Origin of the sequence: Nocardia spumae (assembly GCF_020733635.1) — a bacterium.
Lineage (GTDB): Bacteria > Actinomycetota > Actinomycetes > Mycobacteriales > Mycobacteriaceae > Nocardia > Nocardia spumae.
This window is the reverse complement of the sequence record NZ_JAJFZL010000001.1, coordinates 6662626-6776250: the sequence shown is the minus strand read 5'-3', so window position 1 is coordinate 6776250 and position 113625 is coordinate 6662626. Positions and strand designations below refer to the sequence as shown.

The following is a 113625-nucleotide window of genomic DNA, read 5'->3' as shown; positions in this document are numbered from 1 at the left end:
GTCAATCAGGTCGCCCCGAACTGGTTGCGCCGGGTGCCCAACGAGTTCTCCAAACTGCTCAACACCTCGGGCCTGCCGGAGGTCATCGGGCCGTTCGGCCGCGCGCCGATCGCCGCGGTCGAGCCGCCGGATCCCAGCGTGCTCGATACGCCGGTCGCACTGAACCTGCAGCACAGCGTATTGCGGATCAACGGTGTCGCGCCCAGTTGCCAGCGGGCGCTGGAGGGCTCGGGCTTCGTGGTCGCGCCGGAGCGCATCATGACCAACGCCCACGTGGTCGCCGGTACCTCCACCGTGCAGGTGGACACCGCGCGGGGCCGGCTCGATGCCACGGTCGTGCTGTTCGATCCCTCCAAGGATGTCGCGATCCTGGCGGTGCCCGGACTCAACGCCCCGGTGATTCCGCTGGCACAGGGCGCGGGTAAATCCGGTGAGAGTGCCATCGTGCTCGGCTATCCGGGTGGCGGCCCCTACACCGCCAGCGCCGCCCGGCTACGCGAGACACTCGAACTGACCGGTCCCGACATCTACAAGAGCAGCACCGTCGAACGTCAGGTCTACACCGTTCGCGGCCGGGTCCGCGCCGGCAACTCCGGTGGCCCGCTGGTCGACACCGACGGGCAGGTACTCGGTGTGGTCTTCGGCGCGGCGGTCACCGATGACGACACCGGCTATGTCCTCACCCTGAAAGAGGTCGAGTCCGATCTGGAGGCCGCGGAGAATTCGACCGCACCGGTCGGCACGGGCGATTGCGTATTGAGCTGAGCCGTGGCTCAGACGCGCTGGGCGGTCGCCGGATCGCCCAGCAGCTTCGCCAGTTCGGCGGTGACCGCCTCCGGATTCTCCTGATGCGCGAAATGCCCCGCATCCGGAATCCGCACCAAGCGCCGATCCGGTGACAACCGCCGCGCACCGCGCACGGTCGACTCGAGCATGTAGCGGTCGAATTCGCCGTGCAGGATCAGGGTCGGAACGCGAACCGGCTCCCGCATCGAGGACAGAAAACGGCGGCCGTCGGGACGCCACTGGCTGCGGAAGGCCCAGCGCTGATATTCCAGCGCACAGTGGGCCGCACCGGAGATCCGGATCGCCGAGCGCATGCGCTGCACAGTGTCGACGAACTCCGCGGTGCCCGCCCAGCGCGGATCGACCCGATCGCGAACCAGCCGTTCGATTTCGAATCCTCCCTGTCGCGTGAGCAACTGCTCGCCGTAGCGCGGCAGCTGGTAGCGCAGGAAATTCGGCAGATAGGCCGCGCGCTGGTGCCGATCGCGCAGGATCGCCCGCTTCAATGCCACCGGATGCGGGGAGGCGATCAGCGCGATCGAGCGCACCACCCGTGGATGCAGCACCGCGGTGGCCCAGCACACCAGACCGCCTTCGGCATGGCCGACGAGCGTGGCATCGCTGTGCCCGAGCGCGCGTACGAGTCCGGCGATATCTCCGGCCAGCGTCCAGCCGTCGTACCCGCGCGGTGGTTTGTCGGAATCACCGTAACCGCGCAGATCGACGGCGACCGCGCGGTAACCGGCCTCGGTCAGTCCGGTCAGCTGATGCCGCCACGACCACCAGAAATCGCCGAAGCCGTGCAGCAGGACCACCAGGGGCCGCGCGGGATCACCCGCATCGTCCCCCGCGCCCTCGGCGATATGGAAGCGGATGCCGTTGGCGTGCACATCGCGATGCGTCCACGGTCCGTCGAAACGGACGCTGGACGGATCGGGAAGCGAATTCGACGACACGCCGAAAGCGTAATAGCCGCGTCAGGCAGTCGGCTTGTCGGCCGCGCCGTCGGTGTGCGATCCGAAGCCGTGCGGCAGCACCGACCGGGTCTCCTTCAGTGATTCGATGGTCTTCGCCGGCGCCCGCAGCTTGCGTACCTTCAGATAACCCAGCAGGCCCAGCAGGACGACCACGACGATCATCAGCGCGAAGACGATCAGGAACGCCGCCCACCGGTACAGCCACACATCCAGCAGTTCGGCGAGGAAGAAGAAAAAGAAGAACGACGAGAACAGCAGCACCGTCAGCGCGCCGATGAAGAAGACGCTGCCCTGCAGCCCCTTCTTGATCTCGCCGGTCACCTCGGCTTTCGCCAGTTCCACCTCGGCGCGGACCAGTGTCGACATCTGCTCGGTGGCGTCGCGCACCAGATCACCCACGCTGGCGTTCGCGGTGGTATCGACCTCGGACAGCGGAATCGAGGTGATGGTCCGATTACGGCCCGAATCGTGCCCGTTACCGCCGTTTGTGACGCTCAATTGCTCGACCCTTCTCCATGTCCCGGTGCTGTCCGGCCTTCACTCGTCTGCGGTGGCCGCCCTCGCGTCTCGCCACGCCTGATGCGCCCGGCCACGCCGCAACAGTAGCGCCGAACCGAGTAGCGACGCTGTCAAGGACGTCATCAACACGGTGGCCTTCGCCAGTTCGGCATCGGTCCGGTCGGCCAACGCAAGTTCTGCCACCAAGAGGCTAACGGTGAATCCGATTCCGCCCAGTACCGACAGGGCCGAGATGTCCCGATTGCCGAGACCGGCGGGCCGCGAGGCGATTCCGAACCGCATCGCCAGCCGGCTGGTTCCGAAGATGCCGACCGTCTTCCCGACCAGCAGTCCGGCCATGATCGCCAACGACAGCCGGGAGGTGAACATCTCACCGAATACCTTGACCGACAACGGCACTCCCGAGGCGAACAGGGCGAACAGCGGTACACACAACCCCGCGGAGATCGGCTGGAAGATATGTTCGAGCCGGGCCGCGGGCGCCTCGTACTCCTGCGGATCGGGGCGCACGCGGGTCAGCAGACCGCAGATCACACCCGCCAATGTCGGATGAATCCCGGCCTCGTGCAGCGCGTACCACGACACCAGGGCCAGCGGGACGTAGACCAGCGGGGTGTGGATGCGCCGGTGTTGTGCGAATGCCCAGGCCCCGAAGCAGGCGACAGCGGCGGCCAGCCAGCCGAGGGCGAGCGAAGTGGTGAACAGGACGGCGATCAGCACGATCGCGATCAGATCGTCGACGACCGCCAGGCTGAGCAGAAATACCCGGGCGCCCGCGGGTATTCGCGATCCGGTGAGGGCCAGCACGGCCAGTGCGAAGGCGATATCGGTCGCTACGGGAATGGCCCAGCCGCGGTCCATTCCCGGCACACCCCAGCCGATGGCCACTGCGATCAGTGCCGGTGTGATCACACCGCCGGCCGCCGCCACCACCGGGAGCACCGCGCGCCGGCGATCGGCCAGCTCACCGACGACCATTTCGCGTTTGAGTTCCAGGCCCGCGACGAAGAAGAACACGGCGAGCAAGCCGTCCTTGATCCAATCGGCGAGGGTGAGATCCAGATGCAGCGCCGGGATCGCGAGCGTGGTGTCGAGCATCGCGAAATATCCGTCGCGCCACGGCGAATTGGCCCACAGCAGCGCCACCGCCGCCGCGATCAGCATCAGCGCGCCGCCGACGGTCTCGGTGCGCAGATAGCGAGCCAGTTCGGAACGGAGCGCGACGATCACGGAATACCTTTCGGGGAGCGGATGGCCACTGTGGTGGGCGCGCCCGATGGGCTCGACTACCACACGCCGACCAGACTTCCCGGCACTCCTGTACGGAATCTTAGCGGTCCACTCCTGGCCGATTACCGCTGGCTCGGGTGTGTCGAAGCGGTGGGAAAGGAGCGAGCGCACGTCCGGCGGGTCCCGGGACGTGCGCTCGACAGGGGTGCGGATCAGGCGTTGGACGCCCGGATGGCCTCGAAGACGTTGGGGTCCACCAGGGTCGAGGTGTCGCCGAGTTCGCGGCCTTCGGCGACGTCGCGCAGCAGTCGTCGCATGATCTTGCCGGAACGGGTTTTCGGCAGTTCGGGCACGATGTGGATCTCGCGTGGCCGGGCGATCGGGCTGATCTCGCGTGAGACCTCCGCTTTGAGCGCGTCGACGAGTTGCTGTCCGGATTCGGTGCTGCCGCCGGTGAGGATGACGAATGCCACGATGCCCTGCCCGGTGGTGTCGTCGCTGGCGCCCACGACCGCCGCCTCGGCCACGCTGTGGTGCCCGACCAGCGCGGATTCCACTTCGGCGGTGGAGATGCGGTGACCGGAGACGTTCATGACGTCGTCCACGCGGCCCAGGACCCAGAGCGCGCCGTCGGCGTCGATCTTGGCGCCGTCGCCGGCGAAGTACCAGCCCTGTTCGGCGAAGCGCTCCCAGTAGGTGGCCTTGTAGCGCTCGTTGTCGCCCCAGATCCCGCGCAGCATGGACGGCCACGGCTGGTCGAGGACCAGGTAGCCGACGACCGCGGAGCGGTCCGAAGATGCCGCTTCGGCTCCGTTGATTTCGACGGAGTTGCCTTCCTCGTCGACGACTTTCGCCGAGATGCCGGGCAGCGGCGCCATGGCCGCACCCGGTTTCGCGGCGGTGACGCCGGGCAGCGGGGAGATCATGATCGCGCCGGTTTCGGTCTGCCACCAGGTGTCCACGATCGGTGCGGTGCCCGCGCCGATGACCTCGCGGTACCACCGCCACGCTTCGGGGTTGATCGGTTCGCCGACCGAACCCAGCACCCGCAGCGACGACAGATCGTGCGAATCCGGAATCTCGCGGCCCCACTTCATGAAGGTGCGGATCAGGGTGGGGGCGGTGTAATAGATGGTGACACCGTACTTTTCGATGATCTGCCAGTGCCGGTGCTCATCGGGGAAGTTCGGGGTGCCCTCGTAGACGACCTGGGTCGCGCGGTTGGCGAGCGGACCGTAGACGATGTAGCTGTGCCCGGTCACCCAGCCGATATCGGCGGTGCACCAGTAGACGTCGGCGCCGGGTTTGTGGTCGAACACGTTGTGGTGGGTGTAGGCGACCTGGGTCAGATAGCCACCCGAGGTGTGCAGGATGCCCTTGGGCTTTCCAGTGGTACCGGAGGTGTAGAGGATGTAGAGCGGATGTTCGGCATCGAAGGCGCTGCAGGCGTGGTCCTTCGACGCCCGCGCGACGGTCTCGTGCCACCACAGATCGCGGCCCTCGGTCCACGCGACCTCGATGTTCGTGCGGCGCACCACCAGGACGTGCTCCACACTGTGCGGGACATCGCCGTGCGCGTAGAGCGCCTCGTCGACGGCTTCCTTCAACGGTGCCGCCTTGCCGCGCCGCCACTGTCCGTCGGTGGTGACGACCAGGCGCGCCTCGGCGTCGTCGACGCGCTGACGCAACGCGCTGGGGGAGAAGCCGGCGAACACCACCGAATGGGTCAGGCCCAGCCGGGCACAGGCCAGCATCGACACGATGGCCTCGGGCACCATCGGCATGTAGATCGCGACCCGATCCCCGGCCACCAGACCGAGTTCGGTGAAGTAGTTGGCGGCCTGGCTGACCTCGGCCTGCAGTTGGGCGTAGGTGATGGCGCGGGAATCGCCCGGTTCGCCCTCCCAGTGGATGGCGACCTGATCGCCGTAACCGTCGGCGACGTGGCGATCCACACAGTTGTAGGCGACGTTGAGCTTGCCGTCGACGAACCAGCGGGCGAAAGGCGCGTTGTCCCAATCCGATACCCGCGTCCACGGCTGATGCCAGTGCAGCCGTTGCGCCTGCTCGGCCCAGAAACCGTCACGATCGGCGGCGGCGCGATCGTAGATGGACGCGTCGGCGTTGGCCGCCGAGGCGAACTCTGCGGTCGGCGGATACACGTCTCGGTGCTCAGCGGTGGTGTCGGTCATCTCGCCTCCTGAAACTTGCGGGACGCCCGCACCCGGTCTGCCCGGCAAGGGGGCTTCGCGGGATGACTCGTCTGATCGGACTCATCGGGCCTCTTCCATCGGATACGCGTGGGCCGGGGGTGACCGCGGCCACGGTGTGACCCTAACGGACTGTGACCTGCGCCGCGTACGGGTCTCGAAGGCCGGACATCGGGCCGAGACGCTGCCGGGCACCGCCGGCGTCTCGACTAGCGTGTGGGTTGTGAGCGACGTGCTGCAGCCCCTGGTCGACCTGCCCGGTGTCCGTGATGCGGCCGACCGCGCCCGCGATGCGCTCGCCGAGGTTCATATGCACAAGGCCAACCGGCGCGGCTGGCCGACCACCGCCGCGGAGGCGGCGGTACGCGCGGCTCGTTCGTCCGCGGCCCTCGACGGCGGCGCCACCGAACTGCCCGCCGACGGTCGCGTCGCCGATCCGATCCTGGCGGGTGCCCTGCGCGTCGGGCAGGCTCTGGACGGCGACGGCCTGCGCAACCTGGTCGGGGTGTGGCAGCGGGCGCCGCTGCAGGCCCTGGCCCGATTGCATCTGCTGGCCGCCGCCGATCTGGTGACCGACGAGATCGAACTGGGCCGGCCGCGCGCGGACGCCGGTGTCGCCGACCGGCTCGATCTGCTGGCGCAGACGGTACTGACCTCGCATGCTCCGGCGCCGGTACTGGCCGCGGTGGTGCACGGTGAGTTGATGTCGTTGCGCCCCTTCGGATCCGCCGACGGTGTGGTGGCCCGGGCGGCCGCCCGTCTGGTCACGGTAGCGTCGGGCCTGGATCCGCACAGTCTGGGCGTACCCGAGGTGTTCTGGTTGCGCCGCCGTCAGGCCTACTCGGATGCTGTCGCCGGATTCGCCGCGGGTACGGCCGAAGGTGTGGGGGGCTGGGTGGTCTTCTGCTGCGGCGCCCTCGAGGACGGCGCGCGCGAAGCCCGGTCGATCGCCGACGCCGCCGCTTAGCGGACCTGCGCGAAAGGGTGTGCACATCGAAGCGGGCGGCGTAGTCGTCGCCGACCTCACCGCCCGCTAGCACGGACCACCCGGTTACCAAGCGTGCTGGTCGGGTTGTGTTCTGCGGCCTCGGCGATCATCCGCACCCCGCCGGTTCATCCCCGCAACCTGTGCGAGGCCATTGCCGAGGTGAATGCGGATTTCGCAGGCCCACAACGCTTCTGCCCTTGTCGCGGCGCGCTCCGCGTGGGTGCCTGGCGTCCGTGCTAGGAAGTGCGGATGGGAGATCGAACCTTCTCTTCCGTTTCGATCTTGGCCTTCCGCCCCTCCGTGCGTCCATTGTTACTCTGTGAGCCCCCTCACAGCAAGGGTCGTTCGGACATTCTCATAATCGGCGTGTGGCTCATCGATTCGTGGTTATATCGATGGGTTGCGCGTCGTTGACCAGCCGCGATGTGCTCGCCCCGCCGTCTTCAGCGGCGGCGGCGCAGCAGCCGGTAGCTGACCGCGCCGGCCAATACTGCGCTCAGTCCGACCACCACGGAGGCGGCCACCGTGGTGCTCGACGGTGCCGGAATTCGCGACCACAGCGACACCGGATTGGAGAATGTCAGGATCGGCCAGTCCCGGGCCACGGCCTCGCGCCGCAGATTCCGATCGGGATTCACCGCGGTGGGATGGCCGACCGCCGCCAGCATCGGCAGATCGGTCACGGAATCGGAATAGGCGTAGCACCGCGACAGGTCGTAGTGTTCGGCGGCTGCGAGTTTCTCGATCGCCTCGACCTTGCCCTGGCCGTAGCAGTAGAACTCGACTTCGCCTGTGTACTTGCCGTTTTCGACCACCATGCGGGTGGCCGCGGTGTGTGTGGCGCCCAGTGCCGCCGCGATGGGAGCGACGATCTCCTCACCGGAGGCCGAGACGATGACGACGTCGTGGCCGCGGATCTTGTGATCGGCGATCAGGTCCGAAGCCTCGGCGTAGATCAGGGGATCCACTAGTTCGTGCAGGGTTTCGGCCACGATCGCCCGTATCTGCGACACATCCCAGCCGGCGCACATCTTGGTCAGATGTTCACGCATTCGTTCCATCTGGTCGTGGTCGGCGCCGGACAACATGAACAGGAAGTGGGCATAGCTGGATTCCAGGACGGTCCGGCGATCGATCAGGCCCTGATCGAAGAACGGCCTGCTGAAAACGAACGCGCTGGATTTCGCGATCACCGTTTTGTCCAGATCGAAGAATGCGGCGATCCGGGGTGTGGACCCCGTCTCAGCAGTTCCGCGCGCGCGCCGCGCTGCTACATCGTTGCGGTGCCCCGGGTGTCCGCTGTCCCCGGCGGCCTGATTGTCCGTTGCTGATCGGTCGCCCTCGGCCATCACGAATCCAGAATAGGGAGCTTTGCCGCCGATGTGGTGTTCAGCCCGGCCGAGGGCACTTTTCACGGCCCGGCCGTCCGCCCGGAAGCGGCCGAAACTTCCTGTCGCGATGGACTTGCATTGCCGCCGGTTTCTGGGTGTAGTATTGCTGGCACCTGGACATGGTCCAGGCGTGTTCAGCCCGACCCCCCGGGGCTGAACCCCGACGGCCCCAGCCTCCTCCCCCCCCGGCTGGGGCCGTCCTCTATTTCGGACCGGTCCTGTCTCTTATCCGTCGATATTCGGTTGCCGGTTCTGCTTTGATCGGGCGTCCAGGATTTGTACACAGCCCGCGAGTTGTCCACATTCGGCATTCGGGCCCTGGTTCGAGCGGTCGATCCGGGTGACGCTGGCGGTCATGAATTCCGTTGCAGCAGTTCCATCTCCGGCGCTGGTGCTGGTCGCCGATCGCCGGTTGCGTGACGAAGTGCGTCGCATCGCCGCCGCGGCCGACCGTGGCCTGGACGAACGTTCGATGCCCGTCGGCCGGCATGTCTGGGCAGCGGCGGCACTGGTCATCGTCGACGCCGCCGCGGCCCGTACCTGCGTCGCATCCGGATACCCGCGGCGGTCCGGCGTCGTACTCGTCGGCGGCGGCGAATCGGAGCTGGAGCATTGGCAGGCCGCGGCGGCCGTCGGCGCCGAACAGGTCATCGCGCTGCCGGGGGCGACCGAGACGCTGATCGAGGCGTTCGCCGCCTATGCCGCGCGTGATCCGGGTGATGGCGTGGTGCTGGCCGTGGTCGGTGCCGGCGGCGGGGCGGGCGCCTCGGTGTTCGCCGGCGCGCTGGCACTGGCTGCTGCCGCACAGCGGTTCCGCCCACAAGTCCTGCTCATCGATGCCGACCCGCTCGGCGGAGGTATCGACCTGCTCCTCGGTATCGAATCGGTGCCCGGCCTGCGCTGGCCGGACCTCTCGGTCGAGGACGGTCGGGTTGGCGCGCAGGCGCTGCACGACGCGTTACCAGCGGCTGCGCCGGGGCTGGGGGTGCTCGCGTGCAGCAGACCGGACGGGTCGTACCCCGACGAGATCGGAACGGGTGCGGCGCGGGCGGTCGTCGAAGCCGGACGTGGCGCCGGTGATCTCGTGGTGTGCGATATCTCGGGCAGCCGCGGGCCGCATACCGATCACCTGCTCGATGTCGCCGACCTTGTCGTTTTCGTGGTCCCCGCCCGGCTGCGCGCGGTCGCGGCCGCCGGCGCCGCGGCGGCCGATATCGCGCGGCGAAATCCCAACCAGGCGTTGGTGGTTCGCGGTCCTGCGCCCGGTGGGCTGCGCGGGCGGGATATCGCCGAGGCGCTGGGTCTGCCGCTGCTTTCCGCTATGCGCGCACAGCCGGGCCTGGCCGGTGCCCTCGAGCGGGGTGGCCTGGCACTGACGCGGGGGCCGCTGCGATCGGGCGCCGACGCGGTGCTGGCGGTACTTCCGGATGGTGCCCGATGAGCGCGGTGGTGAGCGACGACCTGCTCGACCGGGTTCGCGAACGGCTCGCCGCCCAGCCCGGTGAACACGATCCGGCCCGCCTGGCGGCCGCCATCCGCGCCGAAGCCGGCCGAGTCCTCGGCGACACCGATCTGCTACGGGCGCTGCGGCTCCTGCAAACCGAGATGACCGGCGCCGGAGTGCTCGAGCCACTGCTGCACGATGCCCGGGTTTCGGATGTGCTGGTCACGGCACCGGATGCCGTGTGGGTGGATCGCGGCAACGGGCTGGAACGGACATCGATTCGCTTCTCCGACGAGGCCGCGGTGCGGCGGCTGGCGCAGCGGCTGGCCCTGGCCGCCGGCCGCCGGCTCGACGATGCGCAACCGTGGGTGGACGGGCGGCTCCCGGAATACGAGCGGGCTCCAGGAGAGAGCTTCGGGGTCAGGCTGCACGCGGTGCTCGCACCGATCGCGCAGGGAGGCACGTGTATCTCGCTGCGGGTGCTACGGCCGATCGGACACAGCCTGCGCGATCTGACCGCCTCGGGCACGCTCTCGGCCGAGGCGGAATACCTGCTGGAGAAGATCGTCGGGTCCCGGCTGGCCTTTCTCGTCGTCGGCGGGACGGGTACGGGCAAGACCACCCTGTTGTCGGCGCTGCTGGCCCGGGTCGATCCGGCCGAACGCATCGTGTGCGTGGAAGACGCGGCCGAGTTGGCGCCGCCGCACCCTCATGTGGTCCGGCTGGTCGCACGTACCGCCAACGTCGAGGGAGCGGGCGCCGTCACCGTACGGGACCTCGTTCGGCAGGCGCTGCGCATGCGTCCGGACCGGATCGTCATCGGGGAGGTACGCGGAGGTGAGGTGGTGGACCTGCTCACCGCGTTGAACACCGGACACGACGGGGGCGCCGGAACAGTCCACGCCAATTCGCCCCGGGAAGTTCCGGCCCGGCTGGAAGCCCTTGCGGCACTGGGGGGAATGAGCCGGGAGGGTCTGCACAGCCAACTCGCCGCGGCGGTCCAGATCGTGCTGGCCATGCGTCGCCGCGGTGATGGCCGGCGAATTCTGCAGGAGATCGGATTGGTCACCCGGGACGGAGATACCGCCGTGCGGATCGAGACGGCATGGTCCGCGGATTCGAGACCCGCCACGCCCGCCCGAGCCGCTCTGCTGCACCTGCTCGGTGAGGGGAGGCGGCGGTGACAGCGGCCCTGTTGTGTGGTTCGGCCGCGCTGCTCGTCCTGCCGACCTCCATCCCCCGGCACCGCTTGCGGGCGCTGTCGGGGCGGCCGGAGCGACGGCGAAAAGTACTGGGCCCGTGGACTATTCGCATGGCGGCGGTTGCCGCCGTGATCACGACGGTCGTCTTCGGGCCGGGCCCCGCGGGTGCGGCCGCACTGCTCGCCGTCACCGGTGTGGTGCGGTCGAGAAACCGTCGGCGCGAACGTCGTCACGATGCCGAATGCCGAAAACTGTTGGAGGGGTTGGACGTTGTGATCGGCGAACTGCGCACGGGCGCACATCCCAGTGCCGCGGCGTCGGTCGCGGCCGCGGAGGTCGGGGGTGCGGTTGGAGCGGCCTTCGCGGTCGGCGCCGCGCGGGCTCGGCTCGGCGGCTCGGCGGCCGATGGTCTGCGCGATCGACAATGCGCCGTCACCACCGAATTGGGTCGAGTCGCGGATGTGTGGGAGGTGGCCGAATTACATGGCCTCGCGTTGGCCGACCTGCTGGGCGCGGCGCGGGAGGATCTCGCCGGGCGCCGGCGGTTCGGTGAACGTACGACCGCGGCTCTGGCAGGTGCGCGGGCCAGTGCCGCGGTTCTGGCGGGGCTTCCGATGCTGGGGATCGCGCTGGGGCAACTGATGGGCGCGCATCCGGTCCAGGTGCTGGTGAGCAGGGGAATCGGCGCGATCGTACTGCCGCTGGGCGCCGGATTGATCGGCGCGGGCCTGCTGTGGGCCGATGCCATCACCCGGCGGGTGGCGGTATGAGCGCGATCTCCCTCGCACTGCTGTGGGCGGCCGCCGCCCTGATGCTCCTTCCCGGGCGGATCACACCGTCCGCCCGGCTCCGCGCGGCGCGCGGCATCACCTCGCCGGTGCCTCGGCCCGGGCTGCGCACATCGACCGGTGACCCACTCGCGATCGCCTCGGCGCTGGACCTGCTCGTGTCATGTCTGCGGGCGGGGCTGCCGGCGGCCGGCGCCGCTCGAGCGGTCGCTCCGACCGCACCCGAACCCCTGTGCTCGGGTCTGCGCCGCGCCGCGGATCTGCTGGCACTGGGCGCGGACCCGGTGACGGCATGGGAGCGTGCGGCGCAGGAGGCGCCCATCGCCGAGATGCAATCCCTGGCCCGGCTGGTCAGGCGATCGGCTCGCTCGGGTGCATCCCTGACGGGTGCGGTGGCCGAGCTGGCGCGGCAGTGCCGAGCCACGGTCGAGGACGCGACGGCGGCGCGCGCCGAACGCGCGGGCGTACTCATCAGCGGTCCGCTCGGATTGTGCTTCCTACCGGCCTTCGTTTGCCTGGGCATTGTGCCGGTCGTCGCCGGTCTGGCCGGTCGAGTGCTGGGTGGCGGGCCGTGGTGACCACCCGACGAGTTCGGTGCGGACCGGCCGCGCCGATCGGAAAGAAAGGGGAGACCGATGTTCGCGGCAACGCAATCGGTTGTGCGAGAACTACGTTCGAGGCTCATGCAGGCGGCGGTAGCCGACGACGGCATGAGTACCGCCGAATACGCCATCGGCACCATTGCCGCGGCGGCGTTCGGGGCGGTGCTCTATACGGTGGTCACGGGGGATTCGATCGTGAACGCGCTGACCAAGATCATCGACAAGGCCCTGAACACCACGGTGTGAGATCCGGTCGCCGGGCGGGCCGAATCCGTTCATCGAAAGACCGCCGGGGTGAGCGCGGTGCGGTGACGGTCGAGGCCGCGATCGCACTGGCGGGCTTGGTGGTGGTCGTGGTGCTCTGCCTGGGTGCCCTGCTGGCGGCGTCGATGCAGATCCGCTGTGTCGACGCCGCCCGCGAAGCGGCCCGCCTCGCTGCCCGCGGCGTCGAGTCCGATGCCCTGCAGACGGCGCGACGCGTGGCGCCGCCCGGCGCCGAGGTCGAACTGCGTGGCGAAGGCGAACAGATCGTGGCCACGGTGCGGGCCCGGGCACCGTTGCTGCCCATGCTGCGGCTACGTGCCGAGGCGGTCGCGGCCCGCGAGCCGGGGGAGCCGTGATGAGGGCGTCCGCGCACCGGTGGCGAGCCTGTGAGGGCAGTGCCACGGTGACCGCGTGCCTGGCGCTGACGGCATTGCTGTTGGTGACGATTCTGATCGCGCAGTTCGCCGGTGTGGTCTGCGCTCGCCATCAGGCGCAGAGCGCGGCCGATCTGGCGGCTTTGGCCGCGGCCCGTGCGCTGGATTCCGGATCGGAAGCCGCATGCGGTCGGGCGGATTCGATGGTGCGGCGAATGCGGATGCGCGTCCGGACATGTTCGATCCAGGATTGGGATGTGACGCTCACTGTCGAGACCGCGGTATCGCCGACGCTTTTGGGCAGACGATCAGTTGTGGCGATCGCGCGAGCCGGTCCGGGGAGCGCGGTTGAACGATCGTGAATACCGGACGGTTGGTGTGAGAAAAGAATGGGTGACGGTAGCCACAGTCGGTCTTCCGGAGTGCGGCGGATTTCCATTCATGGTGCGTCGAATTGCCGCGTGCGCAATTGTCCGAACAATCGTCGCCCGTGGGTTCCGATAAATGCATACATGTGAATGCCCACATGGCCATTATTCGCTAGGGCAATGGCGTGGTTAACATGAGCGAATTCCTCTTTATTCCGGTCCGGCGGTCGGCTCGGCGTCCGGCGGGGTGCCCAGGGGTCTCGGCGGCGTCTCCTGAGGGTGTCCACCGCGTCACGGATCGGATGCGGCCAGGTCGTGCGGTCGTTTACGGGTCAACGCTGCCCATCCGGTGGAAGTTCCGCGAGGACGGCGTTCAGCAGTGCCGCAGCGCCGTCCTTGTCCAAGGGGGAATTCCCGTTTCCGCATTTCGGGGACTGCACACAGGAAGGGCACCCGTGGGGGCACGCACACGAGGTGATGGCCGCGTGGGTGGCGGCCAGCCAGGTCCGCAACCTGGTGAATCCGCGCTCGGCGAAACCCGCGCCGCCGTGGTGACCGTCGTAGACGAAAACGGTGGGCAGTCCGGTATCCGGGTGTTCGGCGATGGAAACGCCACCGATATCCCAGCGGTCGCACGTCGCGACCAGCGGCAGCATGCCGATGGCGGCGTGTTCGGCCGCATGCAGGGCGCCGGGTACCCGCCGGGACTCGATACCCGCGTCGCTCAGCAGCCGCGGGGTGACGGTGTACAGCACTGCCTGGGTCGGCAGGGTCTGTTCCGGCATATCGAGTTCGATGAGATCGAGAACCTCCCCGCTGGGCAGGGTTCGCAGATAGCCCACCACCTGGCGGGTCACCCGCACTTCGGCCAGTGTCGCGGTGACCTCGCCGTATTCGTCTTCGCGGATCCGGTTGTCGATCGTGACGGAGGTGACCATCCGGGCGCTGGTGGTCCATCCCGGCTGATCGGGATGGACGAAGGCCACCCCGCCCTCGAGATCCAGTTCGTCCACCACGTAGGTCTCACCCTGATGGAGATGAACGGCGCCGGCGTGCAGCGTCGAGGGAGCCCGCCCGGTATCCGCGGTGCCGAGGAATCTGCCGCTGGTCGCGTCGACGATCGCGAGCTGGGATCCGATTCCGGCCCGCACATCCACGTCGTCGTGGGGATAGGCGCTCGAGGTCGGATACCAGCGAGCCGGGCCGCGCCCGTTCTCGCGGCGCTTGATCAGGCCGTCCGCGGCGAGTTCCGCTGCCACCTCCCACACTCCGAGGGTCTGGATCTCGGCATCGGTCATGGGGTGTTCGCAGACCGCGCACAACAGATGCGGTCCGGCCACATAGGGATTGTGCGGATCGGTGATGGTCGCCTCGACCGGCTGGTCCAGCAGCGCGTGCGGGTGGTGGACCAGATAGGTGTCGAGCGGGTCGTCGCGTGCGATCAGCAGCACCAACGACCCCTGGGTGCGGCGTCCGGCCCGGCCCGCCTGCTGCCAGAACGAGGCGACGGTTCCCGGGAAACCGGCGATCACCACGGCATCCAGGCCCGCGATGTCGACGCCCAGCTCGAGTGCGGTGGTGGTGGCCGCGCCCAGCAGCGAACCGTCCGACAGTCCGTTCTCCAACTCCCGCCGGTCCTCGGCGAGATATCCGGCGCGGTAGGCGGCGACGCGCCCGCCCAGGCCCGGATCGACCTCGGCCACCATGCGCTGCACGTCGATGGCGACCACTTCCGCCGCCCGGCGCGACCGGACGAAAGTCAGGGTGCGCGCGCCCTCGACGACCAGATCGGTCATGATCCGGGCCGCCTCCGTCGTCGCCGCCCGCCGTACCGGGGCGCCGTTCTCGCCGCTGACGTCGTTCAGTAGCGGCGGCTCCCAGAGCGCGACCGTCCGCGCGCCCTGCGGGGAACCGTCCTCGATCACGGCCGTCACCGGCGCGCCGATCAGGCGTTCGGCGGCGGCGGCCGGGTCGGCACTGGTGGCCGAGCACAGTACGAAGGTCGGATCGGCGCCGTAATGTGCGGCCAATCGCCGCAGCCGGCGCAGCACCATCGCCACCTGGGAGCCGAAAACGCCCCGATAGGCATGGCATTCGTCGACCACCACGTAGCGCAGTCGCCGGAATACCCGTGCCCAGCGCGGATGGGCCCGGAGCATGCCCACGTGCAGCATGTCGGGATTGGTGAAGATCCAGCGCGCATTCGCCCGCACCCACTGCCTGATCTCGGAAGGGGTGTCGCCGTCGTAGGTGGCCGGATGGATATCGCGCAGCCCGCCGCGCTGCGTCAACTGCGCGGCAGCCCGGAATTGATCGGCGCCCAGTGCTTTGGTGGGCGATATATACAGCGCGGTTGCCCGTGGATCTCGCTGGAGTTCGGTCAGTACCGGCAGTTGATAACCCAGCGACTTTCCCGAGGCGGTACCCGTGCACACCACGACATGGGAACCGCCGGCCGCCAACTCCGCGGTTCGAATCTGATGTGACCACGGCGCTTCCACACCGGATTCACGCAGTGCCTCGACCACCTCCGGTGCCGCCCAGGAAGGCCAGATTGTGGTTTGCGCCGCACGTGCCGGGAGTTCGGTCACATGGGTGATACGACTTTCCGCATCCGACACTCCGAAAAGGACACGATTCAGCAACGATCTCCCATAGCTGATCGTTTCCTCGGGTGCCTGGTCTGTTGCCGCGCCTTTGGCATTCATCGGACCGAGACCCGGAGGCTCGAAGAAACTGTGAACCCTGTGTGCCGTCCGGGTCCTAGCTGCCATTTCACTGCCGAGTAGCGATCTGCGTCACAGCCACTTTGCCTGACGCTCACTCGGTTATCGCCAAGCAAACCTACTCCAAGTTTGGATTTGGGCATTGTGCCCCTCACCTGCACATTCGCAAGATCATCTTTTTTGCAAATTGTCGGTAACTCAGCTGTCGAATTGCGCGCAGACATGGTTCACTAGTTCCTGGTCGCAAGCTTCTGTGTTCGAGGGAACGGATCAAAGGTCCAAACCATCAGCAGGATCGATGTTGCGAACGGTGTGCTTGATGCTTCCTGCAGGGGGAACAGAGTACAGCGGTCGGAACGGACCCGGTGGATCAACCTAACTAGTCCGCCGTTCCGGTATGGAAAGAGAAGGAACAGAATGGCACAGGGAACTGTGAAGTGGTTCAACGCGGAGAAGGGGTTCGGCTTCATCGCGCCCGAGGACGGCTCCGCTGACGTCTTCGTCCACTACTCCGAGATTCAGGGGTCGGGCTTCCGCACCCTCGAGGAGAACCAGAAGGTCGAATTCGAGGTCGGCCAGGGCACCAAGGGCCCGCAGGCCACCGGAGTTCGTGCGCTCAGCTGAGCGAGTAACCCAACAGGTCTGAACTCTCGTCCCTCACCGCGTTCGCGCGGTGAGGGACGAGTCATATTCGGGGGAAGTAGACTCGATCGAAAACCGGGGCGTTTCGCACTGGCCGTATAGTCAGAAGAAGGTGTTTTTCTGCAGTTCGCAGCCCATATCGACGCGGACGGTACGCACGGGGGAGTGCCAGGCAGAACAGCTGGGACATCTGGGTCGCAAGCCCGCGGTACGGGCTCCGCGACAGCGAAACACGGTATAAACGTCTCTGGCGGGAGACATTTGTCTCTCCCTCTCTGCCCCAGCCGCGCGTCGCGCGCCTGCGCCGCGTGGGTCGACAGGAAAGGTGTGTTCGCCGGTGGCAACACGAGACCGCGGTGCATCACCGACTCCCGATGCGGACTCCGACGGGCCCGATACGTCGGCCGCAGCCGGGCGGGGGCGTCTCGTGCGCCGTCTCGTCATCGTCGAGTCGCCGACCAAGGCGCGCAAGATCGCGCCTTACCTGGGCCGGGGCTATACGGTCGAGGCGTCCGTCGGGCATATTCGTGACCTACCGCGTGGCGCGGCCGATGTGCCGGCCAAATACAAAGGACAGTCCTGGGCCCGGCTCGGCGTCGATGTCGATCACGATTTCGAGCCGATCTATGTCGTGAGCCCGGATAAGAAGGCCAAGGTCTCCGAGCTGAAGACCTTGCTGCGCGACGCCGACGAGCTGTATCTGGCCACCGACCCCGACCGCGAGGGCGAGGCCATCGCGTGGCATCTGCTGGAAACGCTCAAGCCGAAGATTCCGGTGCGGCGAATGGTGTTCCACGAGATCACCGAACCGGCCATCCGCGCCGCGGCCGCCGACACCCGCGAACTGGACAACGACCTCGTCGACGCCCAGGAAACCCGGCGCATCCTCGACCGCCTCTACGGCTACGAGGTCAGTCCGGTGCTGTGGAAGAAGGTCATGCCGCGCCTGTCCGCGGGGCGTGTCCAGTCGGTGGCCACCCGCATCGTCGTACAGCGCGAACGGGAGCGGATCGCGTTCCGGTCCGCGGAGTACTGGGATATCGCGGCGAAATTCGATGCCGGCGGCGGTGACACGGATCAGGCCAATCCCCGGGTCTTCGGTGCCCGGTTGGTCACGGTCGACGGCGCGCGCGTCGCGGGCGGCCGGGATTTCGGATCCGACGGGCAGCTCAAGACCCGCTCCGGGGTCACCGTTCTCGACGAGGCCGCCGCGCGCCGACTGGCCGCGGCCCTCGAGAACGCGGACTTCCAGGTCTCCTCGGTCGAGTCCAAGCCCTATACCCGCCGGCCGTACGCGCCGTTCATGACCTCGACCTTGCAGCAGGAGGCGGCGCGCAAGCTCCGGTTCGGCTCCGAGCGCACGATGCGGGTCGCGCAGCGGTTGTACGAGAACGGCTACATCACCTACATGCGTACCGACTCCACGACCTTGTCGGAGTCGGCGATCACCGCCGCGCGGGCCCAGGCCACCCAGCTGTACGGCCCGGAGTTCGTGCACCCGACCCCGCGCCAGTACAACCGCAAGGTCAAGAACGCCCAGGAAGCACATGAGGCGATCCGTCCCGCGGGCGATACCTTCGCCACTCCGGGCCAGCTGCACGCCCGGTTGGATCAGGACGAATTCCGGCTCTACGAGCTGATCTGGCAGCGTACGGTCGCCTCGCAGATGGCCGATGCGCGCGGCACCACGCTCACGGTGCGGATCACCGGCCGGGCCGGTACCGGCGAGGAGTGCGTGTTCTCGGCCTCCGGCCGCACGATCACTTTCGCGGGCTTCCTCAAGGCCTATGTGGAAAGTGTCGACGAGGATTCCGGCGGTCAATCCGATGACGCCGAGTCCCGGCTTCCGGCGCTGAGCGAGGGCCAGGACGTCAATGCCACCGAACTGACGCCCGACGGGCACACCACCAATCCGCCGCCGCGCTACAACGAGGCCTCGCTGATCAAGGCGCTCGAAGAACTCGGTATCGGTCGCCCGTCGACCTACGCCTCCATCATCAAGACGATTCTCGACCGCGGTTACGTCTACAAGCGCGGTAACGCGCTGGTGCCGTCGTGGGTCGCGTTCGCGGTGGTCGGTCTGCTGGAGGAGTACTTCGGCCGGCTCGTCGACTTCGACTTCACCGCGGCCATGGAGGACGATCTCGACGCGATCGCCGGTGGCCGCGAACAGCGCGGGAACTGGTTGTCGAGCTTCTACTTCGGCGGGGACCACGGCGCCGAGGGGTCGGTGGCGCGATCGGGTGGGCTCAAGGCGATGGTCGGCGAGCGTCTCGACGATATCGACGCCCGCGAGGTCAACTCGATCAAGATGTTCACCGATGATCAGGACCGCGACATCGTGGTTCGGGTCGGGCGCTTCGGACCGTATCTCGAGCGAATGGTCCAGAACCCGGATGATCCGGACGGCGACCCGGTCTCCCAGCGGGCCAACCTGCCCGATGATCTGCCGCCGGACGAGCTGACGCCCGAGATAGCGGAGAAGCTGTTCGCGACCCCGCAGGAGGGACGTCCACTCGGCGTGGATCCCGAGACCGGACATCGGATCGTGGCGAAGGAGGGCCGTTTCGGCCCGTACGTCACAGAGATCCTGCCCGAGCCGGAGGCCGATCTCGACGCGAAGAAGGGCGCAAAGAAGGCGGCCGGACCCAAGCCGCGGACCGGATCGCTGCTCAAGTCGATGGATCTGTCGACCATCACGCTCGAGGACGCGCTGAAACTGCTGTCGTTGCCGCGGGTCGTCGGTAAGGATCCCGAATCCGGTGACGAGATCACCGCGCAGAACGGACGTTACGGCCCGTATCTGAAGAAGGGCACCGATTCGCGCTCGCTGGCCACCGAGGACCAGATCTTCACCGTGACGCTGGACGAGGCGTTGAAGATCTACGCCGAACCCAAGCGCCGGGGCCGGCAGGCCGCCAGCGCGGCGCCGTTGCGGGAGTTGGGTAAGGACTCGGCGACGGATAAGCCGATGGTGATCAAGGACGGGCGTTTCGGTCCCTACGTCACCGACGGCGAAACCAATGCCAGCCTGCGCAAGGGCGATGAGGTGGAGTCGATCACCGACGAGCGGGCCTCGGAACTGCTCGCCGATCGCCGCGCGCGTGGACCGGTGAAGAAGGCCGCGAAGAAGGCGCCCGCGAAGAAGGCTGCCGCGAAGTCGACGGCCAAGAAGACGGCGGCCAAGAAGACGGCGGCCAAGAAGACGGCGGCCAAATCCACGGCGAAGAAGACAGCCGCGAAGAAGACCGCGGCCAAGAAGGCGCCGGCCGCGAAGGCCGCGGAGAAGGCGCAGGCCGACTCGTAGCGGGGCGGTACTCGGAGGGGTCTGTCGGTGCGGCCGATTAGGGTGTAGCACGTGGCAGGTGTCTTCGATCGGCTCGTAGGCCAGGACTCTGTCGAGTCCGAGTTGACCGCCGCCGCCGTGGCGGCACGCGCCGGGGCGACCTCCTCGGCGATGACGCATTCGTGGCTGTTCACAGGTCCGCCCGGATCCGGCAGATCCGTTGCGGCCCTGTGCTTCGCGGCCGCGCTGCAGTGTATGGACCCGGGATCGCCGGGCTGCGGGCACTGCCACGCCTGCACCACCACCATGGCCGGAACCCACGGTGATGTCCGGCGGGTGGTTCCCGAGGGGCTCAGCATCGGCACCAAGGAGATGCGCGAGATCGTGCAGGTGGCGGCCCGCCGCCCGAGTACCGGGCGCTGGCAGGTGGTGCTGATCGAGGATGCCGACCGGTTGACCGAGGCCGCGGGCAACGTATTGCTCAAGGTCGTCGAGGAGCCGCCCGAGCGGACGGTCTTTCTACTGTGCGCGCCGTCGGTGGATCCGGAGGACATCTCGGTCACGCTGCGTTCCCGGTGTCGGCACGTACATCTGGTGACGCCGTCGGTGGAGGCCATCGCCCAGGTGCTGCGTGAACGCGACGGGCTGCCTCCGCAGCAGGCGGAGTGGGCGGCGTCGGTGAGCGGCGGACATGTCGGGCGTGCGCGACGGCTGGCCACCGACGAACACGCACGCACCCGCCGCACTCGGGCACTGTCGCTGGTGTCCGCCGTGGCCCGCCCGGCCGCTGCCTATGCCGCGGGGGACGAACTGGTCAAGTCGGCCGAGGAAGAGGCCAAGCAGGTCAGCACCGAACGTGATGAGCGTGAGCGCGACGAACTCGCGACGGCACTGGGCGCGGGCGGCACCGGCAAGGGCGCCGCCTCGGCCACCCGTGGTTCCGCCGGCGTGCTGAAGGAGCTCGAACGCCGCCAGAAGTCACGCGCCACCCGCACCAGTCGCGATGCGTTGGATCGGGCACTGATCGATGTGGCTGGTCTGTATCGCGACGCGCTGGCCCTGCGCTTCGGCAACTCCGCGCATCCCGCCGCCACGGTCACCTTCACCCATCCCGATCTGTCCGGTGAGATCCGCGACCTGGCCGACGAGATGCGCCCCGAGGGTCTGCTGCGTTCCATCGAGGCTGTGCTGTCCTGTCGTGAAGCCCTGGACCTCAACGTGAAACCCCGCTTCGCGATAGCCGCCATGGTCGCGGGTCTCATCGCGGCTCGATCCGCCTGACGGGACGTCGCCCCCGCGTCACCTCGAGTCCGGTTTCGTCGATATCGTTGCCGCCCTTGTGTTTTCGTGCGCATTTCCGTGTCTCGATGTCGGCGCGCCGGCCGCCCGAGACGTCCGCTGACAGCGGTGTGGCCCACGGCCAACGATGTCCCGCAAAAGTGCTCAGAAGTTGATCACTTCAACGAGCAGCATGGTGGTCGACGAAAGGAACGGACCGTGTCACGAGGACTCACTGCCATCCACTGTTTTCCCGATGCCACCGCCTGGGCCGATTGGCTGGACGATCACCACCTGGACGAGGGTGCGGCCTGGCTGATGATTGCCCGCAAGGGATCGGCCGCGCCCCTGATCACCATCGACCGGGCGGCCGAAGTGGCCCTGTCCTACGGCTGGATCGACGGTCACCGACGTGCCCACGATGAGCGCTCGTTTCTGCAGCGCTACTCCCGGCGGCGGCCCGGCAGCACATGGTCCCAGGTCAATGTCGCGCGCGCCGAGGCCCTGATCGCCGCCGGCCGGATGCGTCCGCCCGGCGTCGCCGAAGTAGAGGCCGCCCGCGCGGACGGCCGCTGGGACGCCGCCTACGCCCCGCAGCGCACGGCGCCCGTTCCCGCCCAGCTGACCGAGGCTCTGGCTGCCGTCCCGGCCGCGGCGGATCGATTCGACGCCCTGGATCGGACCGCTCGCTACCTGCTGGTCCTGCCCCTGCTCAAGGCTCGGACACCCACCACCAGAGCCCGCAGACTGGCCGAGATCATGGCCGCGTTGACCTGACACCGCCCTGCGATGACCTGCCGTTTTCGTGTTCGGCCGCCCGAGACGATAGACTCGCACCGCCGAAAGGCATGCCGCCTTAGCTCAGTCGGTAGAGCGCTTCACTCGTAATGAAAAGGTCGGGGGTTCGATTCCCCCAGGCGGCTCCAGGTCGGAGGGTTGTTTCGGCCCTCTGGCATTCGCCGGAACCCGCCCGGTGTGCCGAGAATGTGCCAAGGGGCGGGAGATTCCCCCGCCGGTCACCGAAACAGAGCAGCGCCGGCCGCCCGCGAATGGTCCGCGTCATCGCCGCCCGGAGGCCGAATGCGGCTGGTCGGCAAGTGATTTCGACTTCGGCACTGCCTACCTCGAAGGCGTCGGCTTCCACCGCGCGACCTTCACCGGCACCTGCGCATTTCGGGATGCGAACGTCGGCGTGCAGCCCGTCTCGTTCGTCGACTCCACACGATGGGGCCACCGGAAGCAGTCTTCGACCGGCTTGCTGATATCGCTCTGAAACCGTCGATGCCGAACCTCGGGATTGGCTGCCGGTCGTGGCGATGTCGTCGCCCAAGCTGTCGCTCGTGGCGGGAAGTGGGGGTGTTCTCGCGGTGTCGGGTGGCGCGGGTCCAGCTTCGCGCCGGACTGCCGGTTCACCGGTTTTTCCCGGCAGTTCGGCCACACATTCACCCTCGAGGACTACAAGCCATTCCTGCTCGAATACTTCGAGGCGCTCCCCGATGTCGTTTTCACGATCGAGGACATGATCGCCGGGGACGACAAGGTCTGGTTCCGGCTCAACATCACAGGCACACACCGCGGTACGCCGCGCGGCGTGCCGGCTACGGGAAACCGAGTCGACTACACCCAAATCGGAATGTCCCGAGTTCGAAACGGCAAGATCGTGGAGACCGACGCCTACTTCGACAATCTGACCTTGCTCGAGCAGCTCGGCGTCACCGCCATCTGACAGCCCAGCGGCATACCGGAATCGGCCACGGACCACCAACCTGCGTTTCGCCTCGCCGGCGCCAGTTGACGGCGCGAAGACATCGCCACTTTCCGCCGCGAGTCACACCCAATCCGCCGTGCAGCGCTGTCGGAAATCGGTCGGTTGTCGAACGGCCCGAAGGGGTAGCAGCACGTGACGAGTTCCGGTGGCCGGGGCGCGGGTTCGTGGGCCGGACATGCCGGGGTGAGCGGACCTTTCGGCCGGTGCAGGCGGTGCGCCTACTGTGGTCGCGTCGGGGTTGTCTGCCCGGCGCCGCCGCGTGAGCGCGACTGGCCTGTCGATCAGCTTGTCCAGCGAGTTTCTTGCGCTGTCGCGGGGAGAAACAGGCCTCGTGGCGGCACGACCGGATCGGTACGACAACCCAGGAGGTCGAAAATGCGTGTTTCTCGTTCTGCCCGGGCCCTTGTGCCCCTAGCCCTCCTCGCGGCCGCGGTGACAGTGTGGGCACCGACAGCCTCAGCCGACCAGCCCGGTCCGCTGCCGGTCTACACCTGCGACATCGGGGAGCAAGGGTTCGGTGTGACGGGACACGACGGAACCAAGGCCATCACCGGGCAGAACTGCCAGGCCGGTCCGGGCGCGCCCACCAGCGGGAAGATCGAGGAAGCAGTTCTCATCCAGCCCACGGATGACGACCTTGCCTACATCTGCAACGGCACGGTGTTCATCCACACGAACATCATCACCGGCCAGTTGGAAGTGACGACCGATCGTTGCCGCATCCCCGGGCAGTGACGAATGCGGGTATGCGAAGGCTCTTGTGCTCGATCGGTATCGGCTGTTCGGTGGCGCCCAGCACGGCTGGACAACAGTTGGTTGTCAGACGCCGTTCCCGGTCGCATGCAGCCACCACGCCGGCACTCGGACCGGTTCCAGGTCGGGCAGGAACACCGCGCGCCCGGCGGAATCGCACAGCGACCCCACCAATCGGTATCGCCGGTCCGGCACCAGCCCGGCTGCGGTGACCTGGTCGCCGGTCAGATCGATCGCGACGTACCCGGGTTGGATCATCATCCGCAGGCCGTCGACTGCCGCGGGTCCGGCGGCGTCGTCGATACCGGTGACCGTGAGGCGGTACCGGACGCAGGCGAGGAAATCGATCATCCACGTCGATGTGCCCAGCCGGTCGCGGTCGGGATAACGTCCGGCCGGTAGTCGAGCTGGGACGAGCACCGCATAGGTGTGCCCGATCTGCACATCTCGGGGATGCATCCGGGTCAGCCCCGCGCCGAGGGGGCCCCTGCGGCTGGATTCATCGTGTCTCGGTGCGGTGTGACGGCTCGCGCGTGCGGCGCGCCTCGGGTTCGGCCACGGCAAGGAATACCGGTCGCAGATCGGTGCGTGCCGCGGTGGCCGGGGCGCTGTCCGTGATCACATCCTGGTGACTGAACAGTTGAGGTCGGCCGAGTTGTTCGTCGTTCATGGCTGTTTCTTTCGATAGTGGGTGGGATGTCAGCGATTCTCGGTATCGGTGGCCCGTAGCCCGAGGGTGTCGTCGCATCGCTCGAGAAGGTCTTCGATCCGGGAGGTGTCGCCGGGTGTCGCCGCCGTTTCGAGGGCGGCGCGGGCAAGGTTGTCAGGGGTTCGCGCAGGCACAACCAGCAGGCCGATTCTGGCGCCGGCAACCCCGAGGACGTCGACGGTGTGTGCCGGTTTGCGGGGGAGTCCGTCGAGCCGCACCCAGGTGGTGTCGGTATCGAAACCGCTTGTCGCGCTGTCCCAGTCACCGGGGTGATAGATCACCCGGTGCACGGTGCCGACCAGGGCCGTCAGCGCCGCGAGCAGCGGTGGTAGCTCAGCGGTGAGATCGTCACCGTAGGGCCACCATCCGCCGTCGAACCAGCCGGTGTGCGGTGGTGCCGCGTTTATCCGGGCGCGAAGCGGCGGGAAACCGGGTACCGCAGTGGTGGAGTCGAACTGCTGGAATGTCACACACACCACGTCCTCTCGGTCGTCTCCGACTCCGTCTAGGGGGTGTTCGGGGTGAGCGCGGAGGCGGGTATCGAGTGCGTGCCGCGCGGCTTGTCGAATTCACGAGTGGTTCCGCTGTTGCGCCACCGTCGCAGGGCGGCGGCTCGGCCGGTGCGCCTGGTCAGCGGGGCCAGCAGCTCGTCGACTGTCGATTCGTCGTTCGAGCGGCAGGCCGCCGCCAGCACGGAGTGCGCGCGGTGGACATCGGTGGCCGGCGGGATGATCAACAGGATCTGGCGCCAGTCCCGGGTGCCGATCACCTCGATGGTGTGCGCGGTGCCGTGCCGGTTCGCGTCGAGACGGACCGTACGCCCGGCCCAGCTGAGTTGTAGTGCGGCCGGGGTCCAATCGTCGGCGTCGTAGACGACGCGGTGGATCGAGCCGAGTTGGGCGGACACGACGGCGAGCAGCCCCGGCAGCTCGATGCTCAGATCGGTACTGCGCGGCCACCACGCGCCGTCGACATACCCCGTTTTCACGGCGTAGCTCTTCAGCTGCACACGCGCGCTGTTGTCGCGTTCCACGCGATGGAAGCTGGGCAGGTGATTGTTCGGTCGGATCATGCCGACGCTCCTGACTCGGCCGCGAATCGGCCGCATTATGGGAACCTCGGCAGCGCCGCGACCTCGGCAATAGCCATTCGTTCCTGTTCGGGACCTGCGTGCGCAGGTGGTGTGGACCGGCGCCGGCCGATGGGCGACGATAATCGGATCAGCGTTCGAATCCACTGGTGAGCGTTCGTTCTATGCGGTCGGGCGCATCAGCGAAGCGTTCGGGTGACACGTCCCTACGTGTCGCGAAATGTGTCGCAGCGGATTTCGCTGCGTGTACTCGGTCTACGATCCCGTGCACCACGGCCATGACCATGGTCCGTCTCCGGATGAGAAGCGTCGACTGGGCCCCGACGGCCTGCCGTCCGCTGCACGAGGCCGGGTATCTGCCTCGACGCTACGGGAAAAGGCCGGCCGTGTCCATCCGGTTCCGGGAGATCACGGCCGGTGAGGCCCCTCGAGCCGCAGCCCGCCGCGCCCGGATCGGCGCTGTCTATCGCCAGGCTCGCCGGCTCAGCAGCCGCAGGCCGTTGAGGCCCACGATGACGGTGGAACCCTCGTGTCCGGCGACGCCCAGCGGCAGCGGGAGGTCGCCCGCGAGATCCCAGACGACCAGGGCGGCGATGAATGTCGCGGCGATCGCCAGGTTGGCGACCACGACGCGGCGAGCACGGCGGGACAGGGCGATCACGGACGGGATCGTGGTCAGATCGTCGCGGACGACGACCGCGTCCGCCGTCTGCAGGGTGAGATCGGATCCCGCGCCGCCCATGGCTATTCCGACATGTGCGGCGGCCAGTGCGGGAGCGTCGTTGATGCCGTCGCCGACGACGGCGACCGCGGCGCCCGCGGTTGCGAGTTCCCGGACGACATCGACCTTGTCGTCGGGCAGGAGTTCGGCCCGGATCTCGGAGATGCCGAGTCCGGCGGCGAGTTGCCGGGCTGTGGCGAGGTTGTCGCCGGTGAGAAGTACGGGGGATGGGTCGATCGTTGCGGTGATGGCGTCGATCGTGGCGGCTGCCTCGGGCCGGGGCTCATCGGTGAGACCGAGCACGGCAACGGGTGTCCGCTCACAACGCACCACCACCGCGGTACGGCCCGCGAGGCGTAGCTCCTCGACCGCGGCGTTCGCGGCGGACGTGATCGAATCCGGCAGTGCGGCCGGGGATCCGACCTCGACCAGCTCCCCGTCGACCAGTGCGGAGACGCCACGTCCCGGTTGTGCGCCGAAATTCTCGGCGATCGGCAGCACCGTCCCGCGGCGCCGGGCAGCTCGTACGAGGGCGGCTGCCAGGGGATGTTCGCTGGGATATTCCGCGGCGGCGGCGCGGCGCAGGATCTGATCCTCGGTGAGCGAGCAGTCCGGAAGGACTCGGATCTCCGCGAGTTCGGGCACCCCGCGGGTGAGCGTGCCCGTCTTGTCGAAGGCCACGCGGGTGGTGGTTCCCAGGCGTTCCATCACCACCGCGGACTTCACGAGGACGCCGTGCCGGCCCGCGTTGGCGATCGCGGCGAGCAGTGGTGGCATGGTGGCCAGCACCACCGCACACGGTGAGGCCACGATCATGAAGGTCATGGCGCGCAGTAACGAATCACGCAGCGCCGCACCGAAAATGAGCGGTATGACGAATACGGCGAGAGTGGCGGCGACCATCCCCGCCGAATAGCGCTGCTCGACCTGCTCGATGAACAGTTGTGTGCGCGCCTTGGTCCGCCCGGCCCGTTCCACCAGTCCGGCGATGCGGGCCACGACGGAGTCCTCGGACCGGCGGCGCACTCGCACTCGTAATACGCCGGTGCCGTTGAGGGTTCCGGCGAACACCACGTCGCCGGCCGACTTGTCGACCGGCATGGATTCACCGGTGACGGTGGCCTGGTCGACCTCGCTCGCACCGGCGACCACCGAACCGTCGGCGGCGATGCGATCACCCGGGCGCACCAGAATCAGGTCGCCGACCGTGAGATCGGCGGCCCGGACCGATCTTTCGTCACCATCCGGGCCGATCAGGGCCGCCGTCTCCGGGGCCAGATCCAGGAGTCCGCGCACGGAATCCTCGGTTCGCGCTGTCGCCAGGGCTTCGAGTGCGCCGGACGTGGCGAAGATGACGATCAGCAGTGCGCCGTCGAGGATCTGCCCGATCGCCGCGGCGCCGATCGCGGCCACCACCATCAACAGATCGACATCGAGCGTCCTGGCGCGCAGTGCGCGCAGCCCGGCCAGTGCCGGTTCCCAGCCGCCGGACACAGCGCAGCCCAGATACAACGCCCACCACAGTTCGGTCGGCAGGTGCAGGAGCCGGGCCGCCGATCCCGCCGCGAAGAGCAGCAGAGCGACCGCGGCCCAGCGTATTTCGGGAAGTTCGAAGGCGCGGGTCCGGCGAGCCGGTGTGGCGGTGGGCGCGGCGGGACGCGTCGTGGTTGCGGACGGGGCGGCCACGTGAACCTCCGGATGGGTGGGCGGGGAACGACCCGAGAATAACAGAACATGTGAAGAGGTCTTCATGAATGCTGGTGGGCTAAACTGCACCACTATGGGACATGGGGTCGAGGGCCGAGATCGACCGGCCGCCCGGCTGGACGCCGACTCTGCCGCGCATGTGGCGACCACCCTGCAGGCCCTGGCCACTCCGAGCCGGCTGCTGATTCTCACCGAACTGCGGCAGGGGCCGCGACCGGTTTCCGAACTGGCCGAAGCGGTGGGGATGGAGCAGTCCGCGGTGTCGCATCAGCTGCGACTGCTGCGCAATCTCGGTCTCGTCGCCGGTACCCGAGCCGGTCGCAGCATCGTCTACAGCCTCTACGACAACCATGTCGCCCAATTGCTCGATGAGGCCGTGTATCACAGCGAGCATCTGCGGCTCGGCCTCGCCGACCGCCCGATGACCGCGGGCTGACTGCTCGCCCCGAGCTTGCCGCGAAATTCCTTGTCGCTCGGAAAGATTCGGCTGTCGCCGGTAGGTGATGCCGGAAAGTCCGTCTCGATCGACCGTCCGGGGCGAACCGTGATGTCTGCGCTGTCCGCGCATACCTGTTGACAACAGGCCCATCTTCCGTGGACACTTCTCTCATTAGAGAGCGATGCTCTCGTTAGATATGGGAGCGGACATGCAGGAACTGTGGAAATGGGCGAACCTCACCCTGGCATTCGCGGTGGAGTTGGCGGCGCTCGCGGCACTGGCGCTGTGGGGTTGGAAGATCGCCGATTCGACGGCGGTCAAGGTCGTCCTGGCGGTCGGTACACCACTGGCCGCGGCGGTGGTCTGGGGTTTGTTCGCCGCGCCGAAGGCGGCATTCGACATTCCGGTGCTGGCGGTCGCCACCAAGGTGGTGGTGTTCGGTGGGGCCACCGCCGCGTTGTGGAGTATCGGCTACGGGACGACCGCGGCCGTCTTCGCGATTGTGGTCATCGCGAATCTGGTGGCGATCAAGGCCGGCCATCTGTCCGCGTGAGCGGTGAATCGCCCGAGACTCTCATTCCCGAATATCGTCGGGCGGCACGACCCAGCCGGGGATGTCCTCGGATGCGGTCGATTCGACCGTGGCGCGTTTCGGAAAGCCCGGCAGGACAGCAGGTCCGGGTTTGGTCCCGGTGCCGTCGACCAGGGTGTCCCAGCGGAAGTTCAGGTCGTGGACCGCGACGGCGAGCAGGTTGCGGGTGAACGCGCCCAAGTCGGTGGCGTCACGACGAGAGGTCGCGACCACGCGGGGATCCGCTCCCGGCGCACGCTCGTCGCGCGCCATGGACAGGTTCTCCTGGATCGCCAGCGACAGCATCGGATTGTCGGACAACTCGATGAAGATGTCGGCGCTGTCGGCCGCGGCGATGGTCGCCCGATCGAAGCGCACCCGGTTGCGCAGGTTCAGGAACCAGAATTCGGCCTGCGGCAGGCCGTTCGGGATGCGGTCGCCGATGGTCGCGGCGAACAGCGGGATATCGGAGTCGGCGAACTGGCGTTCGAACAGCCGCTCTCGCACACCGTGGACGGCGATATCGCGGTACGGGGCCACGATCTCGGTGTGCGCGGGGTATTCGACCCGGATCTCCTTCGCGAATCGGCCGCTTTCACGGACGGTGTCGATGATTCGCAGGACCTCGGGACGCAGGCCGGAGATCGCGACGATATGCGGTGAGTTCACGACCGAGAGCTTCAGCCATCCGATGTCGTGTGCGATGAGGGATTCGCATTCGTCGATATCGACGCCCAGGACTGCCATGGTGTAGCCGCCGGGTGCGTGTTCGGAGATGAGGTCGGCCCGCACCTTCGTAGCTACCAGCGCATCGCGCAGGGTGGCGTACCCGCAGATCGCGGCCGCGGCCAGCTCGCCCTGGCTGTGGCCGACGGCGGCCGACGGGGTGACCCCCGCCGCCAGCCACATCGCGGCCAGGCCGACGGTGTGTACGAACAGCGCCGGTTGGACCACACCGATTCGATCGCTGTGGGTCTCGTCGCCCAGCAGGTACCGCAGCGGTTCGGGGGCGGCGAGCTCCTCCTCGAGGAGGGCGGCGCAGTCGTCGACCATGGTGCGGTAGGCCGTCGAACGTTCGTAGAAGAGTGTCCCCATACCGGGGTGCTGACTGCCCTGACCGGGAAATACGAAGCCGAACCGCCGGCCGGTGGCGGATCCGTCGCCGCGCACGAGGTTCGGGTCGGATTCGCCGGCCAGCAGGATGTCGAGCAGCCGCAGCAGATCGTCGCGGCCGGAGACCGCGGCTACCGCGCGGTGGGGGCGCACCGTGCGGTAGCGCAACATCGTGCCCGCGATCTGATCGATGCCGGCGTCGGAGTGGTCGGTGACATAGGCGCGCAGGGCCGCGGCTTCGCTGCGGAGCAGCTCCGGAGTCTCCGCTGACAGTACGACGGGGACCTGTCCATCCGGCAACCTGTAGCTGGAAATGATCCGCCTCCTTGCATCCGGCACCAACTGTTCGCCCTCGAATCTATTCGTCGTCCACCGGTGGGGATGCGGCGGACCGGACCGGGGGGCTCAGGCGCGGACGCGACCCACGGCTCGCGGACAATCCGCGGGCCGCGGGTCGGAAGACGGAATCAGGGCACGACTTCGAAGACGTCACCCGGGTTCACGTAGTCGTAGAAGGCCTTGGCGCCCTCCGGCGTCATACGGATGCAGCCGTGCGACTTCTCCTCGATCGGCCCGATGTGGGTGGCGATATCGCCGTTGAAGAAGACCGCCCAGCGCATCTCCGCGTTGTGCATGGTGCTCCAGTGATACGGCTCCTTGAACGCCACGTGGAATACGCCGGGCGGAGTCTCGTAGCCGGGGCGGCCGTGCGAGATGGGAGTCGGGCCGTAGACCACCCGCCCGTTGTCCATCAGCCAGCCCTCGTTGGTGGACAGTCGCAGGCAGGCGCGGGCGGCGGTCGAGCACGGGGCGGAGATCTGGCCGGGCGGTGCGGGTACGAGTTGCGGGATGCCGGGAAGATCGGGCCCACCGGGCCACACCGGGTCGGCGCCCGCGGGCACGGTGACGGCGAATCCCGCGGCCGCGATCGCGGCCGCGGCCGCCGTCCGGGTCGTCCATCGAATGATGCTCGTCCAGTTCATATCGTCCGACCTCTCTGACCGGCCCGAGTCCGGCCGGGCCGGACCTGCGGGCGTTCCTCGTCGACAAGCTGGGACGGCACCGTATGCGATCGATATGTCGTCGATCACAGTGCGTTGTTGATCATTGTGAACCGTCGTCGCGACCGATGGTGGCGAAAAGTCCGGGTTCGCGTCCGATCGGACATCACAAATCGGGCAAGCCCAGTTCGAGGTTGGGTGCCGCGATACCGCCGTCGATCTCCAGGATCTTCCCGGTGAGATAACTGCCCGCGGGGGAGCAGAGATAGACGATGCCCGCGGCGATATCGGTGGGGTCGCCGAGTCGGTGCAACGGCGTGTCGGCTTCCATTCGCGCCTTGACCTCCGGGTTCTGTGCGACCACCTCGAGTGCCGAAGTCAGGACCGAGCCCACCGCGATGGCATTGACCCGGATCCGCGGCGACAGGTCCGCGGCGGCCAGCCGGGTCCAATGCGCCAGGGCGGCCTTGGCGGTGCCGTAGGCGAGGAAGCCGCGGCCGGGTGCGCGACCCATCATCGAGGAGATGTTGACCACCGATCCGCCGTCACCGGCGAGCATGTGCGGAACCGCGGCGCGGGTCAGGGCGTGGGCGGTGGAGACGTTGAAGCGGAAGGCCTCCTCGAGGAATTCCGGCGACGTGGTCAGGAAGGTATTCGGCATGGTGCCGCCCACGTTGTTGACCACGATATCGATGCGGCCCAGTTCGGTGGCGGTGGTGTCGGCCAGCGCCGTGACCGCGTCCAGATCCGACAGATCGCAGGGTACGGGCAGGGCGCGCCGGCCGGTGGCGCGGATCTGCTCGGCGACCGCGTCCAGCTGGCTTCGAGTGCGGGATGCGATCGCCACATCGGCTCCGGCTTCGGCCAGAGCGATGGCGGTGGCGGCGCCGATACCGCGTCCGGCGCCGGTGACGACGGCGACGCGGCCGTCGAGGCGGAATTTGTCCAGGATCATCGCGAGGTCCTCTCGTAGTGGTCTTCGCAGTGTTAAGAATTTATTCTTAACTGTCAAGAACTAACACTCAAATCCCTGGTGGGGCTTATTGTGCACAGCGTGGAAGCGATGAGTGCCCGAGAGCGTTTGATGGCGGCAGCCGAACGACTGATCGCCGAGCGCGGATATCTGGTGCCGCTGCGGGATATCGCGGCCGCCGCCGGGCAGCGCAACAACTCCGCGATCCCGTACCACTTCGGTTCCCGGGACGGACTCGTCGAAGCGGTGGTCCGGCAGCGGCTCGCGACTCTGGAGGTGCGCCGGCTGGAGCTGCTCGCGCAACGCCCGGCAGCGACCGCCGACGAGGTGCACACTCTGCTGGATGCCCTGGTGATCCCGATGTTCGAGCTCGGCGCGCGGGACGAGACGTCCTACTACGCACGGTTTCTCGAACAGATTCGCACCCATCCCGCGGTGTCGGACGCGGCCAATCTGGCCAGTGACGAGCGCACGTCCGTGCGGGTGATCGTGAGTGGCCTGGACGGCGCGCTGGCCGATCTGCCGCCGCGGCTGCGGCATCGGCGGTTGCGCAGCCTGACCACCGTTCTGTTCTCGCTGCTGGCCGATCACGAGCGGGCCGTGGAGGCCGGGCGCGTGGCCGCCGACGACCGGGAGGCATGGGCCGAGGTGATCGATATGCTCGCCGGAACCCTCACCGCGCCGGTCACCGCACGGAGCCGATGACCCGTGCTCTGGCGATCGGCGGCGTCGGCCGATTACCGTGAGGTTGTGGATATCGCGCATCGGCCGCCCGCTCACCCGCCGGGGCTGCGTACCGGCTGGCGCACCGTGGGTATGCCGCTACTGGTCGCGGGTGCGGCCGTGGGGGCCGCGACGGTGCTGCACGTGCGCGATCCACACACCCACGGGTCGTACGGACTCTGCCCGTTCTACGAGTTGACCGGTTGGTGGTGCCCCGGTTGCGGTGGGTTGCGTGCCGTGCACAACCTCACCGAGGGGCGATTGGTCGATGCCTTGCACAGCAACGTCTTCCTGCTCCCGTTGCTGCTCACGCTGGTGCTGTGGTGGGGCAGGTGGGCGGTCGGGCGGTGGCGTGGGCGTTCGGAGACGGCGTTCCCGTTCACCCTCGGTGGTCGCGCGCAGTGGTGGTTGATCGGTGCGCTGGTGGTGTTCACCGTGATACGCAACATGCCGTTCGGCACCTGGTTGGCCCCGGTCTAGCCGGGCATGCTGATAACTATGGCCCACTCGAACCAGGCTGATTCGTTGAAGTCGCGCGTGCGTGAGAAGATGCTGCGCCAACTGAACGAGGACGGCACGCCGGACCCCGAACAAGACGATCCCCGCCAGATCGCCATCGAGAACGATCTCGAGGCGCTCGAGGCCGTCACCGACGGCGATCCGCTGGTGGAGGAATTGGCGGCGCGGTATCTGGTGCCCTGACGCTCAGTTCGTGCAGGGCGCCGCGACAGGATGCGTGTCGGTCAGGCCCGGGCGGGTTTCCGGAGTCGGTGACCACTGTCCGTCGGTGCGGGTGTAGGTCCACAGCGAGCCGTGGCGGACCAGCCGGCTCAACGCCTCGATCAGCCGATCCACGTCGGCGACCGAGGTGCCCAGGCCGATGCTGGCGCGCACCGCGCCGTCGACGCCCAGCCGCTGCACCAGCGGGTGTGCGCAGAACCGGCCGTCGCGCACGCCGATGCCGTATTCGGCCGACAGATACGCCGCGACCCGGCCGGGTTCGACACCGTCGACGGTGAACGCCACGATGCCGACACTGTCGGCGCTGTCGCTGAAGATCCGCAGTTGCCGTACGCCCGCAACGGTTTTCAGACCCGCGCGCAGCCGAGTGATCAGATGCCGCTCGTGATCGGTGACGGCCTGGTCGTCGAGTGCGCGGAGCGTCTCACAGGCCGCCGCGACCGCGGCCGCACCCAGGACGTTCGGAGAGCCGGCCTCGTGGCGCTGAGGTGCGCGGGTCCACCGGACGTCCTCGGTGGTCACAGCGGTCACCGCACCGCCGCCGGCCAGATACGGCGGCGCCGCATCGAGCCAGTCCCGGCGGCCGACCAGTACTCCGGCGCCGAACGGCGCGTACAGCTTGTGCCCGGAGAAGGCGAGATAGTCGATTCCGGTGCCGCCCGACTCCTCGGAGGCGAACGACCGCAGATCGATCCGGCGATGCGGAGCCAGCTGTGCCGCGTCGACCAGGATGCGCGCACCGCGCCGATGCGCGATCGCGGTCAGTTCCGCCAGCGGCAGCACCTCGCCGGTCACATTGGACGCGCCGGTGATCGCCAGCAGCGCAGCGGGTTCGGCGCACAGCTCGGCGTCGATCCGGCGCAGTGTCTCGGCGACGGTGTCGGCGGCGCGCACCACCCGGCGGCCGCGCCGCGTCCAGGGCAGGAAGTTCGCGTGATGTTCGATATCGAGCACCACGGTGTCGCCCGGCACGCAGGTCGCCAGCAGATTCAGTGAATCGGTGGTGTTGCGGGTGAACACCACGACCTGATCGTCGGCGCAGTTCACCGCGCGCGCTACCGAAACGCGCGCTCCCTCATAGCAATCGGTGCTGATCCGGGAGGCGTAACCGGCGCCACGGTGCACGCTGGCGTAATACGGGAGCAACTCGTTCACCCGGTCGGTGACCTGGGCGAGTGCGGGTGCGCTCGCGGCGTAATCGAAATTGGCATAGGTGCGGAAACCGCCCTGTACCAATGGAACTCGAAGATCGCAGCCCGAAACCCGAGCCACGGGATCGCCGGTGCGGCAGGCCCGGCTCGTAGTGCCGGCGCAGCCGGAATCGGCGCACACCGCGGTTTCGGTGACGGCGGTGGTGGACACAGCAGTGCTCATCGGGACAATCCCTGTCGTTCAGGGACTCCGGATATTGGGAAGAGGATCGGAGTCCGCGCTTGCCGTGTTCGGTCGAACAGCGGCCAGGTCGTCACCCGGAGCACCCCACCGCGGAGGAGGGTTGCCGACCAGCGAGCCGGGGCTTGACACTGGTACTCATGACCTGATCCGAGACTGACAGAACTCGTCGGGGATTGTCAAGCACCGGAGTGGCCGGGCCGCTGCCGCGGACGGGCGGACAGCGCGAAAAGTGTTGTTTCTCAGTCCAATCCGGCCGGACGGTGGTACGTGCCGTTGTAGTACAGCAGCGGGTTGCGCATCGGCCCGTCGCCGGTGTCGTCGTGCACCCGGGTCACCAGGCCGACTACGAGTGTGTGATCGCCGATCGGAATCAATCGATGGACGGTGGCGCGCACCCAGATCGGCGTGCCGTGCAGGACCGGCTCGCCGGTGTCGAGCGTCGACCACAGGTCGGCGTCGGCGAAACGCTGATCGGCGGTGCGGGAAAACCGTTGTGCCAGATGCTGTTGGTGTTCGCCGAGGAAGTGGACCACCACCGAATCGGCCTCCGACATCGCCTCGATGGACGAGGACGTGTGCGCGATGTTGAACGAGATCAGCGGCGGATCCAGGGACAGCGAGGCGAACGAGGTGGCGGTGAAGCCCACCGGCCGGTCCGGTCGGCTCAGGGTGACGATTGTCACTCCCGCGGGATAGTGCCGCATGGCCGATCGGTATTGCGCCGCGGTGACGCCGTCGTGCGTGGGGCCGAGATCGGCGACCTCGGCGTCGGGTCGCTGGGAACTGCTCACAGTTCCAACCTACGTCCTGCCCTCGTGCGCGTAATCCGGACCGCTGTCCTCGAGAGCGCGAACTGCCCCGATACGCTGGACGAATGACTGATTGGAAGGCTTTCGTCGTCGAGCGCACCGGTTCCGTCGCGCGTGTGACGCTGACCGGACCCGGTAAGGGCAATGCGATGGGACCGGATTTCTGGAGCGAACTGCCCCAGGTCTTCGGTGAGCTGGACGCGGATCCCGCCATTCGGGCGATCGTGCTCACCGGTTCGGGAAAGAACTTCTCCTACGGCCTGGACCTGCCCGCCATGAGCCCGACCTTCGGGCCGCTGCTGGGTGAGAAGGCCCTGGCCGCGCCGCGCACCGACTTCCTCTACGAGATCCGCCGCATGCAGCAGTCGGTGACGGCGGTCGCCGACTGCCGCAAGCCCGTCATCGCGGCCGTCTCCGGCTGGTGTGTGGGCGGCGGGCTCGATCTGATCGCCGCCGCCGATATCCGCCTGGCCAGTGCCGAGGCCACCTTCAGCCTGCGGGAGGCGAAGGTCGCGATTGTCGCCGATATCGGTTCGCTGCACCGGCTGCCGGGCATCATCGGCGAGGGGCACCTGCGCGAACTCGCCTTCACCGGTAAGGACATCGACTCGGCGCGGGCCGAGAAGATCGGCCTGGTCAACGATGTCCACCCGGATCAGGACGCGGTGCTGGCCGCCGCGCACGCGCTGGCCGAGGAGATCGCGGCCAATCCGCCGCTGGTGGTGCAGGGCATCAAGGATGTGCTCGACCAGCCGACATCCGGCAAGGTGGCCGACGGCCTGCGCTACGTCTCGGCGTGGAACGCGGCGTTCCTGCCCTCGGAGGATCTGACCGAGGCCATCAAGGCCGTCTTCGAGAAGCGGGAGCCGGTCTTCCGCGGTAAGTAGTCGCCGGTAGTCACGACGGCGCTCGCGGGGCGGGTACGTCCCGCGAGCGCCCGGCGCGAATCAGTGGCCGCCCTGCTCCTGCAGCCGCGCGATCGCCTCGGTGGTGAGGGTCTCGGCCTTGGCCCGGCCGTCCCAGCCGTCGACCTTGACCCACTTGCCCGGCTCGAGGTCTTTGTAGTGCTCGAAGAAGTGCTCGATGGCCTTGCGGTCGAACTCCGGGATGTCGTTGACGTCCTGGATGTGATCCCAGCGCTTGTCACCGGCCGGAACCGCGACGACCTTCTCGTCGCCGCCGGCCTCGTCGCTCATCAGCAGCACGCCGACCGGGCGGGCCTCCACGATCACACCGGGGAACACCGACTCCGGCAGCAGCACCAGGCAGTCCAGCGGGTCGCCGTCGGAGCCCAGGGTGTTCTCGATGTAGCCGTAGTCGGCCGGGTAGACCATCGGCGTGTAGAGATAGCGATCCAGGCGCACGCGACCGGTTTCGTGGTCGACCTCGTACTTGTTGCGCTGCCCCTTGGGGATCTCGATGGTGACGTCGAACTCCACGTCATCTCCTTGTCTGATACGTATGCGGTGGGTGCGGTACGGCCGGCTCGTGCGGTATGCCTCCGGCTCGCCCGCTCGTGCGGCGGGCCTGCCGACTCGCCAGCTCGTTCGGGGGAACCCCGGCGAGGTGAGGATAGTGTGGTCGATGCGCGCATGGGTGCGGCAGGGAGCGTCCGCCTCGCACGGGGTGAATAGGGAGACAGCTGTCACGTGGTAGGTCGAGGTAGGCAGAACATCGGCGGGCTGGCTGCTCGCCGACGCCGCAATATGTGGGTCGCGGTGCTGGTCGCGATCGTTGTCGCCGTCGCGGTCGTCGCGGTCGTCGCCGTGACGGTGCGACCGTGGACCGAGGAGTTCCGGCACGGCGGTTTGACGATAGCCGCGCCCCCCGCGCCCGTGAAGCCCTTCCCGCAGGTGACTCCCGCCGCGGCCGGCGCCCCCGAAGCGACCCGGCAGGGACTGGCGAACGCGCTGGGCCCGGTGGTGACGAGCCCGGATCTCGGCAACTTCGCCGGCTCGGTCTCCGATCCCGATACCCGCTCCACCCTGTGGAGTGCCGATGCGGAGAAGCCGATGATCCCGGCCTCCACGCTGAAGGTCATGACCGCGGCCGCGGCTCTGCTGGTCCTGCCGCCCGACCACAGGGTCACCACGCGGGTGGTTGCCGGTTCGGCGCCGGGTGAGGTGGTGCTGGTCGGTGGGGGCGATCCGACGCTGACGGCGCAGGCCGACGGTAAGGGCTACTACCCGAACGGGCCGAAGCTGTCGGATCTGGTGGCCCAGATTCGCGCCTCCGGACATCCGGTCGACACGGTCGTGGTCGACAGTTCGGTGTATTCGGGTCCGACCTGGCCCGCCGGCTGGGATCCGGTCGATATCGCCGGTGGTTCCTGGGCACCGATCGAACCGGTCATGATCGACGGCGGGCGCCTCGATCCGCTGGTCGAGTACTCGCCGCGTTCGGCTACTCCGGCGCTGGATGCCGGTCGCCGCCTGGCCCTGGAACTCGGAGCCGATCCGGCGAAGGTGCGTTCCGGTAAGGCCGCGGCCGGCGCCGCCGAACTGGGCCATGTGGATTCCGCCGAACTGCGGGATCGGCTGCGCGACATGATGGTTCACTCCGACGATGTGCTGGCCGAGACCATCGGCCGGGAGATCGCCGCGGCGACGGGTGGGGAGCAGTCGTTCGCCGGGGCCGCCGCCGCCACCCTGACGGCGCTGCGCGCCGCCGGCTTCGACACCGCCGGCGTCACCCAGATCGACAACAGCGGGTTGTCCACCGACGACCGGGTGCCGGCGGCGCTACTCGATCGGATTCTGGCCGAGGCCGCCGCGTCCACACCCGCCGGCACCTCGGCGACCACCGGCACCTCGGCACCGCCGGTCGTCGACACCGGAGACGCGTCCGGGGTGGGCTCACCGCTGGCGCCGCTGCTGGACTATCTGCCGGTCGCCGGAGGCTCCGGATCGCTGGCGGTGCGGTTCGTCGACGGCGGTCCGCAACGTTCGGCGGCGGGCTGGGTGCGTGCCAAGACCGGAACTCTGTCGGTGTCGAGTGCGTTGGCTGGATATGTGTTGGATCGCGACGGACGTGTCATGACCTTCGCGCTGATGTCGAACGACCGGCCTCCCGAGGCCAGCCGCCCGGCATTGGACGCGGTCGCCACCACACTGCGCAATTGTGGCTGCTCCTGACGGGTAGGAACGAGATGACCGGATCCGATGACCCCGTAGCGGGTCGAACCACCGCCGACGACACCACCGCCGGGAAACGATCGGTGCTCGCGGGCTCGGTCGACTGGCGGCTGGCGGCGCGGACCGGCAGTGCCGTCGTCCCATCGGGTCCCCGCACCACTCGGTATTCCGCCGAACAGGTCGTCGAGGAGTTGGCCGACGCCTCTGTGCGCGCCGAGGGGCCGGTGCGCGAGGTGAGCCTGCTCGCCGACGATCGGCCGGTGCCCTCGGCCACCATCGTCGATCGCCGTGGCTGGATTCTCGCCGCGGCCGCCTCGATGTCCGAACTCACCGGTGCCACCGACAACGACGAACGCGGCCGCTTCGCGGGGAAGCCCGCGGGCGTGCAGGCCGGCGCGATGCTGGCATTCCTGTCCACCGCGATTCTCGGCCAGTACGACCCGTTCACCGGTCCGGACGGCACCCTGCTGCTGGTGGCGCCCAACATCATGGCCGTCGAACGCGCACTGGGGGTGTCGCCCAGCGACTTCCGGCTGTGGGTCTGCCTGCACGAGGTGACCCATCGGGTCCAGTTCTCCTCGGCGCCGTGGCTGGCCGACTACATGAAACAGAACGTCGACACCCTCGGAGCCGTCGGTGACGAACCGCTCAACGAGGTACTGACGCGCCTGCTGGAGGAGGTGCGCCGCCGCCGCGACAACGGCGTCGGTGACGACCCCGCCGATCGTGGTGTACTCGGTCTGCTGCGCGCGACCCAGCCGCCGCCGCAGCGCGCGGCCCTGGATCGGCTGCTGACGCTCGGCACCCTGCTCGAGGGGCACGCCGATCATGTGATGGACGCGGTCGGCCCGGCGGTGATTCCCACCGTCGCCCAGATCCGGGAGGCCTTCGATCAGCGCCGTCGTCGTCCGGCCAATCCGATTCAGCGGCTGCTGCGCGCCCTGCTCGGTGTCGATGCCAAGGTCGCGCAGTACGTTCGCGGGAAGGCGTTCGTCGACGAGGTCGTCGACAAGGTCGGCATGCAGCGCTTCAACACCGTCTGGACCGACGCCGAAACCTTGCCGCGCCCGGAGGAGATCAGCGCCCCGCACCGGTGGATCGACCGAGTCCTGGGGTGAGGCCGCCAGGCGGAAACGCTCGATTCCTGCCGGAAACGGCGGCGGCGCTCGAACTGCGGCACGCGGTGCGGGAGTGGCTGGAGCGCTATCGGCCACAGGGCACGGTCGCCGTCGCGCTGTCGGGCGGGGCGGATTCGCTGGCACTCACCGCGGCCGCCGCCGTCGAGGCGGTGGCTGTCGACGCGGTGATCGTGGATCACGGATTGCAGGACGGTTCCGCGCGGGTGGCCGCCGATGCCGCCGCGGCCGCCCGGCAGTTGGGCTGCCGCGCGGCGCGGGTGTGCCGGGTCGCGGTGAGCGGTCCGGGTGGGTTGGAGGCCGCCGCGCGGCACGCTCGGTACGAGGCGCTGGAGCAGGCCCGCGACGGTTTGCCGGTGCTGTTGGGCCACACCCTCGATGATCAGGCGGAAACGGTGCTGCTGGGTTTGGCGCGTGGTTCGGGACAGCGGTCGCTGCAGGGGATGGCCGCATTCGCCGAGCCGTGGGGACGGCCGCTGCTGGGCGTGCGGCGTTCCACCACGCGGCAGCTGTGCCGCGACCTCGGCCTGAGTCCGCACGAGGATCCGCACAACGCCGCCCCGGAATTCACCCGCGTCCGATTGCGCACCGAGGCCCTGCCGCTGCTCGAGGAGATCCTCGGCGGTGGGGTGGGGCCCGCTCTGGCTCGCACCGCCGCGCAGCTGCGCGAGGACGGCGAGGTGCTGGATTCGATTGCCGAACAATTGCTGTCCGATGCGCGCGATGGTTCGGCGCTGTCGGTCGAGATACTCGCCACGGCGCCACCGGCTATCCGTCGCCGCGTCGTGCGTGCCTGGTTGACGGAGGGTGGCGCAAAAGCCCTGACGGACAAGCATTTACGGGCGGTCGAGGCGCTGGTCACCGATTGGCACGGTCAGGGCGGTGTCGCGGTCGGCGGAGGAATGCCGGGGATCAGGTTGGTTGCCAGGCGCGAACGTGGCAGGCTGACGTTGGCGTTCGCACGATAACGACCCGAAGGGAAGCCAGCACACGTGTACGGGGACGACATAGCGTCGGTGCTGATCACCGAGGAGCAGATCCAAGCCAAGGTCGACGAGCTGGCCGAACTCATCGCGAAGCGATATCCCGCCGATGCGCCCGAGGGTGATCTGCTGCTGGTCGGCGTGCTCAAGGGGGCGATCTTCTTCATGACCGATCTGGCCCGGGCGCTGCCGATTCCGACGCAGATGGAGTTCATGGCGGTCTCCTCGTACGGATCGTCCACCTCGTCCTCCGGTGTGGTGCGGATTCTGAAGGATCTGGACAAGGACATCGCCGGGCGCAATGTGCTGATCGTCGAGGACATCATCGATTCCGGACTGACCCTGTCCTGGCTGATGCGCAATCTGTCCAGCCGCAACCCCGCTTCCCTCGAGGTGGTGACGTTGCTGCGCAAGCCCGACGCGCTGCGCACCCAGCTCGAAGTGGCGAATGTGGGCTTCGATATCCCGAACGAATTCGTGGTCGGCTACGGACTGGACTACGCCGAGCGCTATCGCGACCTGCCGTATATCGGCACTCTGAATCCGCGCGTCTACAGCTCCTGAACTGGGCGGACGTCCGATTTCGCGGCCGAAAGCCGCCACTGTGTGGTGAATATCACCGTTTGAGCATGTGCCCTGCGTAGTCGCTATGGGTGGAAGTTGCTGGTCCGCTGGGCTCGGCGAGTGTCCTCTGCAACGTTCACGCCGGGTCATGCGCAATCGGGCATCACTGCTGGTCAGTCGTGTTGATCTTGATGCCTGCCGCGCCTCCTGTCTCGAACTTCGGGTTCGCCAGGAATTGGCCGGTGCGATTGTGCTGGCCTTATGGCGGAGCCCTATGCTGTCAGTAACAAACCGTTTGGCTGTTTATGACCCTCTATTCAAACTCGAAGGTCTAAAGCGGCTGGATTTCCAAGACCGATTCTGATAGCAAGGTGCTATGGACCCGCATTTGCGCGACCTGCGGTACTTCGTCGCCGTGGCTGAGGAACTGCACTTCACGAACGCCGCTCAGCGGCTGCACATCGCACAACCCACACTCTCGCGGCAGATCCGTCAGCTCGAGCGTCAGCTCGATGTGGTCCTGTTCGATCGCAATCAGCGCAGTGTGGCGCTGACCGTTGCCGGTAAGGAGCTGCTCGAGGGCGCCCGCAGGATTCTGGAACTGTGGGAGGTCACCAACGTGGCCCTGCAGGAAGCCGGTGAGGTGCTGCGGGTCGGGATCCCGAGCTCGATCGGGCGAGGGCTGATCGCGGAGCTGGAGAGTGCCAGCGGGCACCGGCTGGCGCTGCACTCGGCCTCGTGGACCGATCCCTCCAGCGGACTCGCGGGCCGGCAGGCCGATCTGGCGCTGATGTGGCTACCGGTACCCGATTCGGGCCGCTACCGCTGGCAGGTGCTGCGCACCGAACCGCGGTGGGTGCTGCTGCCCGAGAACCATCGGCTGGCCGATCAGGAAACCATCGAATTCGCTGATCTGATCGACGAATCGTTCATCGCGATGCCGGCCGAAGCCGGTGCGGCGCGGGACTTCTGGCTCGGTGCCGACGCCCGTGGCGGGCGCCAGGCCAAGATCGGCGGCGAGGCCGCCACGGCCGAGGAGCGGCTCGAAGCCGTCAGTCTCGGCTTGGGTGTCTGCCTACTGGCCGAGAACAATGTGCCGATGTATCGCTGGCCCGGCCTCACGGCCCGGCCGGTGGCCGGACTGGCGCCGTGTGAACTGGCCATGGTGTGGCGCGCCGACGACGATCGGCCGACGATTCTCGACTTCGCCAATCGCGTTGTCGCCGGAGGCTTCTCCGTCATCGAATCCGAGCAGTAGGTATCCGGACAGTAGGTATCCGGACAGTAGGTGATGCGCCGGCCGCCGGATCAGACCTCGGCGGTACGCGGCCAGGGGTGAGCAGTCTCCAACTGCGCGGCTAGGCGTAGCAGGGTGGATTCACTGCCCGGAGGGCCGGCCAGCTGGGCGGCCAGCGGTGTTCCGGTGCGTGGGTGCAGGCCCATCGGCACACTCACCGCGGGCCAGCCGACCAGATTCCACAATGGGGTGAACGGCGAGAAACGGACGCTGGCAACGATATTGGCGAGCCAGCCCCGGGCATGCCAGTTCCGTGCCGCGGGCGCGGGGGCGGCCAGGGTCGGTGTGATCACCACATCGTGCTGATCGAAGAAATCGAGCAGTCGTGCCTCGATCCGGTCGACCTGCCCCGGCCGGATCAGACCGGCTCGCAACACCGCCCGCCCCAGCGCGATATGCACCCGGGTCCGGCGTTGCAGTAGTTGCGGATTGGCGAACGCACCCGCCTCCCGAGCGGCATTGGCCAGCCAGCGTCCGGCCAGGGCGGTGGTCGCGCCCTGATAGGGCAGCTCCGCCGGGACGACGCCGTGCCCGGCCTCGCCGGCTATCCGGCCCGCGGTCCGGGCCGCCGCCGTCCAGTGCGTGTCGACCCGGATCAGTGGTGACGGCGAGCCCGCCGCGACCGCGATACGCAGGGGACCGGGCGGCTCCGGGTCGGCCAGCGCGGGCCGATCGGCCAGCACCGACAGCACCAGCGCCGCGTCGGCGACCGTGGTCGCGAGCACCCCGTTCTCCGTCATTCCGCCCCACGAGTCGACGCCCACCTGGGCCGGCACCACCCCGCGACCGGGCTTGATCCCGACGACCCCACAGCAGGCAGCGGGTATGCGCACCGATCCGAGTCCGTCGTTACCGTGGGCGATCGGTACCAGTCCGGCGCCGACCGCGGCACCCGATCCACCCGACGAACCGCCGGCACTGTGCCGGACGTTCCACGGCGAGCGCGCGATTCGCTCCGGGGTGTCCGATACGCCCCAGAGGCCGCCCTCCGGCATCTCGGTCAGTCCGACCACGACGGCGCCGGCGGCGCGCAGCCGGCGGACCACCGGATGATCCGAGGTCGCCGGGGTCGTGGGGGTGGCTCGTGATCCGGCCGCGGTGACCTCACCGGCCACGTCGATATTGTTCTTGATCGCGATCGGGACACCGGCCAGCGGCAGACTGTCGAGATCGTGACGATCGGCCAGGGCCCGGCTCTCGGCTCGGGCCCGCTCGTCGCGAACGGTGGTGAACGCGCCGACCCGGGCGTCGCCGCGCCGGATCCGTTCCAGAGCGATATCGGTGAGCTGTCCCGCGGTCACCGCGCCGTCGCGCACGGCGGCGGCCATGGCGGTGGCGGTGGTCAGTGCGGCGGGGTCCACCTGCGGTTCCGTGGCCTGCTCCCGGGGGTGTGGGTCGGCGGCCTGGTCATCGATCGAAGTCGGTTCGGCAGAAGTGTGGTGGGTGGCGTCCGGTTGCCGCGGGTCGGTACCGGTCGCGTGTCGCTGGGCGGTGTCGGCCAGTGCGGTGCCCTCGTTGTGCATATCTCAAAGCCCCCGTCGCGTCGTGGTCGATATGGGGTGTTTCGATGTTGTCGCGCAAGTTAATCACTTCCGGCGACGCTCGCCGTTGATGATCACGGGGTGTGTGGCGGATACCGGACTGTCCGCAGATGCCCCGGCCGCGCTGCCGCTGGACAACGCGGCCGGGGCGCTCGTGCTACTCGGTTCCGTTGCGAACCCGCTGTTCGTAGGCCTGGCGCGCGCTCGAGTCGACATCGCCGAGGAAGGCCTGCTGCGCGCCCAGCGCCCGGCCGATCGCATCGCCCACCGACTGCGGCAGCAGACCGACCACCTGGGAGATGACGCCGGCCGTGGTGGTGACGCGGACCTTCGGTTTCGGCCGCACCAGCAGTTCGGCGATCGCCTCGGCGATCTCCTCCGGCTCGGCGGGGCGCATCAGCTTCGGCGCCGTAACACCCGAACCCAGTTCGGTATTGGTCAGCGTCGGCAGCACCGACGAGAACGACACGCCGGTTTCCCGGTACTCCTCGCGAAGCGTGTCGGTGAAGCCGAGCACCGCGTGTTTGGTGGCGTTGTAGGTCGCCAGACCGGGGATGTGGGTCTCACCGGCGAGGGAGGCGATATTGATGATGTGGCCACTGCGTCGCGGCAGCATCCGGGTCAGCGCCAGTTTGGAGCCGAGGATGACACCGTAGACATTGATATCGATGATGCGGCGGGTCAGCGCATCCGGTTCGTCGACCACCCTGCCGGTGGGCATGATGCCGGCGTTGTTGATCAGCGCATCGATCGGCCCGAGCTGCCGCTCGACCTCGTCGAGGAAGGTGTTGAACGACTGCTGATCGGTGACGTCCACCCGGCCGTAGTGGTCGAAATCGTGGTCGGTTCCGGATTGCTTGACCGCCGCCTCGTCCACATCGCCGATCGCGATCGCCGCGCCGAGGGCCTGCAGCCGGGTCGCGGTCGCCAATCCGATACCGCGGGCGCCACCGGTGATGACGACGACCTTGCCGTTGATCTTGCCGAAGTCCGTCACTTCTTGCCTCCGACCGTGTCCAGCACATCCTTGATACCCAGGCGGCGGACGCCGCGCGCGCCCGCTGCCCGCATCGCGGCCAGCGCGAAACCGAGTTTGTTGGTGTTGTAGGGGAACCACATGAGCTCTTTTTCCTGCGTGGGCAGGATCGGCACGGTGATCGCCTGTTTGCGGCAGTACTTGCGCACGCCGTCGGCGCCACCCCAGCGCGCGCCGACGCCCGACTGCTGCCAGCCGCCCATCGGCAGCGCGAAGCTGAACATGTTGGCGAAGACGTCGTTGATGTTCACCGCACCGGCGTTCAGCTGCCGTGCCACCCGTTCACCGCGCGCCTTGTCCCCGGTCCACACCGAGGCCGACAGGCCGTAGATCGAATCATTGGCCAGGCGAACGGCTTCGGCCTCGTCGGCGACCTTCATCACCGGGATGGTGGGGCCGAACGTCTCCTCGGTCATACAGGTCATCGAATGGTCGACGTCGGCCAAGACGGTCGGCTCGTAGAAGGTGCCGATTCCGGTGGCTTTACCGCCGGTCAGGGCCTTCGCGCCCTTGGCGATCGCATCCTCGACATGATCGGAGACGATGGACTTCTGCGCGTCGTTGGCCAGCGCGCCCACGTCGTATTTCGGTTCCCGGCCGTCGGCGCCCTGCCGCAGCTCACGGACGTGATCGGCCAGTTTGCGAACAAAGGTGTCGTAGACCGGCGCCTCGACGTAGACCCGCTCGACCGAGATACACACCTGCCCGGCGTTGAACAGGCCGCCGAAGGCGACCCCGTAGGCGGCGCGATCGATATCGGCATCGGCCAGCACGATCGCCGGATCCTTACCGCCGAGTTCGAGGCTGTAGGGGATCAGCCGCTCCACACAGGCGGCCGCGATTCGCTTACCCGTTTTCGTCGAACCGGTGAACTGCACGTAGTCGACATTGTCGACCACGGCGGCACCGGTCTCACCGGCGCCGGTGACCACGGCCAGCACCGGCGGGGCGCCGATCTCGGCCCAGCCGCGCGCCAGTTCCAAGGCCGACAGCGGGGTCACCTCGGACGGTTTGAGCACGACCGCGGCGCCCGCCGCCAGTGCCGGAATCACGTCGATCACGGGCATCGCCAGCGGGAAGTTCCACGGCGTGATCACGCCGACGACCGGATAGGGCCGCCACGCGGTGGTCAGCTTCTTGACCCGGGCCAGCGGACTGTGCGGAGAGGGGTGCTCGTCGGCCAGGAACTTCGCGGCCCGCCGGGCGTAGTAGCCGGTGAGGTCGACCGAGAAGCTGGGATCGATCAGTGCGTCGACCCGGGCCTTACCGGTCTCCGACTGCAGCACGTCGGCCAGATGATCGGTGTGGTCGATGATCCAGTCCTGCAGCTTCAGCAGCCATTCCTTGCGGCCCTCGGGTCCGATGGCCTCCCATTCGGGCTGATAGAGGCGTAACTCGCGGACCTTGGCCGCGACCGCGTCGGCCGATTCGATCGGGACCGTACCGACGACCTGCCCGGTCGCCGGATTTCGCACTTCGATCTCGGTGGCGACCGGGGTTTCGGTCGCGGGCTCGGCGGTAGCGGTCGCCGACTTCGCCGCCGGCGATTTCTTGGCGGCGGTGCGGCTGGTGGTCTTACGGGCCGCCGTCTTGCGAGGGGCGGCTGCTTTGCCGGGCGCGGATTCGTCCGGCGAAGGTTCGGTATTCGGCACGATCTCGTCTCTCCCCACGTGCGCTGCGCTGCGAACGGTTGACAGTGTGAATCACTTCACTGATCTATGATCGTGTCACAATCATCTGGCCGCTGCTTGGTCTCGACGCTCAAGGAGTTGGCCAGATTTTGTGTCCGGAACACAAAACGGAGGTCGGGAATGGCCACTGCTCCATCCGGGGTGGCGATGCGACAGTGGATGGCCGATTTCGTCGCCGAGACATTGCGCACCGACTCGCTCGAACAGGTCGTATCCCGGCTCGACGCGCAGATCATCGACCGCGTGCCCGAACTGACCGACCGCGATATCCGGCGCGACCTGGAATCGAGCACCCGCGCGCACGCGCTGGCGGTACTCAGCGGCCTGACCCAGGACACGATGGACTACGCGGTTCCGGAGCAGGCCCACGCGTTCGCCCGGACCCTCGCCCGGCGCGGATACGATCTGCGGCTGCTCCTGCGCGTCTATCACGCCGGTCAGGAGGCCGCGATCGATTACATGACCGATGTGATCGATGAGCGGCAACTGCCCAGTCAGTTCGAGCGTTCGGCCCTGATTCGGCTTTTCGAACGCTCCGCCCGCTGGATCAACACCTCGGTGGAGGCGTTGACCGACACCTATATGCAGGAGCGCGAACGAGGTCTGCGCGCGGCCCTGAATCAGCGCACCGAGATCGTGCGGGCACTGCTGTCGGGGGAGGAGATCGACGCCGACCAGGCCTCGGCCCGGCTGGGGTTCCGGCTGGCGCGGCGCCAGATCGCCGTGGTGCTGTGGACCGACACCGAATCACCCGGTGCGACCCCGCTGCCATTCGGGCCGGCCGAGCCGCCCGAGGCGCCCGGCGGTGACGCTCTCGGACTGCTGGAGCGAACCGCCACCCGGGTGGCGCACGCACTCGACGGCGCCGGACTGCTCACCGTCCCGGCCGGATCGTCGGCACTGTGGGCGTGGATCGCGATCGACGCGGACGCGGTCATCGGGAACGTCACGGTCGACGCACCGGTTCGAATGGTCTGCGGTGTCCCCGCGGCGGGCGTGGCCGGATTCCGGCAGAGTCACCGCGATGCGATCGCGGCCCGCCAGGTGGTCGAACGGGCGTCGGCCGACCTCGGGCGGGTGGTGATGTATTCGCAGGTCGAAATGGCCTATCTGGCCGGTGTGGACGAAGCGGCCATGCGCGCGTTGATCCGGCGCGAGCTGGGGCCGCTGGCCGGGCAGAACGCGAATTCGGCGCGGCTGCGTGACACATTGCTGGCCTATCTGCGCTGCCACCGCAGTCCCGAGGGGGCCGCGGCGCGCCTGGGAGTGCACAAGAACACCGTCCGCTACCGGATTCAGCGCATAGAGGAGTCACTGGGGCGCCGAATCGACGAATGCGGACTGCGACTGGAGCTCGCGCTGGAATGCGTCGCGATCTACGGCGTGTGAGGCGGATCCGCGGCACCCGTGTGGTGTCGCGGTTTCAGACCAGGTCGCCGGAGCGCAGCGGAGGTTCGGCCGCCGGGGTCACCGGATGTTCGGGCAGTTCCGCCAGCAATGTGGTGGTCGCCGCGGCCACCGCGGCCACCGCCTTGTCGAAGGCCGGCTTGGTCACGTACGACAGACCGGTCAGCCCACCGACCTTTCGTACGTATTCCTGTGCGGCAGCGAAGATTTCCTGGTCGGTAGCGCGGGGTTCGAGCCCGCGCAGCACGGTGATGTTGCTACCCATGCGCCGAGAGTAGCGCTAGGTTCCGGCCTGTGCGGCCGAAGAAACGACAGATGTGAAAAATGTATGTATCGGACTGTGCGGACCGGTCCGATCGGGTCGCGTCGCGGACCCGAATCCGCCGTCGACACGGCATCCGCCGGATAACCGGACCCGCCGTTGCCGGATACGACACAATCGGAAGTATGGCTGCCCGCGACATGCCGACCCTGACCACCTTCCCCTACCCGGAACTGGACGAGCGCGAGGACGATCACTGGTCCGGCGCCCAGGTCTCCGACGACGAATTGCGCGCACTGTCCCTGGGCGCGTTCTACTCCGCGCGATGGGACGCGTTCCACGACGCGCTGCTGCTCGGTCCCGAACGCGATCATCCGCTCGGCGATCGCCGAGAACTGGCCATCGACACGCTGACCGGCGCGTGGGGTATCACCGACGGCACCGAGGCGATGGCCTCGATGGAACAACTCCTGGAAGGGATGCACTCTCCGCTGTACGCCCTGGTGCATCCGCTGGTGATGGCGGGCATCAACTCCTCCGAACGCGATCGCTTCGGTGAGCGCGCCGATCGGCACCGGGCATTCCTGCGGCAGGTCGGCTCGTTCCGGGGGATGGACAACCCCGAGGCGCTGGTCCGCGACTACGACATCTGGTCCCAGGCCATCAAGCTCGATCTGACCGGACATCTGGTCCAGCCGCTGCCGGCCGATATCCAGGCCTGGGATCTGGCCCGGGTGGTCGCGGTGGCCCGCATGGCCTTCACCGCGGGTTATCTCGAGGCCGATACCGCCTGGGATTACGTGATGCGGGCACTACCCCCGGCCCAGAAGCGCTATCGCAACTGGCGGCAGTTCGGTGACGCCTACCTGACCGGCTGGACCTACTGGCAGGCCTGTGAGGACCTGGCCGAACTGAAATCGGGCGGCACCGATCGGCGACTCGAGCTGGTTCGGCTGTGGATGCGGCCGAGCAGCCCGTGGCGGCGGATCGCGCTGCAGGGGGACTGACCCCGGGAAGCCGGCTCAGTCGGGGAGCGAGCGCAGTATCCCGCGGCCGTACCGCTGGAACTGCGCATCGTCGACCATCGCCAGCGAATGCCGTTCGACCAGTAATTCCCACTCCGAGTACAGCTGTGACACGCCGGGATCCGGCGGCGCTACGGCGCCGTCGGCCGATTCACGCTGGATCGCGAAGTTGACCGCGCCGACGATGCGGTCGGTATCGGCCCGATCCGTGCCCTGGAATCGCAGTGTCGTGTTGCCGTCGGTGAGATCGATGCCGTATTCGCCACCGGGCTCGTCCCCCGGGCCCTTACCGACTTCGGCCGAGATCAGCGCCGATACCGGCATCTCGTGGGCGTATCGGGGGGTCGACCCGATCGAGAGCAACAGCACGCGCCCCGTCGTGACCGCCAGCAGGCCGCGCCCTCGACCGGCGGGCGGCACCGCGGTGACCATCGCGGTCTCGAGCATGAATTCGTCGGGAGTGACCATCGCGTTCAACGCCCCGGCGGCCGAACGCGCCTCCCGGCGCGGGGCCATCCGGCGCACCGCGCGATCCACGTCGGCGCGGGTCGGACCGGTGCGGCCCCAGACCGGGGCGGGCGGAGCGAGGTCCGGTGCGGACATATCGATGCGCTGGGTGCCCAGGATCTGGGAGTTGATTCGTTCCACGATCACGGTGGCCGCGGGCACGTCGTGCTCGGCGATGAGTACCGGCAGGGGGGTGCGATCGGCCGGGACCCCGGTGAGCACCGGACTGGGATAACGCAGGTAGATCTCGATCACGACGGCATCGTCGGCGCGCCGGTTGAGGCGGACCTTGAGCAGGTCCGATACCGGGACGTCGAGTACACGTTCGCCGTCGGAGCCCGGCCGCAGGACCTGGAGTCGTCCGCCACCGTGCCGCAGTATCGCTGTGGGTGTCCGTAGCTCGACTATGTCCATACCCCCTGCGTTCGTTCTGTGTTGTCGCTCACAATAGGTCGTGCATGCCATGATTGGGACCACTTGGACGGACACCCTGGGGGTGATCGCCCGATCGGTCGGGAACCACCAGCGTTCTCCGACCGTTTACCTGTTGAACTGCATCAGCTGCCGAACTGCGCGATGTAACGAGTAGACCGTACGCGGTAACGTGGCTTGTCCGCATCCGTTCTGCCCGACCCGCTCGGTGCCGATATGGATACGGCACCGCTCGACGCATCGTAGGCACATACCGGAAACACCGGAAAGGACTGGCCAGCCGGCCGACGCTCTATGAACCGCAAGACAGTGTTTCGCAATCTGGCCATAGTCGCGGGCATCTTGCTCGTGATCTATCTGGTCAGCTACTTCAGCAACGACACGCGCGGCTGGAAGAACGTCGATACGTCGGTGGCGCTCACCCAGCTTGCCGATAAGCAGAACGTCAAGCAGGTGCAGATCGATGACAAAGAGCAGCAGCTGCGCATCACCCTGAAACAGGGCAACGACGCCACCGGCGGCCAGTCCCAGATCATGGCCAAGTACCCCGGTGGCAGCGAGGTCTCCGCGCAGATCCTCAAGGATGTGCAGGCATCCGGCGCGCCCTACAACACCGCGGTCAAACAGGACAGCTGGTTCACGCAGATCTTGCTGTTCGTCCTGCCGATGGTGATTCTGCTGGGGCTTTTCGTCTTCGTGATGGCCCGGATGCAGGGCGGCGGCCGCGGCGGCATGATGGGCTTCGGCAAATCCAAGGCCAAACAGCTGTCGAAGGATATGCCCAAGACCACATTCGCCGATGTGGCCGGGGCCGACGAGGCGGTCGAAGAACTCTACGAGATCAAGGACTTCCTCCAGAATCCGGCGCGCTATCAGGCCCTGGGCGCCAAGATCCCCAAGGGTGTCCTGCTCTACGGCCCGCCCGGCACCGGTAAGACGCTGCTGGCCCGCGCGGTCGCGGGCGAGGCCGGGGTCCCGTTCTTCACGATCTCCGGCTCCGACTTCGTCGAGATGTTCGTCGGTGTCGGTGCCTCCCGCGTGCGTGATCTGTTCGATCAGGCCAAGCAGAACAGCCCGTGCATCATCTTCGTCGACGAGATCGACGCGGTCGGCCGCCAGCGTGGCGCCGGCCTCGGCGGCGGTCACGACGAGCGCGAGCAGACGCTGAACCAGTTGCTGGTCGAGATGGACGGTTTCGGCGACCGCACCGGTGTCATCATCATCGCGGCCACCAACCGGCCCGACATCCTGGATCCCGCGCTGCTGCGCCCGGGCCGCTTCGACCGGCAGATCCCGGTCGGCAATCCCGATCTCGCGGGGCGGCGGGCGATTCTGCGGGTGCACTCGCAGGGCAAGCCGATCGCTCCCGATGCCGATCTGGATGGTCTGGCCAAGCGCACCGTCGGTATGTCGGGTGCGGATCTGGCCAACGTCATCAACGAGGCCGCACTGCTCACCGCCCGCGAGCACGGCAATGTCATCACCGGTCCGGCGCTCGAGGAGTCGGTCGACCGCGTGATCGGCGGCCCGCGGCGCAAGAGCCGCATCATCAGCGAACACGAGAAGAAGATCACGGCGTACCACGAGGGCGGGCACACCCTGGCCGCGTGGGCGATGCCGGATATCGAGCCGGTCTACAAGGTCACCATCCTGGCGCGCGGGCGTACCGGCGGTCACGCCATGACGGTCCCCGAGGACGACAAGGGCCTGATGACCCGCTCGGAGATGATCGCGCGGCTGGTCATGGCGATGGGTGGTCGCGCGGCCGAGGAACTGGTGTTCCACGAGCCGACCACCGGCGCGTCTTCCGATATCGACCAGGCCACCAAGATCGCCCGGGCGATGGTGACCGAATACGGCATGAGCGCTCGGCTGGGCGCCGTGCGGTACGGCCAAGAGCAGGGTGATCCGTTCCTGGGTCGTTCGATGGGCACGAACTCGGATTATTCGCACGAGGTCGCCCGCGAGATCGACGAGGAGGTGCGCAACCTCATCGAGGCCGCCCACACCGAGGCGTGGGCGATTCTCAACGACTACCGCGACGAACTCGACGCCCTGGCCACCGCGCTGCTGGAACGCGAGACGCTGCACCGCAAGGACCTCGAACAGGTGCTGTCCACTGTCGACAAGCGGCCGCGCATCACCGCGTTCAACGATTTCGGTGAGCGCGTGCCCTCGGATCGGCCGCCGGTGAAGACTCCCCGCGAACTCGCCGCCGAACGCGGTGAGCCGTGGCCGGACGAGACCGAGGACCAACAGCCCAACCCGCCCGCTCCCGTTCCGGCGCCGCAGCCGGTTCCGGCCAACGGCTATCCGCAGCAGGGGTATCGCGAGCCGACTCCGGCGTACGGCTATCCGGCCCAGCCGCAGCCGGGCAACTATCCGCCGCGGCCGGCCGGCGGGCAGGGATACCCGCGGCAGGGCACTCACGGTTCCCGGCCCGACTACGGCGCCCCGGCCGGCTGGTCGGCTCCGGGCTGGCCGCCGCAGGAGGATTCCTCGGGTGGTCAGCAGCAGGAGTACGGCGGTGCACCGGGGTACGGCGAACCGCAGCGTTACGGTGGCGGCCACCGCCGGCCCGAATGGTCCGGAGATCAAGAGGGCCCTGCGCAGAACGGCAACCAGGATCACGGCGATTGGGACGGACCGAACAGCCGGCGCTGACCGCCTGCGATTAGGCTCGACGGTCGGATGCGACGGGTGGTAGACCGTCGCATCCCCGCGGCGGGAGTTACCGCCGCGAACCGCGCGGTCGGCGCGTTGTTTACGTGATTGTGGAGGTGTCCTCGAATGTCGGCCAACAACGGCGCTCCCGCCGGCCCCGATTCGACGTCCGCGGGTTCCTCCGCGGTCGCGGAGGAACCGGTAATGATCGCCCTGGGGACCGGTCGTCCCTTCGATCAGCAACGGGCCGAGGCCGCGGTACGGGACCTGCTGATCGCGGTCGGTGAGAATCCGGATCGTCCCGGATTGCTCGATACGCCGGCGCGTGTCGCCCGGGCCTATCGCGAGATGTTCGCCGGGCTCTACACGGAACCGGATTCGGTGCTGAACACGACCTTCGACGAAGGTCATCAGGAACTGGTGCTGGTTCGCGACATCCCGATGTACTCGACCTGTGAACACCACCTGGTGTCTTTCCACGGTGTCGCGCACGTCGGTTACATCCCGGGTCCGCTGGGCCGGGTCACCGGCCTGTCCAAACTGGCCCGCCTGGTCGACCTGTATGCCAAGCGGCCACAGGTTCAGGAGCGTCTCACCAGCCAGATCGCCGATGCGGTGATGCGGAAGCTGGATCCGCGCGGTGCCATCGTGGTGGTCGAGGCCGAACACCTGTGCATGGCGATGCGAGGGATCCGCAAGCCGGGGGCCAGCACCACCACGTCCGCGGTCCGCGGACTGCTGCAGACCAACGCGTCCTCGCGTGCCGAGGCGCTCGATCTCATCCTGCGTAAATGAGCGGTCGCCCATGAGCACATTGATCATTCCGCGGGACGGGCGCTCATGTGTGGTGATGGGCGTGGTGAATGTCACCAGCGATTCCTTCTCCGACGGAGGCCGCTATCTCGATCCGGCGCTGGCGGTGGCGCACGGGGTGCGGTTGTACGAGGCGGGCGCGGACATCATCGATGTGGGTGGTGAATCGACCCGGCCGGGCGCGGTGCGTGTCGATCCCGAGACCGAGGCCGCACGCGTGGTTCCGGTGATTCGCGGCCTGGTCGACGCCGGGGTGCCGACGAGTGTCGACACCATGCGGGCGAGTGTGGCGGCCGCGGCGGTCGGGGCCGGGGTGAGCGTGGTCAACGACGTATCCGGTGGCCGGGCCGATGCCGACATGGTGAAGGTCGTTGCCGACGCCGAGATTCCGTGGATCCTCATGCATTGGCGCGCCGATGCCGATCACCGCCACACCGGCGCCGCCGAGCAGTACGACGATGTGGTCGCGGAGGTGCTGGCCGAATTGTCCGCACAGGTGGATCTGGCGATGGCGGCCGGAGTGCATCCCAGCCGGCTGGTCCTGGATCCGGGCCTCGGATTCGCCAAGAACGCCGAGCACAACTGGGCACTGCTGGGCGCACTCCCGGAACTGACGGCCCAGGGGCTGCCGATTCTCGTCGGCGCGTCCCGTAAGCGTTTTTTGGGTTCGCTGCTGGCCGACGAGTCCGGTCCGCGCCCGCCCGACGGGCGTGAGGTCGCCACCGCGACCATCTCCGCACTGGCCGCGGCGCACGGTGCGTGGGGTGTGCGGGTCCACGATGTGCGGTCGTCCATCGACGCCATCGCCGTCGCGGAGGCATGGCGGCGAGCCGCCGATCAGGTGCAGCGGCGAGCCGCCGATCAGGTGCAGTGGCGAGCCGCCGATCAGGTGCAGCGGCGAGCCGCCGATCAGGTTGCGGGGCACGGGCATTCGGATAGTCAGGGGAGCGAGTGAGTACCGATCGCATCGAGTTGCGTGGCTTGCGTGCCTACGGTTATCACGGGTGCTTCGATTTCGAACGTCGCGACGGTCAGGAATTCGTCGTGGATCTGACGTTGTGGATGGATTTCGCGAAGGCGGCGGCCACCGACGATCTCGAGGCGACGGTCGACTACGGCGAGTTGGCGCAGCGGGCGGTGGCGATCCTCACCGGGCCGCCGCGCAATTTGATCGAGACGGTGGCATCCGAAATCGCCGACGAGATCATCCGCGATGCGCGGGTGTCGGCCGCCGAGGTGGTCGTGCACAAGCCCGCCGCCCCGATTCCGCACACCTTCGCCGATGTCCGCGTGGTGGCCACGCGCCGCCGGGATCTGCCGGCGTCCACCCCGGAGGTGGCCGGATGAGCCGTGCGGTGTTGTCGATCGGATCGAATCTGGGGGATCGGTTCGCCCACCTCCGCAGTGTGGTCCACGCACTGGCGCCGCAGCTGGTCGCGGTGTCCTCGGTCTATTCCACTCCGCCGTGGGGCGGGGTGCCGCAGGAGAATTACCTGAACGCGGCTCTCGTGGTCGAGGATCCGGCGTGGGGGCCGCGGGAATGGCTGGAACGCGGTCAGGAATTGGAGCGGCGCTCCGGCCGGGTCCGCGAGATTCGCTGGGGTGCGCGGACATTGGATGTCGATGTGGTGTGGTGCGCGCAGGTTCGGCGTGAGGGGCTGCGTCCGGTCGTCAGCGCCGATCCGACGCTGACCCTGCCGCATCCGCAGGCGCACAATCGGGCCTTCGTCCTGGTGCCCTGGTCGGAGGTGGAACCGGACGCGACCCTGGAGGTGCGGGGACGGACGCGGCCGATCCGGGACTGGCTGGCAGACCTGGAACCCGGTGAGATCGACGGCGTGCGCGCGACCGAGTTGTCGCTGCGCGCGGCGGACCGATGAGTGGCGGCCGGTCATGAACGTGATGAAGCCGACGAAGATTCTGGATCTGCTCGCGAATGTCGCGATCGCGGCCGCGGTGGCGTGGGTGGCCACCCGCTGGGCCTATTCGAGTTTTCCGCCGATCACGGCGATCGCGGGTGCCTCGCTGTATCCGGTCGCCGCCGTGGAGGCGGTGCTGGCGTTCGTGATTCGGGCGCGGGTGGGCGATCACCGTATCGGCGACGGTCCGAAGCAATTGCATCCGATCACCGCCGCTCGCGCGGTGGCGTTGGCGAAGGCGTCGGCACAGGTGGGTTCGCTGGCGGCTGGGGTGTGGCTGGGCTTTCTGATCTGGGTGTTTCCGCAGCGTGGAACGATTCGCGCGGCTGCCGCGGATACCCCCGGTGCGATCGTGGGTCTGGTGGCCGGCGTGGTGCTGGTGGCAGCGGCGTTGTGGCTGGAGTATTGCTGTCGCGCGCCTCATGAGCCACCAGATGAACCAGCTACCTCATAGCTAACAGACTCGATGGACCTGCCGTACCGGCTTCGAGCCGGAGTCGGCTATTCGAGCTACCCTTGCGGGCATGGTTTCACCCTCCCGTAGCAGTACTTCCTCGCGGCAGCGGGACCACGCGGGAAAAATCGTCGTCGGCGTATTGATTCTGCTCGGTCTGATTGCCAGTGTGTTTCTGATTTTCAGCAACAACGTGCAACTGATCCGAGTCGGCTTGGTGGCGGCCCTGTGGGCCGCCGCGTTGGCCGCGTTGGCGGCTACTCGCTACCGCCGAGATGCGGCGATCGATCAGGCCAAGACGCGCGACCTGCAGAAGGTCTACGAACTGCAGCTCGAACGCGAGATCACCGCGCGCCGCGAATACGAGCTCGGCGTCGAGTCGCGGGTGCGCCGCGAGGTGGGCGCGGATGCGGCCGAACTCGCGGCGCTGCGCACCGAGCTGTCGGTGTTGCGGGAAAGTCTGCATCGACTGTTCGACGGCGACCTCCTGGTCGACCGTCCGGCGCTGCGCGCCGAGGCCGTGCGGGTGCAGGAGCTGACCCACGCCGCCATGGCGAACGGTAACTCGCAGGAAACCGACAACTGGGACGCGTGGAGTTCGCCTTCCGTTCCGCTGCATGTGGTGTCTCCGGTGTTCGATCCCGACCATCCCGAGCCCCCGGCCTTCGCCAGCCCCTACGACGATCCGGTCACGGCGGAGACCGCGGTGGTGTCGGCCGAGCCGTCCGAGGAGGACTCCGAGGAAGCCGACGAGACGCGGCAGACGAAGTCCGGGCAGGGTTCCGCGGCTTCGGCCGAGGAGTCGTCGTCCGCGGAGGCGGCGTCGAGCCCCGGCTCCGCGGTGCCGCGGCTGGCTCCGCCGCAGCCCGCTGCGCCCATGGGGACCGCCGGCACGCGCCGGCGGCGTCACGCCGATTCCGATGAGGATCAGCCGGGCCGCAAGCTCACGGTCGCGGAGATCATGGCGAACCTGCGGTCGGAGCAGAACAGCGCCAAGTAATGCACTGAAACAGGTTGCATGTAACGCGCAGTATCGCTAACTTCGCTGGAGGAGTACGCGAAGGAGACACCGCAGATGCTGTCCACTGCTGCCGAGAACACGCCGGTCGATTCCGACTATCACCAGATCCTGCGCGGTCTGTCCGAGGGGTCGGTGCACAAGAACTTCGATCCTTACATCGACATCGATTGGGACTCACCGGATTTCGCGGTCGACCCGACCGATACCCGCTGGATCATGCCGGAGGAGGATCCGCTCGGCCGCCACCCCTGGTACAAAGCGCAGCCGGTGGAGCGCCAGATCGCGATGGGCTTGTGGCGGCAGGCGGGTATCGCCAAGGTGGGACTGGATTTCGAGCAGCTGCTGATCCGCGGCCTCATGCAGTATCTGGTGTCGGTCCCCAATGGTGACCCGGAGTTCCGGTACGTCACCCACGAGGCTGCCGAAGAGTGCAACCACACGATGATGTTCCAGGAGATGATCAACCGCATCGGCGAGGATGTGGTCGGCATGGGCACCATCGACCGCAAGCTGACCATGATCATCTGGCCCGCGGTGAAATACTTCCCGGAACTGTTCTTCACGATGATTCTCGGTGGCGAGGAGCCCATCGACCACCTGCAGAAATCGCTGCTGCGCGCCGGTGCGGACCTGCACCCGATGGTGCAGCGGGTGATGCAGATTCACGTCGCCGAGGAAGCCCGGCACATCTCCTTCGCCCACGAATATCTGCGCCGCAATGTGCCCGGTATGAATCCGGCCACGAAATTTCTGCTGTCGCTGCTGTTCCCGACCGCGATGCGCATCATGCTCGACATGATCATGACCCCGCCCAGGGAATTCGTGGAGAAGTTCGAGATCCCCGCCGGGGTCATGCGCGAGGCCTACTGGAGCAGCCCGAAATCTCGGGCAACCATGCGCAACGTCTTCGGCGACGTCCGCGCTCTGGCGACCAGCAGCGGCCTGATGAACCCGGTCGCGAAGGTGGCCTGGCGCCTGCTCGGGATTGACGGCCCGGCCAGCCGCTATCGCAGCGAACCCGCGCGGTAGCTTCGGCGGTATCGGCCTCGGCGAGCGCAGGCCGCAGGTACTGAGGGAAATATCACGCGCCCCTGCCCTGGTCGCGCTGTGTGGGCTTGCCTATTCTCGACTCGTAACGTCCGGTACCCGCTGTGCGGGACTGGAACGACTTTTCGAGAGGACAATGGTGACCTCTGAGTATTCGCGGTCCGACGAGGCCGGGTATGCACGGCCTGTGGCGGGCGAGAATGCGCACACGGGTCGCGTCGAGGATTCCGATTTTCACGGTTCCGGACTGTCCGAGGGTGATCCGGCGCCCGCTCGGCTGACGGTCGGCATCGTCTCGGCGGGCCGGGTGGGTTCGGCGCTGGGTGTCGCCCTGGAACGCGCCGGACATGTGGTTTTCGGGGTTTCCGCGATTTCGGACGTGTCGCGGCATCGTGCGCGGACCAGGCTGCCGGAGGCGCGGATTCTGCCGGTCGAGGAGATCGCCGCGCGGAGCGAACTGCTGATCCTGGCTGTGCCGGACAGTGAATTGCCCGGTCTGGTGGCCGGTTTGGCGACGTCGGGTGTGGTTCGTCCGGGCACGATCGTCGCGCATACCTCGGGGGCGAACGGGGTGGGCGCGCTGGCGCCGCTGACCGAGTGCGGGGTGCGTCCGCTGGCGATCCATCCGGCGATGACGTTCACCGGCCACGACGAGGACACCGCGCGGCTGGCCAATGCCTGCTTCGGGATCACCGCGGCCGACGAGATCGGTTATGCGATCGCGCAGTCGCTGGTGATCGAGATGGGCGGTGAGCCGGTGCGGGTGCTGGAGGAGCACCGGACGCTGTATCACGCGGCGCTGGCGCACGGAAGCAATCACCTGGTCACGTTGATCGTGGACGCGGTGGCCGCATTGCGGGCCGCGCTGGGCGGGCCGGGTCTGCTGGGCCAGCAGGTGGTCGACGATCAGCCGAACGGCCTGGCCGAACGGATGCTGGCGCCGTTGGCCTCCGCGGCATTGGACAACGCGCTGCGGCGCGGCCTGCCCGCGCTGACCGGGCCGGTCGCGAGGGGTGATGCGGCCGCGGTGTCGGCACATCTGGCGGCACTGCAGGCGACCGATCCGGGCCTGGCCGCCGGCTACCGCGCGATGTCGCTGCGGACGGCGCGGCTGGCGGGCGCGGACCAGGAACTGATCGATCTACTGGAGGCACAGTGAGCGACAATCGCGCAGCGGCTTGCTGTGCCGACCGGGTGCGGGTGTCCCGCAAGGATGCTGGAGGCACAGTGAGCGACAATCGCGCGGGGGTGAAGAAGTTGAGCCCCGAGCAGCTTCGGCAGCTGTATCGCCCGGGTGAGCTGACGGTGGTGCACGAACCGGCGGCGGTCTCCGCGGTGACCTCCGCCCTGCGTGCGGTGGGCCGCACGGTGGCCCTGGTGCCGACGATGGGTGCGCTGCATCAAGGACATCTGGAGCTGGTACGCCGGGCCAAGCGCACCAATCAGGTTGTCGTGGTGTCGATCTTCGTCAATCCGCTGCAGTTCGGCGCGAACGAGGATTTCGACACCTATCCGCGCACGCTGGATGCCGATGTGGCCCTGCTGCGCGAGGAGGGTGTGGCGATGGTGTTCGCGCCCAGCGTCGCGCAGATGTATCCGGAGGGCCCGCGGACGTCGGTGCATCCGGGCCCACTGGGCGCCGAGTTGGAGGGCGCGAGCCGGCCGACCCATTTCGCCGGGATGTTGACGGTGGTGGCGAAGCTGCTGCAGATCGTCCACCCGCACGAGGCGTTCTTCGGCGAGAAGGATTATCAGCAGCTGACCTTGATCCGGCAGATGGTCCGCGATCTGAATTTCGATATGGACATCATTCCGGTGGCGACGGTCCGCGAGGCCGACGGTCTCGCGTTGTCCTCGCGCAACCGCTACCTCGACGATGCGCAGCGCGAGCTGGCGATCACGTTGTCGGCGGCTTTGGTGGCGGGCCGGCACGCGGGGGGCCTGGGGCCCGACGCCGTGCTGGCCGCTGCCCGGTCGGTATTCGACAGCGCTCCCGATGTGGATGTCGACTACCTGGAATTGCGCGGCGCCGATCTGGGACCGATTCCGGACAGCGGTAACGCCCGCCTGCTGGTGGCCGCCCGCATCGGCACGACCCGCCTGATCGACAACATGGCTGTCACCGTCGCGTCCTCCGGAACCGCCGACGGCATGTCCGCTACCCCCTCCCAGCCTGCCCAGGCCGACGCATAGGAAAGGCGACCACGATGTTGCGCACGATGATGAAGTCGAAGATCCACCGCGCCACGGTGACGCACGCCGATCTGCACTATGTGGGCTCGGTGACGGTGGACCCGGATCTGATGGATGCCGCGGATCTGCTCGAGGGTGAGCAGGTCTGCATTGTCGATATCGACAACGGCGCCCGCTTGGAGACCTATGTGATCGCCGGTGAGCGTGGTTCCGGTGTGATCGGAATCAACGGTGCGGCAGCGCATCTGGTGAATCCGGGAGATCTGGTCATCCTGATCGCCTACGGCATGATGGACGAGGCCGAACTGCGCGAGTACCAGCCGCGGGTGGTCTTCGTCGACGACCGCAATCGTCCGGTGGAGCTGGGGTCGGATCCGGCGCACGCCCCGGAGGGTTCGGGGTTGACCTCGCCGCGTTCGCTGACCTTCGCCTGAGCCGCGGGCAGCGGGGCATCGAGGATGCTGCTCACGATCGACGTCCGCAACACCAGTATCGAGATCGGCCTGTTCTCGGGCAGTGGTTCGCACGCCGAACTGGTGCACACCTGGCGGGTGCACACCAACCCACTGTTGACCGCCGACGAATTCGCCATGCAGGTGCGGGGTTTGGTGGGCGATCGGCTGGATCAGGTGATCGGGGTGTCGGCGCTGTCCACCGTGCCGCCGGTGCTGCGCGAGCTGCGCACGATGCTGAGCCGCTACTGGTCTCATGTGCCACACGTGTTGGTGGAACCCGGTGTGCGAACCGGGATTCCGTTGCTGGTGGACAATCCCAAGGAGGTCGGCGCCGACCGGATCGTGAATTGCCTGGCGGCGTATCACCGCTTCGACTCACCGGCGATCGTGGTCGATTTCGGCACCGCCATCTGTGTGGATCTGGTGTCGGCGAAGGGCGAGTTCCTCGGCGGCACAATCGCTCCCGGAGTGGAGATCTCGACCGAGGCGCTGGTGGCGCGCAGTGCTCTGCGCCGGGCGGAGTTGACCCGGCCGCGGTCGGTGGTCGGGAAGAACAGCATGGAGTGCATGCAATCGGGCGCGGTATTCGGATTCGCCGGCCTGGTCGACGGCCTGATCGACCGGATCCGGGACGAATTGGACACCTTCTCCGGTGACGACGTGTCGGTGGTGGCGACCGGTCCGAGCGCGCCGTTGATCGTGCCCGAATCGGAGACGATCGATCATCACGAACCGCATCTGACGCTGGACGGCCTGCGCCTGGTCTACGAGCGCAACCAGCAGCGTCGTCGCACGTGAGCGCCGGACGGGCGCCGCTGTGGAGCGGAGCACACCGCGGTTGCGCATCGGGAACGTCCTGCTAGACTTCGGCTCGTGACTTTCCGCGTGAGCACCCAGGAGTGTTGTCGAGGCTGATTCGCCTCGGCTGATGTCGAGGCTGCGTATCCGCCCTCGGTCATCCCACTACTCCTGGAGCCTCGCTCATGCGTTCCTCTGTTGTCACGGCTGCTATCGACTCCACCGCGACCGTTGATTCCGATCGTCGCCGGTCCGGGCAGTTGCCGCCGGTTCGGTCCGGTACGCGCCTCGCCGCCGAGCTCGCCGAGCGTTCGGTGTCGTCGGCGCTGCCGACCCGGCTGCGTCCGGCGGATCTGTTGCGGCTGACCGATGAGGGTGCCGAGGACGTGCTCGCGGGCCGTTTCGATCATCTGCTGCCCTCCGGTGGCGCCTGGCCGACCGAGAACCGCTGGGCGGTACGGATACTCGCCGACGACGAGGTCGATGTCTGGCTCATCAGCTGGGTGCCGGACCGGTCGACGGAATTGCACGACCATGCCGGATCGCTCGGCGCGCTGACCGTACTGAGCGGCGCGTTGTCGGAATTCCGCTGGAATGGGAAGGAATTGCGTCAGCGCACCCTTTCCGCCGGCGATCAAGCTTCCTTCCCGCTCGGTTGGGTGCACGACGTGGTGCGTGCCCCGGATCAATTCGCGGGCATTCCCGAACCGTCGAATCCGACGTTGTCGGTGCATGCCTATTCACCACCGCTGTCTGCCATGTCCTATTACGAGGTGACCGGTCACGGGACGCTACGGCGCACCCGCTCCGTGCTCACCGATCAGCCCGAAGGCGATGTGAAATGACGCACATGGGGAGCGCCGACCTGGAAGGCGCCGGCTTGCGTAACCACGGAGGGGCCCGCGAAGGCCACATGACTATCGCCGGGATGCTGGACGCCGCTCGTGCGCAGCTGAAGCGCATGTACGCGTTCGAATTGCCGGAGGCGATCGCGCGGGGGGCCTTGCTGGTCGATATCCGCCCGCAGGCCCAGCGGGTGCGGGAGGGCACGCTACCGGGGGCGCTGGTCATCGAGCGCAATGTGCTGGAGTGGCGGCTGGATCCGACCAGTTCGGCCCGGCTGGCGCTGGCCTCCGATCACGACCGCGAATGGGTGGTGGTGTGCTCGGAGGGATACACCTCGAGTCTGGCCGCGGCATCGCTGCAGCAATTGGGGCTGCATCGGGCCACCGATCTGGTCGGTGGCTACCAGGCGGTAAAGGCCGCGGGGCTGCTGTCGGTGGCCGCGGGCGCACCGCATCTGGCCGGTGAGATCAACGCGCTGGTGTCGCTGTAATCGGCCCGGTGAGCGGCGGTCGGGCGCGCGCGAAACGATTTCCGGCGCACGATAGGGTAGTTCGCTGTGAGCACCCCGAACACGCCCTCGTCCGGTGACTCCGCGGGTTCGGTTCCTGCGGGGCAATCCCGTCCTGCCGCAGCGGAAGTCGATCTTCCCGAGCAGATCCGGATTCGGCGCGAGAAGCGTGAGCGGCTGCTCGAGGGAGGTGTCGAGCCGTATCCGGTAGTGGTGCCGCGGACGCACAGCCTCGCCGAGGTCCGGGCGGCCTATCCGGAACTCGAGGCCGATACCAGCACCGGACTGCAGGTCGGAGTGGCCGGCCGGGTCATCTTCATGCGCAATACCGGCAAACTCTGCTTCGCGCAGCTGCAGGAGGGTGACGGCACCAAGCTGCAGGCGATGATCAGCCTGAACGGTGTCGGCGCCGATGCGCTGGCCGCCTGGAAGTCCGATGTCGATCTGGGCGATTTCGTTTTCGTGCACGGCGAAGTGATCTCCTCACGCACCGGAGAATTGAGCGTGATGGCCGATTCCTGGTCGATGGCGGCCAAATCGCTGCGGCCGTTGCCGGTGGCGCACAAGGAGCTGAGCGAGGAATCGCGGGTCCGGCAGCGCTACGTCGATCTGATCGTGCGCCCGGAGGCCCGTGAGATGGCGCGTACCCGGGTCAAGGCCGTGCTGGCGCTGCGGAATGCGTTGGAGCGCAGGGGCTTCCTCGAGGTCGAGACGCCGATGCTGCAGACCTTGCACGGCGGTGCGGCGGCGCGGCCGTTCGTCACCCACTCCAATGCGCTGGATATGGATCTGTATCTGCGCATCGCGCCCGAGTTGTTCCTCAAGCGCTGTGTGGTCGGCGGGATCGAGAAGGTCTTCGAGATCAACCGCAACTTCCGTAACGAGGGCGCCGACTCCACACATTCGCCCGAGTTCGCGATGTTGGAAACATATGAGGCCTACGGGACCTACGACGATTCCGCGCGGATGATGCGGGAATTGATCCAGGAAGTCGCGCAAGAGGTCTTCGGAACCCAGGTTGTCACTCTCGCCGATGGCACGGAATACGACCTGAGCGGTGAGTGGAACACGGTCGAGATGTATCCCTCCCTGTCCGATTCCCTCGGTGTGGAGGTAACGCCGGAAACGACTGTTCCGGAATTGCTCGCGCTGGCCGATCGCGTCGGTCTGGAAATTCCTTCGGACAAGGGTTACGGGCACGGCAAACTGGTCGAAGAACTGTGGGAACATACCTACGGCGACAAGCTCTACGCACCGACTTTCGTGCGTGACTTCCCGGTCGAGACGTCGCCGTTGACGCGTCAGCATCGGAGTAAGCCGGGCGTCACCGAGAAGTGGGATCTCTACGTTCGCGGATTCGAGTTGGCTACCGGCTATTCGGAACTCGTGGATCCGGTGATTCAGCGCGAGCGCTTCGTCGACCAGGCCAGATTGGCCGCTGCGGGTGATGACGAGGCCATGCGTCTGGATGAGGACTTCCTTGCGGCAATGGAGCACGGTATGCCGCCGACAACGGGAACGGGTATGGGAATCGACCGGTTGCTGATGGCGCTCACCGGTCTCGGAATCCGGGAAACGATACTGTTCCCAATTGTGCGTCCCGCGGGGCGCTGAGTACCGGGATTGAATGCCGATTCCCCGTCTTGGAAATTTCGTTTTTAGAGGTATTCTCGACTCGGGCATCGGCCTGGTATCCGGGTCGCACGATTTCGAGAGGACGTTCATCTCATGGCAAAGAAGGTCACCGTTAGCCTGATCGACGATGTCGATGGTGAGTCCATTGCGGACGAGACCATCGAGTTCGCGATCGACGGTGTTTCGTACGAGATCGACCTGTCCGCGGCAAATGCCGCGAAGCTGCGGGACGGGCTGGACGCCTGGGTCGCCAATGCCCGTCGGGTGAGTGGTCGCCGGCGCAGTAAGCCGATCGGTGCGGGTACCGCGGCGCCGAAGGGACGAGTGTCCATGGATCGTGAGCAGAGTGCGGCTATTCGGGAATGGGCGCGGCGCAAGGGCCACAAGGTTTCCGCGCGCGGTCGTATCTCCGCCGATGTCGTGGAGAGCTACCACAAGGAAGTGGGCCGCAACAACTAGTGCGGTCGACAGACCCGGCCGCGGATGCCGCTGCCGCCCGGAGGAATCGTGCGACGTCCGGGCGGCAGCGGCATTTCGGTGTCCGGCGTGGTGATCTTGCTCGGCGTAGCGGTCGCGCGGCACCATGGGCCTATGCATATGACGTCACTGGCGTTCGAGAATCGGGGGTAGCGACGCGGTGACGGAAATACACGAATCATTTCTTCGCTTCACCGACCAGGCGGGCGGGCGGCACGAACTCACCCTGACCCCGGATCGGCAGCGCATCACGATCGGGCGGTCACCGCAGGCGGATCTGGCGCTGTCCTGGGACGCCGAGGTGTCGCGACTCCACGCGGCGGTGGAATATCTCGGCGCACACTGGACCATCGTCGACGACGGGCTGTCGCGCAACGGCACCTTCGTCAACGGGGAGCGGCTGGCCGGGCGGCGCCGGCTGGAGACCGGTGATCGGATCCGGGTGGGTACCTCGATGCTGTCGTTCCACGATTACACCGGGCCGGTCGACGACGCGACCCGGACGTCGGCGGCCTCCATGCCGAGCCTGCGGTCGCTGACCGATACCCAGCGCGCGGTGCTGATCGCGTTGTGCCGGCCGTATCGGGGCAACACCGAATTCGCCACCCCGGCGTCCAATCAGCAGATCGCCGCCGAACTGTATCTGAGCGTGGACGCGATCAAAACCCATCTGCGCACGCTGTTTTCGAAATTCGGTGTCGAGGATCTGCCGCAGAATCAGAAGCGGGTGCGGTTGGCGGCCTTGGCCATTCAGACCGGAATCATCTCGCACCGCGATCTGTGAAAACCGGGACCGGCGGTCCCGGTTACTCGCCGGTATCGGTCCGGCGGGGCCTCCCTTCCGGCTAGCGTGTCGAAACACGTTCTAGTTTGGGAGGGGTCATGAGGCCATCTCGTACGGTGCGAGCGCGGGGCGGACTACGGGGGTTCCCCGGTGCGATGCTGGTCCTGGCCGTGCTGAGCACGCTGTGGGTGACCGCCGCCGGGGCCGCGCGCGCCGACTATCCGGTCGACTACAACTTCTTCTCCGGCATTCCGTACGAGTTGCGGAATCCGGGCGGTTCGCTGCCCGGCGCCAACGACTGGTCGTGCCGTCCCACCTCGGCCCATCCCGAACCGGTGGTGCTGCTGCACGGCACCGGCGGTGGTGCTCAGACGAATTGGGGCGTGTACGCGCCGTTGCTGGCCAACGAGGGTTACTGCGTCTATTCGCTGACCTACGGAGCATTCGACCTGCCGTGGCCGTTGTCGGCGATCGGCGGGATGGCCCCGATTCAGGACAGTGCGAGTCAGGTCGCGGCCTTCGTGGCACGGGTGCGGGCCGCGACGGGTGCGGCGAAGGTCGATCTGATCGCGCATTCGCAAGGCAATATGGTCGGCAACTACTTCATCAAGCGACTGGGCGGCTCGGAACAGGTCGACAAGTTCGTGGCGATCGCGGCGCCGTGGCTGGGAACCTTCGGCCCGGTGATCGACCCGGCTCGCGATCTGGCCCGCCGGCTGGGCGCCGGCCCCGCCTTCGATGCCGCACTCGGCGTCACCCCGTGTGCCGCGTGTGCCCAGATGACGGGCGCCTCGGATTTCGTGCGGGCGCTGAACGCGGACGGCGTCTACGACCCGAATGTCACCTACACCAATATCGAGACCCGATACGACGAGCTGGTGGTGCCCTACACGGTCGCCCTGGTCCCGGGTCCGAAGACCACGAACGTAGTGGTCCAGGACGGATGCGCGGCGGATTTCTCCGAACATGCCGGTATCGCGGGCAGTGACCGGGCCGCGGCCTTCGCCCTGAACGCCTTGGACCCGGCCCATCCCCACGAGGTGCCCTGTCACTTCATCCCGCCGCTGACCGGATAGCTCGAGCGCCCGCCGGGCCGGCCCCCAAGAAAGGCGACAGTCCCACGGGAGGCGTCCCGGCACGCACACAGCGTTTCCGGGGCAGTGCTCATGAGTGGGCAGCTCATGAGTGGGCACGGCGAGACCAAGGGGCCGCGAACCCCCGCCGGAGCGAAGCGGAGGCCGAAGACACAGAATTCAGCTGTGGGCGTAGCCCCTGGGGAAACGATCCGGGGACGGGTTCCGTTATGACTGAATGAGGCGTGTTGTCGCCGGTTCGCAATAGGGTGGACAGACGACGGCCGCGACCCCCGGCAACTAGAGTAGAGGCGGGGGAGGCAACCCCAGGGCTTCATGGCAGGCTGGCGCCACAGGTGTGAAGCACGGACTGCACAGCAGCGCCGGATGTCGTAGATAGCGGAGCAGGAAGTGAGGGAGCGATGTTCGAGAGGTTCACCGACCGCGCGAGGCGTGTCGTTGTCCTGGCCCAAGAAGAGGCTCGGATGCTCAACCACAACTACATCGGCACCGAGCACATCCTGCTGGGCCTGATCCACGAGGGTGAGGGTGTCGCGGCGAAGTCCCTGGAGTCGCTGGGGATTTCGCTCGAGGGTGTGCGCAGCCAGGTGGAGGAGATCATCGGGCAGGGCCAGCAGGCGCCGTCCGGTCACATCCCGTTCACCCCCCGGGCCAAGAAGGTGCTGGAGCTGAGTCTGCGCGAGGCGCTGCAGCTCGGCCACAACTACATCGGCACCGAGCACATTCTGCTCGGCCTGATTCGTGAGGGCGAGGGCGTCGCGGCCCAGGTGCTCGTGAAGCTGGGCGCCGATCTCAACCGGGTGCGTCAGCAGGTCATCCAGCTGCTGTCCGGCTACCAGGGCGGTAAGGAGGCGGTGGAGTCCGGCGCTCGTGGCGAGTCCGGGACCCCGTCGACGTCGCTGGTGCTCGACCAGTTCGGCCGCAACCTCACCCAGGCGGCGCTGGAAGGCAAACTCGACCCCGTCATCGGCCGCTCGAAGGAAATCGAGCGTGTCATGCAGGTGCTGAGCCGCCGCACCAAGAACAACCCGGTCCTCATCGGTGAGCCCGGTGTCGGTAAGACCGCCGTCGTGGAGGGCCTCGCTCAGGCGATCGTCAACGGCGAGGTGCCGGAGACGCTGAAGGACAAGCAGCTGTACACCCTCGACCTGGGTTCCCTGGTCGCGGGCAGCCGCTACCGCGGTGATTTCGAAGAGCGCCTGAAGAAGGTGCTCAAGGAGATCAACACCCGCGGCGACATCATCCTGTTCATCGACGAGCTGCACACGCTGGTCGGGGCGGGTGCCGCCGAGGGCGCCATCGACGCGGCCTCGATCCTGAAGCCGAAGCTGGCTCGCGGTGAGCTGCAGACCATCGGTGCCACCACCCTCGACGAGTACCGCAAGTACATCGAGAAGGACGCCGCGCTGGAGCGTCGTTTCCAGCCGGTGCAGGTGGGCGAGCCGACCGTCGAGCACACCATCAACATCCTCAAGGGTCTGCGTGACCGCTACGAGGCGCATCACCGGGTGTCCATCACCGACGGTGCGCTGGTGGCGGCGGCGACCCTGGCCGACCGCTACATCAACGACCGGTTCCTGCCGGACAAGGCGATCGACCTGATCGACGAGGCGGGCGCCCGGATGCGTATCCGTCGCATGACCGCACCGCCGGACCTGCGCGAATTCGACGACAAGATCGCCGATGCGCGCCGCGAGAAGGAAAGCGCGATCGACGCGCAGGACTTCGAGAAGGCCGCGCGGCTGCGCGACAAGGAAAAGCAGCTGGTCGCCAAGCGCGCCGAGCGTGAGAAGCAGTGGCGTTCCGGCGATCTGGATGTCGTGGCCGAGGTCGACGACGAGCAGATCGCGGAGGTGCTGGCCAACTGGACCGGTATCCCGGTGTTCAAGCTCACCGAGGAGGAGACCACCCGTCTGCTCCGCATGGAGGACGAGCTGCACAAGCGGATCATCGGCCAGGAGGACGCGGTCAAGGCCGTTTCCAAGGCGATCCGCCGTACCCGCGCCGGTCTGAAGGATCCGAAGCGCCCGTCGGGCTCGTTCATCTTCGCCGGTCCGTCCGGTGTCGGTAAGACCGAGCTGTCCAAGGCGCTGGCGAACTTCCTGTTCGGTGAGGACGATGCCCTCATCCAGATCGACATGGGCGAGTTCCACGATCGCTTCACCGCCTCGCGGCTGTTCGGTGCCCCTCCGGGCTACGTCGGCTACGAGGAGGGCGGCCAGCTCACCGAGAAGGTGCGCCGCAAGCCGTTCTCGGTGGTGCTGTTCGACGAGATCGAGAAGGCGCATCAGGAGATCTACAACACCCTGTTGCAGGTGCTCGAGGACGGCCGTCTCACCGACGGTCAGGGTCGTACGGTCGACTTCAAGAACACCGTGCTGATCTTCACCTCGAACCTGGGTACCTCGGATATCTCGAAGGCCGTGGGTCTGGGCTTCGCCCAGTCCAACAACGAGGGCTCGAACTACGAGCGGATGAAGCTCAAGGTCAACGACGAGCTGAAGAAGCACTTCCGGCCCGAGTTCCTGAACCGTATCGACGACGTGATCGTCTTCCACCAGCTCACCAACGAGCAGATCGTGGAGATGGTCGATCTGATGATCAACCGCGTCGCGACGCAGCTGCGGAACAAGGATATGGAGATCGAGCTCACCGACCAGGCCAAGAGCCTGCTGGCCAAGCGCGGTTTCGATCCGGTGCTGGGTGCGCGGCCGCTGCGTCGCACCATTCAGCGCGAGATCGAGGATCAGCTGTCGGAGAAGATCCTCTTCGGCGAGCTGGGCCCCGGTCAGATCGTCTCGGTCGATGTCGAGAACTGGGACGGCGAAGGCGCCGGCGAGGACGCCAAGTTCACCTTCGCCGGTCGGGCCAAGCCCGCGAAGCCGGAGGCCGAGCCGGTGGCGGCGCTGGCCGGTGCCGGTGAGCCGACCCCGGAGGCCTCGGGCGAGTAGTAGTCCGAGCGAGACCGATCGTGCCGGTCACCCCGCAAAGGGGTGATCGGCACGATCCATTTCAGCGGAGGCGCTCGATGATCGGGGCGAACGCGTCGGCGAGGTCGCCGGGAACGATCACCTCGTCGATGCCGTACTCGTCGCGCCGGTGCCGCAGGATGTCGGCGGCGGCGTCGGGATCGCCGGGGAGCAGGCCGAACGAGTTCGCCTCGCGGAGCTGTGCGACGTCGAAGCGCTGACCGGCCGGCGACCACGACGTCACATCACCAACGCCCATGAGCTGACTGGTGAACGCGATCGGGCGATCGGTGTGGTCGCGGACCAGGGAGATCAGCTGCGCGACGTCCCGCTCGCTCGCGTCCGGCAGCAGCGCGGCGACGATGCGATCGGCGAATTCCGCTGCGGCGGTGAGCATTCGCGCTCCGGACGCGGCGACCACGATCGGCGGCGCCGGATCCACCTCGGCGCGCACGGCCGTGACCGTCTCGAGCAGCAGGGCCCGGCGCTGTCCGGGCGAACCCCACGGCCGGCCCAGGCGTTCGGCCTCCGATTCGGCAGCGGGCCGGCCGATGCCGAGCCCCAGCTCGAACCGGCCGTCGGAAAGGAGTTGCAGGGCAGCGGTTTCCCGGACCACCGCGGTCGGCGTGTGGAGCGGGACCGCGATGACGTTGGGGCGCAGGCGCAGCGTGGTCGTCACCGCGGCGGCCGCCGCCAACGCCGGGAACGGGGACGGCGTATTCAGGGTGTCCGGTAGCAGGAGGGTGTGGTAGCCCCGCTGTTCGGCGGTGCGGGCGGCCGCGACCCAGCTGCCGCCGGATCGTGGAACGAGCATGGTTCCGAAACGGATCGTCATGTCACCAGTGTGCTGTCACCCGGGCGTCCCGCCATCGGCGCCGAAGCGGTATCCGTCCTACGCCGCAGGGCGTATCCAGGCCCGGCGGTGGTGGCGAGTGCGCTGGTCCGCCGGTGTCGGTGCGCGGGCGTACGGTGGAGAGCGTTCGAGATATTCGACAGGGGGAGAGACGATGACCAATCCGGATGCGACGCTCATCGCGGTGCTGCTGGACCGCTCCGGGTCCATGCAGTCGATCAAGGCCGATACCGAGGGCGGCTTGGCCGCCTATTTCGAGCAGCAACGCACGCTGCCGAAGCAGATCCAGGTGACGTTGGCGCAGTTCGACACCGAATACGAGTGTGTGTATTCCAATGTGCCGATCGATCGGATCCCGGCGCCGCAGCTGCTTCCGCGCGGCGGTACGGCCCTGTACGACGCACTCGGCAGGCTGGTCACCGATGTGGGCGCCGAATTGGCGGCCCGTCCCGAATCCGAGCGGCCCGGCACGGTCATCGTGGTGGTACTCACCGACGGTCATGAGAATTCCAGCCGCGAATGGACGCATGCGGCGGTGCGTTCGCTGATCACCCAGCAGCAGGAGGTCTACAGCTGGGACTTCCTGTTCCTCGGCGCGAATATGGATGCCGTGGAGATCGGCTCGCGCATGGGCTTCGCGCCGAGCCAGTCGATCACCTATGCCGCGGCGCCCGCGGGTGTCGCCGGTGTATTCGGGGCGGCCGCCGCGTATTCGGCGCGACTGCAGTCCGATCCCGGCGCGGCCCGGCGTGCGGGATTCACCGATTCCGAACGCGAACAATCCAATCCCGGGGACTGATCCGGGACCGCTCCCGTCGCCCTACTGCCAACCGGGCCGGACCAATCCCGACTCGTAGGCCATCACGACCAATTGGGTCCGGTCGCGGGCGTTGAGTTTCAACAGGATTCGGCTCACATGCGTGCGTGCGGTCGCCGGGCTCATGAACAGGCGCTGTCCGATCTCGGCATTGGTGAGGCCCTCGGCCACCAGCGCCATCACCTCGCGTTCGCGATCGGTGAGCTCCGACAGGGCGGCCGTGGGTGCGGGTTTGGCGTGAGTGGCGAATTCGGCGACCAGTCGGCGGGTGACGCTGGGTGAGAGCAGGGCGTCACCGCCGGCGACCACCCGGACCGCCTTCACGAGATCGGCGGGTTCGGTGTGCTTGACCAGGAATCCTGTGGCGCCGGACCGCATGGCCTCGAAGACGTATTCGTCGAGTTCGAAGGTGGTCAGCACCACCACTCGCACCGCGGCGAGGCCGGGGTCGGCGGCGATCTCGCGGGTGGCGGCCAGGCCGTCGAGCACCGGCATCCGGATATCCATCAACACCACATCGGGACGCAATTGGCGGGTCATGCGCAGGGCGTGCTCGCCGTTGTCGGCCTCGCCGACCACCTCGATGCCGTCCTGCGCGTCCAGCAGGGCGGCGAATCCGGCCCGCACCAGCGCCTGGTCGTCGGCCACCAGTACACGAATGCCACTCACGAAACCTCCTGCGTATCAGGGTATTCGGGGGGCGTCGACGCGAGGATCGGCAGGCGCGCCCGGACCCGGAAGCCGCCGTCGTCGCGTGCTGCCGCCGACAGTTCGCCGCCGAGCGCATGGGCACGTTCGATCATGCCCGGAATGCCGTTGCCCCCACCGGCTGTGGATGACTGTGGAGAATTCGCCGGCCGCTCGTTGTCCACAGTGATGCACAGGCCGGTCGGCGAATAGTCCACGGTGACGCCGGCTTCGGCGCCGGGTGCGTGCCGCAGCACATTGGTCAGGGATTCCTGGACGATGCGGGCGGCGGCGACATCGACCACCACCGGCAATCGTCTCGGTGTGCCCGACACCGTCGTACGAACTACCGTCCCGGCGGCTCGGGTCGGAGCCAGCAATGATTCCAGATCGCCGATCCCGACCGCCGGAGCGGTCGGCGCCGCAACGGTTTCCGCACCTGCCCGGATCGACCGCAGCAGGCTGTGCACCTCACCGAGCGCATCGCGGCTGACCTCCTTGATCGCCGACAGCGCCGTGGCGGCCTGCTCGGGTTTGCGGTCCAGCAGTTCCAGCGCCACCGACGACTGCACGTTGATCAGCGACAGACTGTGCGCGAGCACATCGTGCAGTTCTCGCGCGATGGCCAGTCGTTCCAGGGTTGCCCGCTGATCGCGTTCGGCCAGTTCGCGGGCGCGTTCGGCCTCCTCGTTGCGACGGGCCGCCTCGGCGCGCTGGCGCCGGGCGGTCAGCACCGAACGTCGCTGGCGAATGCCCTCGGCGACCGCGATCAACACGACCAGCCAGGCCATGATGCCGACCATCGGCCATCCGCTCGTGCCGTGTCCGCGCAGCGCGGGCCCGGGCCACACCATCAGCAGATAGCCCAGCGGCACCAGGGGATAGGTGTACCAGCGCGAGCCCTGGGCGGCCGCGGTGAGAAAGGCGATGACCAGCGAGATGAAGATCGGGCCGTATCCGTAGCCCGCCAGCAGATAGCCGGCGGTGATCGCGAGCACGGCGACGAACACCGCACGCGGATGAGCGCGCCGCAGCAGCAGTAGCGCCGGTCCGGCCACCAGCAGGGCATATCCGAGCGCGTCCAGCGACCGCAGACCGGACTGGTGGGCGTTTGCGGCATGGCCGGCGCCCACCTGGACGCCGGCGATGATCACGCTCAGCAGCACATCCCAGCCGCGGGGCCGCTTGCTCTGCTCCACAGTCGAAACCGTAACCCCGTCCGAGCGCGCCGCGGGGGTCCGCGGGGGGAATTACGTCCGGATACGTACGCCGGCCCGAGCGTGGCGGCGGATGTGCCGGCACCCGGCGAAGCGGATTGTCGAGATATGAACAGTTCGGATTCCACCGACCCGGACCGCGCGGCCGGGACGGCTACCCAGACCGCACGACCGGGGCCCGATTCGATCGTCGCCACCGAGGCGCTGACCAAACGATACGGCGGCCACACGGTCGTCGACGCGGTCGAGATGACCGTGCGCCGGGGTGAGATCTACGGCTTCCTCGGACCCAATGGGGCGGGTAAGACCACCACGCTGCGCATGCTCGTCGGCCTGATCGCGCCGAGTTCGGGCACCGCGACGGTGCTGGGTCGCCGGCCCGGCGATCCGGAGGCGCTGCGCCGGATCGGTGTTCTCATCGAAGGTCCCGGTTTCTATCCGTATCTGTCCGGTCGCGATAACCTGCGCGTCCTGGCTCGCTACCGCTACGCCGGTTCCGGGCGTGGCCGGGAGTTGTTCGCCGAGGTCGATCAGGTCCTGGCCCGGGTCGGACTCGCCGATCGCGCCGATGATCGCCTCCGCACCTACTCGCTGGGGATGAAACAGCGTCTGGGTGTGGGTGCGGCCCTGCTCGGGCGACCGGATCTGCTCATTCTCGACGAACCGACCAACGGCCTGGATCCCGCGGGCATGGCCGAGATGCGCGAACTCGTCACCGGATTGGCCGCCGACGGGCACACCGTCGTGCTCTCCTCGCATCTGCTCGGTGAAGTGCAGGAAATATGCGATCGGGTCGGGGTCATCTCGGGCGGGCGGCTGCTCACCGAATCGACGGTGAGTCGATTGCGCGGTGCGGCAACACTTCTCGTGCGCGCCGAACCGATGGAAGCGGCCTATCCGGCCGTTCGCCGGGTGGTGGGCGATCATGCCGCGTTGCTGACCGCCGCCGGCATCAGAGTCGATGCCGGTAGGGCAATGGCGCCCGAGGTGGCACGCGCGGTGGTCGAGGCGCGGGCGGATCTGCTCGAGCTGCGGATCGACGAGAAATCGCTGGAGGAAGTGTTCTTCGAGATGACGAAACAGGAGAGTCCGATATGATCGCCGACCTGATGGCCTGTGCCCGAGCCGAATTCGCCCGACTGCGGAAATGGCCGGCGTTCTGGATCGTGCTCGGTACCTGGATCGTGCTGAATCTCGTCTTCGCCTATCTGTTCAACTATCTGGCCTACACCTCCGGCAGCAGTTCCCGGATGTCGAACGGGCAACCGCGCGAGGTGCTGCTGCAGCTGATGCTGCCGGCCGCCGTGCCGGAGGTGTTCACCCAGGGGATGGCCATGTTCGGCGGAGGGCTCATGCTGGTGCTCGGCGCGTTGGTGGCGGGTAGCGGATACGGCTGGGGCAGTTGGAAAACCGTGTTCACGCAGGGACCGTCGCGGGCCGCGGTGGTGGGCGGCACGGTACTGGCGCTGGTCACCGTGGTGGTGGCACTGGTCGTCACCGCGTTCGCGGTGGACACCGGGGTGGCCGCGCTGATCGGCGTGGTCGAGCAGCAATCCCTGACACTGCCCACACTCGGGCGGACGGCACTCGGCCTCGGCACCGGGGTGGCGATCCTCGGTATGTGGACGCTGGCCGGTGCGGCGGTCGCGGCGATCGCGCGCGGACCGGCGCTGGCGGTCGGGCTGGGCCTGGTGTGGGTGCTGGTGGTGGAGAACCTGCTGCGCGGCGTGGCGTCGATTTTCGCGCCGATCCGGGCGATCACCGACCATCTGCCGGGCACCGCGGCGGGCTCGCTGGCGGGCGCGATGCGCACCGTCGGGGGCGCGGCGACTCCCGGGGTGCTCGACATCCTCTCTCGGCCGGCTGCGGTCGTGGCGCTGGCCGTCTACATCGTCGTATTCGCCGCGGCCACAATCGCATTGCTGGTCCGCCGCGATATGGCCTGACCGGCGCCGGTCGCGGGGGTAGGTTCGACGCGACGACTATCGACATCGACGAAAGGACAGCGATGCCCACACGTAGCGCGCGGACCGCATGGACCGGCGGTTTGCAGGACGGATCCGGACAGGTCGAATTGGCGAGCTCCGGCGTCGGCAAGTTCGATGTCTCGTTCCCGAAGCGAACCGCCGATACCGCCGAGGGCACCACGAGCCCCGAGGAACTGATCGCGGCCGCGCATTCGTCCTGCTACGCGATGGCATTGTCCGGTCAGATCGCCGCGGCGGGCGGCACGGTGCAGAGCCTGGACGTCAACGCCGATGTGACGCTCGGACCGGATCCGGCCGGTGGCTTCCGGATCTCCAGGATCGTGCTGACCGTGCGCGGACGCGTCGCGGATATCGATGCCGCCGGTTTCGAACAGGCCGCCCAGAACGCCAAGGCCGGCTGCCCCATCAGCAAGGCGCTGGCCGGGGTCGAGACGATCGAGCTGGACGCCGCGCTCGAGAGCTGAACGCGGTCGCGCCCGCGCGAATCCCGGCCGGTCTCGTGATGTCGAGGCCGGCCGGTCCGCGTCGGTGCGGGCCTCAGCTCGCGGAGGACTTGCCCGCTACGTCGAGAACGACCTCGAATTCGAGCAGTGAGGCGCCGGTCGCGACCGGCTGCCGGGCCTGTCCCGCATGCGCCTCCTTGGCCGGTCCGTCCCGCCAGGCCGCGAAGGATTCTTCCGAATCCCACTGCGTCACAACGAAATACCGGTTGTCACCGGCAACCGGACGGAGCAGCTGGAAGCCCAGGAATCCGGGCGAGTTCTCCACCGCGTGCGCCCGGTTGGCGAACCGCTTCTCGAGTTCGGGTCCGGCTCCCTCGGGAACCTCGATCGCATTGATCTTCACAACAGCCATGAGCACAGGCTAATCCTCCGGCGCGGCACGTATCGTCGGTGCCGATGTTGTACGACGAGGGCGGCACCGGGGTGTCGATTCTGCTACTGCACGGTCTGATGGGCAGCGCGCGGACCTGGGCGGGTCAGGTGCCGTGGTTGCGCGAGTTCGGGCATGTGTACACCTTCGACGCGGCGGGTCACGGTCGGCCGGCCCCGCAGGAGCTGACCACCGAGGCGTTCGTCGCCGATCTGGCCGCCGCCACCGCCGCGGTGCCGGGACCGATGGTGGTGATCGGGCATTCGATGGGCGGGCTGCACGGCTGGATGTTCGCCGCCGCTCATCCCGAGCGGGTGCGGGCGCTGGTGGTCGAGGACATGGCGCCCGACTTCCGCGGGCGTACCGCGCGGCACTGGGCGGAGATGATCTCCTCCTGGCCGCAACCGTTCCCGGACGCCGACGCGGTGCTGGAGTACTTCGGACCGGTCGCCGGTCGCTACTTCCTGAATTCGTTCACGCCGGGACCCGATGGGTACCGGCTGCACGGTTCGGTCGGCACCTTCCGCGATATCTCCGAGGAATGGGGTACTCGCGATTTCTGGGCGCAATGGCGTGCGGTGCGGGTGCCGACATTGCTGATAGAAGGCGAATACACGATCACTCCACCGGATCAGATGCGGGAGATGGCTGCGGCCCGGCCCGAGGTGCGGCATCTGGTGGTGGGTGCTGCCGGACATCTTGTCCACGATGATCAACCCGCCGCATATCGTGCGGAAGTCGAGCGGTTTCTGCACGAAATCCTGGGTTGACCGCCGAAGGGTCTGCCACCGGCGAACGGTGACGGGAGTGCGCGGCAGTTCGGCGGTGATCGATGAGGGCAGTTGCCTTCAGTCCTGCGCCGATTGCGACGTATGCTCCAACTCAGGCCCCGAACAAAGGTGAATCATGATTAACTTCTCGATACCTGCCGACCTCGCCGCCGAACGTGACCGCATACGCCGGTTCGTCATCGACACGATCGTTCCCTTCGAGCGCGACCCACGCCTGACCGCGCACGGCCCGAACGACGAGCTGCGGCAGGAACTGGTCGAACTGGCTCGTGCCGAGAAGCTGCTCACCATCCAGGCGCCGGAGGCGCTGGGCGGGCGCGGACTGACCCACGTCGAGCAGGCCGTGTTGTACGAGGCGGCCGGCTGGTCCACCCTCGGCCCGGTCGCGATGAACTGCGCGGCCCCCGACGAGGGCAATATGTTCCTGCTGTCCAAGGTCGCCGCTCCGGAACAGATCGACCGATACCTGATGCCGGTGATCAACGGACATCAGCGGTCGGTCTTCGCCATGACCGAGCCGGGCGGCGCCGGATCCGACCCCGGTCAGCTCGCCACCACCGCCACCTTCGACGGTGAGAACTTCACCATCAACGGCCGCAAGTGGCTGATCACCGGAGCCGACGGGGCCAAGACCTGGATCATCATGGCCAAACTGGAGGCCAACCCGCATCTGCCCGAGGGGCCGACCCTGTTCCTCACCGAGGGTGGCACGCCGGGCATCGTCATCGAACGGACCATGAACACCATGGACCGCAACTACGTCGGCGGCCACGGCGTGGTGAGCTTCGAGAATCTGGTGCTGCCCAAGGAATCGTTGCTCGGCGAGAGCGGCCAGGCCATGCGCTACGCCCAGTTGCGCCTGGCCCCCGCTCGCCTCACGCACTGCATGCGCTGGCTGGGTGCCGCCGAACGGGCCCAGAGCATCGCCGTCGAGCACGCCAAGACCCGCACGGCCTTCGGTAAGCCGATCGGTGAGCACGAAGGCGTGTCGTTCATGCTGGCCGACAACGAGATCGCGCTGCATCAGTGCCGCCTGACCATTTGGCACGCCTGCTGGCTCATGGACCAGGGGCACAAGGGCCGCCACGAGAGCTCGATGGCGAAATCCTATGTGTCCGAGGAACTCTTCAAGGTCGCCGACCGCTGTGTGCAGGTGCTGGGCGGTATCGGAATCAGCGACGAAACCGTCGTCGAGATGATCTTCCGGGATATGCGCGCCTTCCGCCTCTACGACGGCCCCACCGAGGTCCACAAATGGGCCATCGGTCGTCAGATCCTGCGGTAACTTCGCGAGCGGCGACGCCGGGGAGGGAGCGCGGCGACCGACCGGAGGAGTGACAAATCGAGGCCGAAGGGGTCGAAAACCCGCCGGAGCGGAGCGGAGGCCAACGCAGTAGCATTGTGTCGCATGAGTTCGGAACTGCACGTCGATGTGTCCGCCGGTGTCGCCGTACTCACACTCAATCGCCCCGCTCAGCAGAACGCCATGACTCCTGCGATGGCGACGGAGCTCGGGGCGGCACTGCGCCGCTGTGATATCGAGGACGCGATCCGCGCGGTGGTGATCACCGGTACGCCGCCGGCGTTCTGTGCCGGCGCGGACCTGTCCAGCCGGGTGGGTGATGTCAGCGGCACGATCGACCCGCCGCCGTGGCAGATCCGCAAGCCGGTGATCGCCGCGGTCAACGGCCACGCGGTGGGTATCGGGCTGTCGCTGGCTCTGCAGTGCGATCTGCGCTACATGGCCACCGACGCCGTGTACGGGCTCAATCAGGTGCGGCGCGGCGCGATGGCCGACGGTTACGCCCACTGGACGCTGCCGCGGCTGGCGGGCATGGCCAATGCCGCCGACATCATGCTCACCGGGCGGACCTTCGACGGTGACGAAGCCCGGCAGATGGGGGTGGCCAACAGCAGCCTGCCCGCGGGTGAGGTGCTGCCGACCGCCCTGGCCGTCGCCCACGATCTCGCGGCCGGTTCGGCGCCGCTGCCGACGGCGCTGTCCAAGCGGTTGCTGTGGGAAGGGCTGGGGATGAGTCCGGAGTCGGTCGGCCGGTTGGAGACCGAACTGCACGGAGTGGTCGGTCAGAGTGTCGATGCCGCCGAGGGGATGGCCGCGTTCCGCGACCGCCGCCAGCCGCAGTGGTCGGGCAGTATCAGCGCCGAATGGCCCGCGGAGGAGTTGTCGCCGCCGACGCGCCCCGGACTCGACAGCAGCGGCTCCGAACCGGGCCGGTAGACCGAGCCCGGACCGGGCTCAGTCCCCGCCGATCAGCATCAGCATGAAGATGCCGGCGTACACCACCATCATCACCGTGCCGACGATGCCGACGATGTAGCCGACCATCACCTGCGACCGGCCGCCGATCACACCGCCGGACGCCTCGATCTGGTCGAGCGCCCGCTTGCCCATCACCCAGGCCACGGGACCCAGTGCGCCACAACACAACAGACTCAACACGCCGAGTAGGAGCACCGTGGTCGCGTGCGGATGCTCGACCGGATTACCGGTCGGCGGCTCGGGCAGGGCACCCCAGTAATCGGGTTGGTTCATGGCCACCCGCGCTATTTTACGGTGCGATGGGTGTCTTTCGCGGTTTCATCGCCGCTGGCGGGCGATGTCGGCGAGCACGACGCCCGCCGCCACCGAGGCGTTCAGGGATTCCACCGGGCCGGCCATCGGGATGCTCAGGATGCTGTCGCAGGTCTCGCGGACCAAGCGGGACAGCCCTTTACCTTCCGAGCCGACCACCACGACAGTCGGTGTGGTGCCGTCGAATTCGTCGAGGACCGTATCGCCGCCGGCGTCCAGGCCCACCACCTGCAGACCGGCCTTGGCCCAATCCTTCAGTGTGCGAGTGAGATTGGTCGCACGGGCCACCGGCAGCCGGGCCGCCGCGCCGGCACTGGTGCGCCAGGCGACGGCGGTGACGCTGGCACTGCGGCGCTGCGGGATCACCACGCCGTGGCCACCGAATGCCGCGACCGAGCGGATCACCGCGCCCAGGTTGCGCGGATCGGAGATGTTGTCCAACGCCACCAGCAGCGGTGCGGTACCGGAGGCGCGGGCGGTGTCGAGCAGATCGTCGGGGTGCGCGTAGCGGTAGGGCGGCACCTGTAGGGCCATGCCCTGGTGCAGCCCGTTGGTGCTCATTCGATCCAGATCCGTGCGCGAGACCTCGAGAATGGAGATTCCGGCATCGGCGGCGCGCTGGACGGATTCGCTGAGGCGGTCGTCGTTCTCGGTGCCGAGCGCGACATACAGGGCGGTGGCGGGGACTTCGGCGCGCAGGCACTCCACCACGGGGTTGCGGCCGAGAACCAGCTCGGGACCGTCGTCACCCTTGCGGGTGCTGGGCCGCGGGCGGCCCGAGCCCTGGGTAGCCTTGGCCGCCTTCGCCGCCGCGGCGGCACGCTTGGCCGCGGGGTGGTACTTGCGGGCGGTGGCGGGCGGGGTCGCCCCCCGCCCTTCCAGTCCGCGGCGGCGCTGGCCGCCGCTGCCGACCGTCTGGCCCTTCTTGGTGCCGCCTTTGCGGATCGCGCCTCGTCGCTGCGAATTGCCTGCCATCAGTACGCCTTTCGTGTGGGTCGCGATACCCGCACCCGATCAGCAGGCTTCGCTCGGTCAGTCATTTGGCCAGCGACCAGTCCGAGCCGCCGGGAGTGTCGACGACCTCGATTCCGGCGGCGCCGAGCCGATCACGCACGGCGTCGGCGGTCGCCCAGTCCTTGGCGCTACGCGCCTGCTGGCGGCGTTCGAGTTCGGCGCGGACCAGGACGTCGAGCGCGGACTCGGCCGCGGAGGAATCCTTGGGCCCGGCCCAGTGCGCATCCAGCGGGTCGACACCCAGAATGCCGAGCATCGCCCGCACCTGCCCGGCCGCCTCGCGCGCCGATTCGTTCGCGCCCGCCTCGAGTGCCCGATTGCCCTCGTGGACGACGCGGTGAATTTCGGCCAGCGCCTTGGGAATCGCGAGATTGTCGTCCAGAGCTTCGGCGAAGGTATCGGTCCACTTGCCGACCGCGACCTCCCCGACCCGCTCGACGGTGCGCTGCACGAATGCCTCGATCCGCTGATAGGTCTGCGCGGCGTCGTTCAACGCCTGGTCGGAGTATTCGAGCATCGACGCGTAATGCGCACTGCCCAAATAGAACCGCAATTCCACGGGCCGCACCCGGGTGAGCACATTCGGCACGGACAGCGTGTTTCCGAGCGATTTCGACATCTTCTCGCCGCCGAGTGTCACCCATCCGTTGTGCAGCCAATACCGCGCGAATCCGTCACCGGCGGCTCGTGATTGGGCGATTTCGTTCTCGTGGTGCGGGAATACCAGATCCATACCGCCGCAATGGATATCGAATTCCGGTCCGAGATAGAACTCGGCCATCGCGGAGCATTCCAGATGCCAGCCGGGACGCCCCGGCCCCCAGGGCGACGGCCAGGTCGGCTCACCGGGTTTGGCGGCCTTCCACAGCGTGAAATCGCGCGGATCGCGTTTGCCCAGCCCGGCGCTCTCACCCTGCTGCACATCCTCGAGCCGGTGTCCGGACAGGGCGCCGTAGGCCGGGTAACTGCGCACGTCGAAGTACACGTTGCCGCTCGCGGCGTAGGCGTGACCGCGGTCGATGAGCCGCTGCATCATGTCGATCATCTGAGTGATGTGCCCGGTCGCGCGCGGCTCCACCGACGGCGGCAGGACGCCGAGCGCCGCATAGGCCCGGTCGAATGCGCGTTCGTGAGTCGCGGCCCACTCCCACCACGGGCGGCCCGCCGCGGCGGCCTTGGTGAGGATCTTGTCTTCGATATCGGTGACATTTCGCACGAAGGCCACGTCGTAGCCGTTCGCGGTGAGCCAGCGGCGCAAGACGTCGAAGGCGACGCCGCTGCGGACATGTCCGATATGCGGTTCCCCCTGCACGGTGGCGCCACACAGGTACACCGAGGCATGTCCGGGGACCAGCGGGGTGAAATCCCGCAGGGTCCGCGTCTCGGTGTCGAATAGGCGCAGAGTCACGACCAGCCATCCTAAGGCTTGTTGAACAACGGTACGGGTTGGCCCCTCCTATGGTCCACGGTGCCTCGAATGTGATGCCACCGCGGGGCCGGAAGGGAATTACGAAGCGAAGTCGTTCGCGCGATATTTCGGCGCCGATATTCGGTATCGGCCGAATGCTCGAACGGATCACCGGTGGAGCGAGGGGTTCGCCGCGAATGCGGCGCTACGTGTGCTTACGAGTACTACATCGGCTGTCGTGCACCAGCAGTGCGGTGGCCACGGCCGCGATGCCCTCGCCGCGGCCGGTCAGACCCAGGCCGTCGGAGGTTGTTCCGGATACCGAGACCGGCGCGTCGAGCAGGTCGCCCAGCACCTTCTGGGCCTCGGCGCGACGCGGCCCGACCTTCGGGCGATTGCCGATGATCTGGACGGCCGCGTTCACGATGGAATATCCGGCCTCGTCGAGCAGTCGTCGCACCTCGGTGAGCATCGCGGCGCCGGATACGCCCTCCCATTCGGGGCGGCCGGTACCGAATACCGCGCCGACGTCGCCGAGATTCGCGGCAGACAACAGCGCGTCGCAGAGGGCGTGCGCGGCCACATCGCCGTCGGAGTGGCCCGAGCAGCCGTCGTCACCGTCGAAGAGCAGCCCGGCCATCCAGCACGGACGACCGGCCTCGACCGGGTGGACGTCGCTGCCGATTCCGGTGCGCAGTGCGGTGAGATCGGTCATCGGTGCACCCCCGCCGCGGTGACGGTGCCGGCATGCACGCCGGGAGCGCCGGTGACCAGGGCCTGCGCGAGCCGCAGATCCAGTTGATCGGTGATCTTGAAGGCCATGGGATCGCCGGGGATCACGCGGACGGTCGCGCCGAAGGACTCGACCAGACCGGCATCGTCGGTCGCGGGTAGATCCACGGCGTAGGCCGAGCGCAGCAACTCCGCGTCGAAGCCCTGGGGTGTCTGTATCGCTCGCAGCCCGGAGCGGTCCGGAGTGCCGGTGACGTCGCCGGCCGCGGTCACGGACTTGATGGTGTCCGCCACCGGGACGCCCGGAACGACCGCACGCTGTCCGGCGCGCAACTCGGCGACGACCCGGGCGATCAGCGACGGCGGCGTCAGGGCGCGGGCCGCGTCGTGCACGAGGATATGGGTGGCCTCCGGGGCGGCGGCCAATCCGGCGCGCACCGAATCGGTGCGTTCGGCGCCGCCGGCCACCACATCGACCGGGGTGGAGCTGGCCGCGGGGGCATGAGCGGCGAGCAGTTGTCGGGCGGCATCGAGCATCTCGATGGGCGCCATGATCACGATGCGGTCCACGACCCCGGACGCGATCAGGCCGTCTACTGCGCGTACGAGCATGGGACTGCCGCCGACCGGGACGAAAGCCTTGGGTGTGGACTCACCCAGGCGAACACCCCGGCCGGCGGCAGGAACCAATGCCACAACGCGGCGGGAAGAGTCGAGCGTCAAGATTGCGGTCAGGAGGCCGCGGCGAGAACCTCGTCGAGCAGGGTCTCGGCCTTGACGTCGTCGGTGCCCTCGGCGAGCGCGAGCTCACCGACCAGGATCTGCCGGGCCTTGGCCAGCATCCGCTTCTCGCCGGCGGACAGGCCGCGGTCCTGCTCCCGTCGCCACAGGTCGCGGACGACCTCGGCCACCTTGTTCACATCGCCGGAGGCGAGCTTCTCGAGGTTGGCCTTGTACCGCCGAGACCAGTTCGTGGGTTCCTCGGTATGCGGAGCGCGCAGCACCTGGAAGACTCGATCTAGACCTTCCTGGCCGACGACGTCGCGGACGCCGACGTATTCCGCGTTCTCCGCGGGAACCCGAACGGTGAGATCGCCTTGTGCGACCTTCAGGACCAGATACTCTTTCTGAACACCCTTGATGGTGCGAGTCTCGATTGCTTCGATCAGCGCCGCTCCGTGGTGGGGGTAAACGACGGTGTCTCCGACCTTAAAAATCATGTGTCCCGTGCCCCTTTCGATGTTCACAGTTTAACATGCGACTCGATAACGCCGCGATCAACGGCGCAGGTCAGGGCCACAACAGGCCGACGGCGGGGCTTGACAGATCGCGATGCGTATGCATCTTGTTGCGGCAGAACGGGATACAGAGCTCACAGGCCGCCGCGTGACACTACACCGGACCGGTCCACACCGACCACCCTGCGAACTACTACGCTGCCTACTACTACTCTCCATCGTGGAGTGAGCCGGTCGACATGGAGGACAACCCGTGACTGCCCTGAAAGCCACCACAGCGTCGAATGTGACCAAGGTGTCGCGGCGCGTATTCGCCGTCGCCGCGCTGGCCACCGGTGCGGCACTGGCGTTGTCCGGATGCGGTGCCGGTCAGATCTCGCAGACCGCACATCAAGTCGCCGCGGTGAACGGCAACGCCGCCACCGTCGGCTCGGTCGCCCTGCGGGACGTGCGCATTCTGCTGCCGCAGTCCGAGGAGTACACCAACGCCAAGGGCGGTAAGGCCGTGGTCGCGTTCAGCGCGATCAATCAGGGTTCCTCCCGCACCGACCAGCTGGTCAGCGTCACCACCGACCTCGGTCAGGTCAAGATCACCCCCGCGAGCCCGCAGCTGGTGCCCGGACAGACCGTCGTGGCCGCCGGTCCGGCCGCCGCGAAGGCGGGCCAGGCCGGTGCCGAGGCCACGCCGTCCCCGACCGCCTCGAGTTCTCCGGCGACGCCCACCCCGGAGCACAGCGCCTCCCCGCGCGAAGAGGGCGCCGGTACCGCCGATCAGCCGGCCGATCCGAACGCGCACCCGATCCTGGTCGAGATCACCGGTCTCACCCGCGATGTGGTGGCGGGCCTGACCTACGGCGTGACCTTCAACTTCAAGGACGCCGGAACCGTGCAGGTGCAGGTGCCCGTCGACGCCGGCCCGGACACCCCGCGCCACGAGGCCGCGACGATCGCCGAGCACGAGGGACACTGAGCAACGGCGGCCGCTCCCGTGGCCGCGCTGTCGGTCATTTTGTCTAGGCTGCGCACGTGGCCAAGGTGAAATCGCTCTACCGGTGCTCCTCCTGCGGTAACGAGGTTGCCAAGTGGGTGGGGCGGTGCCCCGGTTGCAACGAGTGGGGGACCGTCGACGAGGTGGCGGTGACGCCGGCCGCGGGATCGAGTTCCGCGGGGCGTCGCGCGCTGCTGCCCTCGACGGCCGCGGCGCCCATCTCCACCATCGACTCGACGGTCACTCGCGCCCGGCCCACCGGGGTCGCGGAACTGGATCGGGTGCTCGGCGGAGGTGTCGTGCCGGGTTCGGTGGTGCTGCTGTCGGGTGAGCCCGGCGTCGGCAAATCGACCCTGCTGCTCGAGGTGGCCCATCGGTGGGCGCGGCAGCGCGACGAACGCGCGCTCTACGTCACCGCCGAGGAGTCCGCCGGGCAGGTCCGGCTGCGCGCCGACCGCACCGGCGCGGTGCACGAAAGGGTCTATCTCGCAGCCGAATCCGACCTCGCCACCATCCTCGGCCATGTCGATCAGGTCCGGCCGACACTGCTGGTCGTCGACTCGGTGCAGACCATGCTGGCCGCCGACGCCGACGGGGTCATCGGTGGCGTGACCCAGGTCCGGGCCGTCACCGCGGCGCTGACTTCGCTGGCCAAGGCCAGCGGTATCGCCGTGCTGCTGGTCGGCCATGTGACCAAGGACGGCAACGTCGCCGGTCCGCGCACCCTCGAACACCTGGTGGACGTGGTCCTGCAGTTCGAGGGCGACAAACACTCCACCTTGCGGATGGTGCGCGGTATCAAGAATCGCTTCGGCAGTGCCGACGAGGTCGGCTGCTTCGAACTGCACGACGACGGTATCGCCGGCGTGAGCGATCCCTCCGGGCTGTTCCTGCACCATCGCGCGGATCAGGTGCCCGGGACGGCGATCACCGTCGCGATGGACGGGAAGCGCCCGCTGCTCGGCGAGGTGCAGGGCCTCACCGTGTCCACCCAGGTGCCCGCACCGCGCCGCGCCGTGAGCGGACTGGACTACAACCGGGTATCGATGGTGCTGGCGGTGCTGCAGAGCCGCTGCGGGGTCTATCTCGGCAAGCACGACGTCTACGCCGCGACCGTCGGCGGAATGCGGCTGACCGAGCCCGCCGCCGATCTCGCGGTCGCGGTCGCGATCACCGGCGCCGAGCGCGATATCCCGCTGCGGCCCGGCATGGTGGTGCTCGGCGAAGTCGGGCTGGCCGGTGAGGTGCGGCGTGTCACGGGGGTCGGGCGGCGGCTCCGCGAGGCCGAGCGGCTAGGTTTCACGGAGGCGTTGGTACCGCCGGGGACCGACCTGTCCGGCATCACCATGAGGGTGCACGAGGTCACGAATGTTCGCGCGGCACTCGCCTCGAGTGGTTTGTCCAAGAGACGACGCGAGCGTGTGGAGGCTGCGGAATGATCCCAGGCCGTTGGATGACGCACCTGCTCGGCCGTCCCGCGCCGCTGCGAGGGTTCGCGACCCCGGCGGACGTCGACACCGTCGACGGTGATCCCGGCCTGAATTCCACCATCGCCCGCCTGGTCCCGGGCACCGAGCTGCGCGACGGCATCGACCGGATCCTGCGCGCCCACACCGGCGGGCTCATCGTGCTCGGCTACGACGAGGAGCTGGAACGCATCTGCGACGGCGGCTTCGAGCTCGATGTCGAGTTCTCGGCCACCCGCCTGCGCGAATTGTCGAAAATGGATGGCGCCGTGGTGCTCTCGACCGACGGCACCCGGATCCGCCGCGCCAATGTGCACCTCGTCCCGGACCACTCGTTGCCGACCACCGAATCGGGCACCCGGCACAAGGCCGCCGAGCGCACGGCCGCGCAGACCGGTCATCCGGTGGTGTCGGTGAGCCGTTCGACCGGCATCGTCACGGTGTACCTCAACGGATTCCGGCATCCGATCCAGACGTCCGAGACGATCCTGTCGCGGGCCAATCAGGCGATGGCGACCTTGGAGCGGTATCGATCGCGCCTCGACGAGACCACCCGGCAACTGTCGCTGGTGGAATTGAACGACTGCACCACCCTGCGGGATGTGCTGGCGGTGGTGCACTGCCTGGAATTGGTGCGGCGGGTGGCCCGTGAGATCACCTCCGATGTCGACGAACTCGGGGTGGATGGCCGCCAGCTGGCACTGCAACTGGCCGAGCTGGTCGGCAATACCGAAACCTTGCGCCGGTTGCTGGTGCGCGACTACGTGCGCACCGATCCGGTGGCCGATACCGTCGTCGACCGGGCGTTGAGCGGGCTGGACGCGCTGCTCGAGGTGGATTTGCTGGAACTCACCAATCTGGCGGCGCCACTGGGTTTTCCGCCGAGCGTCGAGGCGCTCGACATCGCGGTGGGGCCGCGGGGATATCGGGTGCTGGCCGAGATTCCGCGGGTCCCGCTGCGCCGAGCCGAACCGGTGATCGCCGCCTTCGGTTCGCTGGCGGGACTGGTGTCGGCCAGCGCGTCGGAGATCGAACGGGTCGAGGGTATCGATGCCGATCTGGCGCATCAGATCCGCGAGGGCCTGTCCCGGCTGGCCGAATCCGGTACCGTCCGAACCACCGAATTCGGCGCTCTCTGAGCGAGCTCAGGCGATATTGAACGTCTCCGGAGCGCTGCGCACCGAACCGAACTGGGCCACCACGGCGTAGCCACCGGCCGGTACCGGAACCCGGTCGCCCGCACAACCGGGCTGTGAGGTGGTGGCCGACCAGGTCAGCGTGAACGCCGCCTGTTGACCGCCGTTGAGGGTTCGCAGATCGGCCGGACCGCCCTGATCGCAGTCCGTACTCGACCACAGCCGCCGCTGCCCGTCCAGCGACTGCACCCACACCTGCTGCAGTCCCGAACCCATGTCACGAGTGCAGGCCGCGGTGGAGATATTCGTGATCACGACCGTGAACACCGGCTGGTCGCCGGTCTTGTAGGTCGGCTGGCCGACATTCGACTTCACCGCCAGCGATTGGTCCGGGCAGGGCGCCGGGCTGCCGCTGGCGGTGGAATTGACGGTGCCCGAGGCGGGGGTCTTCGAACCGCCGGCCTCGGCCGCGGTGGTGGTGCCGGCCGCCGCCGAGGTCGAGGTGGCCGCGGCGGCCTTGGGGTCCTTGTCGCCCCCGCCCCCGCCGCCGCGCAGCAACAGCATCGCCAGCCAGATGACCAGGGCGAGTACGACGATCAGCACGCCGATGGCGAGCAGACGGCGACGCCAGTAGATCTCCGGTGGGAGCGGTCCGTTGGGTTCCAGCACGGCAACAACGGTAAGGGCACAATCGGGCGGTCCCGTTCAGGTTCGCGGCGTGTCGGCACCGAATTGGCGGTGATGCCGGGTACATTTCCGCGCCACCCGCGACGAGGGTCGCGGGCGGCGCGAAGGCCCCGACGGGAATGCTTGCGGCTCAGACCGTTTCGCCGATATCGCCGATCACCTTGTGCAGCTGGGCGCGGCCGTCGGCAAGCTTGTAGTTCACACAGGCGATCGCGCAGCGACCGGCCTCGACCCTGTCGGAGACGATCTTCGAGCGGTCGGTGAGCAGGCGCGCGGTCTCCTGCACGTGCCGGGCCTCGAGTTCGTCGACCTCGGTGATCCCGTCGCGGCGACCGGTGAGAATGGACGGCGTCACCCGCTCGACCACACTGCGGATGAATCCACCGGGCACGTTGCCGTCGTCCAGCGCGTCGATGGTGGCGCGGACGGCGCCGCAGCTGTCGTGTCCCAGCACCACGATCAGCGGCACATCGAGGATCTCGACGCCGTACTCGATCGACCCCAGTACGGATTCGTCGACGACATGTCCGGCGGTGCGGACGACGAACATATCGCCGAGGCCCTGGTCGAAGATGATCTCCGCGGCTACCCGGGAATCACCGCACCCGAACAGGATCGCGCGCGGATGTTGACCGGCGACGAGTTTGGCGCGGTCCGCGGCGCCCTGGCTGGGATGCTGCAGGGCGCCGTTGACGAACCGGTCGTTACCCTCACGGAGAGACTTCCAGGCACTGATCGGGTTGGTATGAGGCATGTGTCCCATTTTCCATAGGTTTCGCACTACCGGCGAGTCCGGTCGAGTTACGGCCGGGCAAATTAGTACCGGCCGCCAGGTCGCGACAGCGGTGAAGTCATGAGCGTGGATGCCGACGCACTGATCGAATGGTACGAATTTTCCGCCCGTGACCTGCCGTGGCGCCGCCCCGGGGTGAGCGCCTGGCAGATCTTGATGAGCGAGATCATGCTGCAGCAGACCCCGGTGGTGCGGGTCGAGCCGATCTGGCGGGAGTGGGTGGCGCGCTGGCCGGTGCCGTCCGCGATGGCCGCGGCGTCACCGGGAGAGGTGCTGCGGGCGTGGGGCAAACTCGGCTATCCACGCCGGGCGCTGCGCCTGCACGAGTGCGCCCGGGTGCTCGCCGCCGAGCACGCGGACGAGGTTCCCGCCGATGTGGAGGTGCTGCTCGGACTGCCGGGCATCGGCGCGTACACCGCACGGGCGGTGGCCTGCTTCGCCTACGGGCAGCGGGTGCCGGTGGTGGACACCAATGTTCGGCGCGTGGTCGCGCGGGCCGTACACGGCCGCGCGGAGGCCGGGAACCCCCGTTCCCGCGACCTGGCCGAGACCGAGGAACTGCTGCCGGCGCGCATCGATCGGGCCGCGGTGTTCTCCGCGGCGCTGATGGAGTTGGGCGCGACGGTGTGCACCGCCCGGACCCCGGATTGCGATCGGTGCCCGCTGCCGCGGTGTAGCTGGGTGGCCTCGGGCCGCCCGGCCTCGGATGTCGTACGCCGCACCCAGAAGTACGACGGCACCGACCGCCAGGCCCGCGGCCGGTTGCTGGATGTCCTGCGCGGAGCGTCGGGCCCGGTCGCCAGGGTGGCACTGGATATGGCCTGGACCCACGATCCCGGCCAGCGTGACCGCGCGCTGGATTCGCTGCTGGTCGACGGCCTGATCGAGCAGACCGACAGCGGACTGTTCGCCCTCGCCGGCGAGGGCTGAGCGGCAGCGCGGAATCGGCCCGCCGCTAGTCGGCCGCCGCCTCGGCTGTCGCGGGTTCGCGGACCCGGGCCGGGCGCGGTGTCGCGGGAGCGGCGGCCGGACGCGATGCCGTGCGCCGGCGCGCGTTCAGCACCGGCCGCCCGACGAACCTGCTGACCAGGTAGATCACGAACGAGATCGTGGTGATGAACGTCGACACCGGGACACCCGGGGCCAGGGACAGCACGATTCCGCCCACGGCCGCGATTTCGGCGAACAGCACCGACAGCACGGTCGCGCGCAGCGGGCTCGCGGTGAGCTGGGCGGCGGCCGCGGCGGGGGTGATCAGCAGCGACAACACCAGCAGCGCGCCCACGATCTGCACCCCGAAGGCCGCCGTGACGCCGAGCGCGACCGCGAACACCACCGACAGCGCCCGCACCGGAACACCACGTGCCACGGCCACTTCCGGATCGGTACTGGCGAACAGCAGCGGGCGGTAGACGATCGCCAGCACCGCGAGCACGCCGAGGGTGCACAGCGCCAGCGAGGTCAGCCCGCTGTCGCCGACGCTGACCACCTGACCGGTGAGCAGCGAGAACTTCGATCCGGCGCGGCTGGGACCCAGCCACAGGAACAGCACCGACAGCCCGAGTCCGAAGGACATGACCACGGCGATCACGGAATCCCGCTCGCGCGCTCTCGAACCCAGCAACCCGAACATGATCGCCGCCACCACCGAACCCACGATGGCGCCGGCGCCGACCCCGATGCCGACCAGCAGGGCCGCGGCCGCACCGGTCAGTGACAGCTCACTGGTGCCGTGCACCGCGAACGACATCTGCCGGTTCACCACGAGCGGCCCGATCACCCCGGCGAGCAGTCCGAGTAGCGCCGCGGCGAGCACGGCCTGCTGGACGAAGTCGTAGGACAGCAGATCGGCGGTGGTGCGCAGATCGAGCATCGTGGTGAAGACGTCGGACAGCTTCTCGTTCATCGGTCCGCTCCTTCGCCGTGGTGGGTGCCGAGCGCGTCGATCTCGTCACCCGTGCCGACGACCACCAGCCGGCCCCGTACCCGCAGGACGTCGATCTCGGTGCCGTAGAGCTCCGACAGCACCGCCGAGGTCATCACCTCGTCGGGAGCGCCGATCCGGAACTTGCCGTCCACCAGGTACAGCACCCGATCCACCAGCGGCAGAATCGGATTGATCTCGTGGGTTACGAACAGTACGGCGGTAGCGTGGGTGCGACGGCGGCGATCGATGAGCTCACTGACCAGGCGCTGATTCGCGAGGTCGAGGCTCAGCAGTGGTTCGTCGCACAGCAGCACCCGGGGATCGCCGGCCAGCGCCTGGGCCACCCGCAGTCGCTGCTGCTCACCACCGGACAGCGACTCCAGGGGCGCGGTCGCGAACCGTTCGGCGCCGACCTGTGCGATCGCGTCGGCGACCCGGCGGCGGCGCTCGCCCCGGCGGCGCCAGCCCAGACCCCAGCGATGTCCGTCGACGCCCAGCCCGACCAGATCGACACCGCGCAGCTGGACGCCCGCGTCGATCGTCTTCTGTTGCGGCACATACCCGATCCGCGGATTTCCCAGCCGGGCCGGACCACCGTCCACCTCGACCGTGCCCTCGCTCGGTGGCAGTTGCCCGAGCAGCATGCGCAGCAGCGAGGTCTTGCCGGACCCGTTGGGGCCGAGGACCGCGACGAATTCGCCGGGAGCGATATCGAGATCCAGGCCCTGCCACAGGGTGCGCGGACCGTAGGCCAGACCCGCGTTCCGCAGCGATACCGCGGGCACATCGGTCGCCGGCGCCGGGGCGCCCGCCGGTTCTCGATCGGTGTCACAGAACGCGCAGTCCGCGGTGTCGAAACGGGGCGAGCCCGCACCGGATTCCCGGGACGCGGCATCGGTGACGGGCTGGGGTCCGGGCATGGTCATCCTCCTCAGCCGAGCGCCGCGGCCAGCGCCGTCGCGTTATCGGTCTGCCACTTCACGAAATCGGTGTTCGCCGGGAGGGTTTCGGTCACGTCGACAACCGGCACGCCCGCCGATTTCGCCGTCGCCGCCACATCCTTCGTGGTCTTGTCCTCGGTCTGGATGTTGTAGACCAGCGCCCGAACCTGCCTGGTGTTCAACAGATCCCGGACCGCGGCCAGGTCGGCGGGCGCGGGATCGGTGCCCTGTTCGATCGCCTCGGCGAACGAGTGCGGTGTGCGATCGGCGGTATCGGCGGCGACGAGCAGGTAGTGCGCCAGCGGCTCGGTCTGCAGGACCGGTGACTTCGGATGCGCGGCGGCGATTTTCGCGGTGATCGCGGTGACACCGGCCAGTTGCCCGCGCAGGGTGGCCGCGCGTTCGGTGAAGGCCTGCTTGTGCTCGGGGTCGACCCGGCCCAGTTCGTCGGCGATCCTGTCCGCGACCGCGCCCACGGTGTTCATGTCGTACCAGACGTGCTCGTTCTCGTCGGTGGCCGCCGCGCCGGCGCGCAGTTCGAAGGCCGACAGCGTGGGCCTGCCACGCCCCTCGGCGGCCTTCTCGGCGAATTCGTCGTAGTGGCCGCCGTTGTAGACCACCAGCGCCGCGTCGCGGATGGCGGCGGCATCCGACGGGGTGGTCTGGTACGAGTGCGGGTCGACGGTGGGGCTGTCGATGATGGACTTCACCTCGACGTCCGGTCCGCCGACGGCGGCGGCGACGCTGCCCCAGACGTCGGTGGAGGCGACGATTCGCGGCTTGCCCGAATCCGAGGACGAGGCCGAGCAGGCGGCCAGCGTGAACGCGGTGGTGGCTCCCAGCGTGGCGACAGCAATTCGGGCGGCGAAATTTCTGATCACGCGGGGTACTCCTGCACACATGCTCTTAACGGAAACGATTTCCATTTAAATGTAGCGTATGGGGCCCGTACCGGTCGCATCGATTCGCTCGGTTCGGGTGTGAACCCCGCCACGACAAGGGCCCGTGATCACTCGATGGGAGCGATCACGGGCCCGGGGCGACTCGAGCGCCGGCGTGGCTACTGTGCGAGCGCGGCGACCGGCTGGCTCAGCAACTGGGCGCACCGCAGCAGGCCCAGATGGCTGTAGGCCTGCGGGTGATTGCCCAGCGACCGTTCGGCCACCGGATCGTATTCCTCGCTGAGCAGACCGGTCGGTCCGGCCACGTCCACGAGCTGCGCGAACAGGGCCTCGGCATCCTCGCGCTTACCGATCAGCAGGTACGCCTCGACCAGCCAGGCGGCGCACAGATGGAAGCCGCCCTCACCGCCGGGCAGACCGTCGTCGTGATGGTAGCGATACACCGTCGAACCGCTGCGCAGTTCCGCCTCGGTGGCCACCACGGTGGCCGCGAAACGCGGATCCGAGGGTTCGATCAGCCCGCTCAGCCCGATGTGCAGGGTCGCGGCGTCCAGGTCGGTCCCGTCGTAGGCCGCGGTGTAGGACTGCACCTGCTCGTTCCAGCCCTTGGCCTTGACCTCCTCGGAGATGGTGTCGCGCAGGTCGATCCAGGCCGGATCGGTCGGGCGGTCGAACTTCGCCGCCAGCTTCACCGCGCGGTCGACCGTGAGCCAGCCCATCACCTTCGAGTAGACGTGATGGCGCGGGTTGCCGCGGATCTCCCAGATACCGTGGTCGGGCTCGTTCCAGCGGCGCTGCACCGCGGAGACCATGGCGTGCACCAGTTCCCAGTCGCGGTCGGGCAGCGCCTTGGCCGGATCCGTGATGCCCTTCGCCTCGCGTGCCTCGGCGAGGCCCGCGATCAGATCCACGATCGGACCGAAGACGTCCAGCTGGACCTGCATATTCGCCGCGTTGCCGACGCGCACCGGCCGCGAACCGGCATAACCCGGCAGCTGGTCCAGCACGGCCTCCGGCGGCAGGGTTTCGCCGTAGAGCGTGTACAGCGGGTGCAGGCGTTCCGGACCGGCGAGGGTGTCGAGCACCCGGTGGGTCCAGGCCAGGAAGTCCTCGGCCTCGGTCAGTGAGCCCAGCGCGACCAGCGCGTGTGCGGTGAGCGAGGCATCGCGCAGCCAGCAGTAGCGGTAGTCCCAGTTGCGGACGCCACCGATGTCCTCGGGCAGCGAGGTGGTGGCCGCGGCCAGGATGGAGCCCGACGGGGCGTGTACCAGTCCGCGCAGGGTCAGGGCCGAGCGCTTCATCAGATCCGGCTTCAGCGGCGGCAGTTCCAGGCTCGCGGCCCAATCGTGCCAGTACCGCTCCGCCTCGTTGCGCCGGTCCGGCTCGCTGACCATGGCCGGGGCGAGATCGGATGTGCCGCAGCGCATCTCGAGCACGATCGGCCCCTGGGCGGGATCGACGACCGCGCGGGCGACGTGGTGGATCCCTTCCTCGGAGATCTCCCACTGCACGCCCGGCGAACGCAGGACGATCGGATCGTTGGTGCCGTGCACGCGCAATCCGGCGGGCTCGCGGACCAGCGTCACCGGCACCTGCCCGAACTCCGGACGCGGCGCGAAGGTGACCACGGCCTTGGCGTCACCGGTGATGACGCGGGTCAGATCGGTGCGTTCCAGCGCCACGTCGTGCGGCAGGTAGTCTACGACTTTCAAACTGGACCAGCGGGTTTCGACGGTCATGGTGCCGTCGACATAGCGCTGCGACAGCGGCAGGCCGTGGCGTTCGGGCGCGATGGTGAAATGTCCGGCCGCCGGTCCGCCGAGCAGATGGGCGAACACCGCCGCCGAATCCGGTTCGGGGTGGCAGAACCAGGTGACGGTCCCGTCCGGGGTCAGCAGCGCCTTGGAGCGCGGTGAGGCCAGCATGGTCAGCCGCTCGATGCGCGGCGCCGAAGCGCCGGCGAGCCAGGTGCGGCGCTCCTCGAGCAGGTACGCCAGCGCCCTGGCCACCTCCTCGGTGCTGGGCACGCGGTATTCGGCGACGCTCTCGCCCTCACCGACCTTGATCCCGATATCCGGTCCGGACAGCCGCGAGAAGGCCTTCTCGTCAGTGACGTCGTCGCCGAAGAAGACCGCGGCCGACGCGCCTTCCTGGTGCCGGATGATGTCGAGGGCGGCGCCCTTGTCGGTCTGGATGACGGCCAGCTCGATGACCGCCTTGCCCTCGGTGACCTGGACGCCGACCCAGCTCGCCGGGCCCTGGCGGGCCTGCTGCAGGGCGCGCCGGCCCACCTCGGGGGTGGCGTTGCGCACATGCAGCGCGATACTCGCCGGTTTGGCTTCCACGGTGACGCCGGGATTGTCGTCGGCGATCGCGGCCAGCGCGTGCCGCACCTCGGTCAGCAGTTGTTTGGCGTCGTTGTCGATGGCGTGCACGAAGCCCACATCGAATTCCGAACCATGGCTGCCGATCAATTGGACCTCGACCGGAAGCCGGGACAGTGCCGCGAGATCTCGCAGCGCGCGGCCGGAGATGACGGCCGCGGTGGTAGAGCTGAGACCGGCTAGCGCACGCAATGCGCTGACCGATTCCCGATGGGGATAGGCCTTTGCCGGATCGGAGACTATGGGCGCGATTGTCCCGTCGTAGTCCGAAGCGACCAGTAGCCGCGGTACGCGGGCTACGGCCGACAGGGCACGGCGAAGTTCGAGTGGCAGATCCTGTGCGCTCACGCATCCAACCTAGTGATCGGAGGAGATTTTTCAGGGCGCGAGAAACTTTACTGGGTGTGCTTTGCCCGCGTGTTCGCGCAGTGATACGTGCTGTTTACATGCAGATATCCGGATACCGGACCGTACAGTCCGATATCCGGATAAGTGGTGGTGGGCTAGGACTTCTCGCCGAGCAGGAGGTCGACGGTCAGATCGAGACGCTCGGCGACATCGGTGGCCGAGGCGCGGCGGGTGAGCCAGGCGACGAGATTCGACAGCCACACGTCGCTGATCACGCGCGCGATCGCCAGATCCCGCTCGGAGGGCTCGCCCTCGTTCACGGCGCGGGCGAAGAACCGGTCCATCACCTTGCCGACCCGGTCGACCTCGGCGGCCGCGGAGGCGTCGGCGAACATGAACGCTCGCGTCATCGCCTCGGTCAGCAGCGGATCGCGCTGCATGGCCCGGGTGACCTGGGTCAACATCACGTGCATGCGTTCGCGCGGCGTCTGCCCGGCCAGCGGTTTGCGTTTGGCGTCGAACTGCTCGAACTCCCGCGCCAGGGCCGAGACCAGCAGGTGCACCTTGGACGGGAAGTACCGGTACAGGGTGCCGACCGCCACATCGGCGCGCTCGGCGACCGCACGCATCTGCACCGCGTCGTAACCGCCCTTGGAGGCGAGTGCGAGGGTGGCGTCCAGAATTCGTTTCCGCCGCTCACGCTGCGCGGCCGAGCTCAGTTCGTCCTCGCTGAGGGTGCTGACCGTCGCGCGGTTGCGGGCTCCGTTCTGCGCACCCGAGTCGGCTGCCTGCTCTCGGGAGGGACTGGCCATTCGTGAAAGTCCTTTCCTGCACACACGCTGCGTCCGGTAGCCGGCGCGCATTGTTCAGCCCGGCGACGAGCGCCCCTTGACTTACGCCCGACCGTCACATTAGAACATGTTCTAGGTGTGGGAGTCACGCCGGAAAGGCGGTATGGAGTGTGACCATCGCCACCACTGACGAGCATAAAGCCGTTCAGGAGTCGATGCGCGGATGGGCCGCGGCGGTCCAGCCGATTGCAACAATGCGCAGTGGCGCGCCGGGATCCTGGCGCGAATTCTGGCCGGGCCTGGTAGACCTCGGTGTCTTCCGCGTCGCGGTGCCGGAGGAGTCCGGCGGCGCGGGCGGCTGCGTGAGCGATCTGGCCGTGCTGATCGAGCAGGCGGCGCATGACCTCGTGGGCGGACCGGTCACGGCGACCGCGTTGGCCGGCCTCGTTGCCGGCGACGCCCTCGACGAGGATACGCCCTGCGGTATCGCCCTTGGCGAGCCGATTGTGGTGTCGCACAATGAAACCGGCCCGCTGGAGGTGACCGGTACCTGGGAGACGGTGTTCGGTGCCGACGAGCGGACCGCGCTGCTGCTGCCGGTGCGTGCCGGTGAGCGGGACCTGTGGTGCCTGCTGGAACCGGGCGCCGCGGGTGTGCGGGTCGAGGCGCGGACGGCGCTGGATCCCGGCGTCCCGCTCGGACGGGTCGAGTGCGACAAGGTCGCCGTACCGGCCGAGCGGATCTTCGAACCGGCCGATGCGGTACCGGATCTGGTCGCCGCGCTGGTGGCCGCCGAGGCCGCCGGCATCGCCGGCTGGTGCCTCGAGACCGCGGTCGAGTACGCGAAGGTACGCGAGCAGTTCGGGCGCAGAATCGGCGAATTCCAGGCTGTCAAGCACATCTGCGCCTGGATGCTGTGCCGCACCGAGCAGGTGCGCGCCGTCGCCGCGGACGCCGCCGCGGCCGTCGACTCCGGCGGTGCCGAACTGCCGCTGTCGGCTGCCGTCGCGATGGCGATCGCCCTCGACGCCGCGGTGGAGAACGCCAAGGACTGCATCCAGGTGCTGGGCGGCATCGGTTTCACCTGGGAACACGACGCGCACCTGTATCTGCGCCGCGCGACCGCGCTGCGGGCGCTGCTGGGCGGATCGGCGCGCTGGCGAGCCGAGGTGGCGAAGCTGACCCAGGCCGGCGTGCGGCGCACGGTCGGTGTGGATCTCGGCGCGGACGGCGAAAGCGTCTGGGAAGCCGCGGGGCTGAGCGAGGCCGAGGATGCGGCACTGACCGCCGATCTGGACCGCATCGCCGCACTGCCGGTGGCCGAGCAACGCACCGCACTCGCCGAGGCGGGTTTGCTGGCCGCGCACTGGCCGGCCCCGTACGGCCGTGGTGCGGGGCCGTTGCTGCGCAGCCGCATCGACGACCGGATCCGCAAGGCCGGAATCGAACTGCCGGATCTGGCCATCGCCAACTGGGCCGTTCCCACGCTGTTGCAGTGGGGTACGCCCGAGCAGATCGAACGCTATGCCGGGCCCACCCTGACCGGCGAGGTGATCTGGTGCCAGCTGTTCTCCGAACCGGGCGCCGGCTCGGATCTGGCGGCGCTGCGCACGGTCGCCGAACGGGTCGAGGGTGGCTGGAAGCTGCGCGGCCAGAAGGTCTGGACCTCGCTCGCCGACCGCGCGACTTGGGGAATCTGCTTGGCGCGCACCGATGCCGCGGCGCCCAAGCACAAGGGCATCAGCTACTTCCTGGTCGATATGAAGAGCGCGGGACTGGAAATCCGGCCGCTGGTGGAAATCACCGGTGAGGCGCGTTTCAACGAAGTCTTCCTCGACGACGTCTTCGTACCGGACGACTGCCTGGTCGGTGATCTGAACAATGGCTGGCGAATCGCTCGCTCCACCTTGTCGGCGGAGCGAATCGCCATGGGTGGCAAGGGGATCGGCGACGAACTCGAGGCCGTGATCGCCGCCGCCCCGACGTCGGGGCCCGGTGCGGAAGTGGTGGCCGATCGACTCGGCGCCCTCATCGCCGAATCGGTGGCGGGCACATTGCTGGAGGCTCGCGCGGCCCAGAAACTGCTGTCCGGCGGGGATCCCGCGGCGGAGAGCAGCGTCCGCAAGCTGGTCGGTGTCCGGCACCGGCAGGCGGTGGCCGAGTTCGCGGTCGAACTGTCCGGGACAGCGGGTGCTCTGGACACCGAAGTGGTGAAGGAATTCCTGCTCACACGCTGTTTGTCGATCGCCGGTGGAACCGAGCAGATCCTGTTGACCGTCGCCGGTGAACGGATCCTGGGCCTGCCGCGCGAATCGCAGGGCTGAGCGAAACCACAAGGCTTAGTCCACATCTGACAGGGAGCAATGCATTGGACTTCACCAGAGACGAGAGTCAGGACGCGGTCGCCGAAGTCGTCGTGAGCCTGCTCGAGCACGACAGCGCGCGCGATCTCGCGTTGTGGCCCGCGCTCGTCGACAGCGGACTGCTGGCGCTGCCGCTGCCGGAAGAGCACGGCGGCGACGGGATGGGACTGCTCGAGGTTTCGACCATGCTCACCGAGCTGGCCACCGACGCGGTCGCGGTGCCGGCGTTGTCGACCCTCGGCTTCGGCGTGCTGCCGCTGGTCGGCCGGATCGGGGACGAGCTGGCGGGCAAGGTGTTTCCGGCCGTCGCCCAGGGCGCGGTGCTGACCGCCGCCCTGCACGAACCGGGTGCGCCGTTCGTGGCCGAACCGCAGACCACGGCGGTGGCGGACGGGAATTCGGTGCGTATCAGCGGTCGCAAGATCGCGGTGCCCTATGCCGAACAGGCGCAGTGGATGCTGGTGCCGACCGACCGCGGTATCGCGGTGATCGCGGGCGACGCCAACGGCATCACCCGCACCGAGAGCCCGAGTTCTACCGGCGCGCCGGAATTCTCGGTGCGGTTCGACGACACCGTGATCCCGGCGGCACAGCTGCTGGACATCCCGCTCGTGGATCTGCACCGCGTCGCGCTGGCCACCATCGGCGCGGTCGCCGACGGCCTGCTCGAGGGTGTGCTGGCGCTGACCTCGGAACATCTGCGGACACGGCAGCAGTTCGGCCGTCCGCTGGCCGAATTCCAGGCCGTGGCACAGGAAATCGCCGACATCTACGTGGTCTCGCGCACCCTGCAGGTGGCCGCGACATCCGCGAATTGGTCGTTGGCGCAAACCGTCGGCGGCGAACACTACAGTGGGGACAAACACCTGGACCGTGTCGATGACGATCTCGACGTGCTGGCGTTCTGTGTGGCCTCCGAGCTGCCCGCGGCCATGCAGCAGTGTCATCACCTGCACGGTGGCATCGGTGTCGATGTGACGCACCCGCTGCACCGCTACTACTCACAAGCCAAGGACATCGCCCGCTGGCTCGGCGGTGCGTCGTTCCGGCTGGACCGGTTGGGAGCCAGATGTACATCGATCTGACCGCAGAACAGCACGAGTTGCGCGACGAATTACGCGCGTATTTCGCCGATCTCGTCACTCCCGAGGAGGAGTCCGAGATGGCGGTCAACCGTCACGGCGACGCCTACCGCGCGGTGGTCAAGCGCATGGGCCGCGACGGCTGGCTCGGTGTGGGCTGGCCGAAGGAATACGGTGGCCAGGGTTTCGGTCCGCTGGAACAGCAGATCTTCTACAACGAGGCCGTGCGCGCCGATGTGCCGGTGCCGCTGGTGACGCTGTTGACAGTGGGCCCGGCGCTGCAGTCGTTCGGCACCGAGGAACAGAAGAAGAAGTTCCTGCCCGGAATCCTCACCGGTGACATCCATTTCGCCATCGGCTACTCCGAGCCGGACGCCGGTACGGATCTGGCGGCGTTGCGCACCTCCGCGGTGAAGGACGCCGGCGGCGACTGGATCGTCAACGGGCAGAAGGTGTTCACCACGGGTGCGCACGAGGCCGACTTCATCTGGCTAGCGGTGCGCACCGGCTCGGTCGAGTCCCGGCACCGGGGCATTTCGATCCTGATCGTCGACACCACCGATCCGGGCTACTCGTGGACGCCGATCATCACCGCCGATGGGGCGCATCACACCAACGCCACCTACTTCGACAACGTCCGCGTCCCCGCGGAAATGCTGGTCGGGGAGGAGAACGGCGGCTGGAAGCTGATCACCACCCAGCTCAATCACGAGCGGGTCAGCCTGGGGCCCTCGGGCAAGATCGACCAGCTCTACCACCGGGTCCGCGACTGGGCGGCCGGGCAGGACGTACTGGACGAGATCGAGGTCCGGCGCGCACTGGGCCGGCTGCACGCGATGGTGCGGGTCAACGAACTGCTGAACTGGCAGGTCGCGTCGAACATGGAACGTCCCGACGCCGATCAGCGCGATGTGATCGCCGACGCCTCGGCGACCAAGGTGTTCTCCACCGAGGCACTGCAGGAGGCGGGCCGTCTGGCCGAGGAGATCGTGGGCCGATTCGGCGATCCCGCCGACGCGTCCACCGCGGAACTGCTGACCTGGCTGGACAAGCGCACCAAGCAGAACCTGGTCGTCACCTTCGGCGGCGGCGTCAACGAGGTCATGCGCGAGCTCATCGCGCAGATGGGCCTGCGCCTGCCCCGAGTACCGAGATAGGAGTTTCGCGTGCCGGAAACCATGACGGCGCAAGACATCATCGCCGCCGGAGAGAAGATCCAGCAGGCGGGGGAGTGCGCGCCGCGCCGGGGCCGTGATCCGGTGAACCAGCCGATGATCAACAACTGGGTCGAGGCGCTGGGCGACACCAACCCGATCTATGTCGACGACGAGGCGGCACGGGCCGCCGGGCATCCGGGCATCGTGGCGCCGCCGGCGATGGCCCAGGTGTGGACCATGCCCGGTCTGCACGGCGCCCGCCCCGCCGACGATCCGATGAACGCGGTCAACGATCTGCTCGACGCCGCCGGTTACACCTCGGTGGTGGCGACCAACTGCGAGCAGACCTATCACCGTTACCTGCGTCCCGGCGAACGCCCCGTGGCCCGCACCCGGCTCGGGGATCTGGTGGGGCCCAAGCGCACCGGGCTCGGTGAGGGTTGGTTCGCCACCTACTTGCTGACCTGGTACGTCGACGACGAACCGGTCACCGAGATGGTGTTCCGGATGCTGAAGTTCGCGCCCGGCACCGCGAAGCCCGCGGCCTCCGCGCCCGGTGAGATCTCGGCCGACGATCTGGCGAAGCGGGTCCGGCCCACTGTCTCGAAGGACACCGAGTTCTTCTGGGAGGGTGTGAAACTCGGCGAGCTGCGGATCCAGCAGCGGCCCGACGGCTCGCTGCAGCATCCGCCCGTTCCGGCGCTGTGGAAGGACCACACCGAGCAGTCCGATTACGTCGTGGCCTCCGGACGCGGCACCGTCTTCAGTTTCGTGGTGCATCACGCGCCCAAGGTGCCCGGCCGGCAGTTGCCGTACGTGGTGGCCCTGGTCGAGCTCGAAGAGGGTGTGCGCATGCTCGGTGAACTGCGCGGTATCGATCCGGCCGAGGTCGAGGTCGGCCTGCCCGTCGAGGTCGGCTTCCAGCAGCTCGACGACGACAACACCGTGCCCTACTGGAAGGCCGTGCGATGACTTCCGACCTGTCCGCTCCCGCGACCGTCCGGGTCGGGACCACACTGCCGGAGCTGGTGATCCACGCCGATCCGACCTTCGTGGTCTCCTCCGCTCTGGCCACCCGCGACTTCCAGGACGTGCACCACGACCGCGACAAGGCGGTCGAGCGCGGATCCAAGGACATCTTCGTCAACATCCTCACCGACACCGGTCTGGTGCAGCGGTTCGTCACCGACTGGGCGGGTCCGAAGGCCATCGTGAAGTCCCTCGCGCTGCGCCTGGGCGTGCCGCTGTACGCCGGTGACACCCTGACCCTGACCGGGACCGTGGCGGCCGTGGACGGGGCCGACATCACCATCGACGTGGTCGGCAAGGACAGCCTCGGCGACCATATCTCGGCGAAAGCCGTTATCTCCCTTCAGGAGGCACGCCAGTGACGGGATTGAGCCGTCGCGCCGCCATCGTGGGTATCGGCGCCACCGATTTCTCCAAGGACTCCGGCCGCAGTGAGTTGCGGCTGGCCGCCGAGGCCGTCACCGCCGCACTCGCCGACGCGGGTCTCACCCCCGCCGACGTGGACGGCCTGACGACCTTCACCATGGATACCAACACCCAGGCCGCCGTCGCGCGCGCCACCAGTATCCCGAGCCTGAAGTTCTTCAGCAACATCCCCTTCGGCGGTGGCGCGGCCGCCGCGACCGTGCAGCACGCGGCGATGGCGGTGGCGACGGGTATCGCCGATGTCGTGGTGGCCTACCGGGCGTTCAACGAGCGATCCGGAAACCGCTTCGGGCAGTTCGCCACTCATCTGGCCACCGGTAATCCGAGCTCCTCGGGTGTGGACAACGCGTTCTCCTACACTCACGGCCTCGGTACCCCGGCCGCCCAGGTCGCCATGGTGGCCCGGCGCTACATGCACGTATACGGCGCGCGCAGTACGGATTTCGGCGCGGTCGCGGTCGCCGACCGCAAACACGCCGCGGTGAATCCGGCCGCCCACTTCTACGGCAAGCCGATCACCCTCGACGATCATCAGGCGTCCCGCTGGATCGCCGAGCCGCTGCATCTGCTGGATTGCTGTCAGGAGACCGACGGCGGCGTGGCGATCGTGATCACCAGTGCCGAGCGGGCGAAGGATCTGCCCAACAAGGCCGCCCTGATCGCCGGTGCCGCCCAGGGGTCGGGCGCCGATCAGTACGTGATGACCAGTTACTACCGCGACGGGCTGACCGGCCTGCCGGAAATGGGCTTGGTCGGCGACCAGCTGTGGGCGCAGAGCGAGCTGCGGCCCGAGGATATGCAGGCCGCCATTCTCTACGACCACTTCACCCCGTTCGTGCTGATGCAGCTGGAGGAGCTGGGTTTCTGCGGCCGTGGCGAAGCCAAGGATTTCATCGCCGACGGTGCGATCGAGATCGGTGGCCGGCTGCCGCTGAACACCCACGGCGGCCAGCTGGGCGAGGCCTACATCCACGGCATGAACGGCATCGCCGAAGGAGTGCGCCAGATCCGGGGCGCCTCGGTGAATCAGGTTGAGGGCCTGAGCAATATCGTGGTCACCGCCGGGACCGGCGTGCCGACCTCGGGGCTGGTGCTGACCGCCGTCTGATGGGACGTGTGAACGAGGTGAAGGCCGAGGCCGTGCGTCGAATTTCGATGCACGGCCTTCGTCGTATCGGCCGACCGATATCGAACAGTGGCCGCAAAACTGCAGCCACTGACATGGCGTGTGATCGTGGGGGAGGGCGACGGACACCTCGATGGAGGCGTCGAGCAGGACTGGTTGGATGACGAACTGCCGTTCGAATTCCGCAGACCGAATGCGGTTTTCTTCGCCGTTGGCCCCTACTGAGCCGGGATCGTGCGCGCCGCTTTCGCCGCCGGCCGCAACCAGCAAGTGACCTCCGAGGCGATCCACATTCTCTGTCGGCCTGCTGTGGATGTCGTCACCCTTTGTCCCGTCGCATACACCTGCCCTCTATAAATATAGAGTAATGCTGCGGAGATAGAGGGAGCAGGCGGTATGTATACGGCGGATTCGGTGAATATCGTTCCCAGCGTGACGGATGCCGCCCGAGAATTCCTGGGCGGCAGGGAAAGTCTGGGTGAAGGCGCACCGGGCGGTGCAGCTGCTCGGGTCGGCGCCGGGATCGGTGATATCGCGCTGGACGCCGATCAGCTGTACGCCGCGCAATGTCTGCGGCAGGTCGCGCGCCGTCTGGACAGCAGGTGGCACCGCCGCCCCCGCGGGGTGTATCTGTACGGCCGCCCCGGCCGCGGCAAAACCATGTTGATGGACGACTTCTTCGCCGAGGTGACCTCGGAGCACAAGCGCCGCTATCATTTTCACGAATTCTTCGCGAGTCTGCATCGCGCGGTGGGCGCGGGCGGCGGGCTGCCGGCAGCGGTGGACGCGGTGCTGGGCCGGGCCGAGCTGATCTGTTTCGACGAATTCCATGTCCACGACATCGGCGATGCCATGTTGCTCGATCGGCTGCTGCGGACCCTGTTCGATCGGCGCATCACACTGGTGGCGACCTCGAACTATCCACCCGAGAATCTGCTACCGAATCCGCTCGTGCACGCGAAGTTCGAGCCCACTATCGACCTGCTGCGCGATCATCTCGATGTGGTGTCGGTGGACGGCGCGCAGGACTATCGCCTGCTGACGACGCATCGCTCCGGATTCACCGCCGGACGCTACGTCGTCGGTGACTGTTCCGGCAACGCTCATGATGATCGTGTCGATGTGGATGGTTGCGGCGACAGCGCAGTCCGGATTCCGATCGCACACCAGATGCTGTCGGCCCGCCGCGCCGGAAACGAACTGGTGATCGACTTCGCCGAGATCTGTGCCAACCCGCTGTCCTCCGGCGATTTCCTCACCCTGGCCCGGACGTATCCGCGTTGGACAGTGTGCGAGGTACCGCCGCTGCGGTCGGTGCCGGTGGACTGGGCCACGCGTTTCGTCAACCTGATCGATGTGCTCTACGACGCTGATCTCGAACTGACCCTCCATGCCCGCGTCCCGCTGGCGGACCTGCTCGGCGATGCCCCCGGAGTCCGGGATCTGGACCGTATCGCCAGCCGTTTGCGACAACTGGATGGCCATCCTCGAACCGCCGCTGAGCGGCCGTGCGTCCCGCCCGGAAGTGAAGCGGTCCCGTTTGGATGAGCGTGCCCGGAAATGCCCTGTCAACTGTGCGTAATCACAGTTTCCGGACCGCTCGGCCGCTATTCGGGGACGAATAGCGAATCGGACCCCGCCCGGTGTCCCGATTTCCCTCCTCGCGGACCGTTCGGCATGTAACGATGTGCGGAGTTTGTGCTGTTCGGATGTTTGCTGGGAGAGGCCCGTGGCCGGGGTGAGAGCGGCGATACCACGCGCGATCGGGCTGATCGCACTGATGGCGTGTGTCGTGTTCGCGCTACGCGGATACCTTCCGGGGACCGGCGGCCCGCATGTCGTGTCGCCGCCCTCGGCGGTGACCGTCGCCCTCATGCCGGTGCTGTCGCTGGTGTCGGTGGTCATCCTGCTGGCGGGGGTTCTCACCAGTCAGCACCGTCTCCCGCTGGCCATGCCCGAGGTGGACCGCGACAGTGACCGCCCGTTCCGGCTGAGCCGGTTCGGCATCGTCGTGCTGATCGCCGTCGCGGTCGGCGCGGTGCTCACCGCGGTGGTCTGGGCGCTGTACCTCCTGATCGGGGGCCACGGCGGCGAGGCCACACCGCAACCGAATCCGGCTTCTCCGGCGACCTCGCAGCAGCCCCAGCCCACCACCCCGGCGCCCGCGCAGCCCTTCTCCGGCACACCGGAATTGAGCGGGAACGCACTGATATTCGTGGCGGCCGCCGCGGCCGCGCTGGTCGCCGTCGCGATCATCGGCCTCGGGGTGGTGGCATTCGGCGCCCGCGATCGTCGCGGCCGTCCGCAGCCATCGGCCGCCCCGGCGCCCACGGACGCGCCGGTATCGCTGGCGCAGGTGGCCGAAATGGGGCTGGCCGCGATGATGGCCTCCGGTAAGGATGCGCGCATCGCGATCATCGCCTGCTACGTCGCCATGGAAAGTGGTCTGGCGCAGGCGCGGGAGGTCGCACCGCTGATCTCGGACACCCCCTCGGAGGTGCTGGCCCGTGCCTTCGACCGCGGTGTGCTGCACGACGCCTCGGCCCGGGAACTGGTCACCCTCTTCGAGGAGGCCCGGTTCAGTCCGCATTCGATCCTGGAATGGCAGCGGATGCGGGCCGAACAACTGCTGCGCATCGTGCTCGCGGACCTGCAGGGAGCCCGGCTGTGAACCGGGTGACGATCGTCGTCCTCGCGGTCGTGGTGATCGCGGCCATCGAGGTGATCGGCCTGCAGAACGAGCGCGAACTGCTGCCGGTGCTGCTGGGCGTGCCGGTCCTCGGCGCACTGGTGTGGCTGCTGTGGTCGCTGGTCGAACGCGCACGGGCACAACAGGTCTCGGATGAGGACGATCACGAGTTCGAGAACGGTCCGGCCGAGATGCTCAGCCGCTGGCACGCGCGTGCGCAGATGCTCGCCACCCGGGCCGACGGCACCCGGGCCGACTGGGACCGCTACCTGCGTCCGTTGCTGGCCAAGGAGTTCGAACTGTCCAGCGGACATCGAATCTCGAAGAACCGCAAGGCCACCGAGGTTGCCGGAAAGCTGCAATTCGGCCCGGAATTGTGGCGCTGGGTGGATCCGGCCAATTCGTCGCCGCGGGATCAGACCTCGCGAGCGCCCGGCCGGACCGCGCTGGACGAGATCCTGCGCCGTCTGCAGGACATGTGAAATGGGTTGGAACTAGTGCGAGATCGGATATGACGACACCTTTGGATGTGACCATCAAACGCACCGATGCGGTGCTGCGGGAGATAGCCCGGGTCGTGGTCGGCAAGCGCGATGAGCTGCAGCTGATCATGATCGCGGTGCTGTCGGGCGGCCACATCCTGATCGAGGATCTGCCGGGCCTGGGCAAAACGCTCATCGCCAGATCCTTCGCGGCCGCACTGGGTTTGGACTTCACCCGAGTGCAGTTCACTCCGGATCTGCTGCCTGCGGACCTGATCGGATCGACCATCTACGACATGGCCTCGGGCCGTTTCAATTTCCGCCGCGGGCCGGTGTTCACCAATATGCTGCTCGCCGACGAGATCAACCGCACTCCGCCCAAGACACAGGCCGCGCTGCTGGAGGCGATGGCCGAGGGCCAGGTCAGCATCGACGGTGAAACCTTCCCGCTGCCACAGCCTTTCGTCGTGCTGGCGACCGACAATCCGATCGAGTACGAGGGCACCTATCCGCTGCCGGAGGCGCAGCTGGACCGGTTCGCGATGCAGTTACGCCTCGGATATCTGTCGGAGAAGGACGAGACCCAGATGATCCGGCGCCGTCTCGAGCGTGGTGCGGCCATCCCGCAGGTGGGGCAGGTGGTGGATGCCCAGGGCCTGCAGGAGATGCGGCACGCGGTCGAATTCGTCACCGTACATCCCGATGTCGTCACCTATGTGGTCGCGCTGGCCGCCGCGACCCGCGGCCATCCGCAGGTCGAGGTCGGCGCCAGCCCGCGCGCCGAACTGGATCTGGTGCAGATGTCGCGGGCGCGGGCGTTGCTGCTCGGACGCGACTACGTGATCCCGGAAGATGTGAAGGCACTGGCGGTTCCGGCGATGGCGCACCGGATCACCCTGCGCCCGGAGATGTGGGTGCGCCGGATCCGCGGTGAGGACGTGATCTCCGAACTGCTGCGGCGGCTGCCGGTACCTCGCGCGACGGTGACATGAGACATCGCGACACCCGATCGGCCACCGAGGTCGAGCTGCGCTGGCGGCCCGCGCCGCTGGTGTACATGCTGGCGGTGGCCGCCGCCGCGGCGCTGGTCCCGGCGATCATGCTGGAACGCTGGCAGCTGGCCGTTTTCGCGGCACCGATGCTGGGCGTGCTGGCCACCGCGCCGATTCAGTTGTCGCGGACCAGGGTTCAGGTCGACGGCGGTGGCATACTGCGCTGCTTCGAGTCCGAGGAGATCGAACTCGAGGTCGCCGCCTTCGTGGAACACGGGCACGCACTGCTGCGCTGCCGGCCCGGGGACGCGGCCGGTCTGGAGCTGCGAGTGGAGGAGGAGTCGGACTCCGGGCCCGCACCGGCCGGGCTGCGGCTGGCGCTGTCCACCTCGCGCTGGGGGCGCTACCCGGTCACCGTGCGGCTGACCGCGCTGAGTCCCGCGGGTCTGGCGCTGGCGTCGGCGACCGTCCCGGCTGGGGAGGTGTATGTGTATCCGGTCGCGGATCCGCAGCGAATGCGCATGCCGCGCACCGAACTTCCCGAACGGATCGGCACCCACCTGACCCGCCGGCACGGCCCGGGGGTGGAGTACGCCGATATCCGCGCCTACGCGCCCGGCGATCAGTTGCGCATCGTCAACTGGCCGGTGAGCGCGCGCCGCGGCCGGCTCTACGTCACCGAACGGCTCACCAACCGGGCGGCGGATGTCGTCGTGCTGGTGGACACCTCGCTGCAGGCGCCTGGCCCGGCCTCGGATTCGATGGAGCTGTCGGTGCGCGGCGCCGCGCAAGTGGCGCAGACGGCGCTGCAGGCGGGCGACCGGACGGCGGTGGTCTGTCTGGGCCGCGCACCACGCTGGTTGCGCCCCGATATCGGGCGTCGCCAGTTCTATCGCATCGTCGATACCGTCCTCGGTGTCGGTGACGAACACATCCCCAACGTCGGAACGCTGGCCCCGCACACCGCGGTGCCGCTCGGCGCGATCGTGGTCGCGTTCTCGACGCTGCTGGATACCGAATTCGCGCTGGCACTGATCGATCTGCGCAAGCGCGGACACGCCGTGGTGGTGGTCGACGTGCTGCGTGGTCCGCCGTTCACCGAGGGGCTGGATCCGACGCTCGCCCGGATGTGGCAGCTGGAGCGGACCGCGATGTACCGCGATATGGGCACGGTGGGGGTGGACATCGTGGCCTGGCCCGAGGGCGCCCGGCTCGATCAGGCGATGCAGTTGGTTCCCGAACATCGGCGGCTGGTGCGGGTGAAGCGATGACGAGATTTCTGGCAGTCCTGTCCGGCTTGCTGCTGACCACCGCGGTGGCGATCGTGCTGCCGTGGGCCGGAGTTCCGGTCTTCGTCGCGGTGGTCGCCGGGTGGCGGTTCCGGAGCGTGGCGGTGGTGGCGGTGCTGATCGCGCTCGGTGCGCTGGCGTGGGCCGACACCGGTTCGCTGGCGGCCGCGGGCACCGGTCTGGTGGCCACCACCTATCTACTGAACACCGCCACTCAGCACGCCCCCGACGGTGTGGTTCCTACCACACTGCCATCCGTCGTCGGGGCGCTCGGATTCGCCGCGGCCGCGGTCCTCGCGAGCCTGATTCCGGGCCGGCTCGCCTGGCTGCCGTTGGCCGCTCCGATCCTGGTGATCACCCTGTATGCCCTGATAGTCCAGGGTTTGGTGGTGCAGCGGCGAGAGCCTGAGGTCGTCGAGACGTCCTAGTCGCGCCGGGGTTCGGCGCCGGCTTCCGGGGCGCCCGGATGTGCGATGTTGCACTACTACGCGATGTCGTGGTTTTCTACTACGTCTTGTAGTCTGACGGCATGTGGATTATCCCGATCATCGCCGTCATCTGTGCCATCGCGATCGCGGCCCTGTTCGCCAACGGCTTCCCGGACTGAGTCGACGCCGATCGCGGGCGCAGTGGGTGTGCGCCGGCCGGGATGACCGATCTCGGCGGAAACCCCGAATGCGAGTGCAACCGGTACGACAATCGCCCGCCCGGAATTCCGGGCGGGCGATTGTCGTCGTTCGAGGTGATGCGATGGGCCGCTCGGCTGGCTTGAGCAGCGGTTTGGCTTCGAGAGATTCCATCCACAACGTGCTTGCACTTATAAGTGCAAGACGCTAAGTTCAGGTGGTACCTGCGAAAGCGGAGGGAGTTCGGGCCCATGAGCGTGTCACTGATTCGCGACGAGAAGGCAGTCCTTTCGATCGGTGCAAGTGAAGTTGAGCAAGCTCGAGCGTTCAAAGATCGCATCCAGCAGGCGCGAGGCGCCGCCGTGGCTGGTGGCGGAGAGAGCATCACTGTGGGGCTCAGCAGTGGCGACATCGTGGAGATGCCGGCTCAGTTGACCTCTCTGGTCTCACAGATCCTCGATCTCGTCAGCCGCGGGTGCACCGTGACAGTCGGGAGCGTCCCCAACGAGGTGACCACCACGACGGCCGCGAAGATGCTCGGAATCTCACGCCCGACATTGATGAAGTTGGTCAAAGAGCAGGTGCTGCCCGCTCACAAGGTCGGTTCGCACACGAGGCTTTTCAGCCGGGACGTCCTCGAACACAGAGAGCGTCAGCGTGTGGCACAGCGTGATTCGTTCGATCAGCTGCGTGAACTCGAGGACGAGCTGGGCATGACGGACTGACCTGTTGCCGATGCCATTGAACCGGCAGTCTTTGCCACGCTCGTCAGTATCATGGCGGTCATGGTCAGTGGGCGGGGTACAAGTGTGCTCGTCGATGCCAATGTTCTTTTCTCCCAGACACTTCGGGACTGGCTAGCGCTGCTCTACCTCGACCCCGGCAACGAGATGTTCGAGGTGATGTGGACCGACGACATCATGACCGAGTTCCATTACCACCTGCGCAAGAAATTTCCCCTGCACAGCGACGCGCAGATAGGCGGCATTCGGCGCAGGCTCGAAGACTCCTTCAGGACAGGATGGGTTACCGGCTACACGATCGACGAGAGCGTCGCCTATCCAGATGTAGGCGACGCACACGTCCACTGCGCCGCTGTCCATGCCAACGTCGACATCCTGCTGACAGGCAACGCCAAGGACTTCGCAGGAATCGATGACCTGCCGTACGAGATTTACAAGGCGGGTGAGTTCTTCGAACTCGTCGACGACTCGAACCCAGCTCTGGTCCGAGCGGTGACCGAGCAACAGCTCGTTTACCACCTACGCAAGAGCAGAACCAATAAAGTGTCACTGCCTGAGAGACTGAAATCTGCGGGAGCACGGGGCTTTGCCGAGCGGGTCCGGCGGCACCTTCAAGAGATCGACCTCGACGCACTCCTGCCCTCGCCGTCTTGATCGAACCCGGTGCCGAGGGCTGACAACACCAGGCAGTGCTGACAGCCCCTGACCGCCGAACACCTATCGAGCGGGCGGCCGTGATGCGGTTGCCTGCGGACCGCGGGATCGTGATCGAGCCCGTCGGGTCGCATAGATCGGCATCCTGACTCGAACCGCCCGACCGGAAATTCCGTCAAACGGTTTCGTTGTTCGAGGCGATCGGCCGAATCGTCTCGGAACTTGTTCGGCCGGCCTGTGGATCGAGCCCCAATGCGCGGATGAGGTGGCCGATCTCGTTGCGGTAGAGCTTGTCCGGGTTCGTCGTCTGCGAGCGCAGGTGGCCGAGGATCTCGAGTGAGACCAGGCCGTGCAGATGGCCCCAGATGCGTAAGGCGATCGCCACCGCGGCGGGCGGTAGCCCGGGGAAGTCCCGCTGCACCTCGGCGACGAGTTTCGGTTCGAAGTCGGACCAGGTGAATCCGTTGTCCGCATAAGCGTTTTCGGCGTGCGGCCAGGCGCCCGCCGCGAGCCCGGTGAGCCCGGCGCACACCCGGTGCTCGGCGGTCGGTGCGGCGCCGCCCTCGGGTGCTCGATAGCCGGGTATCGGATCGCCGTAGATCAGGCGGAAGCCCTCGGGATTGGCAAGCGCCCAGTCTCGAAAGGCGCACGCCCAAGCCATGATTCGGTCCGCGGCGGCATCGGCGGGGTAGGCGTCGCGTGCTGTTTCCAGGGTGTCGGCAAGTTCCGCGTACACATCACCGATCAGCGTCGTGACCAGATCGTCGCGAGTTTCGAAGTAGCTGTACACCGCGTTGGCCGTCATGCCCATTTCGCGAGCGATGGCGCGCAGTGTGATCGCGGCCGGGCCGCCGTCCGCCATGAGCCGCAGTGCGACCTGCTTGATCTCCGCCGACGTCTCCGATCGGCGCCGTTCTCGCCGCGTCGGCGTGGCAGTTCCCATGGGTGAACCCTACCCATCCGGCGATATTTGCACGACACTCATACACTGCACGGCGTATAGTTTTATTACGCAGTGCGGAAATCGAGGAGGACCTTGTGTTCATCGGCATCATCGGCGCCAGCGGAAATATCGGACAGCCTCTGGTCGGCGAATCGCTCGCGCGCGGCCACCATGTCCGGGCATTCACCCGCGACATTTCGCGCGCTGTGGTCGCGCACGACAATCTGACCTGGGCCGAGCTGGACGTCTTCGACAGCGAGGCGATCGCCGCCCAGCTGCCGGGGCTGGACGTGCTGGTCAGCTGCTATCAACCCGGCAATGCCGCAACAGATTTCGAGGCGACGGTGCGGCAGTCCATCGCCGATCCGACCGTGTACGCCACGGTGGCACGGACATTGCTGCGTGCCCTCGACACCCACCCGCGCACCCGGTTGATCGTCGTGGGCGGGGCCGGCAGTCTGGAATACGCACCCGGCCGGACCACCGCCGACGATGACGATCGATTGCACGAAACTCTGGACGGCGCCGGTCTGCCCCGGGGCTACGCGGTCGCCGTCCGCGGGCACCGCGATGCGTTGCAGGTGCTGCGCACATCGAACCGCCGGTGGACCTACCTCAGCCCTGCCGAGCAGATCGGCCCCGGCGAGCGCACCGGTCGCTTCCGCATCGGCGGAGACCAGCCGGTAGTCGATGCGGAGGGCCGCAGCCGGATCTCGTTCGCGGACGCAGCGGTGGCTCTGGTGGACGAGATCGAGGACCCTCGTTTCGTGCAGCGCCGGTTCACGATCGGGTACTGATCCGGCGGTGTCTCGGGGGCGGCGACCGTTCGATCGGAATTCTTGGATTCCGGCCGGGCTGTTGTCGACTTCTTGCGCCGCCAAGGTTCCCTCATCGGCGCGCATTCTGGATAGGGCCGGAGTGCGTCAGACTCCGAGTTTTGCCGCGTAGTGATCCAATGCGGCGCCGCGATCGGGTACCGAGCGCACGCTGTCCGATGGTGGGGTGATCCAACGCAGCGAGTGCTATCCCGACACCGGCCGCAGCACCCATGAGGTTCACCCTGAATGGTGGACAGGGGTTTAAGCAGCTTCGGCTGCGATTGTCAGTGACTGCTCGAAACGGACGGGACTGACGTTACCGATCGACGAGTGCCGACGGCGATTGTTGTAC

General features: G+C 67.8%; 115 protein-coding genes, 1 tRNA gene and 1 riboswitch (2 of these 117 cut by a window edge). Of the genes, 75 read left to right on the top strand and 41 right to left on the bottom strand.

Annotation, left to right across the window (positions count from 1 at the left end):
- Positions 1–765 carry the 3' portion of a MarP family serine protease gene (locus tag LKD76_RS30305; protein WP_227984803.1) on the top strand. 429 nt of this gene lie to the left of the window's left edge, so 765 of the gene's 1194 nt are visible here — the last part of the coding sequence; the start codon falls outside the window, past its left edge; it ends in the stop codon at positions 763–765.
- Positions 766–773: 8 nt separating this feature from the next.
- On the opposite strand, the gene LKD76_RS30300 is transcribed toward LKD76_RS30305, so the two are convergent.
- The 4 genes from LKD76_RS30300 to acs form a co-directional block, all read right to left on the bottom strand.
- Positions 774–1742 (bottom strand): alpha/beta fold hydrolase, encoded by a 969-nt coding sequence (locus LKD76_RS30300; protein ID WP_227984802.1) that lies wholly within the window; start codon positions 1740–1742, stop codon positions 774–776.
- A 21-nt stretch (positions 1743–1763) separates the two neighbouring features.
- The gene (locus LKD76_RS30295) at positions 1764–2261 is read right to left on the bottom strand and encodes a phage holin family protein (RefSeq protein WP_227984800.1); all 498 of its coding nucleotides are present in this window, start codon (positions 2259–2261) and stop codon (positions 1764–1766) included.
- A 39-nt stretch (positions 2262–2300) separates the two neighbouring features.
- Positions 2301–3512: a Na+/H+ antiporter NhaA gene (gene nhaA / locus LKD76_RS30290; RefSeq protein WP_227984798.1), complete on the bottom strand. Its 1212-nt coding sequence runs from the start codon at positions 3510–3512 to the stop codon at positions 2301–2303.
- A 212-nt stretch (positions 3513–3724) separates the two neighbouring features.
- Positions 3725–5704 carry an acetate--CoA ligase gene (gene acs / locus LKD76_RS30285; protein ID WP_227984796.1) on the bottom strand — a complete coding sequence of 660 codons (1980 nt, stop codon included), beginning with the start codon at positions 5702–5704 and terminating at the stop codon, positions 3725–3727.
- A gap of 241 nt (positions 5705–5945) precedes the next feature.
- Here acs and LKD76_RS30280 point away from each other — a divergent pair, with 241 nt between their 5' ends.
- Positions 5946–6689, top strand: a complete 744-nt coding sequence (locus tag LKD76_RS30280; protein ID WP_227984794.1) for a Fic family protein — start codon at positions 5946–5948, stop codon at positions 6687–6689.
- 464 nt (positions 6690–7153) lie between these two features.
- On the opposite strand, the gene LKD76_RS30275 is transcribed toward LKD76_RS30280, so the two are convergent.
- Positions 7154–8059, bottom strand: coding sequence for an HAD family hydrolase (locus LKD76_RS30275; RefSeq protein ID WP_227985480.1), 906 nt, complete (start codon positions 8057–8059; stop codon positions 7154–7156).
- Positions 8060–8456: 397 nt separating this feature from the next.
- On the opposite strand from LKD76_RS30275, the gene ssd reads away from it, so the two are divergent.
- From ssd to LKD76_RS30240, 7 genes are all read left to right on the top strand, one after another.
- Positions 8457–9542 carry a septum site-determining protein Ssd gene (gene ssd / locus LKD76_RS30270; RefSeq protein ID WP_227984792.1) on the top strand — a complete coding sequence of 362 codons (1086 nt, stop codon included), beginning with the start codon at positions 8457–8459 and terminating at the stop codon, positions 9540–9542.
- On the top strand, positions 9539–10729 hold the full coding sequence (locus LKD76_RS30265; protein ID WP_227984791.1) for a TadA family conjugal transfer-associated ATPase: 1191 nt from the start codon (positions 9539–9541) through the stop codon (positions 10727–10729). The genes ssd and LKD76_RS30265 overlap by 4 nt, the downstream gene beginning before the upstream one ends.
- Positions 10726–11517, top strand: coding sequence for a hypothetical protein (locus tag LKD76_RS30260; protein WP_227984789.1), 792 nt, complete (start codon positions 10726–10728; stop codon positions 11515–11517). Before LKD76_RS30265 ends, LKD76_RS30260 begins: the two co-directional genes overlap by 4 nt.
- Positions 11514–12113: a type II secretion system F family protein gene (locus tag LKD76_RS30255; RefSeq protein ID WP_227984788.1), complete on the top strand. Its 600-nt coding sequence runs from the start codon at positions 11514–11516 to the stop codon at positions 12111–12113. The genes LKD76_RS30260 and LKD76_RS30255 overlap by 4 nt, the downstream gene beginning before the upstream one ends.
- 105 nt (positions 12114–12218) lie before the next feature.
- Positions 12219–12383, top strand: a complete 165-nt coding sequence (locus LKD76_RS30250) for a DUF4244 domain-containing protein (protein WP_255660578.1) — start codon at positions 12219–12221, stop codon at positions 12381–12383.
- A gap of 62 nt (positions 12384–12445) precedes the next feature.
- Positions 12446–12757 (top strand): TadE family type IV pilus minor pilin, encoded by a 312-nt coding sequence (locus LKD76_RS30245; protein ID WP_227984784.1) that lies wholly within the window; start codon positions 12446–12448, stop codon positions 12755–12757.
- Complete coding sequence (locus LKD76_RS30240; protein ID WP_227984783.1) at positions 12757–13137, top strand: Rv3654c family TadE-like protein; 381 nt, start codon at positions 12757–12759, stop codon at positions 13135–13137. Before LKD76_RS30245 ends, LKD76_RS30240 begins: the two co-directional genes overlap by 1 nt.
- Positions 13138–13475: 338 nt before the next feature.
- Here the strand turns inward: LKD76_RS30240 and sftH are convergent, their stop codons facing one another.
- On the bottom strand, positions 13476–15851 hold the full coding sequence (gene sftH, locus LKD76_RS30235) for a DEAD/DEAH box helicase (protein WP_227984781.1): 2376 nt from the start codon (positions 15849–15851) through the stop codon (positions 13476–13478).
- A gap of 435 nt (positions 15852–16286) precedes the next feature.
- On the opposite strand from sftH, the gene LKD76_RS30230 reads away from it, so the two are divergent.
- The 7 genes from LKD76_RS30230 (at position 16287) to LKD76_RS30200 (ending at position 23578) form a co-directional block, all read left to right on the top strand.
- Positions 16287–16493, top strand: a complete 207-nt coding sequence (locus LKD76_RS30230) for a cold-shock protein (protein ID WP_011206895.1) — start codon at positions 16287–16289, stop codon at positions 16491–16493.
- Positions 16494–16938: 445 nt separating this feature from the next.
- Positions 16939–19818: a type I DNA topoisomerase gene (topA, locus tag LKD76_RS30225; RefSeq protein WP_227985479.1), complete on the top strand. Its 2880-nt coding sequence runs from the start codon at positions 16939–16941 to the stop codon at positions 19816–19818.
- A 51-nt stretch (positions 19819–19869) separates the two neighbouring features.
- Positions 19870–21078 (top strand): DNA polymerase III subunit delta', encoded by a 1209-nt coding sequence (locus LKD76_RS30220; RefSeq protein ID WP_227984779.1) that lies wholly within the window; start codon positions 19870–19872, stop codon positions 21076–21078.
- A gap of 216 nt (positions 21079–21294) precedes the next feature.
- On the top strand, positions 21295–21852 hold the full coding sequence (locus LKD76_RS30215) for a YdeI/OmpD-associated family protein (protein WP_227984778.1): 558 nt from the start codon (positions 21295–21297) through the stop codon (positions 21850–21852).
- 73 nt (positions 21853–21925) lie between these two features.
- Positions 21926–22001: transfer RNA gene (locus LKD76_RS30210), tRNA-Thr, on the top strand.
- Positions 22002–22372: 371 nt separating this feature from the next.
- Positions 22373–22801 (top strand): ester cyclase, encoded by a 429-nt coding sequence (locus LKD76_RS30205; protein ID WP_227984776.1) that lies wholly within the window; start codon positions 22373–22375, stop codon positions 22799–22801.
- A gap of 417 nt (positions 22802–23218) precedes the next feature.
- On the top strand, positions 23219–23578 hold the full coding sequence (locus LKD76_RS30200) for a hypothetical protein (protein ID WP_227984775.1): 360 nt from the start codon (positions 23219–23221) through the stop codon (positions 23576–23578).
- 84 nt (positions 23579–23662) lie between these two features.
- Here the strand turns inward: LKD76_RS30200 and LKD76_RS30195 are convergent, their stop codons facing one another.
- From LKD76_RS30195 to LKD76_RS30175, 5 genes are all read right to left on the bottom strand, one after another.
- Positions 23663–24055, bottom strand: coding sequence for a hypothetical protein (locus LKD76_RS30195; RefSeq protein WP_227984773.1), 393 nt, complete (start codon positions 24053–24055; stop codon positions 23663–23665).
- 40 nt (positions 24056–24095) lie between these two features.
- Positions 24096–24266 (bottom strand): hypothetical protein, encoded by a 171-nt coding sequence (locus LKD76_RS30190; RefSeq protein ID WP_227984772.1) that lies wholly within the window; start codon positions 24264–24266, stop codon positions 24096–24098.
- A 29-nt stretch (positions 24267–24295) separates the two neighbouring features.
- The gene (locus LKD76_RS30185; protein ID WP_227984770.1) at positions 24296–24775 is read right to left on the bottom strand and encodes a DUF5994 family protein; all 480 of its coding nucleotides are present in this window, start codon (positions 24773–24775) and stop codon (positions 24296–24298) included.
- Between the two features lie 35 nt (positions 24776–24810).
- Entirely contained in the window at positions 24811–25377 is a 567-nt protein-coding gene (locus LKD76_RS30180) for a DUF5994 family protein (RefSeq protein ID WP_227984768.1), read from the bottom strand.
- Between the two features lie 481 nt (positions 25378–25858).
- Complete coding sequence (locus LKD76_RS30175) at positions 25859–27802, bottom strand: heavy metal translocating P-type ATPase (protein WP_227984767.1); 1944 nt, start codon at positions 27800–27802, stop codon at positions 25859–25861.
- A 94-nt stretch (positions 27803–27896) separates the two neighbouring features.
- Between LKD76_RS30175 and LKD76_RS30170 the strand changes: the two genes are divergently transcribed.
- Together LKD76_RS30170 and LKD76_RS30165 are read left to right on the top strand one after the other, a co-directional pair.
- Positions 27897–28259, top strand: a complete 363-nt coding sequence (locus LKD76_RS30170) for an ArsR/SmtB family transcription factor (protein WP_227984765.1) — start codon at positions 27897–27899, stop codon at positions 28257–28259.
- 199 nt (positions 28260–28458) lie between these two features.
- The gene (locus LKD76_RS30165) at positions 28459–28815 is read left to right on the top strand and encodes a YrdB family protein (protein ID WP_227984763.1); all 357 of its coding nucleotides are present in this window, start codon (positions 28459–28461) and stop codon (positions 28813–28815) included.
- A 21-nt stretch (positions 28816–28836) separates the two neighbouring features.
- Here LKD76_RS30165 and LKD76_RS30160 read toward each other — a convergent pair whose 3' ends face one another.
- The 3 genes from LKD76_RS30160 to LKD76_RS30150 form a co-directional block, all read right to left on the bottom strand.
- A complete protein-coding gene (locus LKD76_RS30160) occupies positions 28837–30246 on the bottom strand; it encodes an acyltransferase domain-containing protein (protein WP_227984761.1) in 1410 nt (469 codons plus the stop codon).
- A 167-nt stretch (positions 30247–30413) separates the two neighbouring features.
- Positions 30414–30929 carry a L,D-transpeptidase gene (locus LKD76_RS30155; RefSeq protein WP_227984759.1) on the bottom strand — a complete coding sequence of 172 codons (516 nt, stop codon included), beginning with the start codon at positions 30927–30929 and terminating at the stop codon, positions 30414–30416.
- Positions 30930–31113: 184 nt separating this feature from the next.
- Positions 31114–31902, bottom strand: coding sequence for an SDR family oxidoreductase (locus LKD76_RS30150; protein WP_227984758.1), 789 nt, complete (start codon positions 31900–31902; stop codon positions 31114–31116).
- A gap of 108 nt (positions 31903–32010) precedes the next feature.
- Here LKD76_RS30150 and LKD76_RS30145 point away from each other — a divergent pair, with 108 nt between their 5' ends.
- From LKD76_RS30145 to LKD76_RS30135, 3 genes are read left to right on the top strand one after another with little or no spacing between them, the layout of a single operon-like run.
- Entirely contained in the window at positions 32011–32625 is a 615-nt protein-coding gene (locus LKD76_RS30145; protein WP_227984756.1) for a TetR family transcriptional regulator, read from the top strand.
- 45 nt (positions 32626–32670) lie between these two features.
- Positions 32671–33123, top strand: a complete 453-nt coding sequence (locus LKD76_RS30140) for a DUF2752 domain-containing protein (protein WP_227984754.1) — start codon at positions 32671–32673, stop codon at positions 33121–33123.
- 18 nt (positions 33124–33141) lie between these two features.
- The gene (locus tag LKD76_RS30135) at positions 33142–33345 is read left to right on the top strand and encodes a hypothetical protein (RefSeq protein WP_227984752.1); all 204 of its coding nucleotides are present in this window, start codon (positions 33142–33144) and stop codon (positions 33343–33345) included.
- 3 nt (positions 33346–33348) lie between these two features.
- On the opposite strand, the gene LKD76_RS30130 is transcribed toward LKD76_RS30135, so the two are convergent.
- Both LKD76_RS30130 and LKD76_RS30125 read right to left on the bottom strand, forming a co-directional pair.
- Positions 33349–34758, bottom strand: coding sequence for an aminotransferase class V-fold PLP-dependent enzyme (locus tag LKD76_RS30130; RefSeq protein ID WP_227984751.1), 1410 nt, complete (start codon positions 34756–34758; stop codon positions 33349–33351).
- A gap of 50 nt (positions 34759–34808) precedes the next feature.
- A riboswitch (SAM riboswitch) is annotated at positions 34809–34922 on the bottom strand.
- A 96-nt stretch (positions 34923–35018) separates the two neighbouring features.
- Positions 35019–35483 carry a flavin reductase family protein gene (locus tag LKD76_RS30125; protein WP_227985478.1) on the bottom strand — a complete coding sequence of 155 codons (465 nt, stop codon included), beginning with the start codon at positions 35481–35483 and terminating at the stop codon, positions 35019–35021.
- A gap of 170 nt (positions 35484–35653) precedes the next feature.
- On the opposite strand from LKD76_RS30125, the gene LKD76_RS30120 reads away from it, so the two are divergent.
- Entirely contained in the window at positions 35654–36475 is an 822-nt protein-coding gene (locus LKD76_RS30120; RefSeq protein WP_227984749.1) for a crotonase/enoyl-CoA hydratase family protein, read from the top strand.
- A 60-nt stretch (positions 36476–36535) separates the two neighbouring features.
- Here LKD76_RS30120 and ppa read toward each other — a convergent pair whose 3' ends face one another.
- Positions 36536–37027 carry an inorganic diphosphatase gene (ppa, locus tag LKD76_RS30115; protein ID WP_227984748.1) on the bottom strand — a complete coding sequence of 164 codons (492 nt, stop codon included), beginning with the start codon at positions 37025–37027 and terminating at the stop codon, positions 36536–36538.
- 267 nt (positions 37028–37294) lie between these two features.
- On the opposite strand from ppa, the gene LKD76_RS30110 reads away from it, so the two are divergent.
- The 5 genes from LKD76_RS30110 to LKD76_RS30090 all read left to right on the top strand — a co-directional run bounded on the left by LKD76_RS30110 (position 37295) and on the right by LKD76_RS30090 (position 42663).
- Positions 37295–38722, top strand: coding sequence for a D-alanyl-D-alanine carboxypeptidase/D-alanyl-D-alanine-endopeptidase (locus LKD76_RS30110; RefSeq protein ID WP_227985477.1), 1428 nt, complete (start codon positions 37295–37297; stop codon positions 38720–38722).
- 14 nt (positions 38723–38736) lie between these two features.
- Positions 38737–39840 (top strand): Rv3626c family coenzyme F420 biosynthesis-associated protein, encoded by a 1104-nt coding sequence (locus LKD76_RS30105; protein WP_227984747.1) that lies wholly within the window; start codon positions 38737–38739, stop codon positions 39838–39840.
- Positions 39837–40826, top strand: a complete 990-nt coding sequence (tilS, locus tag LKD76_RS30100; protein ID WP_227984746.1) for a tRNA lysidine(34) synthetase TilS — start codon at positions 39837–39839, stop codon at positions 40824–40826. The genes LKD76_RS30105 and tilS overlap by 4 nt, the downstream gene beginning before the upstream one ends.
- Positions 40827–40850: 24 nt before the next feature.
- Positions 40851–41405 (top strand): hypoxanthine phosphoribosyltransferase, encoded by a 555-nt coding sequence (gene hpt, locus LKD76_RS30095; RefSeq protein WP_227984745.1) that lies wholly within the window; start codon positions 40851–40853, stop codon positions 41403–41405.
- 376 nt (positions 41406–41781) lie between these two features.
- Positions 41782–42663: a LysR family transcriptional regulator gene (locus LKD76_RS30090; RefSeq protein WP_227984744.1), complete on the top strand. Its 882-nt coding sequence runs from the start codon at positions 41782–41784 to the stop codon at positions 42661–42663.
- Positions 42664–42713: 50 nt separating this feature from the next.
- Here LKD76_RS30090 and LKD76_RS30085 read toward each other — a convergent pair whose 3' ends face one another.
- The 3 genes from LKD76_RS30085 to LKD76_RS30075 form a co-directional block, all read right to left on the bottom strand.
- Positions 42714–44030 carry an amidase gene (locus LKD76_RS30085; protein ID WP_372466016.1) on the bottom strand — a complete coding sequence of 439 codons (1317 nt, stop codon included), beginning with the start codon at positions 44028–44030 and terminating at the stop codon, positions 42714–42716.
- A 370-nt stretch (positions 44031–44400) separates the two neighbouring features.
- Positions 44401–45240 carry an SDR family oxidoreductase gene (locus LKD76_RS30080; protein WP_227984742.1) on the bottom strand — a complete coding sequence of 280 codons (840 nt, stop codon included), beginning with the start codon at positions 45238–45240 and terminating at the stop codon, positions 44401–44403.
- A complete protein-coding gene (locus LKD76_RS30075; protein ID WP_227985476.1) occupies positions 45237–46760 on the bottom strand; it encodes an aldehyde dehydrogenase family protein in 1524 nt (507 codons plus the stop codon). The genes LKD76_RS30080 and LKD76_RS30075 overlap by 4 nt, the downstream gene beginning before the upstream one ends.
- Before the next feature lie 330 nt (positions 46761–47090).
- Between LKD76_RS30075 and LKD76_RS30070 the strand changes: the two genes are divergently transcribed.
- A complete protein-coding gene (locus LKD76_RS30070) occupies positions 47091–48359 on the top strand; it encodes a PucR family transcriptional regulator (RefSeq protein WP_227984741.1) in 1269 nt (422 codons plus the stop codon).
- A 34-nt stretch (positions 48360–48393) separates the two neighbouring features.
- Here LKD76_RS30070 and LKD76_RS30065 read toward each other — a convergent pair whose 3' ends face one another.
- Positions 48394–48642 carry a DUF2277 domain-containing protein gene (locus tag LKD76_RS30065; protein ID WP_227984740.1) on the bottom strand — a complete coding sequence of 83 codons (249 nt, stop codon included), beginning with the start codon at positions 48640–48642 and terminating at the stop codon, positions 48394–48396.
- 182 nt (positions 48643–48824) lie between these two features.
- Here LKD76_RS30065 and LKD76_RS30060 point away from each other — a divergent pair, with 182 nt between their 5' ends.
- Positions 48825–49646: a DUF1266 domain-containing protein gene (locus LKD76_RS30060; protein ID WP_227984739.1), complete on the top strand. Its 822-nt coding sequence runs from the start codon at positions 48825–48827 to the stop codon at positions 49644–49646.
- A 15-nt stretch (positions 49647–49661) separates the two neighbouring features.
- Here LKD76_RS30060 and LKD76_RS30055 read toward each other — a convergent pair whose 3' ends face one another.
- On the bottom strand, positions 49662–50585 hold the full coding sequence (locus tag LKD76_RS30055; RefSeq protein WP_227984738.1) for a hypothetical protein: 924 nt from the start codon (positions 50583–50585) through the stop codon (positions 49662–49664).
- 312 nt (positions 50586–50897) lie between these two features.
- Here LKD76_RS30055 and ftsH point away from each other — a divergent pair, with 312 nt between their 5' ends.
- The 19 genes from ftsH (at position 50898) to LKD76_RS29960 (ending at position 70262) form a co-directional block, all read left to right on the top strand.
- Positions 50898–53267 (top strand): ATP-dependent zinc metalloprotease FtsH, encoded by a 2370-nt coding sequence (gene ftsH, locus LKD76_RS30050; protein ID WP_227984737.1) that lies wholly within the window; start codon positions 50898–50900, stop codon positions 53265–53267.
- A gap of 126 nt (positions 53268–53393) precedes the next feature.
- A complete protein-coding gene (folE, locus tag LKD76_RS30045; protein WP_227984736.1) occupies positions 53394–54062 on the top strand; it encodes a GTP cyclohydrolase I FolE in 669 nt (222 codons plus the stop codon).
- A gap of 10 nt (positions 54063–54072) precedes the next feature.
- On the top strand, positions 54073–55035 hold the full coding sequence (gene folP / locus LKD76_RS30040; protein ID WP_227984735.1) for a dihydropteroate synthase: 963 nt from the start codon (positions 54073–54075) through the stop codon (positions 55033–55035).
- Positions 55032–55427: a dihydroneopterin aldolase gene (gene folB, locus LKD76_RS30035; RefSeq protein WP_227984734.1), complete on the top strand. Its 396-nt coding sequence runs from the start codon at positions 55032–55034 to the stop codon at positions 55425–55427. Before folP ends, folB begins: the two co-directional genes overlap by 4 nt.
- Entirely contained in the window at positions 55424–55960 is a 537-nt protein-coding gene (gene folK, locus LKD76_RS30030; RefSeq protein WP_227984733.1) for a 2-amino-4-hydroxy-6-hydroxymethyldihydropteridine diphosphokinase, read from the top strand. The genes folB and folK overlap by 4 nt, the downstream gene beginning before the upstream one ends.
- Positions 55961–55982: 22 nt before the next feature.
- Positions 55983–56453, top strand: coding sequence for a DUF3180 domain-containing protein (locus tag LKD76_RS30025; RefSeq protein WP_227985475.1), 471 nt, complete (start codon positions 55983–55985; stop codon positions 56451–56453).
- Positions 56454–56523: 70 nt separating this feature from the next.
- The gene (locus LKD76_RS30020) at positions 56524–57453 is read left to right on the top strand and encodes a DUF6779 domain-containing protein (RefSeq protein WP_227984732.1); all 930 of its coding nucleotides are present in this window, start codon (positions 56524–56526) and stop codon (positions 57451–57453) included.
- A gap of 75 nt (positions 57454–57528) precedes the next feature.
- Positions 57529–58503: an AurF N-oxygenase family protein gene (locus LKD76_RS30015; protein ID WP_227984731.1), complete on the top strand. Its 975-nt coding sequence runs from the start codon at positions 57529–57531 to the stop codon at positions 58501–58503.
- A 154-nt stretch (positions 58504–58657) separates the two neighbouring features.
- Positions 58658–59680, top strand: coding sequence for a Rossmann-like and DUF2520 domain-containing protein (locus tag LKD76_RS30010; protein WP_443678165.1), 1023 nt, complete (start codon positions 58658–58660; stop codon positions 59678–59680).
- A gap of 68 nt (positions 59681–59748) precedes the next feature.
- Positions 59749–60714 (top strand): pantoate--beta-alanine ligase, encoded by a 966-nt coding sequence (gene panC / locus LKD76_RS30005; RefSeq protein ID WP_372465951.1) that lies wholly within the window; start codon positions 59749–59751, stop codon positions 60712–60714.
- Positions 60715–60728: 14 nt separating this feature from the next.
- Positions 60729–61148, top strand: coding sequence for an aspartate 1-decarboxylase (panD, locus tag LKD76_RS30000; protein WP_030517343.1), 420 nt, complete (start codon positions 60729–60731; stop codon positions 61146–61148).
- A 24-nt stretch (positions 61149–61172) separates the two neighbouring features.
- A complete protein-coding gene (locus tag LKD76_RS29995) occupies positions 61173–61967 on the top strand; it encodes a type III pantothenate kinase (RefSeq protein ID WP_227984730.1) in 795 nt (264 codons plus the stop codon).
- Between the two features lie 185 nt (positions 61968–62152).
- Positions 62153–62812: a cysteine dioxygenase gene (locus LKD76_RS29990; RefSeq protein WP_227984729.1), complete on the top strand. Its 660-nt coding sequence runs from the start codon at positions 62153–62155 to the stop codon at positions 62810–62812.
- Positions 62813–62880: 68 nt separating this feature from the next.
- Complete coding sequence (locus tag LKD76_RS29985; protein ID WP_227985472.1) at positions 62881–63303, top strand: rhodanese-like domain-containing protein; 423 nt, start codon at positions 62881–62883, stop codon at positions 63301–63303.
- A 165-nt stretch (positions 63304–63468) separates the two neighbouring features.
- Positions 63469–64935, top strand: coding sequence for a lysine--tRNA ligase (gene lysS / locus LKD76_RS29980; protein ID WP_227985471.1), 1467 nt, complete (start codon positions 63469–63471; stop codon positions 64933–64935).
- 114 nt (positions 64936–65049) lie between these two features.
- Entirely contained in the window at positions 65050–65415 is a 366-nt protein-coding gene (locus LKD76_RS29975) for a histone-like nucleoid-structuring protein Lsr2 (protein WP_227984728.1), read from the top strand.
- Between the two features lie 178 nt (positions 65416–65593).
- Positions 65594–66217 carry an FHA domain-containing protein gene (locus LKD76_RS29970; RefSeq protein WP_227984727.1) on the top strand — a complete coding sequence of 208 codons (624 nt, stop codon included), beginning with the start codon at positions 65594–65596 and terminating at the stop codon, positions 66215–66217.
- Positions 66218–66372: 155 nt separating this feature from the next.
- On the top strand, positions 66373–67293 hold the full coding sequence (locus tag LKD76_RS29965) for an esterase/lipase family protein (RefSeq protein WP_372466015.1): 921 nt from the start codon (positions 66373–66375) through the stop codon (positions 67291–67293).
- Between the two features lie 419 nt (positions 67294–67712).
- Positions 67713–70262, top strand: coding sequence for an ATP-dependent Clp protease ATP-binding subunit (locus LKD76_RS29960; RefSeq protein WP_227984725.1), 2550 nt, complete (start codon positions 67713–67715; stop codon positions 70260–70262).
- 61 nt (positions 70263–70323) lie between these two features.
- Here the strand turns inward: LKD76_RS29960 and LKD76_RS29955 are convergent, their stop codons facing one another.
- Positions 70324–71115 carry an LLM class flavin-dependent oxidoreductase gene (locus LKD76_RS29955; protein ID WP_227984724.1) on the bottom strand — a complete coding sequence of 264 codons (792 nt, stop codon included), beginning with the start codon at positions 71113–71115 and terminating at the stop codon, positions 70324–70326.
- 172 nt (positions 71116–71287) lie between these two features.
- On the opposite strand from LKD76_RS29955, the gene LKD76_RS29950 reads away from it, so the two are divergent.
- A complete protein-coding gene (locus tag LKD76_RS29950; protein WP_227984723.1) occupies positions 71288–71932 on the top strand; it encodes a vWA domain-containing protein in 645 nt (214 codons plus the stop codon).
- A 21-nt stretch (positions 71933–71953) separates the two neighbouring features.
- Here the strand turns inward: LKD76_RS29950 and LKD76_RS29945 are convergent, their stop codons facing one another.
- Positions 71954–72619 (bottom strand): response regulator transcription factor, encoded by a 666-nt coding sequence (locus tag LKD76_RS29945; RefSeq protein ID WP_227984722.1) that lies wholly within the window; start codon positions 72617–72619, stop codon positions 71954–71956.
- Entirely contained in the window at positions 72616–73836 is a 1221-nt protein-coding gene (locus LKD76_RS29940; protein ID WP_227984721.1) for a sensor histidine kinase, read from the bottom strand. The genes LKD76_RS29945 and LKD76_RS29940 overlap by 4 nt, the downstream gene beginning before the upstream one ends.
- 126 nt (positions 73837–73962) lie before the next feature.
- Here LKD76_RS29940 and LKD76_RS29935 point away from each other — a divergent pair, with 126 nt between their 5' ends.
- The 3 genes from LKD76_RS29935 to LKD76_RS29925 all read left to right on the top strand — a co-directional run bounded on the left by LKD76_RS29935 (position 73963) and on the right by LKD76_RS29925 (position 76306).
- Complete coding sequence (locus LKD76_RS29935; protein ID WP_227984720.1) at positions 73963–74952, top strand: ABC transporter ATP-binding protein; 990 nt, start codon at positions 73963–73965, stop codon at positions 74950–74952.
- On the top strand, positions 74949–75800 hold the full coding sequence (locus LKD76_RS29930; protein WP_227984719.1) for an ABC transporter permease subunit: 852 nt from the start codon (positions 74949–74951) through the stop codon (positions 75798–75800). The genes LKD76_RS29935 and LKD76_RS29930 overlap by 4 nt, the downstream gene beginning before the upstream one ends.
- 62 nt (positions 75801–75862) lie before the next feature.
- The gene (locus LKD76_RS29925) at positions 75863–76306 is read left to right on the top strand and encodes an OsmC family peroxiredoxin (protein ID WP_227984718.1); all 444 of its coding nucleotides are present in this window, start codon (positions 75863–75865) and stop codon (positions 76304–76306) included.
- A gap of 73 nt (positions 76307–76379) precedes the next feature.
- Here LKD76_RS29925 and mhuD read toward each other — a convergent pair whose 3' ends face one another.
- Positions 76380–76697 carry a mycobilin-forming heme oxygenase MhuD gene (gene mhuD / locus LKD76_RS29920; RefSeq protein ID WP_227984717.1) on the bottom strand — a complete coding sequence of 106 codons (318 nt, stop codon included), beginning with the start codon at positions 76695–76697 and terminating at the stop codon, positions 76380–76382.
- Between the two features lie 44 nt (positions 76698–76741).
- Here mhuD and LKD76_RS29915 point away from each other — a divergent pair, with 44 nt between their 5' ends.
- The 3 genes from LKD76_RS29915 (at position 76742) to LKD76_RS29905 (ending at position 79745) form a co-directional block, all read left to right on the top strand.
- Complete coding sequence (locus tag LKD76_RS29915) at positions 76742–77485, top strand: alpha/beta fold hydrolase (protein WP_227984716.1); 744 nt, start codon at positions 76742–76744, stop codon at positions 77483–77485.
- A 136-nt stretch (positions 77486–77621) separates the two neighbouring features.
- A complete protein-coding gene (locus LKD76_RS29910) occupies positions 77622–78791 on the top strand; it encodes an acyl-CoA dehydrogenase family protein (RefSeq protein WP_227984715.1) in 1170 nt (389 codons plus the stop codon).
- Positions 78792–78914: 123 nt separating this feature from the next.
- Entirely contained in the window at positions 78915–79745 is an 831-nt protein-coding gene (locus tag LKD76_RS29905; protein WP_227984714.1) for an enoyl-CoA hydratase/isomerase family protein, read from the top strand.
- Between the two features lie 18 nt (positions 79746–79763).
- Here the strand turns inward: LKD76_RS29905 and LKD76_RS29900 are convergent, their stop codons facing one another.
- The 6 genes from LKD76_RS29900 to carD form a co-directional block, all read right to left on the bottom strand.
- Positions 79764–80060, bottom strand: coding sequence for a DUF4190 domain-containing protein (locus LKD76_RS29900; protein ID WP_227985470.1), 297 nt, complete (start codon positions 80058–80060; stop codon positions 79764–79766).
- A 45-nt stretch (positions 80061–80105) separates the two neighbouring features.
- The gene (gene rlmB, locus LKD76_RS29895) at positions 80106–81074 is read right to left on the bottom strand and encodes a 23S rRNA (guanosine(2251)-2'-O)-methyltransferase RlmB (protein WP_227984713.1); all 969 of its coding nucleotides are present in this window, start codon (positions 81072–81074) and stop codon (positions 80106–80108) included.
- Between the two features lie 61 nt (positions 81075–81135).
- Positions 81136–82521, bottom strand: coding sequence for a cysteine--tRNA ligase (gene cysS / locus LKD76_RS29890; protein WP_227984712.1), 1386 nt, complete (start codon positions 82519–82521; stop codon positions 81136–81138).
- A gap of 205 nt (positions 82522–82726) precedes the next feature.
- Positions 82727–83218, bottom strand: coding sequence for a 2-C-methyl-D-erythritol 2,4-cyclodiphosphate synthase (ispF, locus tag LKD76_RS29885; protein WP_227985469.1), 492 nt, complete (start codon positions 83216–83218; stop codon positions 82727–82729).
- A 14-nt stretch (positions 83219–83232) separates the two neighbouring features.
- The gene (gene ispD / locus LKD76_RS29880) at positions 83233–83976 is read right to left on the bottom strand and encodes a 2-C-methyl-D-erythritol 4-phosphate cytidylyltransferase (protein WP_227984711.1); all 744 of its coding nucleotides are present in this window, start codon (positions 83974–83976) and stop codon (positions 83233–83235) included.
- 8 nt (positions 83977–83984) lie between these two features.
- Positions 83985–84473, bottom strand: coding sequence for an RNA polymerase-binding transcription factor CarD (gene carD, locus LKD76_RS29875; protein WP_019931623.1), 489 nt, complete (start codon positions 84471–84473; stop codon positions 83985–83987).
- A gap of 271 nt (positions 84474–84744) precedes the next feature.
- On the opposite strand from carD, the gene LKD76_RS29870 reads away from it, so the two are divergent.
- From LKD76_RS29870 to disA, 3 genes are read left to right on the top strand one after another with little or no spacing between them, the layout of a single operon-like run.
- Complete coding sequence (locus LKD76_RS29870) at positions 84745–85461, top strand: hypothetical protein (RefSeq protein WP_227984710.1); 717 nt, start codon at positions 84745–84747, stop codon at positions 85459–85461.
- 56 nt (positions 85462–85517) lie between these two features.
- On the top strand, positions 85518–86918 hold the full coding sequence (gene radA, locus LKD76_RS29865) for a DNA repair protein RadA (RefSeq protein ID WP_227984709.1): 1401 nt from the start codon (positions 85518–85520) through the stop codon (positions 86916–86918).
- A gap of 14 nt (positions 86919–86932) precedes the next feature.
- Positions 86933–88084: a DNA integrity scanning diadenylate cyclase DisA gene (gene disA, locus LKD76_RS29860; RefSeq protein ID WP_372466014.1), complete on the top strand. Its 1152-nt coding sequence runs from the start codon at positions 86933–86935 to the stop codon at positions 88082–88084.
- A gap of 6 nt (positions 88085–88090) precedes the next feature.
- Here disA and LKD76_RS29855 read toward each other — a convergent pair whose 3' ends face one another.
- On the bottom strand, positions 88091–88750 hold the full coding sequence (locus LKD76_RS29855) for a DUF4232 domain-containing protein (RefSeq protein ID WP_227984707.1): 660 nt from the start codon (positions 88748–88750) through the stop codon (positions 88091–88093).
- A gap of 148 nt (positions 88751–88898) precedes the next feature.
- On the bottom strand, positions 88899–89522 hold the full coding sequence (locus LKD76_RS29850; RefSeq protein WP_227984706.1) for a carbonic anhydrase: 624 nt from the start codon (positions 89520–89522) through the stop codon (positions 88899–88901).
- Positions 89523–89621: 99 nt separating this feature from the next.
- Here LKD76_RS29850 and LKD76_RS29845 point away from each other — a divergent pair, with 99 nt between their 5' ends.
- The gene (locus LKD76_RS29845; RefSeq protein ID WP_227984705.1) at positions 89622–90491 is read left to right on the top strand and encodes an HhH-GPD family protein; all 870 of its coding nucleotides are present in this window, start codon (positions 89622–89624) and stop codon (positions 90489–90491) included.
- Between the two features lie 25 nt (positions 90492–90516).
- Here LKD76_RS29845 and LKD76_RS29840 read toward each other — a convergent pair whose 3' ends face one another.
- The 5 genes from LKD76_RS29840 to kstR form a co-directional block, all read right to left on the bottom strand.
- Positions 90517–91467, bottom strand: a complete 951-nt coding sequence (locus tag LKD76_RS29840) for a metal ABC transporter permease (protein WP_227984704.1) — start codon at positions 91465–91467, stop codon at positions 90517–90519.
- Positions 91464–92408 carry a metal ABC transporter ATP-binding protein gene (locus LKD76_RS29835; protein ID WP_255660552.1) on the bottom strand — a complete coding sequence of 315 codons (945 nt, stop codon included), beginning with the start codon at positions 92406–92408 and terminating at the stop codon, positions 91464–91466. Before LKD76_RS29835 ends, LKD76_RS29840 begins: the two co-directional genes overlap by 4 nt.
- An 11-nt stretch (positions 92409–92419) precedes the next feature.
- Positions 92420–93331, bottom strand: coding sequence for a metal ABC transporter solute-binding protein, Zn/Mn family (locus tag LKD76_RS29830; protein ID WP_372465950.1), 912 nt, complete (start codon positions 93329–93331; stop codon positions 92420–92422).
- Between the two features lie 158 nt (positions 93332–93489).
- A complete protein-coding gene (gene otsB / locus LKD76_RS29825) occupies positions 93490–96063 on the bottom strand; it encodes a trehalose-phosphatase (RefSeq protein ID WP_227984703.1) in 2574 nt (857 codons plus the stop codon).
- Positions 96064–96218: 155 nt separating this feature from the next.
- Positions 96219–96875 (bottom strand): cholesterol catabolism transcriptional regulator KstR, encoded by a 657-nt coding sequence (gene kstR, locus LKD76_RS29820; RefSeq protein ID WP_227984702.1) that lies wholly within the window; start codon positions 96873–96875, stop codon positions 96219–96221.
- A gap of 149 nt (positions 96876–97024) precedes the next feature.
- On the opposite strand from kstR, the gene LKD76_RS29815 reads away from it, so the two are divergent.
- From LKD76_RS29815 to LKD76_RS29745, 15 genes are all read left to right on the top strand, one after another.
- Positions 97025–99178, top strand: a complete 2154-nt coding sequence (locus LKD76_RS29815; RefSeq protein WP_227984701.1) for an acyl-CoA dehydrogenase family protein — start codon at positions 97025–97027, stop codon at positions 99176–99178.
- A gap of 44 nt (positions 99179–99222) precedes the next feature.
- Complete coding sequence (locus LKD76_RS29810) at positions 99223–100302, top strand: acyl-CoA dehydrogenase family protein (RefSeq protein WP_227984700.1); 1080 nt, start codon at positions 99223–99225, stop codon at positions 100300–100302.
- Positions 100287–101456 carry an acyl-CoA dehydrogenase family protein gene (locus LKD76_RS29805; RefSeq protein ID WP_227984699.1) on the top strand — a complete coding sequence of 390 codons (1170 nt, stop codon included), beginning with the start codon at positions 100287–100289 and terminating at the stop codon, positions 101454–101456. Before LKD76_RS29810 ends, LKD76_RS29805 begins: the two co-directional genes overlap by 16 nt.
- A 21-nt stretch (positions 101457–101477) precedes the next feature.
- Positions 101478–102428, top strand: coding sequence for a bifunctional MaoC family dehydratase N-terminal/OB-fold nucleic acid binding domain-containing protein (locus LKD76_RS29800; RefSeq protein ID WP_227985466.1), 951 nt, complete (start codon positions 101478–101480; stop codon positions 102426–102428).
- Entirely contained in the window at positions 102425–102847 is a 423-nt protein-coding gene (locus LKD76_RS29795) for a MaoC family dehydratase (protein ID WP_227984698.1), read from the top strand. The genes LKD76_RS29800 and LKD76_RS29795 overlap by 4 nt, the downstream gene beginning before the upstream one ends.
- On the top strand, positions 102844–104019 hold the full coding sequence (locus LKD76_RS29790) for a lipid-transfer protein (protein WP_227984697.1): 1176 nt from the start codon (positions 102844–102846) through the stop codon (positions 104017–104019). Before LKD76_RS29795 ends, LKD76_RS29790 begins: the two co-directional genes overlap by 4 nt.
- Positions 104020–104106: 87 nt before the next feature.
- Positions 104107–104262, top strand: a complete 156-nt coding sequence (locus LKD76_RS29785) for a hypothetical protein (protein WP_227984696.1) — start codon at positions 104107–104109, stop codon at positions 104260–104262.
- 207 nt (positions 104263–104469) lie between these two features.
- Positions 104470–105585, top strand: coding sequence for a cell division protein ZapE (gene zapE / locus LKD76_RS29780; RefSeq protein WP_227984695.1), 1116 nt, complete (start codon positions 104470–104472; stop codon positions 105583–105585).
- A gap of 181 nt (positions 105586–105766) precedes the next feature.
- Complete coding sequence (locus tag LKD76_RS29775; RefSeq protein WP_227984694.1) at positions 105767–106708, top strand: DUF4129 domain-containing protein; 942 nt, start codon at positions 105767–105769, stop codon at positions 106706–106708.
- Positions 106705–107208 (top strand): hypothetical protein, encoded by a 504-nt coding sequence (locus LKD76_RS29770; protein WP_227984693.1) that lies wholly within the window; start codon positions 106705–106707, stop codon positions 107206–107208. Before LKD76_RS29775 ends, LKD76_RS29770 begins: the two co-directional genes overlap by 4 nt.
- A gap of 29 nt (positions 107209–107237) precedes the next feature.
- Positions 107238–108200 (top strand): AAA family ATPase, encoded by a 963-nt coding sequence (locus LKD76_RS29765; RefSeq protein WP_227984692.1) that lies wholly within the window; start codon positions 107238–107240, stop codon positions 108198–108200.
- The gene (locus tag LKD76_RS29760) at positions 108197–109471 is read left to right on the top strand and encodes a DUF58 domain-containing protein (RefSeq protein ID WP_227984691.1); all 1275 of its coding nucleotides are present in this window, start codon (positions 108197–108199) and stop codon (positions 109469–109471) included. Before LKD76_RS29765 ends, LKD76_RS29760 begins: the two co-directional genes overlap by 4 nt.
- Positions 109468–109917: a hypothetical protein gene (locus LKD76_RS29755; protein WP_227984690.1), complete on the top strand. Its 450-nt coding sequence runs from the start codon at positions 109468–109470 to the stop codon at positions 109915–109917. Before LKD76_RS29760 ends, LKD76_RS29755 begins: the two co-directional genes overlap by 4 nt.
- A gap of 449 nt (positions 109918–110366) precedes the next feature.
- A complete protein-coding gene (locus LKD76_RS29750; RefSeq protein ID WP_227984689.1) occupies positions 110367–110840 on the top strand; it encodes a helix-turn-helix domain-containing protein in 474 nt (157 codons plus the stop codon).
- Between the two features lie 51 nt (positions 110841–110891).
- A complete protein-coding gene (locus LKD76_RS29745; protein WP_227984688.1) occupies positions 110892–111512 on the top strand; it encodes a PIN domain-containing protein in 621 nt (206 codons plus the stop codon).
- A gap of 175 nt (positions 111513–111687) precedes the next feature.
- On the opposite strand, the gene LKD76_RS29740 is transcribed toward LKD76_RS29745, so the two are convergent.
- Positions 111688–112455 (bottom strand): TetR/AcrR family transcriptional regulator, encoded by a 768-nt coding sequence (locus LKD76_RS29740; protein ID WP_227984687.1) that lies wholly within the window; start codon positions 112453–112455, stop codon positions 111688–111690.
- Positions 112456–112550: 95 nt separating this feature from the next.
- On the opposite strand from LKD76_RS29740, the gene LKD76_RS29735 reads away from it, so the two are divergent.
- The gene (locus LKD76_RS29735; RefSeq protein WP_227984686.1) at positions 112551–113252 is read left to right on the top strand and encodes an NAD(P)-dependent oxidoreductase; all 702 of its coding nucleotides are present in this window, start codon (positions 112551–112553) and stop codon (positions 113250–113252) included.
- Between the two features lie 282 nt (positions 113253–113534).
- Here the strand turns inward: LKD76_RS29735 and LKD76_RS29730 are convergent, their stop codons facing one another.
- On the bottom strand, positions 113535–113625 hold the final stretch of the coding sequence (locus LKD76_RS29730) for an IS3 family transposase (RefSeq protein ID WP_227983164.1). 830 nt of this gene lie beyond the right edge of the window; only the last 91 of its 921 coding nucleotides appear in the window; its start codon lies beyond the right edge, outside the window; the stop codon is at positions 113535–113537.

Excerpts from the sequence above, each read along its gene's own strand:
- disA (WP_372466014.1), top strand. The coding sequence starts at position 86,933 with ATGACGCACCTGCTCGGCCGTCCCGCGCCGCTGCGAGGGTTCGCGACC.
- panD (WP_030517343.1), top strand. The coding sequence starts at position 60,729 with ATGTTGCGCACGATGATGAAGTCGAAGATCCACCGCGCCACGGTGACG.
- LKD76_RS30195 (WP_227984773.1), bottom strand. The coding sequence starts at position 24,055 with ATGCATCCCCGAGATGTGCAGATCGGGCACACCTATGCGGTGCTCGTC.
- LKD76_RS29910 (WP_227984715.1), top strand. The coding sequence starts at position 77,622 with ATGATTAACTTCTCGATACCTGCCGACCTCGCCGCCGAACGTGACCGC.
- LKD76_RS30130 (WP_227984751.1), bottom strand. The coding sequence starts at position 34,758 with ATGAGCACTGCTGTGTCCACCACCGCCGTCACCGAAACCGCGGTGTGC.
- LKD76_RS29740 (WP_227984687.1), bottom strand. The coding sequence starts at position 112,455 with ATGGGAACTGCCACGCCGACGCGGCGAGAACGGCGCCGATCGGAGACG.
- LKD76_RS29755 (WP_227984690.1), top strand. The coding sequence starts at position 109,468 with ATGACGAGATTTCTGGCAGTCCTGTCCGGCTTGCTGCTGACCACCGCG.
- LKD76_RS30190 (WP_227984772.1), bottom strand. The coding sequence starts at position 24,266 with ATGAACGACGAACAACTCGGCCGACCTCAACTGTTCAGTCACCAGGAT.
- LKD76_RS29995 (WP_227984730.1), top strand. The coding sequence starts at position 61,173 with ATGCTGCTCACGATCGACGTCCGCAACACCAGTATCGAGATCGGCCTG.
- LKD76_RS30275 (WP_227985480.1), bottom strand. The coding sequence starts at position 8,059 with ATGGCCGAGGGCGACCGATCAGCAACGGACAATCAGGCCGCCGGGGAC.
- LKD76_RS30010 (WP_443678165.1), top strand. The coding sequence starts at position 58,658 with ATGGTGACCTCTGAGTATTCGCGGTCCGACGAGGCCGGGTATGCACGG.
- LKD76_RS29765 (WP_227984692.1), top strand. The coding sequence starts at position 107,238 with ATGACGACACCTTTGGATGTGACCATCAAACGCACCGATGCGGTGCTG.
- LKD76_RS30065 (WP_227984740.1), bottom strand. The coding sequence starts at position 48,642 with ATGGGTAGCAACATCACCGTGCTGCGCGGGCTCGAACCCCGCGCTACC.
- acs (WP_227984796.1), bottom strand. The coding sequence starts at position 5,704 with ATGACCGACACCACCGCTGAGCACCGAGACGTGTATCCGCCGACCGCA.
- LKD76_RS29900 (WP_227985470.1), bottom strand. The coding sequence starts at position 80,060 with ATGAACCAACCCGATTACTGGGGTGCCCTGCCCGAGCCGCCGACCGGT.
- LKD76_RS29955 (WP_227984724.1), bottom strand. The coding sequence starts at position 71,115 with ATGACGATCCGTTTCGGAACCATGCTCGTTCCACGATCCGGCGGCAGC.
- LKD76_RS29845 (WP_227984705.1), top strand. The coding sequence starts at position 89,622 with ATGAGCGTGGATGCCGACGCACTGATCGAATGGTACGAATTTTCCGCC.
- LKD76_RS29840 (WP_227984704.1), bottom strand. The coding sequence starts at position 91,467 with ATGAACGAGAAGCTGTCCGACGTCTTCACCACGATGCTCGATCTGCGC.
- LKD76_RS30255 (WP_227984788.1), top strand. The coding sequence starts at position 11,514 with ATGAGCGCGATCTCCCTCGCACTGCTGTGGGCGGCCGCCGCCCTGATG.
- LKD76_RS30085 (WP_372466016.1), bottom strand. The coding sequence starts at position 44,030 with ATGGCCGCCGCCGTGCGCGACGGCGCGGTGACCGCGGGACAGCTCACC.
- mhuD (WP_227984717.1), bottom strand. The coding sequence starts at position 76,697 with ATGGCTGTTGTGAAGATCAATGCGATCGAGGTTCCCGAGGGAGCCGGA.
- LKD76_RS29960 (WP_227984725.1), top strand. The coding sequence starts at position 67,713 with ATGTTCGAGAGGTTCACCGACCGCGCGAGGCGTGTCGTTGTCCTGGCC.
- LKD76_RS30090 (WP_227984744.1), top strand. The coding sequence starts at position 41,782 with ATGGACCCGCATTTGCGCGACCTGCGGTACTTCGTCGCCGTGGCTGAG.
- LKD76_RS30165 (WP_227984763.1), top strand. The coding sequence starts at position 28,459 with ATGGGAGCGGACATGCAGGAACTGTGGAAATGGGCGAACCTCACCCTG.
- LKD76_RS29950 (WP_227984723.1), top strand. The coding sequence starts at position 71,288 with ATGACCAATCCGGATGCGACGCTCATCGCGGTGCTGCTGGACCGCTCC.
- LKD76_RS30250 (WP_255660578.1), top strand. The coding sequence starts at position 12,219 with ATGCAGGCGGCGGTAGCCGACGACGGCATGAGTACCGCCGAATACGCC.
- ssd (WP_227984792.1), top strand. The coding sequence starts at position 8,457 with ATGAATTCCGTTGCAGCAGTTCCATCTCCGGCGCTGGTGCTGGTCGCC.
- folK (WP_227984733.1), top strand. The coding sequence starts at position 55,424 with ATGAGCCGTGCGGTGTTGTCGATCGGATCGAATCTGGGGGATCGGTTC.
- LKD76_RS30020 (WP_227984732.1), top strand. The coding sequence starts at position 56,524 with ATGGTTTCACCCTCCCGTAGCAGTACTTCCTCGCGGCAGCGGGACCAC.
- LKD76_RS30230 (WP_011206895.1), top strand. The coding sequence starts at position 16,287 with ATGGCACAGGGAACTGTGAAGTGGTTCAACGCGGAGAAGGGGTTCGGC.
- carD (WP_019931623.1), bottom strand. The coding sequence starts at position 84,473 with ATGATTTTTAAGGTCGGAGACACCGTCGTTTACCCCCACCACGGAGCG.
- LKD76_RS30180 (WP_227984768.1), bottom strand. The coding sequence starts at position 25,377 with ATGATCCGACCGAACAATCACCTGCCCAGCTTCCATCGCGTGGAACGC.
- LKD76_RS30150 (WP_227984758.1), bottom strand. The coding sequence starts at position 31,902 with ATGATCCTGGACAAATTCCGCCTCGACGGCCGCGTCGCCGTCGTCACC.
- LKD76_RS29850 (WP_227984706.1), bottom strand. The coding sequence starts at position 89,522 with ATGCCTCATACCAACCCGATCAGTGCCTGGAAGTCTCTCCGTGAGGGT.
- LKD76_RS30105 (WP_227984747.1), top strand. The coding sequence starts at position 38,737 with ATGACCGGATCCGATGACCCCGTAGCGGGTCGAACCACCGCCGACGAC.
- LKD76_RS29985 (WP_227985472.1), top strand. The coding sequence starts at position 62,881 with ATGACTATCGCCGGGATGCTGGACGCCGCTCGTGCGCAGCTGAAGCGC.
- LKD76_RS29930 (WP_227984719.1), top strand. The coding sequence starts at position 74,949 with ATGATCGCCGACCTGATGGCCTGTGCCCGAGCCGAATTCGCCCGACTG.
- LKD76_RS29805 (WP_227984699.1), top strand. The coding sequence starts at position 100,287 with ATGTACATCGATCTGACCGCAGAACAGCACGAGTTGCGCGACGAATTA.
- LKD76_RS29835 (WP_255660552.1), bottom strand. The coding sequence starts at position 92,408 with ATGCCCGGACCCCAGCCCGTCACCGATGCCGCGTCCCGGGAATCCGGT.
- LKD76_RS29925 (WP_227984718.1), top strand. The coding sequence starts at position 75,863 with ATGCCCACACGTAGCGCGCGGACCGCATGGACCGGCGGTTTGCAGGAC.
- LKD76_RS29965 (WP_372466015.1), top strand. The coding sequence starts at position 66,373 with ATGCTGGTCCTGGCCGTGCTGAGCACGCTGTGGGTGACCGCCGCCGGG.
- LKD76_RS30145 (WP_227984756.1), top strand. The coding sequence starts at position 32,011 with ATGAGTGCCCGAGAGCGTTTGATGGCGGCAGCCGAACGACTGATCGCC.
- LKD76_RS30265 (WP_227984791.1), top strand. The coding sequence starts at position 9,539 with ATGAGCGCGGTGGTGAGCGACGACCTGCTCGACCGGGTTCGCGAACGG.
- LKD76_RS30135 (WP_227984752.1), top strand. The coding sequence starts at position 33,142 with ATGGCCCACTCGAACCAGGCTGATTCGTTGAAGTCGCGCGTGCGTGAG.
- LKD76_RS30025 (WP_227985475.1), top strand. The coding sequence starts at position 55,983 with ATGAAGCCGACGAAGATTCTGGATCTGCTCGCGAATGTCGCGATCGCG.
- LKD76_RS30055 (WP_227984738.1), bottom strand. The coding sequence starts at position 50,585 with ATGGACATAGTCGAGCTACGGACACCCACAGCGATACTGCGGCACGGT.
- LKD76_RS29935 (WP_227984720.1), top strand. The coding sequence starts at position 73,963 with ATGAACAGTTCGGATTCCACCGACCCGGACCGCGCGGCCGGGACGGCT.
- LKD76_RS30120 (WP_227984749.1), top strand. The coding sequence starts at position 35,654 with ATGACTGATTGGAAGGCTTTCGTCGTCGAGCGCACCGGTTCCGTCGCG.
- folE (WP_227984736.1), top strand. The coding sequence starts at position 53,394 with ATGTCGGCCAACAACGGCGCTCCCGCCGGCCCCGATTCGACGTCCGCG.
- LKD76_RS29830 (WP_372465950.1), bottom strand. The coding sequence starts at position 93,331 with ATGTGTGCAGGAGTACCCCGCGTGATCAGAAATTTCGCCGCCCGAATT.
- LKD76_RS30170 (WP_227984765.1), top strand. The coding sequence starts at position 27,897 with ATGGGACATGGGGTCGAGGGCCGAGATCGACCGGCCGCCCGGCTGGAC.
- LKD76_RS29905 (WP_227984714.1), top strand. The coding sequence starts at position 78,915 with ATGAGTTCGGAACTGCACGTCGATGTGTCCGCCGGTGTCGCCGTACTC.
- LKD76_RS29750 (WP_227984689.1), top strand. The coding sequence starts at position 110,367 with ATGAGCGTGTCACTGATTCGCGACGAGAAGGCAGTCCTTTCGATCGGT.
- LKD76_RS30125 (WP_227985478.1), bottom strand. The coding sequence starts at position 35,483 with ATGCGGCACTATCCCGCGGGAGTGACAATCGTCACCCTGAGCCGACCG.
- sftH (WP_227984781.1), bottom strand. The coding sequence starts at position 15,851 with ATGAATGCCAAAGGCGCGGCAACAGACCAGGCACCCGAGGAAACGATC.
- LKD76_RS30200 (WP_227984775.1), top strand. The coding sequence starts at position 23,219 with ATGCGTGTTTCTCGTTCTGCCCGGGCCCTTGTGCCCCTAGCCCTCCTC.
- rlmB (WP_227984713.1), bottom strand. The coding sequence starts at position 81,074 with ATGGCAGGCAATTCGCAGCGACGAGGCGCGATCCGCAAAGGCGGCACC.
- LKD76_RS30060 (WP_227984739.1), top strand. The coding sequence starts at position 48,825 with ATGGCTGCCCGCGACATGCCGACCCTGACCACCTTCCCCTACCCGGAA.
- LKD76_RS29915 (WP_227984716.1), top strand. The coding sequence starts at position 76,742 with ATGTTGTACGACGAGGGCGGCACCGGGGTGTCGATTCTGCTACTGCAC.
- folP (WP_227984735.1), top strand. The coding sequence starts at position 54,073 with ATGAGCACATTGATCATTCCGCGGGACGGGCGCTCATGTGTGGTGATG.
- LKD76_RS30155 (WP_227984759.1), bottom strand. The coding sequence starts at position 30,929 with ATGAACTGGACGAGCATCATTCGATGGACGACCCGGACGGCGGCCGCG.
- LKD76_RS29745 (WP_227984688.1), top strand. The coding sequence starts at position 110,892 with ATGGCGGTCATGGTCAGTGGGCGGGGTACAAGTGTGCTCGTCGATGCC.
- LKD76_RS29975 (WP_227984728.1), top strand. The coding sequence starts at position 65,050 with ATGGCAAAGAAGGTCACCGTTAGCCTGATCGACGATGTCGATGGTGAG.
- LKD76_RS29990 (WP_227984729.1), top strand. The coding sequence starts at position 62,153 with ATGCGTTCCTCTGTTGTCACGGCTGCTATCGACTCCACCGCGACCGTT.
- LKD76_RS30240 (WP_227984783.1), top strand. The coding sequence starts at position 12,757 with ATGAGGGCGTCCGCGCACCGGTGGCGAGCCTGTGAGGGCAGTGCCACG.
- LKD76_RS30110 (WP_227985477.1), top strand. The coding sequence starts at position 37,295 with ATGTGGGTCGCGGTGCTGGTCGCGATCGTTGTCGCCGTCGCGGTCGTC.
- LKD76_RS30070 (WP_227984741.1), top strand. The coding sequence starts at position 47,091 with ATGGCCACTGCTCCATCCGGGGTGGCGATGCGACAGTGGATGGCCGAT.
- ftsH (WP_227984737.1), top strand. The coding sequence starts at position 50,898 with ATGAACCGCAAGACAGTGTTTCGCAATCTGGCCATAGTCGCGGGCATC.
- kstR (WP_227984702.1), bottom strand. The coding sequence starts at position 96,875 with ATGGCCAGTCCCTCCCGAGAGCAGGCAGCCGACTCGGGTGCGCAGAAC.
- LKD76_RS29800 (WP_227985466.1), top strand. The coding sequence starts at position 101,478 with ATGACGGCGCAAGACATCATCGCCGCCGGAGAGAAGATCCAGCAGGCG.
- LKD76_RS29760 (WP_227984691.1), top strand. The coding sequence starts at position 108,197 with ATGAGACATCGCGACACCCGATCGGCCACCGAGGTCGAGCTGCGCTGG.
- LKD76_RS29795 (WP_227984698.1), top strand. The coding sequence starts at position 102,425 with ATGACTTCCGACCTGTCCGCTCCCGCGACCGTCCGGGTCGGGACCACA.
- LKD76_RS30015 (WP_227984731.1), top strand. The coding sequence starts at position 57,529 with ATGCTGTCCACTGCTGCCGAGAACACGCCGGTCGATTCCGACTATCAC.